Genomic DNA, 100,260 nt, shown 5'->3' with positions numbered 1-100,260 from the left:
AGCGTTCATCCTGAGCCAGGATCAAACTCTCCGATAAAGATCTAGCTCAAAAAGAATCAACAGGTCATGCTTCACTCTTTAGTTTTCAAGGAACACATTTTTTATCAATCGCTTATCGCGACGGAATTTAATGCTATCACATCTCGCATCATATGTCAATAGTTTTTTAGAAACGAGATTGATAATTTCCTCTTCGCAAAAGCGACGTAAACTACTATATCACCCGGAGAGCGCTGCGTCAAATGAAAATATTTCCAAAAGCTGCTGATGGATTTTCTTCCCGATAAAGCAAAATAACAGCCATTCCTCCATCACTCTGATCCGCCTTCCTGCTGTCCGCATACCAAGTATAGATGAATAAGATCTTGTCTCGGAATGATTTTCCTTTTCTTGGTGCATCCTATGATCGAAATATTCCACACAGGGAGTGGACCTGATGCACGCATCTTTCTGGTCTCTTTTGCCTTTTCTGATTGTAATCCCGCTGGCGATGTGGACACGCCAGGTACTGATCGGCCTGATGGCGGGCCTGCTCGTCGGAGCCTACATGAAAAAATTCACCTGGCTCGGGGGTATTGAAGTGGCAATCCACTATCTGGTCAAGGAAGTCACTTCGCCCGGCAATCTTCGCCTCCTTCTCTTTATGTACGGCTTTGGCGCCTTTATCGGACTGGTTCGCGTTACGGGGGGAGTATCAGGGTTCGCGCAGTGGATGAATCGCCGTATCAAATCGGCCCGCAGCGCTTTCGGGCTGACCTGGCTCTCCTCACTGGCCACCTTTATGGCTCCCGACTTTCGCATCATCACCGTCGGCCCCGTGATGAAAGAAGTATTTCAACGATTGAAAATCTCCGGTTCCAAAGTGGCCTTCATCATCGATGCCACCTCAACTCCCTTAATCGCCCTGATTCCGATCGGAACGGCGTTCGTCGGGTACATGGTCGGGCTGATCGCCGATTCGGCCCATCATCAGGGGTTCAGCCTCACCCCTTATCAGGTTTTGCTGCAAAGCATTCCTTTCAACTTCTTCTCTATCCTGATGCTGGTCTATACCCTTTATCTCACTTTTTTCAAAGGAAAATCCGAGGAAAAAGGAGCTGTTGATCCCAATGATTGCCCTCCCGGCATTCGCACTCCTTTCCGCACCTCGCCCCAGGTCGGTTATTTTAAAGATTTGTGCAAGCAGGACAAAGCGTTGGCCGGGAAAAAAAATACCGGCGCCAGCAGTGAACACGAACCTGACAGCGACTTTCCCGATCCGGTGGAAATCGTTTCAGAATCAGCCGCGCCCAAGGCAATTCATCTGATCGTCCCCCTCTGTCTGCTGTTGGGATTCACCTTTTTTCTCACCTGGTGGGACGGTTATACGAAAACCCCCTCTTTCTGGGAGGCACTCACTAAAGCCGATGCGGGCAAAGCGATGCTGGAAGCTGTCTTCATCACGCTGATTCTCTCCTTTATCTGGTACGGGATTCACCGGCAGCCGATCCAGCGACTCCTCTTCGGATTTTTGCAAGGGGGCAATGAGATGATGGGCGTAAACGTGCTGCTCGCTCTCGTCTGGGCCTTGACAGCTGTCTCGACGGATCTGGGTTTTATCACCTATACGAAAAACCTGATCGAACACCTGGTTCCGTCCCTGTGGTTGGCTCCTGTCCTGTTTCTGGTGGGCTGTGTCATCTCCTATATCGTCGGATCCAGCTTTGGAGCGTGGGCAATCCTGATGCCTCTGGGTTTTTCGCTGGCTGCCGGCACCCATACCCCGATCCCGCTCATCACCGGGGCCGTTTTTGCCAGCGGCAGCTTCGGCGGATTTGCCTCTCCCCTGAGTGACAATACCGTCGCCATGGCCACGGTCATGAAGCTGCCCTTGATGAAATATGCGCATCAAAAACTGATTGCCTCCCTGATCGTCGGAATCGCCAGCGCCATTTTGTATGCGGTGATCGGCTGGGTGATGAGCAGGTGAAGGCACGAAAAAAGCAGGAATCAAATGACCCCGGTCACAATAAGGGGGTCATTTTCCGTGGCAACGAAAAAGATTGAAAAGATCTATTAGACCGGGGTGAATGGCATCTTCTCTCACGGCGGTATTCCGACACTTCCGTATCCAAGACAACAGACCTGGGCCCAAGAGTGGACAGACAACCGGGTAATATTTGCCGATCTTGCCCGGAAAGGCTTCAAAAGAGTCCATTTGCACAACAGTCGCACAACAAATTGAATCCCATCTTCATTAATTAATAGGGATAATGAAATTTCTTTTTGATTTCTTCCGAGTAATCCGGATAGCGATTTTCCCGCAATACCTTTTCGTATTCCTGGGATGTTCCGATAAACAGTACATCGCAAGCAGGAAGATGATCTAATCCCTGAGTGAAAAAATCTTGAACATATAAGGCATTTGGATCTTTGGCCCGGGGATCTTCTTTCAGCAAAAGTTCGGTTCGGTGCCCATGCTGATCAACAAAATAGGTTTCCAAGTGTGCCGGTTGATCCGGCAACGGTGTGTAAACCATTCCGTTTGGAGGAACGTTGATCATATATTTGTTCCAAAATTCTTTCGGGGGTTCTTTGGCGTCGGGAATGTCCATATATACTTGAACCCAACCGTGATAGTTCTTCGGTACGAGAAAAACATAGGTTGGAATTGAAAAAAAAGACCATGCAACGTAAAGCAAAAGAGCCATGACTAATAACAACAGCAATCCGGCAGGATACTTCCATGTCCGCACGGTTATTCCCCCATTCATCCCAAAAAGAGGATACCATTCTTGATGCGCTGAGTCGGATGCCGCTTTCACCATGGAATTTTTCCGGGATCCAACCCGCTTCACCGGCCCCGGGCAAAACCCGCAAATCGAACAGAGCCGACAATCGGCCTGACCGGACGGAAAAAGAATGTCCGGACTCCGTCAGAACAGCTGTAGCCAAAGACTTTCTGACGGACCGGATAACAGCGGGAACTTGTTCCTTCAACTATTTAAAAAACGCTCAATGCAAGTCAGCTGTTCTTCTGTATTCAGCGCTGGGGCGTGACCCAGTCCGGGAATGGTAACCAATTGACAGCCGGGTCCGCTCTTGCGCATTGCCTCAGCTGTCTCAACCGGCAAAATATCCGACCGTTCCCCTCTGATCAACAGAACTTTCGCTTTTACCGCGTTCCATTGCTCCCACAGCAACAAGTCTTCCGGATGGGCAAACTGGTGAACAATCTGCGGATCATAATCCGGAGTGAATTTGCCATTGTCTTTGCGGCGGGCCGAAGTTTCCGTAAAATGAAGCCATTCCTCCTCACTGTTGATGCCAAAGTCTCGGTAAGTGGAACGATAATAATCCATAAGCTCCGTCATTGTTCGGAACTCGGGCGGATTGGCCGTATAGGCAAGAATGCGTTGAATCCCTTCCGCAAGTTCGCCGTTCGGCTGTTTCTCCGCCGGGCCGGCACCAATATCATTCAGCACAAGGTGCGTAATCCGGTTTCGCAGGATCGAACCGGCCAAGCGGATTCCGATCGCCCCGCCCATGGAAGTGCCAACCCACCGCATTTCCTCAATTCCCAAAGCATCGACCAAAGCGGCAACCAAACGCTCATAACGCCCAAAACAGTAATCCTTGGCAGGATCCGCACTCCATTCGCTCCGTCCGCGTCCGATCATGTCGGGGCAAATCACATGAAAGGATTTTGCCAGTCGGGCGGCCAGGGTATCAAAATCCCTGCCGTTTCTGGTCAGTCCGTGCCAGCACAACACCGCCGGCTTTGCCGCATCACCCCACTCATAAATGTGAAGTTGCACACCGTCGACTTCCAGGTATCGGGACATTCCGGCCCTCATCATAACCCCTCCTGTTTTCTCCTGTTGTCATGGTCAACAATCCAGCACATCAACACGAAAATTCCGAAAAATCGAGTCTTGTTTTTGCCTTCATCACAAGTATACCATTCATCTGGAGCCACAGGCCGGCCGACGGAAAAAACCCTGCTCCTTTTGCAATGCGGCAGGGTTTTCTTTCGACGCATTCACCGGACCGGGCATCATCCGCCGATCTCGGGTTTTGCTTTCGTTCCAAAACGCACTATCACATAACACAAAACAATCAAAGCAAACATCATCGCCCCGATGATTTCAAAATCCACTTCAAACGAAGGAACAAAAAAGATAATCGCTTCGTAACAAGCCACACCGTACGCCAGCACCACAATGATCCATCCCATGATTCGCGATGCCGCTTTTCCCAGTTTCCCCGACTGCTCCAGCATGCGGCAGGTGATAAATGAATCAATGGTATCGGTGAGCATCATCCCTGCCATAAAGGTAAGCCCCAACATTGCCGGCATCCACCGGCTTGCGTGGCTGGCAGCGATCGCCCAGACAGAGGTCTGGCTGACCGTATCCGCAGCAAGGGCAAAGATGGCTCCAATAATGACAATATGAATGGGATTGGAGGTTTCCCGGGCGAAGCGAGGAATGAATCTCCCCCTGATTCCTCCCAACTTGTATTCTTCTTCCGTGCGGATGAGAAGGTTCCGGATATTCAACGTCCCGATCAGCAGCAGTGAAAGAACGGACACCCATGTCACCAGGGTATCAAAATAGTCCGGGAACTTGAAATTTCGGCTGAATGCAGAAAGGACGACAGCAACACTCGCCACCACCGTTCCGTGTCCAAATGAAAACAGCGTGCCCACCCAGCGTGTCACCTTGCTCTTTTTGCGCCAATTATACCGGACCAACCCATCAATGCAGGCCAAATGGTCAGCATCCAAACCATGACGCAACCCCAGCACGAACACGAACAGAATCAGCGAAAAAACCTCCATACCACCATTCCCTTCTTCATGTCGTGTATTTGAATTGCATAAGATCGGGTACATCGACATTACGAATCCGCGGATTCCAGCTTCATGATTTCCTTCACTTTTTGCATGTCTATGTGTTCACGAATCCACCCAGCAAGAGAGGCATAAACCGCTTCCCGGATCTCCCGCCTGTTTCTCCCGCTTTCTTCTTTTTTGGGCAAACCTTTTTTCAAGCGGAGATGATTGATCCAATGACGGAGAAAGGAAGGATTATCAAACAGGCCGTGCAGATAGCTTCCCCATACCTCCCCCTCCCCGGATACAGCACCGTCCAGGCGTCCGTCCGCCAGCCTGAAAAGAGGAGAGGTGCCGGCAGCCAATATGGTTCGGCCCAAATGAATTTCATACCCTTCGACAAGCTCCGAACCACCCCAGGAGGCAAGGGGCCTCCCGACAGCTCTTACCGTTTGCTTGCCGGGAACGAAGCGGGTCTCCATCGCGAGCAGTCCCAAACCATCCTGTTCAGTTTGGCTTGATTCGACTCCTTCGGGATCAGTCAACTTTCGTCCGAGCATTTGATATCCGCCGCAAATGCCGACCACTGAACTGCCCCGCTCTTTTAATCGGAGGATTTCCCCGACCAATCCCGTCACTTTCAGCCAGGCGAGATCTTCCATCGAGTTCTTTGTGCCGGGCAGGATGATGACATCGGGATTTCCCAGCTCGTCGACCGATTTTACATAACGAACGGCGAGATCGTCCTGATCCATCAACGGAAGAAAATCAGTGAAGTTGGAAATGCGCGGGAGCCGGATGACCGCCACGTCCAGGTCTGCTCCCTGTTTGTTTCCTTTTAAGGCCAATGCCCCCAGCGACATCGAATCTTCGGGATCAACATCGATTTCGACATAGGGGAGAATGCCCAGCACCGGAATTCCCGTCCGGTTTTCCAGCCATTTGATTCCCGGCTCAAGCAATGCTTTGCTGCCCCGGAATTTGTTGATAATCAATCCTTTTACCCGCGCCCGTTCCTCCGGTTCGAGCAGTTCCAGCGTTCCCACGATCGAGGCGAACACTCCGCCGCGGTCGATGTCCGCCACCAGCAGAACGGGGGCATCCGCCATTTGCGCAATTCTCATATTGGCAATATCGCGGTCTTTCAGATTAATCTCCGCCGGGCTGCCTGCCCCTTCGATCACAAGCACTTCATATTTTCGCGATAACCGTTTCAGGGACTCCGAAGCCGCGGTGAGGAGTTGGCCGAGCAGCGGTCCGCGATACGAGCCGGCGGCGACATCGGCAAAATGGCGGCCGTGCACAATCACTTCCGAGACCAGATCCCCTTTCGGTTTCAGGAGAATCGGGTTCATATCGACATTTGCTTCAATGCCGCACGCTTCCGCCTGAACGCCCTGAGCCCGCCCGATTTCTCCCCCGTCCGACGTCACATAGGAGTTAAGGGCCATATTTTGCGATTTAAACGGGGCAACCCGGAAACCTTCTTCATGAAAATAGCGGCAAAAAGCCGTGCATAACACACTTTTCCCTACATCTGAAGCTGTTCCTTGCAACATGATCGCCTTCATGGTTCCGCTTCCTTTTCAAAATTCGATTCCGCGCACCGCCGGGATTCCTTCATGATAATAATGTTTGACCGCCTCCACTCTGGAGACGAGATCAGCGGCTTCCATCACCTTTTCATGCGCATTTCGCCCGGTTAAAACGAGATGCAGGTGCGGAGGGCGGTTTTGAATCAGGTTGAGCACTTCCGCCATCGGCAAAACATCGTCGATGGGAAAGGATTTGATGGCAAGCGCGTTGTTAATCTCATCGAGTATGACCAGATCGTAATCTCCGCTCATTACCCTTTCTTTGCTGATCTTCCATGCACGGGCCAGCGCCTCCCGGTGTTCTTCCGGGGTTTTGGTCCAGGTGAAACCGATCCCCAGCTGGCAGATCTCCACTCCCAGACGCTCCAGCGCGATTTTCTCGCCATACGTCCGTTCCGGTGATTTGATAAATTGCAGAATCAGCACTTTCATCCCCCGGCCGGCTGCCCTTAACGCCAGCCCGAGAGCCGCCGTCGTCTTTCCTTTGCCTTCACCTGTGTAAACCAGTGTGAGCCCGCGCCGTCCACTGTCCTGTTTTCCGGCTGTCTCCCTTTTGTCCAGGTTGCTCATGTGTCAGCCCTCCTGCTCAGTCGGTATTGTTGGCATGCGGAAATGAAGCGCGGCACCATCTCCGGATGGGATGCAAAATGAAGATGGGTATAGCCGGCCAGCAGATTTTCCCGCACATACCCTTCCCGGTGTTTTCCCCTGCGCCCGCTCGTTTGGTAAGCCGGCGGGTAATGGTCCGACTGTGCCGTCAGCTCAGAATAATGAAATTCATGGCCACGCGCTTTTTCGCCCCGCTTCAGCAACAGATTGTCGCTTAACGCCTCCACTTCCCGGTAGCCGAGCGCCGCCAGCCGGTCTTTCATCCGGACGGCAGCCGGAATCACCCCGACCATCGGATGAGCGTTTCCTTCCCGGTCGATGATAGCCTCAGTCAGGTACATATACCCGCCGCATTCGGCAAACGTCGGCAGGCCTGCGGCGATTTTCCTACGAAAGGAATCCTTCACTTTGCCGTTGCCCGATAATTCCCGGACAAACTCTTCGGGAAAGCCTCCCCCGATATACAGACCGTCCGCTTCCTCCGGCACGATTTCTCCGCGAAGAGGGCTGAAAAAACGCAGGCAAGCGCCATGATGCGTCAGCAGCTCCAGATTTTCCGGGTAGTAAAAATTAAAAGCCGCATCCTTGGCCACCGCGATGGTGACAGGTTCTTCTTCCCCAGATGACGCGGGCGCAAAAATTCGCTTTTCCGGCGTTTTCAACCGCGGGGCTGCACTGGCCAGCGATTCCAGCCGTTCCAAATCAATCCCTTTTTCCACAAGCTCCGCCAAGCGGGCAAACAGCGGGGCGATTTCTCCCCGCTCAATCGCCGGAATTAAACCGAGATGACGTTCCGAAATGTCGATCGACGGATCGCGGGAGAGCCAGCCGACCACAGGAATCCCGCATTCTTGTTCAATCGCCGCCTGAACCAGGCGAAAATGTCCTTCGCTGCCTGCCCTGTTGACAATCACTCCGGCAATCGGCACGGCCGGATTCAGAAGCTGATACCCTTTCACCACGGCCGCCGCACTGCGCGCCATGCTGTGAACGTTTACGATGAGTATGACCGGGCTTTGCAGCATCATGGCGATTTCAGCCGTACTCCCCCTGTCACTGCGCGGATCTTTTCCATCATATAACCCCATGACTCCTTCAATGATGGAGATGTCAGCCCCCCGGCTCCCGCGGAAAAAAATTTCCCGCATGCCCTCCGGCTCCATCATCCAGGTATCCAGATTGCGGGAAGGACGGCCGGTAACGGCAGTGTGATAGCTGGGGTCGATGTAATCGGGGCCTGCTTTAAACCCTTGCACTTGCAGCCCGCGTTTTTTGAATGCGGCCATCAAGCCGAGCGTAATGGTCGTCTTGCCCACGCCGCTGCCGGTTCCGGCAATCACGATCCTCGGTCTCGCTTCACTCATTGTTCTCCCTCCCTGCGCGGGGATGTGGGACAAGGGCAACGGACAGGGTCACATTTCCTGATTTTTTCTTGGGCAAGAGCCAATCTTCCGCCCCCGAAGACAACAGGGCTGCCGGTTCGCTCACGCCATAAGCCCCCGTATAGCGATATACCGTTTCCGAAGGATTGGGCAGCGAAACGGTGTTCAGTTCTTCAGGAGAATATACATCCATCCGCCAGCCGTATTTTCGGCACAAAGCGAGGAGGCCGGGCTCGTCCTTTTTCAAGTCGATGGTGGCAATATTACGGACACTTTTAATGGAGAGTTTCAGTTCAGCAAGCGTCTCCGTCACGGTCTGTTCGATCTCCTCCAGCGTGGTGCCCCGATTGCAGCCAATTCCGAGCACCAGCACTTTCGGACGGTAAAGAACCCCGTTTTGCAGAAAGCGTTTCTCTTCATCCGGGCTCAACAAACGATGCGTTACCACGAGGGCGGCATCAAATTCCTGTTCCTCCGCCTCGCAGGCAGAAGCCACCACCTGAATATGGCCGGGCAGGGGTTTGTCATAGGCCCACCAGTCCGGTTCGCCCGACTCCTGAATGACAATCACCCTCTCCTCGTTTACCACCGCCGCACTTACGGGTGTCGCCCGTTCAAAACTTTCGATTTCCCAGCCAAATTGACTGCCGAACAAGTCGACGGGGATTGTTTGCTGCACATCGGAAGCGGTCGTGATCACCGGCCGCGCGTCCAGAATGGAAGCCACACGCCGGGTCAGTTGATTGGCCCCGCCGAGATGGCCGGACAGCACGCTGATCACATGCTCCCCACGGTCATCGACCACCACCACGGCCGGGTCGGTTTTCTTGTCTTTGAGCAAGGGAGCGATCATGCGCACCACCGCGCCGAGAGATATCAGGATGATCAAGCCGTTGTACCGCCGGAACAAATCAGGAAGGATCAACCGCACCGACCCGGTAAAGAGGGTAATACCCAGCGCTTCCTCATCCCCGCGGGCAAATTTGTCCATATAGTACAGATCGGAACCCGGAAGCTGGCGGACAAGGCGGCGGGCTATTTCGACACCGTGCTTGGTTATGGCAACCACTGCATACATCCGGTTCATGAAGCATTCCCTCCTTTGCGATAGCCGTGAGTAAAGGAAGGATCATACAGCTTGGAACGGTATGCTTCGCTTTGTTCATAGAGATCGGGGTCGAGCGCCCATCCGGCCAGAATCATGGCGTGGCTGCGAATGCCGGCTTTACGCATCTCTTCATCCAGATGCTTCAGGGTGGAACGGACGATTTTCTGCTCGGGCCAGGTCGCTTTTTGCACCACAGCGACAGGCGTATCCTCGGACCATCCCGCTTCCAGCAGCTCGTTTACCACCTTTTTGGTCAACGTGGCACTTAAAAACAAGGCAATCGTAGTCTGATGGGCTGCCAATTCCCGCAGTTTTTCCTTTTCCGGCACCGGTGTTCTGCCTTCGGCGCGGGTGAGAATGAGCGTCTGCGTCAGTTTGGGAATCGTCAGTTCCGCTCCCAAGACGGCGGCAGCGGCAAACACGGAACTGACGCCCGGGATGATTTCAACAGGAATCTTTTCTTTTTTTAACATGGCCATCTGTTCAAAAATGGCTCCATAAACGGCCGGGTCACCGGTATGGACGCGGGCGACGCTTTTTCCTCCGCGGACATGGGCAACCATGAGTCCGACAATTTGCTGCAAATCCATCCCTGAACTTTTCAACACCAAAGCATCCGGGCGGGCCCGGGCAATCAGCTCCTCACTGACGAGTGAATCGGTGTACAGGATCACGTCGGCATTTTGCAGAACCTGCTGCCCCTTGACCGTGATCAGATCCGGATCTCCGGGACCTGCTCCCACGATGTAGACTTTTGCTTCCAATCGCTTCATTTTCTCACCACCATCAGTGTCAGATATCCCGGCTTCTGCCCTTTCAGTTCGGCCACGTTCTTCCAGACCATTTCCTGATCGGAAGTCACCTTGGAAACGACCATCGCCTTGTCTGAGAGATTTAATTCTTCCAAAAGGTCAATAATCAGATCCAGCACTTTTGCCACTTTGAGAAAGACAACCGCATCATGTTCGGTGAGCGCTTTTCTCATCGCCTGCCGGTCTTCCGTTGCCGGAACGATGGCGATTTGCTCATCGCCGTCCGCCAGAGGCAAATTTAAACGGGAAGCAGCACCGTTGATCGATGAAATGCCCGGAACGGAAGAAATCGCCACCTGTGGGTGCAATTCCTGCATCCGCCGGCTCATATGAATAAACGTGCTGTACAGCAGCGGATCTCCTTCGGTGACAAATGCCACGTTTTTTCCTTGCGACAGCCTTTGCCAGACTGCTTCGACAGTTCGCTCCCATTCCCGTTCCAACTGTTCCCGGTCCCTCGTCATGGGGAAAACAAGCCCGAGCATCTCCTTTTCCAGCGGATTGATATACTTCTCGGCAATGGACAACGCATAGCTTTTTTCGCCCATCCGCTTCTTTGGATAAGCAATGACCGGGGATTCTTTTAACACGCGATAAGCTTTTACCGTGATCAATTCCGGATCGCCCGGCCCCATGCCGATTCCGATCAGTTGTCCGATCATGCCCGTCCCTCCCCTGTGGTGTGATCTCTTTCGCCGACAATGACATTGATCGGATTCATCCCTTCAAAGCGGGTCATCTGCAGGATTGGCCTGCTCCTGGCTGTTTGCAGCAAAGTGATTCTCACGGAAAATCCTTGCGCTGCCAGCGTTTCCCGTGTTTGTGCCAATGTTTCCACCGTGGCGGCGTTGACGACAATTCGGCCGCCGGACTTGAGGCGCAAACAGCAAACCCGGAGCAGCTCGCACAGCTCACCACCGCTTCCGCCAATAAATACCGCATCCGGGTCAGGCAATGAGTCCAGACCTTCCGGGGCTTTGGCATGAATCACGGTGAAATCGGCACGGAATTTCCTGCGGTTGGCTTCAATGTTGGCAAGATCCGCTTCATTTTTTTCAATGGCAAACACTTCTCCAAACGGGGCCAGTTTGGCCGCTTCCACGGAAACCGAGCCGGACCCCGCACCGATATCCCAAACCGTGCTGTCCTTCTGCAAGCGTAATTCTGCCAGGCTGAGCACGCGCACTTCTTTTTTGGTGATCAATCCTTTTTCCGGCTTCCGCTGAAAAAACTCCCCATCCTCGATCCCCAAACTCCATCGCGGAACTGGCACCTCTTTTTTTCGCTTGAGAACGACAATGTTGAGCGGAGAGAACTCGGCATCCACCAGTTCGTCCAATTCCCACCAGCCGCATCTTTCTTCCGGGCCACCCAGATTCTCGGCCACAAACGCCCGGTACTCGGTCATTCCGAACTGCAACAGATAACGGGCGATCTCCCCCGGAGAATGGACTTCATCCGTAAGCAGAGCCACCTTTTCCTGCCCGTCAATCCGCTGGGCCAGTCCCTTCATCGGCCGCCCATGCACACTTTCGATCCGGACTTGCTGCCAGCTTTCCCCCATGCGGGCAAAGGCCAGCTGAAGCGAACTGGGATGGGGATGAATCACCACCCGTTCCAGTCCCAGCTTGCGCACGATCAAGCTGGCAATCCCGTAAAAAAGAGGATCTCCCGAAGCCAGGACGACGACATCGTGCTGACGGCTTTCACGTTCCAACTGCTCCAAAACCGGGCCGAGCCCCCCTTTGATCAGGATCCGCCTGCCCGGATGATCCGGAAAAAAGGAGAGCTGCCGTTCTCCGCCCGCCAACACGTCCGCCTGTTCAATCCACTTCTTGACGCGGGAAGACAATCCGTTTTGCCCGTCATCGCCGATGCCAATCACCTTCATCTTTTTCGCCACTCATTTCCGCCCTCCCTAACTCTGCACCTTTCATCTTGACTAAAATGGTTTCAATCCGGATGCCGCCTTCAACCTGCAAAAGACACTGCCGGCATATCTGTTCGCAAAGCAGCGTAAAAAAGCGGTCATGCCCTGCCTCTTCCATCAGCTGCCCGGCATGGGTGGCATTGTTCGCCTCCCGGACTTGCGCAGCCAAAGCGGGGGGAGCGCCGGCTTTTTCCGCGATGCGGGCCAAAAAGTCGAAGTCGACGGGCGCGCTCTTGGAATGAACCATCATCACGCCTTGCGCCACTTTGGAGAACTTGCCCATCATCCCCACCAGCGTCACTTTCGAGACGCCGGCCCGCTTTGCGTGTTTCAAGGCAAACCCGACAAAGTCCCCCATCTGGATAAAAGCCTCCTCGCGAAGCTCCGGGTACATTTTCATCGCCGCCTTTTCACTGCTGCCCCCGGTCGTCAGCACCAAATGCCGGCAACCGTTCGCTCTGGCCACCTGGATTGCCTGGGCGACGCTGGCCCGATAAGCTGCAGTGGAGAACGGAACCACGATGCCCCGCGTCCCCAGGATCGAAATGCCACCCACAATCCCCAGCCTTTCGTTCAGCGTCTTTTTGGCAATCTCTTCTCCATCCGGCACGGAGATCTTTACCTGAACACCGCGCTTGATGGCAAAGGATGAAAGCACTTCTCTCACTGTTTCACGAATCATTTTCCGCGGAACCGGATTGATGGCCGCTTCGCCCACGGGCACGGGCAGCCCCGGTTTGGTCACCCGGCCCACTCCCGGTCCGCCATCGAGCCGGATTCCCGGTTCTTCACTCCAAGTCACGGTGGAAACAATACGTGCTCCATGCGTGGCATCAGGATCATCACCAGCATCCTTAATCACGCTGCATTCTGCCTCCCCTTCCCGCAGTTGCGCCTGATCGACCGAAAAAGACGCCATTTGGCCGACCGGAAGCACAATCTCCACCTCATGGACGGCCTGTCCGGTGATCAGGGAAAGCAGGGCCGCTTTTGTGGCGGCAGCAGCGCAAGCTCCCGTCGTATAGCCATGTCGCAATTCTTTTCGTTCTTGCTCTTCCGCCTGCTTTTTCATTGCGAAACTCCTTAACTGATGAACATCTGTGAAACTGTATCGCATGCCGGGATCACGGAGTCCTAAAAGTTGATGATCCGTTTTGCCCCGCTTTTTCCGCCAAGAGGGAAAGGGCATTCACGATAGCCACCGCTGTCGGGCTGCCGCCTTTCCGGCCACGGTTGGTGATAAAAGGGACTTCGCATTTGCTCAGTTCTTCCTTGGATTCCGCAGCGGAGACAAACCCGACCGGAACGCCGACGATCAATCCCGGTTTGGCCACTCCTTCCCTCACGAGGCGGATTAATTCCAGCAGGGCCGTCGGTGCATTGCCGATGGCAAAAATGCCTCCTTCCGCCTCTTTCACCGCTTTGCGCATGGAGATGATGGCCCGGGTCGTTCCCAGCCGTTTGGCTTCTTCCACCACGTCGGGATCCGAGATGTAGACGCGCACATCGCCGCCAAATTTGGCGATTCTCGGTTTACTGATGCCCACCTGAACCATCTGCACATCCGCGACAATGGTATTTCCGCTTTGAATCGCCCGGATTCCCGCCTCCACCGCCTGCGGATGAAAAATCAGGCTGCGTCCCAGGTCAAAATCGGCGGAAGCATGAATCACCCGCTGTACGATGGGAAATTGCTCTGCTGTGAACGGGTGATCACCCAGTTCGTCCTTGATCATTTCAAAACTGAGATTCTCGATTTCCCGCGGCCGGGTTGTCACCGGTTTAAAAGATTGATGGGACATATTGTTCACTCTCCTCCTTTGCTCAGTGCAGCGACCACCTCTTCTGCGCTGGAAAAAGAGGTGCCGTAATCCAGATGCGGCCTTGCAATCAGAATCACGCCAATTCCCTCGTCCAGGGCCGCTTCCACCTTTTCATCCACAGAACCCGCTTTGCCGCTTTCTTTGGTGATCACGGTCGTCACCCCGTAGTGTCGGTACAGGGCGATATTCAGCTCTTTGCCAAACGGACCTTGCATGGCAATGATATTTTTTTGCTCAATGCCCAGCTCCGCACATTTTTCCATGTTGTCCTTGCGGGGCAACATGCGTGCGACCAGGCGAATTTCCGGATCCGGCAAAAGCCGTTTGGTAAAAGTGGCCAATGTCTTGCTTCCCGTGGTCAGCATAATCACCCCTTTACGCCGTGCCGCCTCTTCAGCAGCTTCTTCATAGGAAGAAACGATGCAGATACCCGGATGATTCCCGTATATCCAGGCGGGCCGCTCAAAGCGAATATAAGGGATGCCGCAAATTCGCGCCGCCTCCATCGCATTTTTGGACGCTTCTTCGGCAAAAGGGTGACTGGCATCCACCACCCGGTTGCACCCCTGCACGCGGATCAGGCCGGCCATCTCCTCCGCGGTGAGCCTTCCCACCCTGACGGGAATCCCCTCTTCCCGCAAACTCTTGGCAGCACTCTCCGTGACGACGGTGGCCAACAGAGAAATCCGCGCGCGGTTCAAACGGACAGCCAGGTCCCTCGCATCACTGGTACCGGCCAAAAACAGAACCATCTGGAGAACTCCTTTCCATGCTTCTTTGCTGTGTGATCATGATCGCGGGCCCGGACAATCCCGGGAAATTCATGAACGTTTGCTGCGGACAGCCTGATGAGATGTCCCGTGAGCGGCGGTGTGATCATGATGCCCGCAATCATGATGATGGTGGTGATGGTGATGGTCATGCCCGTCGGCGATTGCCTTTTCGGCCAGGGCTTTCCATGCTACCCCTTCCCCCTGCCTCACTTCGCTCACTCTTTTTTGGACAATCGGAATCAGTCCTTCATCAAATCCGAGATAGGCGGCCATATGAAACTCAATTTCAGGATGACGCTGCTCATATTCATTCAAGATTGCCCGCATCCGCTTGATCAGCACACCGGTAAACAAAAAATAGGGCAAAGTAACAATCCTTTTGGCTCCCAGCCGGATGCAGCGTTCCAATCCCTCGGCGAAAAGCGGCTCCGTCACCCCGATAAAAGAAACTTCCACCCATCTGTAGCGATTTTTCTCCCAAAACATGCGGGCAATCTTGTATAGATCACTGTTGGCGTACAAATCGCTGGAACCGCGGCCGACGAGCAGAATCGCCGTTTCCTCCCGCACTCCCGGATTAATGTCTGCCACCCGCTGTTCCAACAGATCCAGTACGGCTTCATCCACTTCAATCGGACGGCCGTAACGGAATTGGACGCCCGGATATTGTTCCTGCGCTTCCTGAATCGCCAAAGGGATGTGAATTTTGGCATGTCCGGCAGCAAACAACATCACGGGAATCAGCGTAATCCGGTTCGCCCCCTGTTCCACACACCGCTGAATGCCTTGCGGAATATCGGGCGATGCCAGTTCCAAAAAACACGTTTCTTTCACCGGTGCGTCAACAACGCGCGAAAGCTTTTCCGTAAAACGCAGCAACTCTTTGTTCCCTTCCGGGTCCCGGCTCCCATGGCCGACAAACAGGATCGCGTTCAAACAGATTCCTCCCGTTTCTTTTTTGCTTGCCGTTTAATCCCCGCAGGCGAGCTCTTCAATAACCGGTTTTCTCTCGTCGGAATAAGCAAAACCGGCCACTTCTTTCACTCGTTTGAAAAATTTGTTAAACCGTTCATTGGGATGGCCCTGTTCCGCATATTCCCGTACCACCTGTTCCACCGTCTCCAACAGCTCCCCGGGCGAAATTCCTTCTGCGACCCGCTGGGCCGGATGGGCGTTGCGTCCGATTTTTTTCCCACCCAAAAACAAGTCATAAGTCCCGCGGCGGTAGACGATGCCAATCTCTTCCGTTACGGCCCCATAACAGGCCATCGCACAGCCGTTAAACCCGATTTTCAGTTCTTTGGGAACCTTGAGTCCGCCCAGACGCCGGTTGAGTTCCTCCGCCAGCGGAATCGACTCCCCTTTTTCTCCATCGCAAAAATCACAGGCTTTCAGTTGCACCACATCCCCGATGGGGCTCAACAGCAACCCGGCTTCGGTCAACCGCGCAGTCACTGCCGCCGGCTCATCGGTCGGAACGCGCAAAATGAGCTGGTGGTGGGGAGTATACTTGATTTCACCCTGGTCGCCGGCAATTTCCGCCAGCAGGACAAGTTGTTCCGGCGTGATTATTTTGTTGGCCACTCCGGGAGAGACCGCCACTTCAAAGATCGAAACAGGTTTTGTGAACGGAATCGTGGTGATCCCGGTCTCAACCAGTCCCTTTGCCTGCAAAACGGAAAGCGCTTCATGCGCCAGACTGGCCGGATGAACGGATGCCTTTCTCTTATCGGCTGTCGCGATGTTCTGCTCTTTGACGAACTTTCCTGATGATTCGCCAAAGGCATTGAGCGACCACGGTTCTGCCTCCACTTGCAAACGCTGGTGAGGCTTCAGGTCCTGGATCTCTTTGCTCAGCGTGTATTTGCGCTGGTAACCGCGCGGCGTGATCATTAAACCCTCATAAACAAAGGTGGTCGAATTGCCAATTATCACAGTGGTCAACATCCCGATCTCATGGTTCAACATATCTCCCAGTGTGGTCAAAACAATCTGCTGCCGCTCGCGATATGCGCTTTTCACCAGGCCGACAGGTGTCCCTGGCGAACGATACTGCAATAAAATGCGCTGCGTTTCGACAATCTGCCGGACTCGCCGCCCGCTCTTCGGATTGTATAATGCAATAACAAAATCTGCGGAAGCCGCCGCTTCGATCCGTTTGGCGATCGTCTCCCAAGGGGTGAGATGGTCGCTTAAACTGATCATGCAGGCATCGTGCATCACCGGTGAACCGAGCAGAGAAGCGCAGGAATTGATCGCGGAAATCCCCGGAATCACTTCCACTTCGACACCGGTATCGGGGTGCCACCCTTTTTCGATCAACACTTCGTAAACGAGCCCGGCCATTCCGTACACCCCCGCATCCCCGCTGGAGATCACGGCCACCTTTTTCCCTTGTTCCGCTTGTCTCACCGCTTCCTGTGCCCGGCTCACCTCTTCAGTCATTCCGGTACGCACAATCTCCTGATCAGTCAGGAGATCGCGTATGATATCCACATAGGTGTTATAACCGACAACGACTTCACTTTCCCGGATCGCTTCACGCGCCCGCTCGGTGAGATGGTCGAAATGCCCGGGGCCAAAACCGACAATCAACAGTTTTCCTTTGTTCACTTCTCTATTCACCTCGCCATTTCTCTTCACTTTCATGTCCCGGTAACGATTCTTCCCCTGACAGAACTGTCGCGACGAGCAAACAAAACCCGGACTCATGCAAGAAAGTGAACAGCTTTAGCCGGATGCAACCTCCCTGAATCGGCAATATAAAAAGCACTTTCCACCACGACGGACGGAAAGTGCTTATAGGCGGCAGAATCAAGGCAGACCGTTTCCCGGCTGCTCAAGCAGATATTGAGTCCCTGCCAACCGGACAAACAGGGACACCAAGCGCCGGACCGCTATAAGCACCTTCCTATCCGCGTAGGTCAAACGGTGCTGTCAGAAAAGGCAGGTCTCCTGGCTCATGGATCATCGTCAATCATTTTTGGCTCTGGCCTTCCCATCGTCTAAACAGTGACCAGAACCCGACTCCCCATTCACAGTGGCGGGACCGCGCCGGATTCTCACCGGACTTCCCTCTTCGGGAGTGTCGTCTAACACTCCACCTTTTCCCACTTCATATGAAATTATCAATATTTTTAAAAATAATTATATATTATAAGAATACGAAATATCAAGCATTTTAAAGAAAATACCATCATCAGAAATTATTCCGTCCAAACACCGCTTAACCATCCCCCTTGGAATTGAAGCCAACACAAAAGGGGAGTGGCGCCCTTTGACTCGGCCAGCGACACCCTGGCAGAAAAACAAAAGAAGCTTGTCGACAAGTGTTAACAAGCATTTTTGCCGACAAGCCCAAGAGTTCCTCAGCCACTCATTGCAGTTGCGAGAAAATGAACGGATGAGTTTACTCAAATTTCGGGGGTGCTTCGCCCTCCGTGTCCGTCTCAAACGACGGTTTCGGCAGAGCCGAGTTGACGCCCCAGTAAAACAGGATGATTGCCCCGATGACAACGATCAGCGTATCCCACTCGCCCGGGATCAACGGGGATTTCATCGGACCGAATGAACCGATGTACGACATCACCAGGATAAAGATATAGTAGACGATCAGCCACGCACCCGACTTCCAGGCCTGCTTCAGACTGGCTCGGGTGGATTCGTCCTTGTCGATAAAGGCAAAGTACAAAATCAATGAACCGAGCGTGATTCCGATCAACATGCTGTCAGTCGTCCAGCCCGCCCAGTAGATAATGCAGGTGGCCGCAATAAAAGCCAACGGACTTAAAATCGCTCCCCCTTTCAAGAAAAACGGGCGTTTCATGTTTGGCATTGTTCTGCGCATCGAAGTCATGGAAATGGGGCCGATCATGTATGTCATAACGGTGGCCGATGTAACCGCGTCAACCAGTTTTGACCAAGTGTCCGTGCTGGGGGGCAAAATCCAGGCAATCGCCAGCAGGAAACTGAGCCAAAGGGCTGCCCGCGGAACACCCGTACGAGGATCAATCTTCGCAAACCAAGAATAGAAATGGCGGTTTTTGGCCCACGCATAAAGGACGCGACCAGTCCCCGACAGATAGATGTTACCCGTGCCGGCAGGCGATATTACGGCGTCAATCAGCAGCAGCGTCGACAGCCAGGTCAGACCGAGTGAACCGGCAATCCAGACAAACGGGTAGTTTGCCGATTTCGGCATAAAGTCGGCAATATGCCCCCAACCCTGTGTCAGCGCTTCACTCGGGACAGCGCCGAGAAACGTCACTTGCAGCAGGATATAGACGATCGTACCGAGTGTGACAGCCAAAATGATGGCTCGCGGAATATCCCGTTGCGGATTCTTCGCTTCGGCCCCAAAGTCGACCGCCTGACGGAACCCAAGAAACGCGAAAACGATCCCTCCGCCGGCAATGGCCTTGAACACGCCTTCCGCACCACCCGGAACCGCGCCAACAGTCGCGAAGTTTCCTCCCTTGAAGAAGAAGAACAAGGTGATGATTGTCACAGACGGAACCACAAATTTAAAAAAGGTGATAATGGTGTTAATCTTGCCAAACACATTGACGCTCCAATAGTTTAACAGGAAAAACAGAAGAAGAAGCAAAATTTCAATCACACGCCCCAGGATCGACGGACCCGCATTGTCCATCAGGGCCGGCCAGTAAAAGGAGGCATGGCTGACAACCGCCTCAACTTCAATTCCGGCCACACTGGAATACGCTAGCAATGAAGCCGTCCCCGACAAAAAACCGACCAGCGAACCATGCGTATACTCCGGGTACCTCACAAATCCCCCCGCGCGCGGCAACGCTGCAGCCAGCTCACCGTACACCAAACCGATTAATAAGACCGCGATGGCCCCGCCAATCCAGGCCACCCATGCGATTGAGCCGGCATACTTGGCTCCGTTCATCGATGCCAGCAGCCAGCCGGAGCCGATAATGGAACCAAGACCCAAAAACGTCAAATCGATCAGATTTAACTTCTTTTTAAAAGATCCTTCCATACCGCCTCTCCTTTCGAATATTTTTGCAAATAAACCGACATCGCTTGGGACTTTTGTATATATATAAATCTATTTTATTATAATATATATTTCTAATAAATCAAATAGTTTAGTTAATACATAAATAATAGAATATTATTATTTTAATTTCAGGTGTCCGCCTCATCCGAATTCATTGGAAACAGCCGGGTACTTGCAAACGAAACATGCGACCATTATGAAGGATAGTCTCGATTTGATCGTCAACGCTTTCCCTGATCAAAATCTGAATCTCCTTGCCATCGGGGGGCGTACTCGACCGTGAAACCAACGCATTTATCCGTTTTAAAAACATGGATTTATTGACATCCTATAATATAAACCAAGCGTTTATGGCTCGGCCGGAGTCTCAATCACAAAAGGGATAACCCATTCCCCTCCGCTCGAAAGGGAAAGTAAAAAAGCCATCGTGACAAGAAGACCGGAAATCCATTTATTGATTGACCATCATACATTCGGCAAATACGCATTGATCACTTATTGTAGTCTGGATGAGATCGATTGTATTATCACCGATACCGCTTCAGGCAAAGCGTGTTGGGATTATGCCGAACAACATCAGATCCGCCTTGTTGCCGCCGACCAATCCGACTGATGTCAAAACGCTTTTCCCCCTCTGCGAAGTTGCCGGCGATCACGATGCTGGCAACTTTTTTTCATTGCTAAAAAAACGCTTCGCGTGCTTTTGTCTGAACTTCAAGCATGGTCTATTTTAATTTTGTCAACATCCATTGTGACGAAACTATATTTTCATTTTGTTGAATCGAAAACCATCTCTTTTTACTATGGAGTTAACGGATCTTATCATCTTTTTAAAAATTTAACAGAGAGGGAGGATATCGATCATGGATGAGTCGCTTAAACAGGAAAATGATCTGAATCTCCGCGTTCGCATCCAGAAATTGGGGAGATTTTTAAGCGGCATGGTGATGCCGAATATCGGGGCATTTATCGCTTGGGGCTTGATTACGGCATTATTTATTCCGACAGGCTGGTTCCCCAATGAAAAGTTGGCTGAACTGGTTGATCCAATCATCAAATACTTGTTGCCCCTTCTCATCGGATACACCGGGGGCAAGATGGTTTACGATGTGCGTGGCGGAGTGATCGGAGCCCTGGCCACAATGGGAATTATTATTGCTACAGATATTCCCATGTTTTTGGGCGCGTTGATCATGGGCCCTCTGGGCGGTCTCGTGATCAAACTGGTTGACCGGCTTTTCAAAGGAAAAATTCCCACGGGTTTTGAAATGCTCGTCAATAACTTTTCCGCGGGTATTGTCGGTGCGATTTTGACCATTTTGGGTTTTATCGCCATCGGACCCATCGTCGCTGCCTTAACCCAGGCTTTGGCTTCCGGTGTGGAATGGATTGTGCATGCCGGACTGCTCCCGCTGGCCAGCATTGTGATTGAACCGGCCAAAGTGCTGTTCCTCAACAATGCAATTAACCACGGCGTCCTGAGCCCCTTGGGATTCAAGGAAGCATCAGCCGCCGGCAAATCCATCTTTTTCCTTCTGGAACCAAATCCGGGTCCCGGGCTGGGCATTCTGCTGGGCTACTGGCTGTTTGGCCGTGGAACCGCCAAACAATCAGCCCCCGGTGCAGCCATCATTCATTTCCTGGGAGGAATTCACGAAATCTATTTCCCGTATATCCTCATGAAACCCCGTTTGGTTCTGGCCGTGATCGCGGGGGGAATGAGCGGTGTATTCACCTTCCAAATCCTGCATGCAGGTCTGGTGGCAGTTCCATCGCCGGGAAGTATCTTTGCGCTGATCGCAATGGCTCCCAAAGGCGGCCTTCTGCCCGTACTGGCCGGGATTGTCGTCAGTACGGTGGTATCTTTCCTGATCTCCGCTGTATTCCTGAAAACCTCGGCAGCAGATAACGATGATTTGGCAAAAGCTGCCGATAAGGTACAGGAGATGAAAGGAAAGAAAAGCAGCGTAATGAATCAGGCCATTGCGCCACAAACAAAAGCGGCATCCGTTAAAAAAGTGGTCTTCGCTTGTGATGCAGGAATGGGTTCCAGTGCCATGGGCGCTTCCATCTTGCGGAAAAAATTCAAAGATGCCGGTATTGACGTCGAAGTAACCAATACCGCCATCAATGATCTGCCCGAAGATGCGGATATCGTAGTGACGCAAAAAACGCTGACCGATCGCGCAAAAACTAAATTACCCGATGCGGAGCACATCTCGGTCGATAATTTCTTGAACAGCCCCAGATATGACGAATTGACTCAACGGCTGAAAGAGCAAAATGAAAATAAACACTCGTGATCCTTCAGGTGTTCAGCTCTTTCGGAAAGTCTGAGGTAAGCCAATAATGCACATTTCATCAAGACAGCGTCATATTCTTGAAATTCTGTTGAGAGATGACGAAGAAAGCACTATCGGTAAAATAGCAGAAGAAATCCAGGTCAGTTCCCGCACCATTCACCGGGAATTGAAAGAGATCGAAAAGTTACTGAAAAAATACGAACTGACTCTCAGAAAAAAAGCCGGAACGGGGCTTTCCATTCAAGGATCGCAAAAGAAACTGAACGAACTGAAAGAAATGTTATTCCAGGCGGATCCTACGGAATACACGCCGGATGAAAGAAAAACGATTATCCTGTGCACGTTGTTGGAAGCGACGGAACCGCTGAAAATCATCTCGCTCGCCTATGACCTGAAGGTGACACCTGCAACGATCAGTCATGATCTTGACCAATTGAGCGATTGGATCAAGCGGTTTCACCTTCAACTGATCCGTCGCCGCGGATACGGTGTGGAGATCGCGGGAACCGAAGCGCAGAAGAGAAAAGCGATCAGCGCACTGATCTTCGAGAATCTGAAAGAATCGCAACTGATCGGTTTGTTGAAGGAGAATATCCAAAACAAGGCTCTTAAGAACATCGATACTGCGGCAGAGAGATTGCTCAATCTCATCCCTAAAGAAAAACTGTTGGCGATTGAAAACGCCTTGCAGGATGTGAACGAACAGCTTCCTCATCCTCTGGCGGACAGTGCCTTTATCGGGCTGGTCATCCATCTTTCTTTGGTGATTGAACGGATTGCGAAGGGAGAAAAGATCGATATCGACCCGCTTTATTTAAAGAAACTGGAAAGTACACCGGAGTTTCGGATCGCGGAACAGATCGTCGCACAATTGGAATCACATTTTGCCCTTCCTTTTCCCAAAGACGAAATCGGGTATGTCACCATGCACTTAAGAGGAGCCAAGCTGAGGCTTGCACAGACCGGCCTGCCGGAAGAAAGCAACGCGGAATTGACAGCCACTGCCAAAAAGCTGATTCACTTTTGCGAGGAAAAACTGGGGGTCATGCTCAGCGAAGACCGTTCGCTGCTCAAAGGCTTGATCACCCATTTGGAACCGGCTCTTCACAGAATGAAGGGAAACATGAAAATCCGGAATCCGCTGCTTGGCAAAATCAAAGAAGATTACCCGGACTTATTTCAGATCGTACAGCAGGCGGCGAGGGCAGCATTCCCCCGCCTGCATGTACCCGAAGAAGAAATCGGTTATCTCGTCATGCATATCGGGTCCTCATTGGAAAAAACAATGCGGGCCAAAAAACGCTTTCGCGTCCTGATCGTATGCTCGAGCGGGATCGGATCGGCAAAAATGCTGGCGAGCCGCCTGAAAAGCGCCATTCCGGAAATCCAGGTGCTGCGAAATGTTTCGGTGTTTGAAATCAACAAGATCGATGAAAAAGAATACGACTTTATTCTCTCGACAATCCCGATTCCATCCAAAAGCCCTGAGAAATACATCAGGGTAAGCCCGATGCTGACAAAAGAGGAAATTGAAAAAATCCATGCCTTTTTACATCGATACAAACCTGCATCGATTGCAAAAAAAATCGGTCATACACCAAAAAACAATCAATTGGACCAACTGGAATCCGTCCACTCGACACTTGGGCATGTGATTGATTTGTTGAAGCAATTTCATGTGATGGAAATCGAAAATCATGGGATGAGCTTGGAAGAGATCCTCCTTCAGGCAGCCGAAACACTGAAAAGCAAAGGAATCATCAAACAGAGTGAACCAATCGTCCGTCAGCTGCTCGAACGGGAGAAATTGGGCGGTTTGGGAATTCCCGATGCCAAACTGGGCTTTTTCCATTGCCGCAGCGACCAGGTAATTCGGATCTCTTTTTCCCTCTATCCACTCAGCCGGCCATTCCTGATCAAAGCGATGGATGAAGGGATGGTGGAAATTGATAAACTTCTTTTCATGTTAAGCCCTGTTTCCATTTCCCGTGAAGCAGTAGAGGTGCTGAGTGAGATCAGCGCATTGTTAATGGAGCCGGAAACGGTAAAACTTCTTGAAACCCATGATCAGGACCTCATCCGACAATATTTCGTCGAAAAGTTAACCCCATTTTCTCTGAAAAAAATCAACACCCGGGAGTGAGCAGAATGAGCATTTTATCCAAAGATAAAATTCTTATCAACCAAAAAGTAAATTCGAAGAAAGAAGCAATTGAATGCGCCGGACAATTGTTAGTTCAAGGAAATCATGTAACACCAGAATATATTGAGAAAATGATAGAGCGCGAGGAAGCAGTCACTACTTATCTCGGCAACGGCGTTGCCATTCCGCACGGCACAAATGATTCCAAAAAATGGATTCGTTCAACCGGAATCTCCATCGTTCAAATTCCGGACGGAGTCGATTTTGGCAACGGCAATACCGCTTATTTGGTGATCGGCATTGCCGCTGTCGGCGACGAGCATCTGGAGATTCTCTCCAACCTCGCCATCCTCTTTTCTGAAGAAGAAAATGTAAAGAAAATGGTTCAGGCTGATTCTGCCGATGAGTTGCTCGCCCTTGTGGAAGGGGGAATCTAAAAATGAAGGCATTGCACTTCGGTGCCGGAAATATCGGCCGGGGCTTTATCGGCTTGTTGCTGAACCACTCCGGATATGAAGTTTGTTTTGCGGATGTGGTTCAGGAATTGGTGGATGAAATCAATCGCAGGCGGGAATATATCGTCGAAATGGCTGATCACACCCGCCAACAGATCCGGGTAAAGGGAGTCCGGGCCATCAACAGCCGGGATCTCCATACCGTCGTAACAGAAATGCTCGATTCCAACCTGATCACCACCGCCGTCGGCCCCAATGTTTTGCAACGGATTGCTCCAACCATCGCGGAAGGACTGAGCGAGCGGTTCAAAAAAAATGCTCAACCGCTCAATCTGATCGCCTGTGAAAATATGGTCGGCGGAAGTTCCCTTTTAAAAGAAACTGTCTACCATCATTTAAGCGAAGCGGATCGGAAAAAAGCAGATGAACTGGTCGGCTTTCCAAATGCCGCAGTGGACCGGATTGTTCCATTGCAAAAGCACGAAGACAAACTTCTTGTCACGGTTGAACCTTTTTACGAATGGGTGGTTGACCGCTCGGCAATTGTCGGGGAAATCCCGGATATCAAAGGAACCACTTATGTCGATGATCTGCAGCCTTATATCGAACGCAAGCTGTACACGGTTAATACCGGTCACGCCACCGCAGCTTATCTCAGCTATCATTTTGGTTATCAGACCATTGCGGAGGGATTGCAAGATCCTTACATCCGGCAAGTAACCGAACAGGCGATGGCAGAAACAAGCCGCCTGCTCGTTGCCAAACATTCCTTTCAGCCGGAACAACAGGAGCAGTATCGAAACAAGATCCTGGATCGCTTCTCCAATCCCCATCTTGCTGATCAAGTGACAAGAATCGGCCGGTCACCCATAAGAAAACTCGGCCCTGATGACCGCTTGGTCGGTCCGGCCGTACAATCCTTAAACTATGGAATCATTCCCGAAAACCTGTGTATCGGCATTGCTTCCGCATTTCTGTTTGATTACGCGGGGGATGAGGAAGCCGTTCAAATCCAGAAAGACATCAAGGAAAAAGGGCTTGCTGAAACCGTTCAACTCTATACCAAAATCAAACCGGATTCCCCTTTATTCCCGCTGATTTTGGAAAAACTGGATGATCTGAAGGCCCGTAAAAACTAATCTTTCGTGTGAGAGGCGATTCGCGCCTCTCTTTTTTTTAAATTTGTGCTGCACTCCTCATCTGTCATGATGCTTGGTCTGTGATTATCGAAAATATCCCGAATAATAAGTCATAAAACTGTTTCAAAGCCGGAAAACATCCTTGATTTCCGATATATTCCCGCCTCAAGGCATGGTAAAATGAGAGATACCAAACAAGATAAATAAAGGAGTATTGACTGATGAGCAATGCACGCAAGGGCAAATGGATTCGCGATACATATGAAGTGTTGCAAACATTTCCCCTTCATCAGGGAACGATGTACTTCACCCGGATGCACTCCGGCGAGAATGACACCGGGACAGCAACCCGCTTTCTTCTGGCTGTCCAAGGCGTTACCCTGCCGCCGGATCTGCCGCCGGAAACGCTGTTGCAACGGGATGAAGCACGTTTTGTACCAGCAGAAGCGGTATTCGTGGAAAATGAGACATTATACTGGGTTTACCGCCAATTGCCGGAAAACTGGCTTGCACACCGGTTGCTGCCCGACCATCGTCTGCCGGAAAAGCAAATTGTCCATCTTTTGCAGCAGGTGATTCACGCTTTGATGCAGGCCGAACAACATCACGAATGGACTTTGCTCCATGCTGAAAACATTTTTCAGCACAAAGACGGACAGGTGCGTTTTTTGCACGGCGGGCCGTCCTGGCTGTCAGAAGCACCTCTTTCCCCTGCAAACGAGGGGCCCCGTGTCGGTCTGCTTGCCTATTCCCTGCTGACAGGGCAACGCACGCCAATCGACGTGTCCCATGAAAACCTCCGTTCTTTTCTGGACGAGCCGGCAGTAACTTCTGCTTGGAAACCTTTCCTCCGGCAAGCGTGGCAGCCTGCATCCGCCGTGAGTTGGAATGACCTATTGGCCTCATTGCAAAAGACGGAACAGTCACTTGTAAATCTGAGTGAAGAGAAACCGAAGATTGTCACCCAAACGAAGAAAACCGGGATCACCACACAGCCTGTCCCGCTCCCCTGGTGGAAACGCAAAGCCGCTCGTTGGATCGGAATCGCACTGGGTATCTACATACTGCTGTCAGTTGCGGGATGGGGAATCGCCGAGTGGATATCGGATACCCCCACTACAACAGTTGATCCTTATCAGGCGAAGCAAGCCGCTGACTGGTATGACCAATCCCAGACGGCCTATCAGGACAAACAATATGACCGTGCGCTGGATCTGGGCAAGAAAGCATTGGCAGCTGATCCGAGCAAAGAAAAATACTACCTTCATCTGGCCAAACTGTACCAGCTCCGCCAAGACTATAAAAACGGGGTTCAGATCATGAAACAAGCGGTCAAACGCTTCCCCGAAAATCCGGCCATACAAGATGGTTTGGCCATGCAGGCCTATTACGCCAAAGATTACGCGACGGCCAAGGCAGCCAGTGAAAAAGCGGTTCATCTGAATCCATCCCGATCCAGCTATTATCATCATGAAGCGAAAATTCTCAGTGCGCAGGGTAAATACACTGACGCCGTGGAGTTAATGAAAAAAGCGATTTCTTTGGATAAGAACCAGTCCTATTATTATTATGATCTTTCCATATATCAGTATCGCCTGGGGCAAATCGACGAGGCCGTCAAATCAGCCAAAACCGCAATCAGCATGGATCGGCAAAATGTCCGTTACCAGACGATGCTCGCCATCCTGTACTTGAAAGAACGCGATCTGGTGAATGAAGATCCATCGCTTTTGGCGGAAGAGCGAACAGCTCAAAAACAGAAATGGGCGCAAGAAGCAGCCAAAATTTTTAGTCCTCTGCTGAAAAAACATGTGCTGCACGCGAGTGAGTATTATTATGCATCCGTCGCTTTTTATTACACCGGCCAGCTTTCGCAGGCACTTGAGGCCATCCAGCTGGCGCTGAAAACGGATAACCGGCAAGCACTGTATCACTATCAATACGGGGTCGTACTTGCTTCCTCCGGCAAGAGAAACGAGGCGATCGCCGAATTTCAGCAAGCAACCCGCTTAGATGCGAACAATCCTTTGTATAAGCAGGCACTCACGCAATTTCAAAAAAAATAACCGCAACTTTTAACATATTTTTGACGACATATTCCAATTTCAATGAGATATGATATTATAGAAAAATAGGGAAGATGGGCAAAATTTGCAATGAGATGGGGAGTGAAATCCCATTGCGGACGTTAATTTTGACATTAGCCTTTCTATTCGTCTCCCTACCCGTTACATACGCCGCACCACTCGACGCTAACGAAAACGCGAATTCAAAATCGCTAACGGATACAGTAAAAGAGAGCGTCAAAGGTGTAACGGACGCGGTTCAATCCGTCGTTCAATTACCTGGGGATCAACCCTCCGGAGACCAGCCTTCCGGAGATGAACCTCCGGTCGTTGAACCTCCTGTTGTGGAACCGCCTGTAATTGATCCTCCTGTGATCGACCCGCCTGTAATCGATCCTCCCGTGATTGATCCGCCTGTCGTCGATCCGCCCGGGGATCAACCTCCTGGAGATCAACCGCCCGGGGACCAACCTCCTGGGGACCAGCCACCCGGGGATCAACCTCCTGGGGATCAGCCGCCTGGGGACCAACCTCCTGGGGACCAACCTCCTGGGGATCAGCCTCCTGGGGATCAGCCGCCCGGGGACCAACCTCCTGGAGATCAACAGCCTGGAGATCAACAGCCTGGAGATCAACCGGGTAATGGCGGACAGGACACCGAGCAACCTGTAAAAGTAGAAAAACCTTCTTACAATCCATCCACCATGGTGCAACCAGAAGAAATCCAGTTATATAAAGCGGCACCTTCTGAAACAAAAGAATTGCCAAAAACGTCAACTCCATACCCCAATCTGGCATTGGCAGGTGGATTGCTGCTCGTCTTCGGTGCACTGATGTATCGGTTCCGTCTGAAAAAGGCTGAGTAGCTTTGATACGCAAACTCGGGCTTTTACTGATGGTTGCAGGTCTTTTGCTGGTGGGTTGGAGCGGATACCATTGGTGGAAGGAAAGCCAGGTAGCCGTTTATGATCCAAAAACTGCTCTGGCATACACGCCCCGAACCAATGCCCTCGATCCGGCGTTAACCAAAGGAATTGCGCCGTATCCCGTTCCGCAGGTGGGCAAAGAGATGGGACAGTTGGTGATTCCCCGCATCGGTGCCATTTTGCCGATCATCGAAGGAACAGACGAAGATGAGTTGGCAAAAGGGGTGGGGCACTTCCGCGGGAGCGCCCTTCCCGGCGTCACCGGCAACTCCGTCTTATCCGGACATCGCGACACCGTATTCCGCCGGTTGGGCGAAGTGAAAAAAAACGACCTGCTGGTGGTAAGAACCGATGCCGGCACCTTTACCTACAGGGTGACAAAAATGTGGATCACCAAGCCCACGGACATCTCGGTACTCGATTCCAAACCGACACCGGTACTGACACTGACAACCTGTTATCCTTTCGGTTATATCGGAAGCGCACCGAAACGTTATATTATTGAAGCCGTATTAATTAAAATTGATACCAAACAGAAATAAAAGACATTCCCCATCTTCCTTCTTTCGGGCCTTGCGGCCCGTTTTTTTATGCAAATCATGGGCAACCGCTTTGGAAATACCTGGATTCAATAAATAAAGAAACCTGTAAACCCTCTCACTCGATCAGGCTTACAGGTTTTATTCCGTTATGTTCCTGATCAACGAAGATATTCTACCGATCCCACTTTGCAAACATCACCAGTGACCGAAAAGCCTCGTCGGAAAGCACCCGTCCCGCCAAAATATCCCGGTCACGGTCGGGATGCAGGCTCAACCGCGACCAGTGTTGTGCCGCCAGCATTCGTCTGCCGTCACCATCCGTCTGCAAATCGTGTTGGGCTTCCTCCAGGAGATGAACCGCACTGAATATATCGTACATCGCATCAGCCAGTTTCTTCGCCACCGCCGCCCGGGTCTGCTCATCACCGGAGAGGACATGCGTAATCAGGTGCTCAACGCGGCCGGCTGCTTCGGCAAAGGTTTGTTTCAGTTCCTTCAGTTGCGGATGTTCGATTTTTTCCAACGTCCGGCGAAGATCGCGGAGGAACGGAGCATCTCCTCCTTTTTCCAGGGTTTTCAGCACTTCGAGCGCCTGAATGTTGGCTGTTCCTTCCCAGACCGGATTGACAACCGCATCGCGCAGCAAACGGGGGGTTACGTATTCTTCAATATATCCGTTCCCTCCATGCAGTTCGAGGGCACGCTTCGCCGCTGACACTCCCAGCTCACTGCAGCGGTATTTCGCCAGTGAGAGCAGGATGCGCAGCAGTTTATAATCCTCCGCCGTCCCCGTTCTGTAGGTGTGCATAACGTCAAACCAGTGAACCATCTGCGCCACAACCGCCCATCCCGCTTCAATCTCCGTGATCATGTCGGCCAATGTTTCCTGCACCATGGGGAAGCGGTTGATCTTGCTGCCGAATGCCTCACGATGGCTGGTGTAAATGGCCGCCTCCAAAAAAGCCCTCCGTGCGATGGCCAGCCCCGCAAATGCAGTACCGAGCCGTGACATGTTCAGTGCTTCTGCCATGTACTTAAACCCTTGATCTTCTTCACCGATGAGATAGCCGACCGCGTTGTTTAAAATCAGTTCACCGCTGGCCACTGCCCTCACGCCCAGCTTGTCCTTTAACCTGCGGATCGAGACACGGTTCCGGCTGCCGTCGGGAAGCGTCCTCGGCAACAGAAACAGCCCCAATCCCTTGGTGGAAGGCTTGTCATTCACCCGTGCGAGCGTGATGGCAATTTCGGCATCGCAGTTGCTGGCAAACCACTTTTCCCCCGTCAGCAGATAATGATCCCCATTCTTGACTGCCACCGTCTGCGTTGCGCCCACGTCCGACCCGCCCTGGATTTCCGTCAGGAATGTACCTCCTTGAACCATTGTTTTTGGATCGGTCGAAGCCAAGCGGGGCAAAATGTTCTTTTTCTGTTCGTCTGAACCGAATTTTTCCAGAACAAAAGCGACCGACTGGGTGAGGCCGACCGGGCAGGTAAATCCCGGCTCCGCTTCGGATAACAAATAAATCAGAATGGAATTCACCAAAAACGGGATTTTTTCCGGGGCATTCCGGTCATAACGGTAAGATACCACGCCGGTGGCATACCCTTCCTGAACGGTCTTCAAATAGCCTTCATTGTACCAGACCTCGTTTATTTCCTCCCCTTTCCGGTTATACCGGATCAGCCTGGGTGCCCCTTCACGATCCGTATGTACTGCCCGCCGGTCAATCACTCCGGCCGCAAGTCCCCCGGTATGCTGAAACGAGGGCTCCACATACTCGTAAACCCCTTTCGGCAGGTACCGTTTCGCATAACGCGTGAGAATCGGATCGTCCGTATACCAATTGACATCATTGCCGCTTTCCCATTTTTCGTAATTGATCATCCCGTGTTCTCCTCCTTTTCTCCTGCTCCTACAGATTTCGGACCTGTTGTTTGAGAACCTTTCCACTGGCATTGCGGGGCAGTTCCTTTACAAACGAATAGATGCGGGGGCGTTTGTAATCGGCCAGACGAGTGCTTACAAATTCCCGCAATTCCGCCTCCGTTACCTCGCCTTTGGGAACGATCACCGCCTTCACGGTTTCCCCCCACTCTTCATGCGAAACCCCGACCACGCACGATTCGAGCACTCTCGGATGCTGAGCCAGCACTTCTTCCACTTCCCGCGGATAAATATTAACCCCGCCGGAGATGATCACATCCTTTTTCCGGTCAACGATATAGACGTAGCCATCCTCATCACGGCAAGCAATATCTCCGGTATAAAGCCAACCATCGCGAATCGCTTCACCGGTGGCCTGCGGGTTGTTGTCGTATCCGAGCATCAGGCTATCTCCTCTCAGGATGATTTCCCCGTATTCGTGCGGTATGGTATCGCTTCCATCTTCGCGCACCACACGCATTTCCATATTGACAACCGGGTACTTGCCGATGCTCCCCGCTTTGGTCTGATGTTCATGCGGACGCAACAGACACCCGTTGGGCCCCGCCTCCGTCAGGCCGTACACCTGATAGAAATTACCGTTTTGAAACGCCTCCTTTACCCGATGGTAAGAAGCCAATGGCATCGGGCCTCCGCCATAGGCAAAGACACGCATGCCAGACAGGTCAAACCGTTGAAGGTCAGGCTCTTTAGCCGCCAGCAAATAAGCGACCGGAGCCGCAAAAGTAAACGTGGTTTTTTCTTCGTGAATCCACTTCAGGAACGATCGCGGCGAAAAATCTCCCAACACGTGCGAGACTCCGCAATACAGCCCGCTCATGAAGAAACAGTTCAGCGGGGCGGAATGGGACAGAGGCATCAGAGTCAAAAGCCGGTCATCCCGCGTGAGTTGAAATTCGATGGAAATCGCCGAAGCCAGGGCAAGAATCCGTTCATGATTGAACAAAACCCCCTTCGGAACACCGGTTGTCCCCGAAGTGAAAAGAATCTCGCAAACCTCACGGGAAGAAATCGGGAGATCCAGATCGTCCGCTGCAAAGGACGAGGCGGAAACCGCTGCCTTCTCAATGCAAATCCGGTGTGACAGCGGATAATGTTCGTGCACCGCTTCAGCCGTTTTGGCAAACTCCTCGGAAAAAACAACCCCCTTCGCCCGGGAATTTCGCAAAATCACGGCAAGTTCGGCAGGCGTTAGGCGAACATTGACCGGCATCGCGATGCATCCTGCTTTGAGCAGGGCAAAATACGCGTAGAAAAAATGCTCATTATTGCGTACGAGAATCGCCATCCGGTCGCCACCCCCAACGCCTGTGGCCTGAAGCAAGCGGGCAACCCGGTTGGCCATCCGGTTCATCTGCGCATAAGTGAGGCGGTTGGTGGCACTGATAAATGCCTCCTTGTCCGGATCTTTTCTGGCGTTTCGCTCCAGCAATCCGTGGATGGTGGGTGAAGGTTGGCTCATTCCACTGCTCTCCTCCTGTCTCAATCCCTTGACATTTTTCTATTATAATAGTATATCAATTATTTATTTTCCGCTAATATCAATTATTATTGAATTAAAAAAATCCCCTTCGGATAAACAGTTTCACGCTACTGTTCACCCGAGGGGAAGAGTGCCGCGTCACTGCATTCACTTTTACAATAGATTCATGGGGATCTTCAGTTTGAGAACTTCAGCGTCTTCCAGGCAAAAAGCAGTCAGATCGTTTGATATCAATTCAAGTCTCTCATCTCCATAGCTGAATCGAAATGATTCTCACTTGTGGAACCCAAGCTCAATCCACCTTATTCAAATATCTTACATACGTCCTGTAAAACGGATCTGTCTCCGGATGATATCCTCTTATTCCATCCCAAGTGTAGCCAAGCACGATCTTTGCGTCGTTATATACTTTAAGTACATAGTCCCTTCTTTTTTTGGGTGTATTTCCCAACTGAGCAACCAGCTTTTCTTTTATCGGATGATTGCTCTCAACAAAATGCTCATTCCGTTTGATCAACTTCTCAATATAGATGGCGGACGGCAAACTGTCACTTTTCTGTTCATTGCAAAAACCATGGGACATAACCAAATTCCAAACTTCATCATGATGGATTAACTGCCGCGGGATAACATGATCGACATGGACGTCATCGCCATTCATAACCTCTCCGCAGTAGAAACAGACATTATTCTGATAACCGTTTAATACAGGTCTGTTTTTGGTAATATCAGTTCTTTTATAGCCATTTACCAAGTACATCCTGCGAATATCATTGACCAGTTGGCTGTTATTCCTTCTCATCTCAAAAGCCGCTTCCAAAAGATCCCACCGAGCATCCAATTCCTCTTTCAAGATTGAATGATTCTGCGATGAAAAAACCTCAAAAAGATGATCAGTCAAAATCAGCCCATCCTTGTCCCTTTGATAAAACTGGACGGGAACTGCTTGATTATAAACGGTATGAAAGGAGGAAATTACATTGCGGAATGCATTTTTTTCAACCTGTTCCACAGCAGTGCTCCGGTTGATCTTCCCCAGTTTATATAAATCAATAATTCTCTCCATCACGGATCTTCTTTTTTCATTAAATGATTGCGGCTTCTCTTTTTCAACTCTTTTTAAATACATTTCAAAAAAATCCTCTGCCAATTCAGACATCGTCACTTTTGTTTTTCCCTGTTGCGAGAAACGCATCAAAGAGTGGCCCAGTGCGATTTTATATGTTGCCTGATTTAATCCATAAAGAATAATGGCCCGCCAAAAATCTTCTTTCTTCAAATTGTTTATATTCATGCTGTTCCCCTCTGGCTGTTTGATTTATGTTGCAAAGAAAGAATTGGCGAAAAGATAAAACTCCCACACAAAACTTGCAAGTTGCTAAAAGGTTGATAAAATTATGGAGAATAGATTATACATTAACAAGATAACATAAACAGAAAAGAAATTAACATAAAATTATACAAATAAAAAATATAAAACTCGATTGAATTTGGTAAACTGCTAACATAAACTTGACCCACTCCCTTTTCATTGCCTCTTACAGGAGTGGGCTCGGCAATACTTTCGTAATCGGTTTGACTATTGAATATCCCTGCTTAATCATCATATCGGGAAGAAACTGGCTCTCTAATTCTTAATTCTTCCTAGTATACTTGTTTTTATCAAACCCCACAGCTTCATAATCTTCTGTACGGAAATCCCTTACAAACGGCGAAATGGACTCCGGTTTTGATCCATAATACATAATTCGCAAGGTATGTTTGGCCCTGGTCAGGGCAACATACAACAACTTCTTTTCATCACTCAAAATCTTATCCAAATCTTTTTTATATCCATCTGAAAACTGATTTTCTGCACACTTATTTAACTCTTGAATTCTCTTCTTCATAGGGTAATGATTCCGATCAAAATGAATTACAAAGACATGGTCAAATTCCAGTCCCTTAATACTGTACACATCAGTAAAGAAAACTGGTTTCTTCTCTGATTGATAATCAAATTTCCGTTTATATTCGTCTGTAGATATCAGAGAAAACCGTTGCTTTAAATAACGTTCGAGCGAGTTTGGAACCCCTCTGTTCAGCTCCTCATCATATCGATGAATAATAGCGATGGAAGCCGCCGGGTTTTGTTCATGGATAGAACGAATCTGTTTTACAATATCATCCGCCAGTTTTCTAAGTTCCAAATGATATGAAATCACAGGTTTTTCACCCTCGCGAACAAACACGAGATGATCCAACCGATCGTTTTCCACATCCTGAAATGTTAATGACTCAGCCAGGGACATAATCTGGCGGGTGGAACGAAAGTTTTGCCTCAATGTTCGGATTTTGCGACCAGTCAGATTCAAGCCAAGCGAGCTGTACGTATGTGGGGTGCTCTTATAAATGCGTTGTTTTGGATCTCCAGTCAGCACAATCCCTTTTTTGGTCAACTTTACCAAAGCAAGAATCTGCATGGGTTGGAGATCCTGCACCTCATCTACGAGGACATAATCATAGCGAAGTGCATCCGGGAGACGATCCATGATCCGCAGCAGATTTAACGCGTAATCTTCCAGATCCATATCATGATTGTAATCCTTTTTCATTCGTTCCTGGTAAATTTCAAAGATTCGAAACAACGTTTTTCGCTGCTGCGGGTAAGACGTGGATTCTGGCTGCGGCCGGTCCGTTCCACCTGCAAATAACTCTCTTCCCGGACAATGCCGTTAGCCTTCATCCACAGAATCTCATCCCCGATAAATCCAGCAGTATGCGTATTGTATAACCGTTGTTCGACAGGCATTTTTTTGTATTCAGCTGAATTCATCAAATTTTCCTTGATCGATTCGATTCTCCGGTACAGACGATCATTAAGCCTCTTTATCCCTCTAAGCGAAGTATCCACCGGCTTTACATGAGCAACTTTCATCTCTTTCAGTAATTGATAGGCCAGCCAATGAAATGTAAACAAATCCAAATGGTGTTTCTGTGTCAACTCCCGATATTTTTCTGAAGTTTTCAGCCTTTTTATTGTATCATCTAACAATGTTTTATTGAACGTGACATATAAAATCCGCCTCGGTTCCTGCTCTTGCTTCATCACTTTGAGCAATTTGTACATTAAAGTGATGCTTTTCCCACTTCCCGCGGAACCATTGATCAACAATTGGTCCTCTTCTTGTTGAATGATCACTTTCTGTTCATCAGAAGGATCAATCCCCGGCAACAGCCCTTCTGCATCAAAATAATTTTGCCAAGCTTTTGCAGTACGGAGAAAAAACTGAGTTCTGCTTTCACTTCTGGCTGCTGTACTTACCGTCAACTGTGAACTCCCCTTTATCGCAAATCATGAGATATGGGCACATGGCACAGTGAGATCCTGATTCTGCTTTAACGTGTGTTTCTTCAACAGATTGTAACCATTCTTGTAACCATTCTTTTTCATTTAAGCGATCACGTTCAAAAGCAAAATCCACCTTCCATCTTTTTGTCACCCGATAGCGGCTGTATAAGCGTTGCAATTTTTCCATCGCTTTGGGATAGGAGATATTCTGGAAAGATCGGTAAACAAGCAAATCCGTTTTAGAAGCAGTCTCAACCAGGTTTCTCTTCAATGTTTGTGTCCACTGGGGAAACAGAGGATCAAGATGTTCCTTTACTCCTTCTTCCCCTAATGCCTGCTGTGTGAACAAAGCACCCAAAATGGAGAAAACAATTCGTTGATGAAAATCAGAATCGTAGATTGGATGCAACTCAACCAAGCTATTAAAGAAAAACTTGCGCGAACAAAAATCCTGATCCAACCAGTAAACTGCTGGAATTTGACCAAGAAGATTTTTCGCATTGATCGGATGTTTTTCCTCACGGGAGGATAAATCTGGCAGTTGCAACTTTATTGATTGCGGATTCCAATAAGGTATTTCCTGTTGTTTACCATAAAGGGAATTTAGCAGCTCCAAAACTGAGCTTTCCTCATCATTGTCATAAACGCCTTGAATCCAGCTAAGTTGAACTTCTTTTTTCGCAAATGCCAGCAGGAAATAGAGTTGAAAATAAAAGTATGACAAACCTACTTGATTTAGCTGATAATGCGTGAACAGTGCAAGCAATACTGCATTGTACCGCACCGTATCTGTTTCAAACTGTTTTTTGCTCCATTCTTTTAACCATGAAAAAGTGAGGGGGGCTATTTCCACTTCAATTGAATAATCCTTCAACCCCTGTATAGACAAAGAAGTCACATGAATAAAATCGCTCTGCAACACCAATCCTTCAAGTTGATTTAAATTGTCCAAATCCTCTTCAACATTCGTCCTGCTTAAAAGGATATGGACACATTCTTTCAATTCTGCCCGGGACATGTTCCAAGATTCAAAAATGGTCGTCCGAAAAGCTTTATCCATTCGTTCTCTCTCTTCCGCATTGATGGGTAAATGCTCTTTAACCTTGTTATATAGCTGTCTAAGAAGTTGCATGTGTTTTTTTAAAGACATTTGTTTCTGTTCCTCGGGCAACAGCGAAAGAGCAATCTGGTTAAATTGTTTGAACAAATCTTGTAATTGTTTAAGGGTTACCGAATAGCGATTGCGGTGAACATAGGGAAAGACGCGAAACGGATTGGATAAATACATTTTGATCCGGCTGCGTCCCGTTCTTTCACGGGCCAATTGATCAAATTGGTCACTGGCTCCCCTTAGTTCCTCCAACCTTTGCAACCTTTCGATCGCTTCGTCAACGGTCTTGATCCCCTTCATATAAGGTTCGAGATCTAGCAAAAAAGAAATCGCTTCGATTCCACTCACATCGCGAACCATAATCCATCCTGACGTTATACACTCAAACAAATGCTCATACTCAATCCAGACAGTCTGATCTTCTCTTTTACATTCGTAAAGATGAAAGAAAAAGCGATTACATGGCAATTGCGTTAGGGGGAAACAGTTTTTTTCTTTGGTTGAGCCACTTGACATACTTCGTCGAAACATCTGATTTAATCTTTTTGAATTTGCTGCCAGGATTCTTCCTTTCTTATTTTTCTTATGATGTTGCATAAGAAAACGATTAAAATGAACCGGAGAAACAAACTGAAACAGTTCAATGTTCCGACTATCACTCACGTTTTTGAAATCGGATTTCCCCTCGACAAAAGAAGCCCAACGATTCCCCATAGAAATCGTCCGATCTGAATGTTTTTCCAGCCAGAACGGGGAACCGATTTTTTCGAAAACTTGTCTCCATGGCTTATACACATCAGGCAGTGATGCAATGTACGGGATGCGAAACACAACCTGAAACCCAGACTGAACACATTGGCAGAAGAACATCATCCGACTTGCATCCAATTGAATCATGTGGTAGACGTAAATGGCAGTAATCCCAGGAGAGAAGACCTGGCGTATCAATTTCCCGATGTCGATTTGCTGCCTGGAAAACAGCAAACGCTTAACCTGTGCATCTTTAAGCAACTTCTCCCAAACTTCATGAAACAACTTGCGCTCCGGAGTTTGCTCTTCTTCCAAAGGTTCCGCGGAAATGTTAAGACCGAGTTCAACCAGAAAACGAAAGCGATGGATCCAATCCTGAAGAAAATGATCCATACTTCTCTGGTATTGGTCTGGCAAAAGGTTTTCCAGGATCGCCCGGACTTTGGACTTTAAAAGCAAATCTGAGAAAGGGGAATTCCATTTAGGAAACAACTTTTGTTGCATCTGATCATATGTAAGAACTTGTTCCTTCGAATCAGATTTTTGAATAAGATAGGTGCGAAAAGAAGAGTCCCCCGTTACATGAAGCGCATTTTTTTCCAGAGAAAATGAATGAAAGTATTCATGTGGATTTTGATAAGTCTCGATTTTAAACAAAAACCGTTCCTCCCCATCCCAGAAGTTCTGCCCAGTTGGCAGGGCTATCATGGGTACAGGATTTTGGCCTGCCGAGGATCAATCCCTTTTTAGCCCTGGTCATTGCTACATAGAGCAAACGCGTTTCTTCCGCAACAAGTTCCAATTGCTCCTTTTTCTTTAATTCTGTATAAAAACTGTTGCGAATCGTCATCTCTTCCAATTTCACCTGATATGCCACTTGTGGTCGTTCTTCATTCATCTTCAAAAAAATATGGGGTCGCCCATAGACGAGAAACGGGGAATCCAATCTCGGCATGATCACATAGTCAAATTCTTATCCTTTCGCTTTATGAACGGTCATGCATCGAATCAGTTGAGAGCTGTTGTTTTCCAACTCGGGTACGGGTGGGTCATTCTCCTCGACATCGGTCTGGATATGAATCCTTAAAAAACGCTCAATTCCATACAGAGTTGCGATCCGGTCAGAAAAATGCTGTTTCAGGATATACAAAAGATACTCGAGACGACTCTGATACTGATACATCCGTCGGACGCACTGCTCCCAAAGGCTCTCTGGTTGAGCATCCGGACGATCACACTGGATTCGTTCCCACAATCGCTTCACATATTGTTGGGCCGGCTGCCTCTCTTGAATGATCTGCTCAAGCAAAATAATCGGTGGAACCTTGCGGCTTCGTTCCAAGCAATTTTGCCAGTAAGCATAATCAGGCTGTTGTTTCCAAATAGACCAAAGATTCTTTTTTTCCGGAACGAACTGCTTGATTATCATCTTTGGCGAAATCGTATTCTCACCATACGAAGAATTGTTTAATGAAAAACAGTTGGACGCTGACTGCGGCATTATCAAAAATCGGACGAGCATATACAGCTCCCGCACCGGCAGGGAACGGTAAAACTGTCCTTGTACTTGTCCTTCGCAGACAATCCCCCACTCCTCGCACTGCTCTACAATCTGTTGCACTTCTGCATTAGAACGTACCAAGATCGCAGTCTCTTTTCCTTCCAGTTTGAACAGTTGGTCTTTAAATACGGTTGCCAGATCCAATGCTTTAAACTGAATACCTTCCTCAGCTTCGTTTATCATCGCCAACAATCGGTCATTTGAATTGTAAAGAAAACCACGGACTTTCTCTCCCCATATTTGAAAAAATCCATCCATCTCCTTCAAAAGCTTACTGCTGGTACGATAATTCCTTATCAAATTTATTTCAGTAACCATAGCTGGATCCAAACCGCTGCGAAGTTGGTCAAACGCAGTATAGTCTGCGCCCCGAAAACGGTAAATGCTTTGTTTGACATCACCTACGACAAACAAATCGCATTTCATCAACTTATGTAACCACAATAAAAATTGGACCTGCATGAAATCCGTATCCTGAAACTCATCCACCATCACAGTATGAAACCTTTTTTTTAACTGAACATTATCTGTGTGTTGCAGTTCATATAATTTACGGATCAAGTCATTGACTTCCCAATTAGCCTGCTCTTGTTTCATTTTTTGCAGTTCATTCATACTGTTAACAATTACAAATTGCAGTAACTTATGAAAGCCTTTTTCATCCGATCCAAAATCCGTCTTTTGATAAAGCCATTCATGCAGTGATTGATTTTCCAACTTATCTACAACCGAAAGAACCGTCTGAACCAACAGATAATGACGAATCCTACCAAAAGTCTCATACAATTCTGGATAGGCTTGGGCAAATCGATCGATCCACTGTTCAATCAATGAACGTCTGGTTTCTAAAAACTTACGAATCCGAATGTTAGGTGGAAAGCCCAACTCCCTCCCTTCACGCTCAAACAGGTTTTTGGCAAAGGAGTGAATGGTGGACACATGTAAATCCTTGGCTTCATCCAACCAGTCCAAGTATTTATGATCAAGTGTCAATTCATAATACGCTTTTATGCGACGGTGCAAACGTCTTTTGATCACAGTAGCAGCTTCATTAGTAAAAGTGATCATCGCAACCTGATCAAATCGAAACAAAGGATTCACATGTTTTAGAAAAAGCAAACGGTTAATCATTACAGTTGTCTTTCCCGTACCCGCCCCCGCCATGACAAACAGATGGCGGCCCTCCAACGCATGCTCTGCACGATACTGCTCCGGATTGAAAGAGTAAAATCCATTCTCTTCCGCATGGTTACAGAGAAATTGAAACAATGTCGGATCAGTGATCTTACCATCCTCAAAGTAGACTGTTTTACCTGCATCTTCATTTCGATAAGGTACAGCAAACCACTGCATAAATTGATTTTCTCGCAAAGCATTCCATTTGGGATTATTTTCAATCCTCTCTAAATCATCAGATGTAAACAGATAAATTTTTATTCCGGACCTGATCCAGGATTCGATATTGGCCAGCAGTTCCGGAAATAGATCAAAGGAATAGATTATTACAGAATACTTGGGTGCTATCATCTGCTTTCCTCACTCTTCCTGAAATGATGTCGAATTAATCTCTACATTTCCAAACAGTTCTGCCAACCGACTGCCAAGCCAGTCAATCTGAATATTATCGATCCGTTCTATTTTTTCATCGTTCACATCATTTTCGAGCTTCCCCCAATAGACGCTGTCCAGTTGATAGTAAAAGTAGCAAAGATTAAACGAGAGTTTCGGATTATCTATTTTTCTTGGCATAAACCCCTATTTTTTAATTCGTATAAAAAGCGATATTTTTAGTATTAATAAATTATTTACTAAAAAAACTCTGTTTATATACAATATAAAAAAGATTATTTAAATTTTACCACAAAAAAATCAGGCTTAAAAGATCAGAAGCCACACGACATAAAATGAACCGGCACAATAAATACTTCGTTCATCCGAACACAAAACGGGTAAAACGCCTCAAAAACTGCATGGCATTGATCCGGTCTGAATCATCATTTCAAACCATTGGTTCATGGCTGGGCAGTTCGTTTAGGCCGGTTCTTCAACTAACATCCAGCTTCTGCTCCTCCTCCCCCCAACCCCGTCCCTTCTGATCACATCAAAAAATATTGCTCACGGATCTGAATTGCATTAAACTGAGATTGAAAATTCACAAAAATATTCCCCTGTTTATTCTTTTGTCAAAGGAAGATGTCCCGCTCCCCTCAATTTTGCTTGTCCCTGTTGATGTCACCGCAAGCGATCGCCAGTTTCATTTGCAGACCACCGATGCATGAAACAAATGAATAAAATCTACCCGGGAGGGAAATGCATGCAAATTCAACAGCCCTTCACCGTGGCGGATATGCTGAAACGCCCCACCTTTGCCAAAGCCAAAGTGATGGCCGGCTCCCGCGGTCTGAACCGACCGGTCCGATGGGTTCACGTGTTGGAGGTTTCCGATGCGGCCTCTTTTGTCAACGGGCAGGAACTCATTCTGACGACCGGTGTCGGTCTGGACGGAAAAGAGGAGTCAGTGTTTCACTTCGTCAAGCAGTTGGTGGAATGCGGAGTTTCCGGATTATGCATCGAACTGGTTCAGCGCTTCACGGACATCCCCCGCTCCATCCTCCAATACGCCGATACCTGTGCTTTTCCCATTATTGTTTTTAAAGAAGAAGTCCGCTTTATTGAGATCACCCAGGACATCCATGCCTGTCTGATCAATCGGCACCATCACCGGCTCGTTGCCCTGGAGGCGATTTCCAACCGATTTCTCCAATTAACGCTCCGGCCGCAAGGAACTCTGGGGATCCTCAAACTACTGCATCAGGAAACAGGATGCGCCGTATGGCTTCGCGACGATTGGGGAACGGACATCACTTTTCCGGAGTCATGCGAAAAAGAACGGTTCCTGAAAAAAGGAACATGCCGTCAGCCAATCATTGCCCTGGACATGCAGGTGGGGGAGCTGTACCTCGACTATCGCGGGGAGGCCAAAGAATACATCCAACTGATTCTGGACCAGGCAGCCATCGCCATCGCCCAGGAATTACTTCGCCGACTTTCCCTGGAAGAACGCCGTCTGAGAAAGGTGCAAAAATGGATTGATGATTGCCTGCATTCCGGACGGGCCGATATCCCTGCGCCTTTGTCATCGGTACTCTCATCGGGCGGAAAAATCGTCCTGGCCGCCGTCCATACGGATCTTCACTCTCTCTCTTCGCCGACAGAATGTCCCCTGTCTCATGAAGATATAGCCATTCTGCAATGGGTGCGTCGTGCATATTCAACCTTTGCGCGTTTTGGCATTCTTGGATGGTTTGCCTCTCATGGAGATCTGTGGTCCATCGTGCTGGCGGATGCTCAACCTTCCTCACCTGTTCCGTTCCTTCAGCGGATCCGGGAAAGTTTTACCCACTTGTTCAGGCAAACAGATTCCTCCTGCTTTAATTGTCAATATCACTGGACGGTCGGAATCAGCCGGATCTTTTCCAGCCTGTCCGAGGCCCCCGCCGCTTGGCAACAGGCGAAACAGGCGCTGAAGATCCGACCGCGGTTCGCTGCCCATGCGGCAAAAAGGAAGCCCGACCGCAAGCACGGCGAACGCTCACCTGATTGCCCTTTCCACCTTGTCTTCTACGATGACCTTCATACCTGGCAGTTGTTTTTACAGGTGGATCCCGCTGTTTTATCCGATTACATCAGCCACCAGATCGGTCCGCTTTTGGACTATGACCGCGAAAACGGAACCGAATTGGTTCATACACTGGAAACATTCCTCAATTCCGGACAGTCCAAGCAGCAAACGGCCAAGGCTCTGTTTATCCACCGGCAAACCTTGTATTACCGGCTGGAGCAAATCTCCTCTCTTCTCGGGGAAAACTGGGATTCACCCTCCCGCCGTCTCGCTTTGGACACCGCCCTGGCCGCCCGCAATTTTCTCAGATCCCAGGAAAACCGGCATGCCAGCCATCGAATAAGTAAATAAAAAATCGGGGGGGGGCTGAATCGGATCAGCCCCCGTATTTCCTTGTTTTCAGGGCAAGAGGTCCAACATTTCCCGATATGTCTCAGGCCGGCGGTCGCGGAAAAACTGCCAGGTGTCCCGAACTTCCCGGATTACCTCCCGATCCATCTCCCCGATCACCACTTCCTCCCGATCCCGTTCGCCGATTGCCACAAACTCACCGCGGGGGCTCACCAGATACGATTGTCCGTAAAACTCCCCCATATCCCAAGGTTTTTCCCAGCCGACCCGATTGATCGCCCCGAGGTAATAACCATTGGCTACAGCATGTGCCGGCTGCTCCAGCTTCCAAAGGTATTCGGAAAGACCGGCTACTGTCGCCGAGGGATTGAACACGATTTCCGCCCCGTTTAATCCCAACAGGCGTGCTCCCTCCGGAAAATGGCGGTCGTAGCAGATATAGACGCCCACCTTGGCAAAAGCCGTGTCAAACACCGGATAACCCAGATTACCGGGTTTGAAATAGTATTTTTCCCAGAAACCGCATCCGGCAGGACCGGCCTGTACCTGGGGAATATGCTGTTTGCGGTATTTGCCCAGAAATTTGCCGTCTGCGTCGATCACGGCGGCTGTATTGTAATAGACGCCGGGCAGTTCTTCCTCATATAAAGGAACGATCAGTACCACCCCAAGCTCTTTGGCCAGCTCTTGCATCAGGCGGGTGGTGGGGCCGTCGGGCACTTTTTCCGCAGCCGCATACCATTTGGGATTCTGTTCCGTACAAAAATAAGGCCCGTAAAAGAGTTCTTGCAGACAGATCACCTGTGCACCCTTGGACGCCGCTTCCCGGATCAACGGAAGATGTTTTTCGATGGCCGCCTTTTTATGAACCTCCACCGGCTCCCGGCCGTCCACATGATGATGAGCTTGAATCAAACCGATTTTGACTTTGGAACCCATCGTCCCACTCCTCCCTCTTTTTTTCCGCTTTTCTCCTCACACATCAACCTGAGAGAACGGCTTGGCCCGGAGGAATTGCCCCATGCCCGGCTTGCCTGTAAACCGGTCATGCTCGACAATCACCTGTCCACGGAGCAGAACGCATTTGGGTTTGCCCTTCACCTTCATCCCTTCAAACGGATTGTAATCAACGTTCATATGGTGAGTTTTCGACGAGATCGTCCACTCGGTTTCAGGGTCCCAAATGACAATGTCCCCGTCACTCCCTACGGCAATCGTCCCTTTTTCAGGAAACAGACCGAACAGTTTTGCCGCATTGGTGGAAGTGAGAGCAACAAATTTCGTCAGGCCGATTCGCCCTTCGTTCACTCCACAGTGGTAAAGAATCGACATGCGGTTCTCAATGGTGGGGGCTCCGTTGGGGATTTTGGTGAAGTCGTTCCGCCCCAGTTCTTTTTGTCCCTTGAAATTGAAGGAACACTGGTCTGATCCAAGCACTTGCAATTCGAGATTCCGAAGCCGGTTCCAAAGTACTTCCTGGTGCCATTTCTCCCTGAGCGGCGGGGACATTACGTATTTAGCCCCCTCGAAACCGGGACGTTCATAATCCGAAACATCGCAGACCAAGTACTGCGGACAGGTTTCCCCGTAAATCGGCAACCCCCGCTTTCTCGCTTCACTGATGGCATCCGACGCTTGGGCGCAGGTGACGTGAACGATATACAAGGGAGCACCGGCAATCTCCGCCAGGCGAATGGCCCGTGCCGTCGCCTCCCCTTCCGCTTCGGGCGGCCGCGTCAAAGCATGGTATTTGGGTTCGGTTTTTCCTTTGGCCAGAGCGTCTTTCACCAATACATCGATCACATCGCCGTTTTCCGCGTGTACCTGGACCAGAGCTCCGCATTTGGCCGCTTTTTGCAGCACGCGAAACAGGGTTTCATCGTCCACCTGCAGATTATTTTTGTACGCCAGGAACACCTTGAAGGACATTATGCCTTCCTTTTCCACCAAGTGAGGAATCTCATTCATAACCGCTTCCCGCATGTACCCGACCATCATGTGAAAACTGTAGTCAATGGCCGCTTTTCCTTCTGCTTTCTCATGCCAGGTTTGCAGGGAGTTGGCCAGTGTGTCCCCTTTTTGGTGCAGAGCGAAATCCACGATGGTCGTGGTTCCGCCAAAAGCGGCGGCAATTGTTCCCGTTTGAAAATCATCCGCCGTGATCGTTCCGCCAAAAGGCATATCCAGATGGGTGTGGGGATCAACGCCTCCCGGAAACAGATAACAGCCCGTTGCATCGATCATCTCATGACCAATGGAAAGAATCCGTTCTCCGATGTGGGTAATCTTGCCGTTTTCAATCAGGACGTCGGCGGTCATCACGTCGCTGGCGGTTACAATCGTTCCGCCCCGGATCAATGTACCCATAAAGCGAACCTCCCGCTGGTTATTGGTTTCCGCCTTCCATTGCCCGTTCCCGCCATGTTTGCGGCGGTCTTCCGGTCTCCACTTCAACCATCGTGATGCAACCATCCACTGGACAAACCATTGAACAAAGGTTACAGCCCACGCAATCTTCCTCCCGGACGACCAGTCGAGGCGGACCGGACTCCCGTTCAATCCGGTCGATACATTGATGAGCTGTATCCTCGCAGGCAATATAGCATTTGTTGCAATGGATACAGACATCCGGATCGATCCTCGCCACCACTTTATACTCCAGATTGAGATTTCCCCATTCCGTGTAGCGATGGACGGATTTGCCGATCAGTTCGCTGACCGAAGAGAGCCCCCTCTCATCGAGATAGTTGTTCAACCCATCGATCATATCTTCCACGATCCGGAACCCGTGGTGCATGACCGCGGTGCACACCTGCACGCCCGTCGCACCCATCAGCAGAAATTCGACCACGTCCTGCCAGGTGGAAATTCCGCCAATGCCTGAAATCGGCACGCCTATATCCGGATCCCGTGCACAATCCGCCACCATATGGAGGGCAATCGGTTTAACGGCGGGACCGCAATAACCCCCGTGGGCACCTTTTCCGTCGACATGGGGGATCGGATTCCAGGTCGTTAAATCCACTCCCATCAGGCTGTTGATGGTGTTGATCATGCTGACGGCATCAGCTCCGCCCTGCACCGCTGCCCGGGCGGTGTGACGGATATCGGTGATGTTGGGGGTCAGCTTGACGATGAGCGGGACCTCGGCCACTTCTTTGACCCATTCGGTATTTTGCCGGACGAGATCGGGAACCTGGCCGACAGCCGATCCCATTCCTCTTTCCGACATGCCGTGGGGACAGCCGAAATTAAGTTCAAATCCATCCACGCCGACATCTTGAACCCGTTTTACCAGCTCGTGCCACCGCTCTCTCTTTGGTTCCATCATGAGAGAAGCGACGATGGTTCGGTCGGGAAATTTTCGCTTCACTTCCCGGATCTCCTTCAGATTGTCTTCCAGCGGACGGTCGGTGATCAATTCGATGTTGTTCATTCCCAACATGCGGCGGTTGCCAAAATTGAAAGCGGCAAACCGGGAAGAGACATTGACGATCGGGTCACCCAGCGTTTTCCATACCGCACCGCCCCAGCCCGCCTCAAAGGCCCGCATCACCTGGTAACCGCTGTTGGTGGGCGGAGCCGAAGCCAGCCAGAAGGGGTTGGGGCTTTGAATCCCCGCCAAATCGATGGACAGATCGGCCATCTCGGAACACCTCCCCGCAGATTAAACCTTCTTGACTTGCTTCAGGTACTGGTGAACGCTCCGGGCCACGATTTTTCCCTGCTCCGCTGCCTCGACCACCATCGCTTCCCCTTTGCCCCGCTCAAAGGTGCAGTCACCGGCGGCGAAAATGTTGGCCCGGTTTGTCCGGAAACATTCATCCACCTGAACCACGCCGTTCCGGCATTTGATCCGGAGTTCGTTCAGCAACCGGGTCAGGCGCGACTGGCCAATCGCCCGGATCACCGTATCCGCTTCCACTGTGAATTGCGTTCCGGGAACCGGCACCGGTCGGGGGCGTCCGGAATGATCCGGTGCGTCGAGTCGCATGCAAATAAACTCCACTGCACTGACACGGCCGTTTTCTCCGAGAATCCGCCGGGGAACAGAGAGCCAGCGGAACTCCACGCCTTCCTGTTTGGCAAATTCATACTCAAAAGGATAGGCTGTCATTTCCGCTTCCGTCCTGCGATAAAACATGGTCACCTGTTCCGCACCCATACGCTTGCAACATGTTGCCGCATCAATCGCGGTGTTTCCGGCCCCGACAACGACCACCCGCTTCCCGATTTCCCCGACACCATCCCCTGTTTTGACCCGCTCAATGAAATCGATCGCATCCCACACACCCTCCAGTTCCTCGCCGGGGATGCCGAGACGCGGCACGGTTCCCATGCCAAAAGCCAAAACGATGGCATGGAAACGTTCCAATAATTCCTGTGCAGGAACATCTTTTCCCACCGTAACCCCGGTGTGCACGTTCACGCCCAGCTTGACTACCTGTTCAGCCTCCCACAGGGCGATCTCCCCGGGCAAACGGAAAGGCACGATGCCGTACGTGTTTAACCCCCCAAGTTCCGGCTTGGCCTCAAAAATCGTTACGTCATGCCCCATGCGTGCCAGTTCACGAGCCGCCGAAAGACCGGCCGGCCCTCCGCCGACCACGGCCACCCTGTACCCGGTTGCCGGTCCGGGGCGAAACAGCTGCACACCGTTCTGCCGGGCCCAATCTGTGACATAGCGCTGCAAATCGCCGATCCGGATGGGAGATTCTTCATCTTTAAGAACACAAGCCCCCTCGCATAACTCTTCCGTTGGACAAACCCGTGCACAGCTGGCACCCACGGGGTTGGCTTCCATGATGACACGGGCACTTCCTTTCAAATTTCCCGTGGCGATCTTGCGGATAAAAGAAGGAACATCGATATGGGTGGGACAGGCGCGGGTGCAGGGAGCATCGTAGCAGAACAAACATCGATTCGCCTCGTTCACCACGTCCATCCGGGTCAGTTCCCGGTAGATCGGTTCGCTCAACCTGCTGTTTTTTCCCTGGGACAAGCTTTTTCCCTCCTTATTCTGTCTCCTCCGGCAAGGACACAGCAGATGTCGGGGTGCGGGATTCGATTTGGGTAATCCGCGCATATTCCGCAGGAGAAACCAGCGATTCATGGCGGTGCATCAGAAAGGTGTAGACCACTGCGGCCACGACGAGTCCGACCACCAGCGCGTTGGACCAGAGCCAGTCCCATCCCGGGAGGAAACGGCCCAGAATCGGCACAGCCACCCCAACGAGCAAAGCGATGACGCTGTTCCAGTTCACCCCCTTGGCGTAGTGATAGCGGCCACGGGCCATGTAAAGCTCGGCCAGCGCCAACCGCCTCCTCCGAACCAGCCAGTAGTCGGCAATGGCAATCCCGTCGATCGGGCCGAGCAGCGCCCCGTAGGTGCCAAGCCAGCCAAAAATGTAGTTTCCGAAATTCTCCATGATATACCAGGGTTGAATAACGATCCCAAGCAAGCCGGTGATCAATGCGCCTGTGGCAAAAGTGATCCGGCGCGGCCACAAATTCTCGATCGCTCTCGCCGGGGCCACAACATTGGCACCCACATTGATGGTCAGACTGGAAAGGGTTATGATGACGGCGCCAATCAAAACGACCGGAGCGGAAAAGCGGTTGAGAATGGCCACGGGATCCCAGAGCGCTTCTCCGAAAATGACGATCGTTGCCGAAGTGACGGCGATGGCAATGAAGGAAAATACCCCCATGGTCAACGGAAGCGAGAGGGACTGCCCGACCACTTGCGCCTTTTGACTTTTGGCGTAGCGGCAGAAATCGGGAATGTTCAACGCCATGGTGGCCCAAAAAGCGATACACCCCATCAGGGACGGAAAAAACGCCTTCAAAAACTCTCCCGGAGTGTTCAGTTTCGACTGAGCGGAGAGCATCGACCCGAACCCGCCCGCTTTTATCACCGCCCAGATGAACAGTCCCATCACCGCGACCATCAACAGCGGTGCCGAAAACTGCATCAGATTCTTGATGCTCTCCGGTCCCTTGTAGGCCACGAAGACGTTCAATCCCCAAAAGATGAGGAAAACGAGCGGGGTATGCCCGGGCACCTCCTTCCAACCTTTAAAAACCGCCTGAAGCAATCCGTCGATCGCCGTTGTCCCGATCCAGCAGTTGATCCCAAACCAGCCCGCGGCGATCAAGGCTCTGGCCAGCGCGGGAATGTGCGCCCCTCTTGATCCAAACCATAACCGGGCATATACAGGATAGGGAATGCCGAACTTGGTTCCGGCATGGGCGTTTAACAAAATGGGGATCAAGACGATAAGATTGCCGATCAAGACGGTGAGGACAGCCTGCCACCAGTTCATTCCCAGCGAGATCATGCCTCCCGCCAGGGCATAAGCGGGGATGCAAAGGCACATGCTGATCCACAAAGCGGCAAAGTTCCATGCAGCCCAATGGTGCTCCTTGCGGGTTGTGGGGCGAAGATCCTCATTCCACAGCGGGCTATCACTCAGTTGCCGGGCCATATCGCCGGTCAGCGTGACAATGCCGTCTTTCTCAGTTTGCGACTTCATCGGATCTCCTCCATCCATTTCATGGCTCGCACAGACAGAATTGGCTTAACCGGAGGCACTGGCCTCTTGAACCGACTCGATCACCACCCGGGCCAAAAATTCCAGATCCCGGTCGCTGATGATCAGGGGAGGAGACAAGGTTAACACGTTGTTCATTTCCGGTACGGTATCGCTGTTTTTTCCGATCAGCACCCCTCTCTTTTTGCAAGCGGCAATGACGCGTCCGACGAATTCGGCAGAAGCCGGTTTTTTGTCTTTACGGTTCCTGACCAATTCAATTCCGGCCATGAAACCAAAGAAACGCATATCCCCGACATTGTCATGATCCCAAAGAGGCTTTAACAACGCTTGCAGTTTTTCTCCCAATTCCCGGCTTCGTTCCACCAGCTTCCGTTCATCCATCAATTCCAGTGTTTTCAGGGAAAGCGCACAGGCTATTGCATTCCCCCCAAAGGTATTGACATGCCGGAAATGAGCGTAAGGATGATCTTCCTTGAACGCATCAAACAATTCGGCCCGGACCGCTGTCGCCGACAGAGGTAAATAGGCACTCGTAATTCCTTTGGCCATGGTGACCACATCCGGCCGGATCCCGAAGTTTTGATGACCGAACCGGCGCCCTGACCGCCCAAAACCACAAATCACCTCGTCCACGATCAACAGCACCCCGTACCGGTCGCAAATCTCCCGAACCTGTTTCATGTACTCCGGGGGCGGAACGATCACACCACCTCCGGTAATCACCGGCTCCATGATCACTGCCGCCACCGTGTCCGGACCTTCCCAACGAATCACCTCTTCAATGATGGAGGCACACTCAAGGCGGCAGGATTCCTGCGTCTTCCCGAAAGGACAACGGTAGCAATACGGCGGGGGAACATGGACAAATCCCGGGGAGAGGGGTTCGTAATTCTGTTTTCGCACAGCCTGACCCGTAGCGGCCAATGCCCCGAAGGAATTCCCGTGATAGGCCCGGTAACGGGAAATGAACTTCCAACGGGTTGGCTGGCCGTTTTGGGCATGATATTGGCGAACGATCTTGAAAGCCGCCTCGTTTGCTTCCGAGCCGCTGTTGGAGTAGAAAATACGGTAAGGCCCACCCAGCCACTCGTTCAGTTTCTCGCTCAGAGCGATCGCCGGAAGGTGGCTTTGCGTCAAAGGATAATAAGGCATCCGGCAAAGCTGCTCATAAGCTGCCTGCGCCAATTCGTGCTCAGAATACCCCAGATTGACACACCACAAGCCCGACATCGCATCCAGATAACGATTCCCTTCCAGATCAATCACCCATGCCCCATCCCCTTGCGTGATCACCAAAGGATTCAGGCTGGAAGCATAGGGTTGCATCTGATGCCAGACATACTGACGATCCTTGTCGAGCCAACGTTCCCGCTCTTCTTTCCCCAACGCTTTCGCAGGTCGGGAAGAATAATTCTCCATCTTGCCTTCTCCTCTCCGCTCAAGGCGATAATGGCAACCGTTCTTCAAGAACACCTGCTATTATCCAAACCATCGGGATGTGACCACTTTCTTCCGGGTGTAGAATTCCACTGCATCTTTCCCGTTGGCATGCAGATCACCGTAGAAAGACTGCTTCCAACCGCTGAAGGGATAAAAAGCAGCAGGAACCGGTACACCTACATTGATTCCAAGCATTCCCGCCTGAACCCGCTCCCGGAACCGGCGGGCAGCCTTTCCGCTTTCTGTGTAAAGGACGGCAGCATTGCCAAAGCGGGAACGGTTCACCACCCGAATCGCTTCGTCCAGATCCTTCACCCGAATCACACTTAGCACAGGGGCAAAAAGCTCTTCCCGGAACACTGTCATCTCCGGCCGAACCCGGTCCAAAATCGTCGGCCCAAGGAAAAACCCTCTGTCCATCTGATCCACCAGGTTCCGGCCGTCCCGGAGCATTACCGCGCCTTCTTTCAGCCCTTGTTCGATCCGCTCCAGCACTTTTTTCCGATGTTCATCCCGGATCAGGGGACCTTGCTCGGTACCTTCCTCCAATCCGTTCCCCACCCGGACGCGTTCGGCCGCTGCAACAAGGTCCTTCAGAAAACGATCCGCGACCGATTCGAGTACCACCACTACACTCCCGGCCATGCATCGCTGCCCGGCACAACCGAACGCCGACCCGGTGATGGACTGCACGGCTCCTTCCATGTTGGCATCTTCATGGACGATATGGCAGTTTTTCGCTCCGGCCAGAGCCTGCACCCGTTTTCCGTGTGCTGCCGCCGTCTTGTAGACATGTTCCGCCACCGGCTGTGACCCTACGAAAGATACCGCGTCCACTCCCGGATGGCAGAGCAACGCATCGACCGCCTCTTTTCCCCCGTGAACGAGATTGAAGACCCCTTCGGGCAGACCTGCTTCGACCGCCAGTTCCACCAGGCGGACCGCAGACAAAGGCGTGCGTTCGGAGGGTTTGAGAACAAAGGTGTTACCGGCCGCCAACGCCAAGGGAACCATCCACAGAGGCACCATCACCGGAAAGTTGAACGGGGTAATTCCCGCCACCACTCCCACGGGATCACGCACCATTTCCATATCAATCCCGCGGGAAACCTGGGGAGTCACCTCTCCCTTCATCAAGGAAGGCATCCCGGCGGCAAATTCCACCACTTCGATTCCCCGCCAGATCTCCGCTTTCGCTTCATTCAAGGTTTTGCCGTTCTCTTCCGTCAACGTCCGTGAAAGAGTGTCCAGATGTTGTACCAGCAATTCCCTGAATTTCAGAAGAATTCGTACCCGTTCCGTAACAGGAGTTTCTCTCCAGGCCAAAAAAGCTTCCTGTGCTGACCGGACTGCCGCATCCACTTCAGCAGTCCCGGAAAGAGGAACCAGAGCGAGCACTTCCTCCGTTGCCGGATTGGGAACAGGCAACACATCCCGGGTATTGGACGTGCACCACTTTCCCCCCACGAAATTGGGCAGGCGATCCCCTTTTACAATCATGCTCATTCCATCACCTCATTTGCATTTGATCCTCTTTTAATTCCCATAATTCAGACAATAATGAAGAAAAGCGTCTGAGGCCCGGAAAGAAAGCCCGGTGATTCTATCCCTTTCTCATCCCATAAACCATCATAACAAAAAGAAAACGATATTTTATCATACAAAATGCACAGAAATACACTCTAATTTCTCGTCAATTTATACAATTATGCATAAATCCAACCCGGTTTAATTGGAATTTGTCAAACGACCTGGCGAGTCAGGGAAAACTCCACTGACTGATCATGAAGAAGGAGGGGAGGGAAAAAGGATGTCTCCCACGCCCCGGCCAGCAAAAATCCTTCCCTGCAACATCGAGATTCGTATGGAAAAAACGGAACCGGAGGAGAACATCCCATTTTGAAAAACACGCTCTCACTCAGGAGTAATAAAGGTTAAACAGAGCTGTTCCAGTATCTTCTCAGGCGAATGCCCACGCACGTCTCTTTGAAATAAATAGGAATCACTGCTTAATGCCGTCAGCAACAGATCGGCCCTGAAAACACTGTCGGGTTGGGACTGCTTATTTTCAGCCATCTCGTCAAACAGCCGGACGAGTATTTCATGCATCTGGTTATACAGAGGATTCTGCATTCGATACCGGGGCGGTTTGGCTGTCGCAAAGTTCTCTACTCCTTTAAGCAATTGTGCTTTTTTCTCGCGAAAACGGATAAATAAGCCGAGAATCCCTTTCAATCGTCGGTCAGGCGGCTCTGTGCCGTTCTCTTGCAAATAAGCTTCAATATCTTCAAAAAGCAGACAAATTTGGTCTTTAATTAAATCCAGGCAGATTTCACCTTTGTTTCTATACCGGCGATAGAGCGTTCCCGACCCGATCTTCGCTTCTGTGGCAATTTGATTCATACTGACTTGTTCGACACCATATTGCTCAAACAGCCTGATTGCCGCCTTCAGGATACGCTGACGATTTTCGGCGGCATCGCGGCGTTCAGAACGAGAGCGGATGGCGTCTGCATCATTCACTGTACCACCACTTCCCAAAATCCAGCTTTACAAGTGGAGAGTTCTCCGGTTAATATTAAATGGAGAATTCTCCGCTTAATACTAACATAATGAACAGGAGTGAACAACACATGCAGAATCATGACAAAGCTGCACTGTTGGTCATGGATATACAAAACGGCATTGTCTCGCGATTCGCAGAAAATGAGAACGCGCTGCTGCCGTTCCGGAAAGCCGTGGAAGCCGCACGCCGGCACTCCATTCCGGTTATTTTTGTCCGAGTCGCATTCCGCGAAGGATACCCCGAGATCAGCCCGAGAAACAAGACGTTCTCAGCGATTTCCAATTTTGGCGGAATGACTCTCTCAGACACGGCGACGCAAATTCACGAATCCCTGAACCCCCAACCAGACGAGCCGGTTGTCACCAAGCTTCGCGTCAGTGCATTTTCCGGAAGTGACCTTGAGGTGATTCTCCGATCCCGCCAAATCAACAAACTGATTCTCAGCGGCATTGCCACGAGTGGAGTGGTTCTTTCGACATTGCGGGAAGCAGCAGATAAAGACTTTGCACTTACTGTGCTTTCGGATGCCTGTCTCGATTCCGATCCTGAAGTTCACCGTGTTCTCATCGAGAAAGTGTTCCCACGACAAGCGGAAGTCATGACTGTCGACGCTTGGATCGATACCTTGGATTGATAAGCGAACGCAGGCACCCCGGATTGCGAAAAGAACAGACGATGAACAAGCGCCTCCCCAGGATTTCTCGGTGAGGCGCTTGTTCATCGTCTGAACGATTCTCCTTCGCAAGAAGGGCGAGCCCCGAATAAAGGTTCCGAAAATTACGATTCCTGGGAAGGCACGTTTTTCCATTTACCGTGGAGAAGGGATATCACGCGAAGATCAGACAAATATTCTCCCTTCCCCCACTTTCACGCAGGCTCCGCCCAATCTAACCTCTTCAAATGCATCCCCTCTTTTCCGAATCCTGATGTCGATGAAACTGGGACGCCCCATTTCGATGCCTTGCTCGCTGCGGATTTCATACAATCCGGTTTCCTTGGCCGGTACGAGAGAATGTTGAATAAGATAAGCCCCCAAAGGCCCGTTGGCATTTCCTGTGGCCGGGTCCTCCATAATTCCCATCGCGGGGGCAAACATGCGGCCATGCACGTGGAAATCGGGATTGACCGTTTCCAGGGTAAAAGCATAAATGTGCTGCGTTTCGGGACGGTCAGCGAACCATTGTTTCCACACATCGTTGCGGAATTTGATTTTTTTCATAGCCTCGAGCGAACGAACGGGGATATAGAGAAACGGGACTCCCGAAGAAACGGTCTGAACGGGCAAATCAGCATGCAAGTCCCCCGGCGACAGAGAAAGAAGCCAGGCGGCTTTTTCCCGATCGGAAAACACATCGCCAAACGCGGGGATCGGTTGTTTCATTCCGGCTCGAGTCATCTTGCCTTGCTCTTTATGAACGTAGACTTGAATATCTCCCACTTCTTCCTCCAGAATCCATTCGTTGACCCCCTCCCGGGTCACTGTCCAGTTTTCATGTCCCAATAAAAATGCTGTTCCCACTGTGGGATGACCAGCTACGGGCAATTCCATCCGCGGCGTAAAGATTCTGATTCTTTTTGTGTTTCCCGGTTTCGTGGGCGGGAAGACAAAGACGGTCTCGGACAAATTTAATTCATTCGCAATTTTTTGCATCAGACCGGGGTCCAACGGTCCTGTTTCTTCAAACACGGCCAAGGGGTTTCCTCCGAATTTTTGATTGGTGAACACATCAACGAGAATATAATTTAAAGCCTTCATTTTCCTTCTCCTTTCACTGATCGTTTCCCGTGCAATTCCAGCATAACGCTTTCTTTTTCATTAGTAAAATGAATTGTTATAATGATATACATGAATAAAATTGATTCTTAAAAAGGGAGAGAACGGAATTGACACTCGCGCAAATGGAAGTCTTTCTGAAAGTCGCACAAACTGGGAGTTTCACCAAAGCAGGGGAAGAACTGGGATTGTCCCAATCTGCCGTAAGTCACGCGCTTGCAGGGCTGGAGTCTGAACTCGGTTTTCTGCTGATTCATCGCAGCCGCGCGGGAATTCAAGTGACGCCGAACGGGGAGCGCATGCTTGGCTATATCCGGCAAATTTTGCGAGCGACGGAACAAATGAAACAAGAAGCAGCCCAACTCACCGGTTTGCAAACGGGAACCGTTCGGGTCGGTACCTTTCCCAGTGTTTCCACCAAGTGGCTCCCCCCGATCCTGAACCAGTTTCAAAGCCGATACCCTGAGATCGAAGTGAAACTGCATGAAGGCGGTTATGACGAAGTGGAAAAGCAGATCCGGACGGGGGCTGTCGATCTCGGCTTTATCCCGGTTAGCAAAGAGCAAACGGATTACGATATGGAAATGTTGAAAAACGACTGTTTGGTGCTTCTTCTTCCGGCCGGCCACCCTTTGCACCTCCATCCCTCCCCTGCCATTGAACAAATTGCGGCAGAGCCTTTCATTCTGCCCAAAAAAGGTTGCGATCTTCATATCAAAAAACTGTTCCGGGAAAAAAATGTGCAACCCAATATCCGTTTTGAAATGGAGAACGATGAGGCCATCGTGGCCATGGTACGGGCAGGACTGGGAATCAGCATTTTGCCGGAGATGACCCTCCCCCTCGACATGACCGGCGTTCACCGTGTTTTAATGGGGGAAGAAATATATAGAACCATCGGAATTGCCACCACCTCAAGGGATTCACTCTCTCCGGCAGCCAAAAAGTTTTGGGAAACGGTTACTGCCTGGGTCAAGGAAAACGGAAAAAACACCTGAGAAAGTCCCCTCTTCCCTTCCCATTTTGCGTATAGATTACATCCAGGACCGAAAAGATGCACCGGTCATACCAAAAAAATTTCATAACAAAACCCCTGCCTTCAGCTGTGGCAGGGGTCTCCATGCCGACTCTATTTCATCCGCCAAAAATTCATAGACTGATTGTACGACCCGTTCTTTATTCTTTTTTATCCCTCATACGGCTGAAAACAAAGGCGAGGATCGAACCTGATATGTTGTGCCATACACTGAAAATTGCACTGGGTACGGCAGCCAACGGTGAGAAATTTGCCGTTGCAATCGCTACACCCAATCCGGAATTCTGCATCCCTACTTCCATTGCCACGGCCTTTTGTTTTGCCAAATCCATTCCGCACAGACGGGAGAGGAAAAAGCCCAGCAGAAAGCCCAATACATTATGCAAAATCACCACAGCAAAAATCAACGGCCCCGTAACAGCCAGCTTTGCCTGACTGCCAGCCACGACTCCTGCAACAATGATCACAATCGCGGCGGCAGAGACGAGCGGCAGGGCTTTTGCACTCGCTTCTGCCTGTCTACCAAAGAATTTCTTAATGATAAATCCCAGAGCCAACGGGATGATCACGACCTGAATAATCGAAACAATCAGTGACCAGATATTGATCTCCACCCACTTACTCGCAAGCAAATAGATCAGAAACGGAGTGACAACAGGGGCAATAATCGTGGAAACTGAGGCGATGGACACAGCAAGGGCGACATCCCCCCGGGCCAGAAACACCATCACATTGGATGCTGTACCACTCGGACAGCACCCTACCAAAATGACGCCAACAGCCACCTCCGGCGGCAGATGTAATCCCCATGCCAATAAAAATGCTAACCCTGGCATAATGAGATAATGACAAAGCACCCCGATCGCTACATCTTTTGGCCGGCGAAAAACTTCTTTAAAATCGGCTGCCGACAATGTAAGTCCCATCCCAAACATGACAATTCCCAACAGGGGAACGACATAATCCCCGATCCATATGAAATCGCCTGGGAACAAATAGGCAATCACCGAAAAAAGAATGACCCAAAACGTAAAAGTTTTTCCTGCAAACGCGCTGATTTTTTCTATAAACATCCCAAAAGTCCCCTATCTATCATGTATGCTATCGCAATTAACCTGCGCCCTTTCGGGTGGATATCTTTCAGTGTACCGTCCGGATGGATGCCTATATTTTCACCATTGACTTGGCTTTTCGCGTTACCTCGATTACCTGATCCAGGCTGGACCCACACCCGGACTGCACCACAGCCGCATAGGCACCTTCCACCAATGGCGCATCTGCGATATGAACCTTTGTGATGTTTTCTTCCGCCAGCCGCTCGATCGCCAATTCGGTATTGATCAGGGCACTCCCCAGATCAAAGAGGACAACCACACCTTTATCGGAATAAACCGATCTTATCGCATTTTGAATCTTGTCTGCACTCGTGCCAAGTTCCTCCTCATCCGTCCCCCCCGCATAAGCGACGGGAACATGGGAACTCAATTGGGAAAGCAGCTTTTTTAACCCCTTGGCTAACTCATGGCTGTGAGAAACAATAACGACTCCGACATATTCCGCCATGCCGTCCTCTTTTGTTTGACCCGCATCCCTGTTTTCTTCAAGGATTGAACACAGGGCTTCAAACAACAGGAAAGATGAAACGGCACCGGGGTCCAAATGCCCGATTGACCTTTTTCCCAAAAAGGAAGCACGTCCTTTCCGGGCTTCCAGCTCCTTCGTATTTTCCATTTGTTCTCTGGCAAAGGAAACCAGTTCATCGGCGTTGAGCTCGTTTCCTTTTTGCTGAATATACCGGGTGACCGGTTCCCAGACGTCCAGCATGGTTTTGTCGCCAACCTGTGATTTCCCTCTCAGTTTGATGCCGTTTACAGATTCTTGCAAGGCTTGCCCCAATTCACTGATGGTGATTTCCTCTTTCCCTTTCAATACCTGCCCTGCTTTTATGAACGCAGTGCCATATAAAGGACCTGAAGCGCCCCCCACCTTGGAAACAAGCACCATTCCGATATCCTGCAACAATTTCCCGATATCGTGACAGTCTGTCTGATGGATTTTCTCAATCACTTCTTTGAAACCTTTGGACATGTTGATGCCGTGATCCCCATCGCCGATCGCCTGATCAAGCCTGGTGAGATACTCTTTCTGCTCATCCAATCGAATATTGGCCAAATTCATCCATTTGATAATATGATCAGATTTAATCAACGGCTTTTTCCTCCTTGTCATTTTTTCCAGGCAATGGTATCGGCAGGTGCTTCAAGCAGCTCAATCAGTTGATCATCCAGTTTGAGGAGCGAGATGGAACATCCGGCCATTTCGATTGCCGTCATATATTCGCCTACATATGTGTCGTAAACGGAAATATCCTTGCTTTTTAAGATTTGGGATACTTTCTTGTGCAGAATATACAGCTCCATCAACGGAGTTCCGCCAAGACCGTTGATCATCACCGCAACCCGGTCCCCTGCGGTTAGTTTCAGATCGTCCAGAATCCGGGACAAAAGGATTTCGGCGATTTCATCGGCTGTAGCCATGGCAGTCCGGTAAGTTCCCGGTTCTCCGTGGATGCCGATCCCGATTTCGATTTCCTGTTCCCCAATTTCAAAACCGGGTTTTCCAACGGCTGGAACAGTACATGGAGTCAATGCGACTCCGATGCTGCGCACATGTTGAATCACCTTGTTGGCCACCTGTTCCACTTCTTTCAGGGAAGCTCCTTTTTCAGCAAGGGCGCCGGCAATTTTGTGGACAAAAACCGTTCCCGCGATTCCTCTGCGTCCTTGAGTAAAGGTACTGTTCTCAACCGCAACATCATCATTTACAATCACCTTGGCGATTTGAATCCCTTCGGCTTCTGCCAGTTCGGCCGCCATCTCGAAGTTCATCAAATCCCCTGAGTAGTTTTTTATGATCAACAATACCCCTTTTCCGGCATCCACAGCTTTGATCGCTTCAAGGATCTGGTCGGGCGTGGGGGATGTGAAAACTTCTCCGGCTACGGCTGCATCGAGCATGCCGCTCCCGACATATCCGGCATGCGAGGGTTCATGTCCACTTCCGCCTCCGCTGACCAATGCGACCTTGCCTCCATTCGGGGCATTGGCACGAATCAGAACATTGGTCCCCGTCAGATTTTTCAGTTTGTCGGGATGAGCCAAAACCATGCCATCAATCATGTCACGCACCACATGTTCAGGGTTATTAATCAGTTTCTTCAAGTCAATCGTCCCTTCTCCAGGATTCATTTAAATTTTTCCATCGCCAGCCATTTGGTTTTTATATCTCAATTTCATAATAATTATGGGATTTTCTAATTTATTTGTATCATATATTCAACTTCTCTGCCATTTTAATGTGATTCTGCCCCCGGGACAAAGGATTTCCCCGGCAGATCAGCAAAAGGCATGAAATCAAAAAGTTTTTCGGAATCATTTCTGCCACCGGCTGGGATCTCCTTTCCCAATCTTTATGCAGGAGAGAGAGAAGACTTCAGGAAATCCCGGCTTATTTTCACGAGCCATACCCATCACAAAGAGAAAGCATCCCCCTGACCCCTCAGAGGGATGCTTATTAGGCATCAAGGATTTGGGGTTGTGTCCATGCACGAATCACTGATGGCAGAGATTCATGCAAAAGGAGAGTCTGAAAGAGAAGCGTTAACCAATTCTGTGAATCAGCAGCGAAGCAGACAAAACCGTGGCTCCATCAATCGTATTGGTCAAGGTATCATCCGTGGCTCCGATATTGCGCAACGAAATGCCTGTTGACTCTGTAATGTCAAGAATAGTAAATCCGGTAACCTGATTGCTTTGACCGATGGCATTGGTCGATCCATAGTCTGAAGCAAGTACCGGGGTACCTGTATCACTGAAGACGAGGGAATAAGCGGCAGCTTGTGTAGCAGCATCGGACAGGGTAACTGCGTATTCAATACGGTATTGTCCAGGTGTGTTGATAGTGACAGTGGCCGATGGAGGAGTAAAGGTGAAATCCGCTGTGGCTGTCGGGTTTGAGTTATTGAAAACAACATCATCTCCAGATGCCACTGTTTGTGTCACATCGCTGAATACCTGCAAAAATGCTGGGGCAGCTCCTGCTCCTGTCGCTCCTGTGGCTCCTGTTACTCCCGTTGCTCCTGTTGATTCGGTTACTCCCGTTGCTCCTGTTACCCCAGTTGCTCCGGTGGCCCCGGTTGCTCCTGTCGCTCCGGTTGCTCCTGTAATTCCGTTTTCATAGCCTGAAGTCAGCAAAGCAACATCATCTATTAAGATATCCGTACTCCCCGGCTACGGCAAAGTATTGACCAAGATGAATGCATAAGCAGTACCTGCTGGTGCAGAAACAGTCGTTTGGTAGACTTCAAGCCATAAATTGTTTGTAATCTCTGGTATCCGATTAAAGAGAATATTTAAAAACCGGCCCTCCTCCAAAAAATTAAACGAGCTATCAAATGGGCTTGAACCGGCGGGGAGGGTAAAGATGAGACTTTGGCTAAGGAAACAAAGAACTCATAGCTGCCAGGGTTTACCGGAACTATCTGAGCGATATAAGAAATGATATTCCCACCTTGGAGTCCGACCGAATAAAAATCAGAATGTGCATACTGACTAGTGACTACGGCATTCATAGACACCCAAGGTGCTATTGTACCTGTTTCAAACCTTCCATTGATTACAATATTTTGGATCGACAGTCCCAACACCTCACTTTGATGACAATTCTTTGATCCATCACGGATTCATGATTTAATCAGAAGATAAATTTACAAACTGCTTTTGTCTCTTGTTAACAAGCAGATATGTATAATATTTTTATTCAACAAGATAGAAAATGGCTCATACACTCGGCTATTCGACTTCCTGATTCTTGCTCATTATAAACAAAAATTTCCGATAATCAACCGTTCATGATCTGTTTGAAGAAAATCATGTTTTACATCGCTTTGTCTTCCGACAGATCTATTTTGTTGTAAATCCAATAAAACCTCATCCATCCTTTTTGCAAGAATCAAAGATTTATCCCCGTTTAACTTCATTCAGACAATTTCCTCCTGCTTGCTTGGCAACTTTCTGGAGTGCTGAAGTCTCGCAACGTTGATAATAAACACAAAAAACGGCCGGACAAGAACCGTTGATGATTGTGAAAATGCAAACAAGGGATGGAACACTGCCCATCCCTTGCGCTCACGATCAGAAATCAAAATTGTCAGGATCCGGACCGACCCGGTGATTTTGGTTCAACACGTCAATTCGTTCCATCTCTTCTTTTGTCAATTCAAAATCAAAGACGGACCCGTTTTCGATTATACGATGTTCTTTGGTCGATTTGGGAATTGTCACAACACCATGTTGCAAGTCCCAACGCAGAATGATTTGTGCAACCGATTTGCCGTACCGGTCGGCAATCTCTTTTAGTACCGGATTGTCCAGCAATTGTCCTTGCATTAACGGAGACCATGCTTCAAATTGTATCCCTTGTTCTTTGCAATACTTTCTCAGTTCTTTCTGGGTCAGCCGGGGATGGAACTCCACTTGGTTCACCATGGGTTTGATTTCCGCATCCTTCAGCAAATCTTCCAAATGGTGAATGTGGAAATTGCTGACCCCGATTGCTTTAACCCGTCCTTCTTTGTAAAGAGTCTCCAATGCTCTCCAAGCCTCTTTATATTTTCCTTCCACAGGCCAGTGAATCAGGTACAGATCCAGATAATCCAGACCGAGTTTTCGCAGACTGATTTCATAAGCTTGCAAAGTGGATTCATATCCCAAATCGCTATTCCACACTTTGGATGTCACAAACAATTCTTCCCGGGAAATACCGGCTTGTTCCAGACCTTCGCGAATCCCTTGTCCGACACCTTCCTCATTTTGATAAATGGCGGCAGTGTCCACGCTGCGGTACCCGTACTTGATCGCCGTTTTTACCGCATTGACGAGTTCCGGCCCCTCTTCCACCTTGAACACGCCCAACCCAAGCCAGGGCATTTTCACACCATTGTACAAAGTAGTGGTATCCTGCAAATGTTTCGCCATGAAACAACCCTCCAGCAAGTCTCTCTAAAAAGAGAGTTGATTATAAATATTCCATCTATTGCGAACGGCCGGTTATCCGCCGTTGCACTCCTGCTTTTGCGATCCTTTCCAACAAAGATTCATGTCTGTATCTTCTATGCTTTCCACCTCCTGACCACTTGAATGGCGGCGGTTGCCGGACAGCCACGATCCTTATTATGCATTACCTGCTTCCGATTAGGAAGTACGCACTTTTTTGTGCCATTGTTACTGATTGGTGCGATAGGTACGATTAGGTAACTTAGCGGCTAACGGTGACATTATGGGGATGAAGTCACTCCCCGCACGCTCCCCTTGATCCTCAGGCCTCAAAGCATACGATAAAAAACAGAAACCGGGGCCCCGGAAAACGAACATTCCTTTCCAACAGTTCCATTTCAAAAACAAAACCCTTGCAAAAGCAAGGGTCAACTGGTTTACAAATCAGTTGTCTGGTCAGGGCCACCGCCCGGTTCCTTCGTTCCCTTAAAACGGCCGATCACCGACGATTGCCACACGTTCTGCTTTTCGCGGATGAGGATAATAGTCAGAAACCGCGTAATGTTGGGTAGCACGATTATCCCAAAAGGCGACCGAATTCACCTCCCAATGAAAGCGCACCTGGTACTCGGGTATATGGGCTTGACGAAACAGGTACTGAAGCAGTTTCTCGCTCTCCTCCGGTTCCAGACCGGGAATCCGGGTAGTAAACGCCGGGTTTACGAATAGCGTCTTGCGTCTCGTTTCCGGATGGGTTCGAACAACCGGGTGCTCAACAGGCGGAAATTCTGCCTGTTTGGCAGCCAGCTCCTCCGGGGACAGTAAATGGCTGAAAGAAGGAGTGAAATCATGGAGAGCGGTGAGGCCATCAATTCGTTCCTTAATCTCATCAGGAAGATTGTCATATGCGGCCCCCATGTCAGCCCATAACGTATCGCCTCCAACCGGTGGAACCTCGATCATTCTTAATATGCAAGCTTTGGCAGGATTGGCACGGAAAGTGACGTCGGTATGCCATATGTTCTCGGAACCGGCTTGCTTTTTGTCCCTGGCAAATTGCACGATTTCTTTTGAGTGCTTGTTGATGTAAAACGGGTGTATTTCCAGTTCACCCCACTGACGGGCAAAAGCGAGCAGTTGCTCACTGGTGATTGGCTGATTGCGGAAGAACAGAACCTTCCACTCCAATAATGCCCGATTTAACTCAGCTTGTACCTCTGGTGTGACTGGCTTTGCCAGATCCAAGCCGACGATTTCAGCACCAATGATCGGACTGAGCGGCTTGACTTCAAACAACTGGTAGGGACGCTCCTCCAGGCCTTCCGGCAGACGGCGAAGAATACGCGGACCTTCACGATCTTCACGGTTTTCAAACTTGAGCGGACGGGAATGATCAGACATTTTCATACTCCTTTCAATTGACTATGGCCCGTTGTCGATTTACTCAAGAGCTTCTTATCTTGGAAATGAAATGATTTCTAAGCTCATTAAATTCTTTTAATTCTTTAATCTCTTCCCTTGATTTACCAGGTTGTCGCAACGGATTTAACATATCGACCACGATTCTTCCGGGATTGGGATGCATAACCAAAATCCGCGTTCCCAATAACAGCGCTTCTTCAACATCATGGGTGATAAAAAATATGCATTTTTGCGTTTCTTCCCAAATTCCAATCAGATGTCTCTGCATGTTCTCCCGGGTCAAGGCATCCAGTGCGCTGAAAGGTTCATCCATCAAGATCACTTTTGGATCAGTTGCAAGTGTCCGGGCTATGGAGACTCTTTGTTTCATCCCTCCCGAAAGTTGATGGGGCCACATTTTGGCCGCAGACTCCAGTTCCACCATTTTTAACAGCCTGGAAACGATCTTTTTACGAGCGCTTTTCGGAACAGATTTCATTTTCAATCCAAACTCGATATTTTTTTCAATCGTTAACCACGGGAACAAGTTGTGGTGCTGAAATATGACTCCGACATCAGAATTCGGTTTATTATGCTTTTCACCATCGATGATCACTTCCCCAGTCGTCGGTTTAACAAATCCGGCCAGCACATTCAGCAGCGATGATTTTCCGCATCCTGACGGTCCCAATACGCATACGAAATCATTTTGGTATAATTGGAGATTTATATTATCCAGAACATTCGATTTATTGTTTCTGCCATGGTAAGTTAAACTTAAATTCATTACTTCAATCAATGGGGAACTGGTTACGGGTTCCTTGTGTAATACGGCAGATGCGATTGACACAACCTCCCCTCCTTTTTTCCTTACTTGTATAAATCACTTAACAGAGCTTGTTGAAAAGTTTTTAGATCAGGAGAAGACGGGATCGCTTTTTGTGTAACCATAAAGTCTCCGATATCCTTCAATACTTTTGCCAATTCCCCGGTTTGACCGGATTCTCCAAAGTATTTTTTCTGTTGCGAACCATCCAGCCAAATCATTTGTCGCATCGTTTTTAAGCTTTCTGCCGGAGAAATCCCCAGTTCTTTAGAAAGTAACTGAGCAGATTGTTCTGGTTTCGTTCGATAATCACCGACTGCTTCATTTAAGACAGATATATATCCCTTAACAATGTCAGGATACTTTTTTAGAAAATCCTTATGAACGATCCCTACTTCAGCCGTGACCACCCCCTTTTTGACCAAATCTCCGGAGGTTACGATAACATTTCCTCCTTCACGAATGAGTTTATCTTGTGTAGGTTGCCAGATATACGCCCCATCTATATCATTTCTTTTCCATGCAGCATAAATATCGGGTGGTTGCATATCAAGAATTGTAATTTTTTCCTTTTCAGGGTTGATTCCCTCCTTTTTTAACGCACCCAGCAGACTGAAATGAGATGTCGAAGTAAATGTCGTCGCGATCTTTTTACCTTTAAGATCTTTAAGCGTTTTGATGCCTGAACTTTTTTTGACCACCAATGCTTCACTATCTCCAATGACGTCATGTACATAAAAGACTTTGTACGGCAATCCTTTGGCAATGCCGATGGCGGCAGGAGGGGTGCCAACGAGTCCGAAATCAATGCTGCCGCTTGCAATTGCGGTATTCACATCCCGTCCTGAATCAAATTGAATCCAATTGATTTTGATGTCTGGATATTTTTTCTCCAGCAGACCTGAAGCTTTGGCTAACAGTTCAGCACTTGGTGAAACTTGGTACCCCAAACGAATTTCTTTCGGTGCCGACTTTGATTGTGATGCTGATGATGTTGCCTGATCGGAACAAGCGGCCGTAAACAGAATCAAGAAAGAAAACAGAATAATAAGTAAACATTTGCTCTTTTTTTGAAAAGACATCCGGGCTTTCCTCTCCTTCTCCTGGTGACATTATTAGAATTTGTTTGTCTGAATGGAAATCAATCCGGGGTTTTGATCCACGGAAATTGACGATGTTGAATCCAGCGAATCAATCCGTCCATGATGACGGCAATTCCTCCCATCAAAATAATTCCCACAAAAATGATATCGCTGCGTAAATACTTGCTTGCATCCAATACCATCCACCCGATTCCGGAAGTGGCCGCGACCATTTCCGCCGCAACCAAAGTCGAATAAGCGACTCCAATCGCTGTGCGAAGCCCGGTAATAATGTCAGGCAGAGAACTTGGAAAAATGATGTAAACCAATACCTTCCACTTTGAAGCCCCCAACGATCTGGCTGCATTGATTCGATCTTGAGGAACCTTCTGCACACTTGATACCGTTGCAATAAACAATGGAGCAAAAGCACTCAGAAATAAGAGCGCAATCTTCGATTTATCATCAATCCCCAGCCACAATACCAGCAATGTATAATAAGCTAACGGCGGAAGAGGTCTGTAAAATTCAATAACAGGATCGAAAATCGCGCGAAAATATTTTGAATATCCAGATATCAATCCGAGTGGAACGGCAGTAATCAGCGCAAGAACCAGCGCCTGAAACAACCTGTTAAGACTGTCAAGAATATGGTTGAATAAAGAAGCCCCTTTGTATCCATTATGTATAAGGTCCAAAAAAGCAATCCACACTGATTGCGGAGAAGGCAGGAAAACAGGATCAATCCATTTCCGCTCCGTACTGATCGCCCAGAAAAAAAAGATCATAACAACAGTAACAACAGACAACACTCTTACGAGCACTTCATTTTTATGGGTATTTTGTCTGCTCAACGATACGGCCCTCCTTTTCATCTTGTCTTCGTCAAATGCCAGGGCAAACTTCTCCATTCTGATTGCTTTGGGGTGCCTTATGAGGACAACATTTCAGTCCATAAAAAATAAGGAGGTCCCATCACCTGCAATCGATGCAAGGATCTGGACCTCCAGTGGTCTGGTCGGTTCAATAGATTAATTCTTATCAATTTACTTTGTTTTATTATATTAACGACAATGATTCATGTCAACAGAAAAAACGTAAATGGATCTGCTGCATCCGGCAGCGAAACTTCACATTTAAATCATGCCCCTCCACCCCCAAAAGTCTAGTATTGGGTGACATTTCCCCGGTACATATTGCCTTTGGGGCTTCGGATGTTGTTATGCGCTCTGGCGCTTGTCCCGCTGGCTGCGTTGACAACATAACAGGAGGCGTTATCCAGGTAGAGGGTATTGCCGTTAAAATCCGCGTTGAGTCCCCAACCGGATACCTGCTGATGGACTTGGAAAGCATCGGCAATAACCTCATTGCCGTTCCGGTATCCGACATTGGAACTGATTGTGACATCATTCCCTTTCACATCAATAAAACTATCCGCATAATTATCCCCCGTCATGCCTCTGCCATCAAAAATATTTCCGCTGACAACCGTTCCCGTCGAACCTTCCTTGATATCGATATGCTCGGCAGTGACATTGGGCCCGATCGTGTTATTAACGACACGGTTATAATCTGACGCAGGGTTGATCGTTGACCATTTCCCTTTATCAGAACCGACATAGACTCCCTCGCCAAATCCCGGTTGTCCTTTGCCTGTATCATGGATATAGGAGTTTTGCAGCGTGTTGTAAGAGCTGCCGTCACGAAAATGGACTCCTTCATCCCCGATTTGGTAGACTTCCACCGCATCGAGCAAATTATGGTTCGCATGATCCAACATGATTCCTTTTTGCGCATTCGTCACTTTCACGTTTCGAATATTCCAGTAATCCCCGGTGATTTGCAGAGCATAGCCGCTCCCGGTTCCATTCCCTTTCAATACCGCCTTATTAGAAGGATCGGCGCTTTCCAACGTGATCGGAGCGGAAGCAGTGCCACTGGCAGTCGCCTTAAACTGGCCGGAAAAAGTGATTCCGGAGGCCAACACGATCCGGTCGCCAGGCTTAGCGGAAGCCAACGCATTCATCAATTCAGCAGAAGAATCGACCGTGACCGTTGCTGCACGAACAACGCCAAAACCAGGGGCCATGGCGGCAAATAGAGTAAGTATCAGGGCCAAGACAAACAAGCGTGCCACAGGAAGCGATCTTTTAAGGTTAAACATCCCTTTTCTCTCCTTCTCCTCCATGCCTTTGTGCTGATAATTCCGAATCCAACTACTATTTTAGCATGACTTCCTTCTTTACGTTTGCAATAATCCGATATTTTTATACTCTTCATGATGATAAATAAACTCTTGCCTACACTCCGTTACCTCCAAAGGGATCATTGATTTGAAATCCTTAAATCCCGAAAAGAGCTGGCGACGTTGTGTATACTTTTTTTCGTTTTTCGCCGCTGGATGCGCCTGAAAATCACAAGATGTTTTTTTGCAAAAAGCAAATCAACCCTTTAGAATTGTAAAGGAATACAGCTCAAGTTATTAGATAACAAACGCTCATTTCATCGTACCACTACGTATGTTTAAGCAGGTGAAAAAAATGGATCATCTTTCGAAAATAGAGATCGTAAAAAAATGGAGGAGTTTGCACAAAATCTACACCCAAGTACTGCATGAGCTTGAACGTCTCCTGCAAGAAAAACACCAACTCTCTTTAAGCGAGTTTCATGTTTTGCTTATTTTGTCCGAAGCACCCGGTTACCGCATGCGCTTGCAACAGCTCGCCAATGAAGCCGGGTTGAGCCAAAGCGCCATGTCCCGATTGGTTTCCCGTCTGGAAGATGAAAGTTGCGGCTTGCTCAGGAGACACATTTGTGACACTGACCGCCGCGGCGTTTACACAAAATTGACCGAAAAAGGGAAAGAACAGCTCGCAAAAGTTCTGCCAACCTATCAAGAAGTGATCGTCACCTCCTTCGCAAAAAAACAGCATATCGAAACTCTGATGGACCTGTGCACAATCATGAAAAAAACAAATGAATAAAAATAAAAAAAGGCGTCGCAATCGACGCCTTTTTCCAGTCTTTGCAATGAAGTCAGTTCGCCAATATTTGATTGATGCGTTCAAGATCGGCCCCGCTCAAGTTCACCTGAACCGCTGTGATGTTTTCCGCCACCTGTTCCGGTCTCTTGCCGCCCGGAATAACAGTGTCCACTCCCGGTTGCGCCAACAGCCACGCCAGCGCCAAACCGGCAACAGTCGTTTCTTTTTCCACAGCCACTTGCTTTAATTGCTCCACTTTGTGCAAAATGGATTGGAAGTTGGCAGGCTCAAACAAAGCAACATCTTTTCTCCAATCCCCGTCTTCCAAAACGAAATCACGGGTGTATTTCCCTCCCAAGATGCCGAACGCCAACGGACCGTATGGAACAAAGGAAATGCCATGCTCCACACAATAGGGAAGAAGCTCTTTTTCCGCTGTTCGATCCAACATATTGTAAGGCAACTGCACAACGGAGACATGGTTGTCGGCATTTGCTTCCCGGAGTTGGCCAAAATCCACATTGGACACGCCGATCGCTTTGATCTTCCCTTCCTCCCGCAAACGGCTCAATTCACCGATGGACTCGGCGAGAGGCACTTCAGGATCGATATAATGGATATAATACAAGTCAATGTAATCGGTTCTCAATCTCCTCAAGCTTTTCTCCACAGCGGATCGCAGATATTCCGGCTTGTTGTTGTGGCGGATCGTTCCATCGTCAAGCTTTTCAATTCCGCCTTTGGTAGCGATCACAACGTTGTCCCGCTGATCATGCAGAATTTCCCCCAAAATCTCTTCTGAACGGCCAAACCCGTAGGCATCCGCCGTATCGAAAAAGTTGATCCCTTGCTCAAGTGCTTCATATACCAATTTTCTGCCGTTCTCTTCTTGAATATTGCTGAATAAATTATATCCACCCACGGCGTTGGTTCCCAGACCGATTCGCGATACCTTTAAGCCGGCTTTTTTCATAATTGCATGCTTCATATTTTGTGAGCCCCTTTCCTTCATGTGGTATGTTGTTCATTCAAGGTATTCAGGCATTCTCATTCATTGACGGGCGCTGATCAACATTCCATCCAATGATGATCCCAAAACGGACAACTCCCCAAACCGGGGCTGCTTCTGATCAACCCCGCTTTGTCAGTCAGAAGCCGCAAAACTTTACCCATGATTATATGCGCCGTGAATGCCGACAATATAATTGCATGTGCATACAATTATACGACCACATCATATCTTCCCAGGCGATGTTTGTCAATCGCCCGAGTCCCTCACAAACTTCCCCCACAGGGTGCATCGGCCGATTTCGTCATCATCTCCCGCTATTTTGATCAATTACGGCGGACATAAAAAAAGCTCCCCTGTCAGGGAACTTGGGATGGATGGCAAACCCCCAGGGGGGATTAGCCGCCCACTTCTACTCGATTTTATCTGCCGCGATGTTTTTCTTTTCTCTTTTGCACTTTCAACTCCCATTTTTTCACGGCCAGCTCTTCTTTTCGCTCTTTCGCCGACTTTTTGCGCTCTTGTTTGCGCCTTTCATACTCTTGCTTTATCGCCATTTGCGCGTAAGTGGAAACACCTTTTTGTTTCATTTCTTTCGCTGCTTGCCGCGCCAACCGCTTGGGATTCGCCTTTTTCTCCTTACGGCAGACGGAAACGTGTTCCTTGGCTTCCGCGATCAAGCGAAGCATGTTCCTTTGGACGAAGAGCATCACTTCTTCATCATTGGGTTCGGTGCCAAAAATATGTTGAGCCGCTTTCAGCCGGTTCCCATCCCATTGCTCGATGACCCCCACCCAAAACTGGCCATTGAAAAAAACAGTGAGTTTCATTTCCATCGCTCCCCCTCTTGTACGTTCACCAAGGGAATGATGGACATCCCGAGGGGGGGAAGGTTACTGACACCGGAAATCTCCGTTTCCGATGCAACCGGACTACCAACCGGTTCGTGTTTTTACATTCCCTTATTTGACAGCCCTTATTTTACATTTTGTCAATGGTTTTATCAATGTTTCAAACCCACTGCCATCGGCAAGGAAGTTTCAAATACAACGTATGCCTGATATTTACTTATGTCCGAAAAAACACGAACAGACTTACCGCAATCAACTGCAAAGGATCCCGCGAGTACAACCGATCCCAAACAGGCCGGAATTGCCCGTTTTTATCCCGGTGCCCCCGCTCGAAAAACCATGTGAAAACCGTCAACCGACATGTATGGAAAGATACCGAGGAGTGGGTTCGTCAGCACCGGTTAAGTAAACGGGGAAAAACGCTTTACAAACAGAGGAAAGAGACGATTGGGCGAAGGTTTGCGGATGGGAAAGAGCTGCACGAACTTCGCCATGCACGGATGAGGGAGCTTGCCAGAATTACAGAGCAATCTCTCCTTACTGCCATGTGCCAAAACATCAAGAAAATGACCTTGCTCCTTTTCCGGATGAGCAAGGGCCCCAAAGGAGCACCCTTCTTTGCCGTCCGTTCTTCTTTATTTTCTTCTATTTAACCCAGCGTTTTTTTCTGCCGGGTTTGTCAATAACCTCGAGCTTCCCTGCCAGGGAGATTGTTCACAGGAAAACAGAGCATGAATATGGCTGGGCTGCCTTGATTAAGCGGAGCCCAAGGTTGATTTTGAGTATCTGCAAAAAAAACCGGGACTGAATTCTGTCGGAATTTCAGGTAACTCTGGAACCGGATCCCCTTCAAGCGGAGGTTCCACCGAAAGGGTGCCTCCCGATCTGCTGGGTGCAGGACCTCGGAAGATTTCTGCGATTCGAGTGTCGTCCATTCGGAAATTAAATTGGGCATGATGCCAGCCTCGATCCATATACTTCCGGCATTCCGGATACTTGGAGATATCCCTCCCTTCAGGCCATTATTCAAACCTTGGCCGGAGCAAGAAAACACATGAATCTGCGAGAAAAAAATGTCGCCGATCCCTGGAGTTTTTCGCATCACTCCCGACCGGCGACGCTATTTTCAGATCTTTATTTCCTCAAATCGGCCATAACCGACCGCGGTTTTGGCTCCGGCACCGATCCACACCAATGCCTCTTTCAGCCAGTTGATCACTTTATCCAGATCATGCTTGTCATTTAACCGCCGGGGAGCAATCGCGAAGATAAATGGTTGCTCTTCCGCCACGGTCAAAAAAGGGATCGGATTGGGTGACTCCCACTCGCGCGGGGAATTTTGCTTCGGGTTTTTGTAGTATTCCTGATAATGTGGTGTCATAATATCCATCTCCAACTGAAGCGGGCGGATGGGCAACGCGTCAAAAAAAATGACACTTCCCGCTCGTCTGTCCGACTCTTCCGGACCGAAAATGCGGGAGATAATTTCGTTCTTTTCCCGCCATTCATCTGTTCCTTCCGATGCATAGGATGTTGCCCAAGCCCGCACCAACCCTTTAACCGAGGAACCCGGCAGATAAGGCACGCCCAAGGCGGGATGCCATATGATCCCGTTTTCCACCGGATGAGAACGCCCCATCCCGGGGATCAATCGCGACGTGGTTTTCATGTGAAAAAACTCGCCTTTTCTCTCCTGAACCAACCACTTCAGCCGCTCTACCGATTGCGAAATTCTTTTTTCATCCCCCACCGGAGCCTTCGTCACGGTTTCAATCCATTTTCGTTTATTTTTATCGAGTTTAACCCCGATGATCTCCCCCGTCTTTTTATCCGTATCCCATGTCCACTGATGGCAAAATTTCTCATACCACAGCCCGGCATGAGGATTCTGCTTTAATTCTGTGAGGCTGTATGCAACAGACAATCGATTGTATAAAGGCAGAAAGGTCTCATTCCAATTACGCTTCGTCATTTTTTTCCTCCCCGCCGCCGCTGTCAATCTTCTTCAGTTCGGCTACGGCGATCTTGCGATGCCATTCCAAAAAAGCCATGGTCTCCGTCAAGGCCCATTGATACTCCTGGCGGCTGCCCGTCATCAGGGCTTGAAGCAGATCCTTTTTCCCATGAAACGGAGAATGGGGATGCTTCTCGCAGATCCACAAGTGCACATGACGGTAAAGCCATCCATGCGGATCATCTTTTTTGTTCTTCGCGGCCGCACGCAACTGGGCCAACGCTTGCCCCAATCCGTTGATCAGGATGCTTCCGGCCAAATTAACCACATAACCGGCATACTCATCACCTTGATCCCCCTCTTGAGATTTTTTTTGCTCCACCTTCTGTTTAACATCATCCACTGTTTCCAGTGAATAGGCCGCACGCTGCTGATCCAGCGTCTGTTCCCGTGTCCGCTCTTGTGACAGTGCCATCCTATCCCACTCTCCCCATCAATTTTGTGACCATCCAGCCTTGGCCGACCGTTTCGTTTCCTCCCACTTGCAGATACACGTTTTCCTTCAAATGGTCGGCCAGCTCTTCGATGACTTCTTCTTTCCCGTTCCGCGCGATCAGGAGGGTGTAGAAGAGGGAATCCGGCGGAATCGTTTCTTCCTGCCAAAGATTTTCACTTTTCTTGGTTTCGTCCTCCAGCTTGTTCCGGGACATGACGGGCAGCCCGTAACGGGCGAAGTGGGCAAACTCTTCATCATGGATGATGGTAAGACGCTTCACCACGTCTGATTGCATGAATTCGTGGCGGATCAAGGAAGTAAGAAAGGGAATCAGCTGCCCGATGATCTCCGGTTCCACCTTTACATTGAAAGATAACTCCTCCAAAAAGATCGTACTCTCCCCTGTGTCCTCCACAATGGCTTCCTCTTTTTGCAAGCCGAAAAAGTCAAGTGGAAAAGGTATTTTTTGTTTATCACAAACACCGATCAACTGCAGATCGCGGCAGAGACGCTGCAACAGATACGGGCACGTCACCCAGCGATAATGCCCGGTGAGCGAACGAACCGGCAACAGCAAAAGGCGGGCATCGGTCACACTGAACGCCCCGGCCTGATCTTGCTTCCCGAACAGTTGTTTCAGACGATGATCCTGTCCGGTCATTTCCTCTTCCAATTTGTCACGTAAAGCTCCTTTCAAACTTGAACCGGGAATCATCGGATAATGAGTGGTCCTCTCCCGCGCGACCGGCAGATCGATCACACTGTACACTTGTCCTGCCCCCGGATGAATCGGTGTCTCTGCCAACATGCCCAACATGTATCCTTTCATATTGATTCTCCTCCTTTATTCCAAGTTCCGATCACAATCTGCCCCAGGCCATATGATTGAAGTTCTCCCGTCAAAGTCCCGTGCAACTCAAACAGCTTGGCCGACTCCCGCAGCGGCGCTTCATAAAACCAGGTACTTCCCGCCGGGAGAAAGGAAAGCAATGTCCGCGGCCAATTCACCTTCACATTCCAGCCGCCCACCTGAATCGCCTTTCCGATACTGGCCGAAACACAGCGGGCGGATTCCAAGGCAACCCGGATCTCTGGCGGACCATGGCGAACCGCTTGTTCCATGTCGACATATCTGGCCGGGGTGAGCAAAGAAACGGTAAAGCGCAAGGTGTCACCCTGAACGGAGAATGAATCGGGCATGCGCGGGAAATCAGAATCTCCTTTTGCTGACTCCACCGTCACCTCAGCCAGCCGCCCTTCTCCGCCCAAAGGGATGACTTGCGCACCCGTCGGCTGCCATTTCTCTCCCAGACCGGACACCTCGACAACCACCTCCACCTCCCGATCCGGACGCACATGGGTCAAAGTATAGAGATAGCTTTGCTCGGCCGTCCGGGTTTGTCTGTTCCGCTTGATGCCCACCCGGCGCTCCGGTTTCCATTTCTCTTCAGGCAAAAGGATCGAGCCGGCAGCAGCGGGAACCTTCCCACTCAACACGGCTTCCATCCCTTCCCTGTCCAACCATCCTTCCACCAACCGGCCATTTGGGATGATCTTCTCGGGAACCGGAAAAAATACGTCTTTTCCCAGATCGCTCGCATGGACGAAACAGTCGGGCACCAAACGGGTGAGTTCCCAATCCGCCTTCATCTCTTCCTGCTTTTTTCTTCCGATCAAAATGAGCGGTGCGGGATAAAATTTTTTTCCATTGATGCGGAGATAAGGACCCACAAGACGAAGTTGCCCCAAATCGTCCGGCATCGCCCACCTCCGCCGTTTCTCCGCTTCCGTAAGTCCCTTTTCCTCAGATTTTCCCAGCTCTTCCGGCCAATCCTTCCCGGGAGCCCATCCACTCTTCCAATGGGCCATCGCCGCACGAATCGCCCCTTGCAGCGTGAAAATGGGCGGAGGGAAAACTCCTTGCGGCGCCACTCCCGGCTCTTCAGCGTGGAACGGAGTGCCGTCCCGGAAAAAAAACGTGTCCAACGCCCGAAATGCCCATATCCATCTGTTCATTCTTCAATCCCTTTCTGTGCCAGAAACTTTGCGAGTAATGCCCCGTCCGCCCGAAACTCGTCCGTCACCACGATCTCTCTCCCTTTGCGTTTGGTTGCAAAGCAGACTTGGAGCAACTGCCCAATCCGTTCCTCCATTGCTTCTTTGGACATTTTGTCGTTTATGCCGGTCATCCGTACATAATCGGCGGTGATGAGACGTTTCACTTTTTCCCGGTGCTGCTCACCGAGCGATGGCATAGACTCGTAAACGGATTGCAATTTGTATAAAAAACTGCCGGAGAATATCCCGTTTTCCTCTCCTTGCAATGTTTGGATGATCTCATCCATCACTGTTGTCCCCGATTCATCCCGGATGACGGTATTCCAGGGAGCAGACCAAGTCAGCGTCACTTCGGAGCTTTTCCAAACGGCGACCGCCAAACTGTCCCGCCCCGTTCCATCCTTGGCCACATCATCGAGCAGGCGGTGTCCCTCCTGCAAAATATCTTTCAGCGGCGTTTTCCTGTGCGCGAAGAGGATCGATGTGGAACAAGTGGCCTTCTCCCAAATTTCTTGCTGCCCGGAAAACACGTGACGAAAAGAGTTCCGGTACTTTTGAACCAACGCCGCCGCTGCAGGCAAGGCCCGATCCATAGGGAACAATGCCATCACATCATCTCCGCCGGCATAAATGGTGACTCCCTCATGTTCGCGCACCAATTCCTCCAAACCGTCGCAGAAAAGAGACAATGCATCGCTGATTTTGGGTTCATCCCCTCTTTCTGCGCAATGTTTCAACAAGTTGCCCAATTGGTCTCCGTCCATCAACAGGAGCGCATAATACGAACCAAAAGGTTCACCCATCTCTTTTGTCAAATCAGCCAATCGGTTTTGTAAATGCCTGCGCCTCTTCTCGGATTCAATCTGTTCCAATTCATTCGGATAAAACGCGTTGGCACTAATCCTGATCAATGTTTCGGCCCCTGCTTCTTTGGCTTTCTTCTGCAGGGCCGGAAAATGTTTTCCCAAAGGAACGGGATAAATCTCTTTGTGCTTTCTCGCCTCGACAGCATAACTTTCTGCCTTTTCCGGGCAAACCTCCAATGCCTTCATCAATCCGGGATGCGCCGCCATGTACGACACTGACGGAAAGTGAATCGCTTCATCCGGCCACGGCCATCCGATTGCCTCTTCTGCCACATGGGGAAAAAAGCGTTTGATCATACCGATGGCACTCAACCGTTCTTTCTCCTGAAGCTCCAACGAATACTGCTTGCCCAGGAATTCCCTCAATTTATTCCAAAACTTATTCTGATTCTCTCGCTGCTTGGCACGAACATAACCTGACAACTCTTGCAAACGGGGAAGCAAAGTGCATTTGTCTCCGGGTTCGTCCGCAGGAATATAATTTCGCCAATATTTGCGGTAATCCAGAAAACGCGGATCTTCTGCCATCACCCATGTAATCTCCCACCAGTTTTTCACTTGGCGATTCCAAATCGTCTCAGTATCAAACCCGCAATCTTTTACATTGCCCACGGTTTTCTTCCAAACCGCATCCGCGATCTTTTCCCATGCATGATGAACCGCCGCTTCACACTGTTTGGGATCAAAATGGTCAGGGACAGAAGCTTTGAAACGGTTGGGCAGTGAACCGATCCATGGTCCCTTGTCTGCTTTGCCGTTCCGCATCACCTGGTTGATTGCCAACATCATTGGATCTTCTGCCACTTTTGGAAAAACAATCTGCCCGCCTTGGGCCATCACATCGGCCATCGCATAACCGGCCAGATAGGAGAGAAGAAAAGAGCTGGCCAACAAATCGCGAGAGCGCCGGGACTGGGCAACAAATCCCTGTACCGGGCCGATTGAAAAATGAAATTCCCTGTTCATCCCCACACCTCCCGGTATCGGTTCTCTTTTTTCAACCGTTCCTTAAAAACTTGGATGGCCCGATCTGCATCCATTGGATACGGTTGTCTCTTTTTCTTCGAGATTTGCCTCTCCAAATGCGGGAAACACGAGGACGACAAGAACAAAAAGGCAGGGTAATACCGATTGCCAATCCGGAACACCCGCAGCCAGATCAAGGAAGGCAATCGATTGAACCCTTTCGGCACGATCTTCCCTCCCGCTGTTTTCATCGGTGCTCCGAATATCATCCCGTCCCTTGGGTGATCAGAACGAAACTCCTGGATCAGGCTGATCCCGTTATACAGCGCAATCTCTTCTTTGTCCGTCCCATTGCGGTCTATGTACAGGGCGGATTGGGAATCCAGTATGAGATGTTTCTGTTTCGCTTTCGTCCCGCGATATCCGTCTTTCAAAATCCGTTGCCAACCCTTCATTAGCAGCTGTTCCCATTCCGCCTGCGATGTTGCCCCGTGGGCGATGGGCAATTCCTTCATCATCTCTCTTATCGCTTGATTCCCCTCGACATCCCACTGCTCCAGGGCGATTGTCCCATACCCGCGCCGGATGCGTGAACCCAGCCCGCCCAGATGACCGAGCAGCCAGATGCTGGACAGAAGTCCCTTCCAATCCGGCGTGACCTTATCGGCCGGAAGAGGGCGCAGGAGAAATTCCAGTTCAAACTCCATGCGATTAAACCGATCCTTTGACTTCTTCGCCATTCTCATCAAGAAAGCGGATTGCCCCGCCTTTCCCCTGGCCCCGCCAAACAGCCACTCTTCATTGGTGATGTCATGATAAATCGATGTCTGATAACCGGGACAGGCCGCCCGATACCAATATCTCAATGCTCCTTTGATGGAAGGGATGCGCAACTCTGTTTCATTGGAATACGCCCCGTGCAAATTAAGCGGGGTCACTTCCTTGAACTTTGCTTTGATCCTGGCAAGGGTCACCGGCTGCCCCTCCTTTCATTCAGTATCGTTGCATATACGCAGGTGAAAATGTGTCCAAACAAAATTGCCGGTGTGTTGGCAAATAAAGTCCAATTATATTTGCTTACGAAATCTTTTTCCTCTTTTCCAATCCACTCTTTCGCATAAATGATAAAGAGAATAACAAAAATAAGAAAACCGCCAATACGGGGAAAAATCGCAATTTCAACCTTGGCCTCCGCTTGTTCTCCAAACGGCGACTGACAGAAACCTCCGTTTCATCCCCTCCTTCTCCCTGAAAAAGAAATTAAAACAACAAATTTATTCTACAAAAAACAACAAAACCCTTTATCGATCTTTCTCTAAGTTATACAAATAAAAAATTCAATAAGACGAAGCAGTAGAAATTTAAATCCTGCCAAATCTCCGTTTCCAAAACACAGGAGACCGGCAGGATTTTCAGCCCCTTAACACTATAAACATGATATGGCCCTAAACTCATCCACCGTGTTTAAATTGATATAATCCTCTGCCACTTCAAAGATGCCGACCTTTTTATTTTTATTTACAGCAACTTGAATTAAATCAACGAGTTCTTTTTCACCCCTGATGGGATTAACCGGTGTTTCATTTATATAATCGAAAATTCCATTATTAAAAACAATATTGCCGGTTCCCATCAAATTGTTGAAGGGATGGAGCGGCTTTTCGACAAGCAGGGTTACACGATCATGCTCATTGCATTGTATGGAGTATGTCTTTTTTATCAATTCCCGGTTATCAACCGTCAGTGTCCCCAGCAAGGCAAAATAATTGCCAGCATGAAAACGGTCAATCATTTCACTGTGTTTCGGATTAACCATATATTCATCTCCGAGATGAAGCAAAAAATCATGTTTTTCCAACATGGGCCGGGCACATTCGATTGCACTGACAACCCCGTTTAGTTCAGGCTGATAAACATATTGAATTTTTCCTCCTTTAAAGCTGCTTCCAAAATGCCCGGCGATGCTTTCAGCCTTGTAACCCACTACAACAACATATTCATCAATACAGCCGATTTTATGCAAATTTTCAAAAATATGTTCGATGATCGGTTTGCCTTTTACCTCTGTCATACACTTATTTTTGTCTTTGCACAGATCATTCAACCGTTTTCCCTTCCCAGCCGCTAAAATCAACGCTTTCAAAAACGCCCACCTCTTTTGCCGGAAGGACTTAAAGTCAAATGCATGATGCCCCTTTTGTTTCCCAGCCGTTGTCCTTCATTTTGAAGATTTCTTCCGCCGCTTTGACCGCCCCGCCGGCCGCCCTCAGCGAACGGCCCAGACGCGCGGCATTGTTTTTATAATTGGCATCGCTTAAGACCCTGTTCACCGTATCCTTCAGGCGATCTGCATTGATCTCGTTGTGCTTCAGGAAAATCCCCGCACCCAAACTTTCGATCTGCCTGGAAACCTGTAAATGATGAGCGCTATGGGGACATAAAATCATCGGGACATTGTAATAAAGAGCTTCCCTGACGCCGCTTAGCCCGCCATGCGTGATAAACAGATCTGCTTTTGACAACACTTCCAGTTGAGGCACGAACCCTTTAACCGTTATATTTTCCGGAGCTTTTGCAAACCTGCCTTCGTCTATGTTGCCCCCGGTGGTCAGCAGCACCTGCATGTCAGAACCTCCAAAAGCCTCTGTGCAGATCTCGTAAAATTGCATAAAATCGCGTTCGTACAACATCGTTCCTCTCGATATGTAGATGAGAGGCCGGTTTCTTTTTTTTGTCAACGGAGAAGCATCTTGATTTCCGGCTTTAAAAACCTCAAATCCGACATACCGGTATCGCTCGTCCACATGTTCGCTGAAGGGCTGCAATTCTTTGGTGATGTAAACGATATTAAGCTGATCAGAGGCGTAGTAATCAAATACATTAAATCCCTTTATATTGTACTTTTTATCAATTCTCCTGAATTGCCAGTTTATTTGCCTTGATATTTCATCTCTGCTCACTCCTTCAATCTCTTCATCCGTAAATTCAAGTACATATTTCAAAATATAATCTATGTCTGTCTTCATTATCGAACCGGGAACCACCAAGGCTGATTCACAGCAGACGGCGGGTATGCCAAGCCTCTGCGCAATGGTCTTGCCCCAAAAAGCATAGCTGTCATAGAGGATATAATCCGGCTTTTCCTCCATCACCTCATCAAAATATTTCAAATGTACCGCCCTGTTAAATTTGAGATTGAGTTCACTGAATGAAAGCAGCAACCTGATTTTTTCTTCCACTGTATCGGTGGTGAAAAGTTTGCGTACCAGACTGGAATGGCGCATAAAAACACCTTCGCAGTTGATGCTGAATGCCCGGAACACAGCCCCGGTGCTCTCTATCACTCCACGGTACTGTTCTCCCGAATAGCATACAATACTTTCACCTCTTGCAACCAATTCACTGATTAACCCGAGATTCGGATTGACATGTCCAAAATGGGGCAATGTGAAAAAAACAACTTTAGACATCATTCCTCTGCTCCTTTATGCAATCGCATCTTCAGGACGCGGGGGATGAAAACCATGAAATCACTTGGCATACAGCATGTGGACAATCTGAAGGGAACCGTTGTTAACAGCCTGATCCTCTGTATCCTCCTGCAATTTTTCACATGTCTCAATCTCTTCCAGTTCGAGAGTCAAGCTTTTCTCAGTCATGGGAAACCCTCTCCTCCGTTGAATCAGCTCCGGCCAAAGACTCTTGGGGACGGGGGGCATGTATACCGCGGTTGCCTCACGGGCGAAGTTGCTATTGCCTCAAAAGCGGGATTATATGACAGCCTTACTTAACAGGCCTGCTTGTGTGAATAATTCTGCCACCTGTTCAATGGATTTAACTGCAGCCTCATGACCCAATCCAAACTTCTTCATCAAATGAATCTTGAGATTTTCGACCGTGATTCCCTTGATCATTGCTTCCGTTATTTCAGCAAGGTGGGCTGACATTTTCAGGATCTTCCCTGACGCAGGATGAAATATCACGGGAACATCCCTTACCGAAAACATATATATGGAGTCATCAAAACAGCTTCTCTCTCCCCCCGGGATTGAATTGGGCAGGTAATGGGAAAAATACTTGTTCGAAATCTTGATATCTTTTACCGAAGTATTTTTAAACAGCTGTGAATGCCGCTTCAAGTCTCTCAGTGTATTCATCGTATTCATATAACAGCTTATATATGGCCGTTCTCGCCTGATCCGGCAGTACTGGTCAACGCTCATGAATTCAGGAAGCATCACGCATTTGGAGCATTCATCCGATACTTCGCATGAAGCGCAGTTGCGATTCCGGATCTCCTGTTCCACCAAAACACAGGATTTCTGAAGAAGATCGAATTGCATATCCCCCAGAGAGCCGATCTTGGTCTTGCAGCTTCTGCAAGGTATGATTTCATTTTCACGGTTCAACCGGAAGCGCTGCAATTTATGCATCTGACACTGAAACGCTCCCATCCATCTGCATGAATCTGTGATATAGCTTTGAACCAAATACCCTTTTGCAAATGTTCCCGTGTTTATGAAATAATCCACATCCGCCAGAAACGCCTCCAAGTCCTCCTCGCATCCGATTTCCAATACCCGGAACTCTTCAGCATCATCGAAGTCTGCGTCTCTGTAAAACCCCTGCTTTATCGTCAAAGGCTCACTCCTGCAATAATCGTCAAGCTGTAAATGGATGCAATTTCTTTTCCCGTCATGAACCGCATTATAAATGTGACTCAGGTACAAGCCCGCCTTCCCGGCCTGATCTATGATCCTGTCAAACGTGCCATTTTCCCGCTTGACAACACCGTCATTCTCGAAAATGAAGGTATTGTTCACAGAGACGAGTTCACTTAACTCTGACATTTCATCTTTGTTTAAGCAAGGTTTCGCAATACCGATCAGCTTTGCATATCCATTCGGATTTTCTTTGCGGTAAATTCCGGTAATGTAAGACATGTATCGGTCGATGAGAAGTTGCTCACTTTCTGACCCCCGCAGATCAGAGTCGTTTCCGTGCAACCCAACCATAAGGCTCTCCAATGCACCGGAAATGGGCTTCTTTTCCGTTACAGCGTTCTCTTCAATGGAACGATTTAAAAACCGGATGCTTCCGGCCAGGGGAATATTGCTGTCCAAAATCGTTTTGACAATATCTTCGGCAACTTTTTTATCCTTGAAACCATTAACATCAATCTGAAAGGAAATTTTTAAAGGAGATTCCGCTGAAAGTTCCTTTAAGATTTGAATCCGATTGTTCAGCCGTTCTAAATTTGCAGAACCGTTTATGGTGATTTCCATATGGTTCATTCCCGCACAGACCAACCTGTTCAAGATGTCTCCAGTCAAGTTGAAAAAAGCACTCCTGCAAGCAAGGGGAAAACGGTATGCCCGTTTGGTCAGCAAACTCAGCAATTCGTCAAGGCAGGGATAACAGAGCAGGTTTTCAGCACGAAGCATCAATCGTCTGTCTTGTGCATCGCTGTTTACTGATATAAAATCCAGCTCTTCCATAATACTGTCCGGCAGCCGCAGGACCTTCCGGGTTCCCCCGGCCTCATCCCGAATGACAAATATCCCCAAGTCGAAAGCCTTTTCCACAGGGATGATTCGATGGATGTACGGTGACGGCAGATTTCCGTTTTCCGATATTTCCTCTTTTCTGTCTGCAACTTTTGCACCGATCGACTGATCACTTCGGGCGTAAACGCCTGGCAAACTGTACCGCAACTCAAAATTCTCTTCCAGCAATTTAAGTATATTCCGCTCATAATTCTCTGTTATCACAATATCAATCAGAGTCTCCTCAAACAGAATATTTGCATGTTTGGCAGCAGCGGGTCCAATCCATACCACCCTGAAGGACTTCTCCATCTTTTTGACTTTATCCGATATGATTCTGGATATGCGAAAGTTACGGTCATCAACGTAAAATACTATATTTTCGTTTCCCAAAGAGATAATTTCATCAACCACCTCCATCAGTGACAGCAGGTCATCTTGTATATATTGAACACTTCCTATGTCGTTTTTTCTTAAAAATGCTCTTATATAACCGAGATCCAGCTGGTAATCCGCCTCAAGGAACCGGTTTGCTTTTACATTCATATAAACAAACGCAATTTGAGACTTTACCCATTTTTGCACTATTTCCCCCTCCTTGCATATGAGCCGGTCTCCATGAACTTCAAGCATTGCCTTTACAGCACGGTCATTTCAAAAGCTGACGATCACGGAATCAATCATCAGCTTTGCTGCCATTATCAAACTTCTCTTTTCAATTTTTGTTGAAATATTTTCGTTTTAATTATATACATTTCAGATTATTCTGTAAACATATCGGCGATCTTGCCTCCTCAGCTGGCGGGCGGCTTATTTTACCGAGCCTCTTCTCCTCATGAAAAAGTCAAAGGTGTCCACTGATGATAAACAAAAGTTGAAAGGTCATGGAAGAATTTTTGGTCACTCTTCCAAGCAAATCGTGTGGTCTGAAGGAATGATATAATGAAAAAGAAGTCAAAATGGTGATACAGGGGGTTTTTTTAGATGTGCGGCCGTTTTTCATTATCGACGGATTTAACAACATTAAAAGAGAAGTTTCAGTTTATCTTTGCTGATGAAATGCAACCCCGATACAACATCGCCCCCGGTCAAACCATCCTTACCGTAGTTCAAGAAGAAGCGAATCGGGTCGGCAAACCGATGCGATGGGGATTGGTCCCATTCTGGGCAAAAGATCACAAAATCGGATACAAAATGATCAACGCCCGGGCCGAAACCATTCATGAAAAACCTTCATACAGGCATTCCTTCCAAAGAAAACGCTGTTTAATCCTGGCTGACGGCTTCTATGAATGGAAAAAAGAAGGAGCTCAGAAGAAACCCTTTCGCTTTCAATTAAAAAATCGCGAACCGTTTGCCTTCGCCGGCGTCTGGGATCGTTGGAGCAAAGGAGAAAACACGCTGTTTTCCTGCACCATTATCACAACAACACCAAATGACCTGACCAAAGACGTTCATGATCGAATGCCGGTGATCTTACCGGAAGACGCTTATGACTTATGGCTGAACCCCGATTCCACGGATACCGAATACCTGAAATCCCTGCTCTTACCCTACCCTTCCGGGGAAATGGAGTCCTATGCCGTATCCACACTGGTGAATTCCCCCAAAAATGATCATCCTGCCATTATTGAGCCTTTAAAGGAAACTCCCTGAGGATTGGGAGTTTTTTTTTCGTAAGGGGCATGGCGGGTCGTTTACATATACCTTTACTTGTTTATTTCTAAAACTATTGTTCTGAAACTCCAACCACATGATTTAAGGCTTTCCCCCTTTTCGCCGTTTTTCTTTTTCTCTCATATTTCGGGCATGAACGAACGGCCCTCTCTTCACCGTTTCTGCTCGTCGGATTTGCCGGTCAAGTGCTTCATATACTTGACCGACGTGAAAAGATCCAAAGCGACGAGTCATAGATACTCATACAATCTCTTCATTCCGAGGGGCCATATAATATTTCCGAAATGCGAAAGGGGGTTTGGTAATGGCACAAGTAAAGGTAACTCCGCAATTTAGAAGGCTTTGTGATCAATTTGCCAGAATTTTGGGAGGTGAACATGAAATCGTTGAAGGCCCGGTCTGTTTTGTCAGCAGGCCCAGGAAGCTGAATGCGACAATCTTTGGAAGACGTTCGCAATCACCTTTGGTTCGTTTTCAACTCTTTTCATTTGAATCGCTTGATCGATCAGGCCGGGCGCTCTGTTTGGGTGAGACAGGGCTTTTTCAGAACCAGGCCAATCGATTAATCTCCAATCTTCAAAAACGAGGCATTACAGTCACGGCACTTCATAATCACTGGTTGTTTGAAAATCCTCGTATCATGTACATCCATTGGCAAGCGATAGATAATCCCATCGCATTTGCCAGGAAAACGAAAGAATCCATTGCATTTTTAGGTTAGGGACGCCGCGATCTTGCCCCTCCTGCCTCCATAAGTGACGTATGGGCATGGCAGAAACAGCGGCATAAAAATCAAATCCCCCTGGAATTTGCAATCAATGAGCGGCCCTGTATCAAGGTCGCTTATTCTTTTACATAAATCCCCACCCTCATCTCGACAGAAATTCGGCAATGATCAAAGATACGGATATCGGTTGTACATCCGCTGAAATCGGGCTTCCAATCCTTTCAAATCCAAAAAAAACGACAATAGAAGCAGAAAATAAGCCAAAAGCGGAATCCAGGCCAAATATGGGTGAGACATCGCCCAATCCTTGTTTTGCCCGATCAGTCCGACCCATTCGAAACTTTTGGAATAATACTTGAGCTCTTCGGCATTATACGCTTTTATTTCAGTGCCGCCCAAAAAGATCTTGAACAGGCTGAGTTGGCCAAGGATGTTTAGCACTACGATCAGGTCCTGAACAAAGAGGATCATGAACGTTTCCTTCAACATCGGCAAAATATGTTTGCGAATCAGCCAGCTCTTGGATGCACCCATCACTCTGGAAACCAACACAGAGAGGCGACCGGCAAGTTGCCGTGTCTGTTCGGCAATGGTGGATGCCACGGGGAAAACTCCGAAAAATACAAGGATGATACCTTGTACAAAGACCAATACCCAGTAGGAAAAATACTTGGTCGGGGCGGAGAGCAAAATGATCAGCAAGATGATGGCCGGGATACTTCCCATGAAACCGGTCATTGAAGAATGTTTTTTTCTCTTGAAAAATCGGAACTTCGCTCTTTCCCCTTTTTCGGCCATTCCAATCCAAACGCCAATCCCTCCCCCTATGGTCACACGCACCAGAGAAACGATGACGACGAAGCCCAGCGTTTGCCTTAAGCCGTAAAGCATTAACGAAAAAAAGTCTCGTCCCCTTTGATCTTTACCAAACCAGTTTTCATGATCCGGAGGGGAGGGGGCGGTGATCGGAGTCGAACCTTTGAAATCGAGCGGTTTTTCCCATTTCGGCGAGTAGGGGGCAACAAAAGGTCCGATGATCGCCATCACAGCAAAGATTGTCAGGAAAATCAGGCCGCTCCAAAGGTATATTTTTTCGTGGGCAGGCTTAGTCATTGGCGAACCCCCGTTCCAATCCGAACATGGCTAAACGCATGGAGCCATAGGTGATGAAAAAGATCAGGATCAAACTCCAGAGCGAATTCACCATGACCGGATATTGATAGAACAGATTCGGCTTTTGATAAACCAGGGCTGTTTTCAATTCCAAATTCCGGTCCAGACTGGGGATCAGGAAGCGTGTGATACCCGGGGAGTTAAACAGATATTCAATCACGATCAGGTTTCCGGTCATGATCGAGGCGATCCGGAACAAATCCGCTTTTATCACGGGCAAAACGTTCCGGAGTACATGCCGGGCGTAGATCGTCCATTTTTTCAGCCCCTTGGACTTGGCTGTCAAAATATAGTCTTCTGTCAAAACTTTGTACCCTTGAAGGGCGACCATCCGCATCATATATGTAAAAGGCAAATAACATAAAGTCAGAAAGGGCAACAGATAAGCGGTGCCAAAAACGGTTGTATTCACCTCTGCCACCAGCCAGCCGGTCTGCTGGAAGATAAACACAACCAGAAGTTGGAGGGAAATTGCTGCGGCAAAATCCGGAATGATCGCCATAAATTCCAGAAGTGTCCGGATCAAGATGCCGGAACGAGCCAGGAAAAGACCAAGGAATGTTCCTGACAGCAGGGCGAGCAGACTGGTTGAAACCATATTGACTGCTGAAAAGACCATAAAGGATCGTGTATCGGTGAAAAAATTGCGCGTCTCTGTTACCTGTTCGTGCGAATTGGAGTTATAGTAGAGATAAGCCTGATAGGTGAAGCTTTTTCCGCTCGGAATCCCTCCGATATAGTTGGCAATCTTGCTAAACATCGAGGCGAAGGCTTGGGACGGAGAAATTTTACCTGTTGATTGGCCCAGTATGGCATCGTGGCTGGAGCCAAATATTAACATGTCAATAAGTTGGGGCAATGCGGCAATAAACAGAACGGCAAACACAAATAGCAGCAGTGTAAAAAGGCGTTTGCTCCACAATTTCTTTCTCTCCCTTCTAACTCTTTTGCATACTCCGAATAAAAATATCGCCCGGTCCGGACAACGGTAAAGTGTGTAAAAACGGAAGCAAAAATCATTGAGCCATCGGGTAAAGTTCCTTGGTTAGCATAATGACCGGCAACTATTTCCAATCAATAAGTTTTCACAATGGATCAATATCAGATTAACGCAGATTTGAATATTTTTCACCGAATATTTCAAAAAAATATAAATATGACTTCCTGACGAAAATCAATGAAAAACACACACTTGAACACCGCCTTTTTCTGGCCGGCGAATTTACACATGATGTTCCTATGCTTATTGCAATGAGTATACATGGATATACTAAACAAGATCGATGAGAACAGAAAAAAAGCCGGCTGCCAGGAAGAAAACTTCAGTGACAGGAAAATGATCAGGTGAAAGCTGATGTTTAAACCTTATAATGACCGGAAGGTTGAGATCGGTCAGAAAGTGGACGTCTACAAGAATTTGCGTAACGGTTTGTGGTCAATCCGCGATCACTCGACAGGCCTTATTTTAGGTCACGCGGATCAGCTGGTTCTGGAAAACACCGAATTCAAAATAAGCGAATCCGGAAAACGAAAAGCCATCCAAAACGGACGGCGTAATGTGCATGCCTATGTCGTGGGTACGCTGATTTCTTTTGACGTAAAAGATTATGTCTTGCCTGACCGATTAGTCGGCTACCACTTTATCTATACCAAGACATTCATCGATAAGAAAACAAATGAACCCATATACACGGCAAAACTAGTCTGCTTCACAAAAGAAGCAGTATTTGCATGATACATGTGTGTTTTGATCTTCTCGATTTGAATCCATGCGGGACTGCAAGACTTTTTTCCTTTCCATCGGAACCGGCCCAGATAAGAAGACGATCTGGCTTTTTGGAACCACGCTTAAGATAAACCATAGTACTTATTATGAGTACTTTTTATGGTTTGGTTTTTTCCAACAATATCATTGCTTCTTTCTCATTTGGGATTTGGAGCAAGTTGTGTTTAATAAAATGTTCAGCAGTCGGGAAGTTGCTTTTTCTTATATCTTCTGCTGCTCTTTCCAGATCAAATTGTGTATGCTTAAATTTAATTCCATTTGAATCAATAAGTAACCAATACGCACCTGGTCGCTTCGCAAAGGGCATCCCAACACTTCCCGAGTTAATGATACTCGTTTTCCCAAGTTCTATCCTGAATTGCATATGAGTATGTCCACAAACAACAATCGGGTGCTCAACATGAGCAAAGAGTGTTTCAAGCCGTTCTTTTGAAGACAGGGGAGTAAAAATATCTGCATCACTTTCCGGTGTTGCATGACAGAATAAGACATCACCAACGTCTTCCACATGAATCTCCATCGTGTTTTGCAAACCCGAAAGAAATTCAAGATGTTTCTCAGTTAATTCACCAGCAACCCACTGTTGGGTTTTACGACCTTGTTCTGATAAATGGGACAACTCGAGTCCCTTTGATGCTTCGACAACTTCTCTATCTCCATTCCCTTTAATAAATTCAACATTTATTCTTTTGCTTAAATTCAGCAGACAATCCAGAGTTTGATCAGGCATCGGTCCCGAAACGATGTCGCCCCCAATCACGATCAAATCTGGCTGTATCGTTTCAAGTTCATCAAGGACTGCTTTCAGCGCCGGAAAGTTACCGTGAATATCATAAAGCGCAGCAATTTTCATTTGATCCTCCTTGTCCATTCATGCTCATTTAGCTTGCTATATTCTTGCATACATTAGCGATAACTGTTTGACTGATAAACGCTGTCCTATTGGTGATCCGCTCCGAAAAAATCGGGGAATTGTTCGCCGCATTATTCAAGCAAACGGAGACCAATTAGCTTAATATAAAATCAATGTTCCCTTTAAACTTTGAATTAGACTCGCCTATTTCTTGCAACAATAACCGGATGATCACTTTTGTTTTTCTGTCTGCACGCTCGTAGTTTCGTTTAAAGTTCATTCGGGCAACAGGGGTATTGAGAATTCGTCGAATAAAAATCATGACCCATTCTTTAGATTTAGGAACCATTTTCTCTATACTTTTCACCAAAATTTGATTAACTGGGTCGACATGCTCCAGAAAGTGTAACAGTCTCCACATAACTTCATGTTCTTCTGTACTATCTTCAAGATACCAAATACAGATTTCTGATGGTTTCTTCCCCAAGTTCTTCATTTCCAATGAGATCGAGCGCTTCTTCAAAACACTCAATATATCATCTGATACCCGCCCTGCTCAGGCCCGGCATACAGCCACGACGGTGCAACTGTATAGCGTGGATTCCGTTGATGTTCCCAAAGCGTTTGGATTGAACAAAACAATGTGCAAAACGCGGTTACACGTATCCCGTTTCTTCTCTTCCGCCACCGCTTAGTGCCCATTTACAATAATCTTAAGACATATTCATAAGCCGACCGTTTTTTTGCCAGCCGGATCCTGAAGAGGCCTTTTCCATTGGCGGATAACGAACCATGTGCAGATCACGAGTGGAACACCGTGCATGATTGCTGCGACGCCAAACGGGGAAAACACATCAAGCAATGGCGAGCAAACCAGCATCCCGATCCCGAAACCAACGGTATGAAAAGATGAAGCCACGCCAAATATACGCCCCCGGATATGGTCCGGTTCATTCTGCAACCGCGAATTGAAGCAGATTGCCGACACACCGTCGGAAACCCCGGCAAAAAAACCGCAAAAAACGATAAAAGACCAATGCACTCCTGCAAAAAGCAAGATGAAAAAGGCGGACATAAAGAAGGTAGATACACCAAAGGCAATTTCGCTGAAGCGCGCATGATCCATCCGGAACCATTTGACCGCACCACGTGCGCCTGCTAAATTCCCCACTGCCCAAGCGGCCCAGATGATCCCCGCATAAAAAGAAGGGGCATCGGGACGCAATTGCGCCGAAAAAACGGGCATTCCAACGTTGTGCGAGGCAGACCCGAACGTGTCGATGAATCGGATTATCATCAGGACCAGCAAAACAGGAAACATCTTAAGGTATTGGCGCAAAAAATTGATTTCCTCCAGGAAGCGGATGGGTTTTGCCCCACTTTCCTCTATGGCTATTTCCCTTGTTTGAATCGGGAGTATGTACAAAATAAAGGCTGAGAGAAAAAACGTTCCTGCATCGATCAAGAACAGGGTGTTGTATCCGAGGAAACCGAGAGCAAGCCCGGCCGTAAGTGTGCCTGTTACCATCCCTGCTGATTGGAGCGAATTGATCAGTGCATTAGCCTTTACAACCCAATCTTTCCCCACAATGGCCGGAATGCTGGATTGCAGAGCCACGTTAAACACCTGCCCGAACGCTCCCAGTACAAAAGACGTCACCGCCAAAAGCGGAACCTTCCAATAAGCCGGGGCCAGAACCAGCAGAACCAGAGCCACTCCCCGGATCACATCCGCGAAGATCATGATCGTTTTCCGGTTCATTCGATCCGCCAGCATGCCGGAAAAAAAGCCAAAAAAGAAGCCTCCAAACAGACGAACTGCCATAAGTCCACCCATGGCCCATGCGCTGTCTGTCAATACGTATGCATACAGGTTATAGGCGATCATGTTGATGAAATTGCCAACGTCTGATATCCCTTTTCCGGTGGCTAATACCACCAAATTGAATTTCGGATTGCTTTTCCGTAACCCTTGACTCATCACCAATTACTCCTTTTGCCAAGACCGCTCCCTCTATTCGGAAGCAGTCTTGGAACATCAAAGTTTCTGATCCGATTCCATTTGGCAAAGACCGTTCAATGCTGTTCAATGCTGCGGATGGAGCAGGTCGTTGCAGAAGGGGCCTCTCGCTTCCTGCCAGAGGTGTATCTATTGATCCAGCGTTCACTGTACCCCTTGATTTTACCGGGTTATCGCTGACACATCGGGTTACAAAAAGACCAGAGTATCGCACCTTGGTCTTTTTAATATATCAAAAAAGTATGAATTGGATCCAAACAATTTATGATAACATCATCCGGCGCTCGGACTACGATCATTAATTTGCCGGCCAGCCAATCTAAACAGTACCAAACCCTCAGGTTAATATGGCAAAATGCAATTGATTAAAACCAATATCCATTACGGGAGAAAACAAATTTAGAGGTTTGGTATTCGATGACCATGGATCGAACTGAAGTTTTAAAAATTGCATATCAATATAAAGACCAGTTTATTTCGGAACTAAAAAGGGTTTTTTCTTATCAATTCGATCCGTCTGCTGATACTTTGTTATTTGAAATTCATGGCGGAGAAGGACTGTTTGCGGTTAACCTGCTTGCTATGTCCGAAGGTGAAGAAATGCATGATGATCTCTTTCTGGATCTGTTGGATGGAGTGAACTTTGAAATAGATCTGTGACAGTTGCTGAATGATGCAGATGATGAAACTTATTTAGAGAAAAATATGGAGCTAAATCAATTGGCACATGATGTCATTTTTCGGTTCTTTGCAGAATGCTTTAATGCTGCTGAAGGGAACCAAATTCCTCTTTGCTCTTACCTTCGCCGTTCAGGAATGGATGATGTACTTGATCTTAAGAATAAATCCTGGATTAGTATAGACGATTTGTACGAATGATCTTGCACTTAAGTCCGGCTTCATCAATGAATCCAGGGAAACTGGTCTGTTAATCATTTTGGTGCACAGGACATATTTTGAGACAGTGACAGTCCAATAAGTCAGTAGTAACAATAACGCCGAATCGTTTCAATAAAACAGCGGTTTCGGCGTTATTGTTTTTATATCGAGAGAGCCAGCCCTCAAAAAAGTCAAGGCATATAAACGGATATAGCGCTCCATTCTCCGGCACTCCAGCTTTGTAATCCTGCAAGGCCTAGAATTTCCGGTGTATACTTCTCCCCTTTGCCAGCTGATCTTTGGCATTTGTATGTTTTTCTTCATCATGAATATAAACAGCCCATTCTTCGCTTTCCGTGTCCGGTTTTAAATCAATATAAATGGTACCGGTGTACTTTTCCCCTGTTGCCAATTTGAATGAAGGATAAAAAACTCCTTCCGTGCAATAGTATTGACGGGTGGCCCTCACAACCTTATTTTTAAGCTTTTCAATCGGGATCGTCGCAATGCAGACATCCCCGAAGTTCATATATTTAGGCACTTCTACGGAAACTTCCTCTTTAAAGATTTCGGTTGGAAAGGAGTTGCCGTCTTTGTTAAAAACCTGGCCTTTCATACTAAAGTCTACAATGTAGACAGGGACGGTTTTTTTGTTAACCAACAGAACACGGACCGTCTGGAACCCCTGAAATTCAGTATGCAGCTCCAACTCCGGTTTCATCGCTTCCCTCGCTTCCTGGATCTGTCTCTCCGCTTGGCGCCGTACTTCTTCATTGTGTTTCCGTGAATCCCTGACCTGAATCAGTGCAATTATCGCAGTCAACAGTGTCGCCAACGTCCCCAATAACTGTCCGATGGCTGCCCACATATCCCAATTGGTCCAGTCAATCATGTTTTCTCCACTCCCTCTCAAACAAGTGCCGGGCAGAACATCCGGCAGCCTTGTTCATCCTCATCCATCAACCATTTCCGGGTCAAGCTGGTCTGTTCGAAGATTGCGTTCTCCTGCCTGGAGGAACATTTTATGAATCTGATAGGGTTTCCTGTTCACATCAACGCGACCTTTTATTTTTGACTATTATGTATATTTCAAGGGCTTGCATTCTAAATCCGGCATCATAATCGGTTTCCGTTTTGACATCGATCAATCCTCCCTTGTTTCTTTTGATACAGCCCCATTATAGTAGAATTCCAAAAGGAGTTACGACAAGATTTGTATAGATTTTTTAAATAGATTACCTTTGAAGTCAAAACACCTCTCATCTTTTGGATCTGGACGAAGCAAATGAAGTGGTATACACAGCCATATCCCGCTTAGTACCCGGATTTGCCTGTTGAGATTGTATCGGCTGTCGGGAATGGAGGTGATATACAATTCATCTTATACTCATCAATCACTCAGTCGGAGGGCAGGATAACGCTGTTCTGTTTTCCTTGATTTAGCGGCAGTGATTTTGACATAGTCGGAAGCGGTCAGCTCCTCCGGCTTAACCCCCTCCTTTTGAATCCATGCATTTTGAAAGTCGATCGCGACGTGAGCCGGGGTTTCTTCTTGATGCCCCTGGCGAACAACTGGATAGCCAAAAAAAGTTGGATTCCAGCACCACGATCACCAATGATGCCGGAATCCAACCTTCGGTTTTATCCATTCTATGTTCAGCCAACCACCTTTTCGCTTTGTAATAAGGCGTGGTGTCAATAGCTTAGATTAAATCACCGAAGGGGAAGTATAAGAAAATTCAAATCAAATCAATCATTTCTTCTCTCTTTATCTTCTTCTCACTGCCTGCCGGATAGTTTTCGAGCAAATACTGTTTTAAACGCTCCGCCCATTTCTCTTGAAATCTTTCTATTTTTTTCATTTTTCCCATAAACTCTTCATCAATGTATTCATCAGTCACAATTTCAACGGGTTGCGGGTAATAATCCTGTTCACTTTCATAAGCCTGTCGGGCGGTATAAAGCACGGCATCCACTGCACAAGACCAAACATACTCAGCTTGAGGACCATATGCATTATCCCCTATAAATGATAAACCTTCAATATAGATCAAACCATCTTCATCCTCATTATCTACTGTTTCATAAAGTTCATCCCCACTGTGCTTCTTCTCCTCAACCCATTCCCAGCACATATTAATTGCTTCTCTTACCATAGGATACCATTCATAAATTTCTATTGTACTCATGACCTTTTCCATCAATGTTAACGCATAAGCTGCCCTAGCATCTCCATTTACGTTTTTAACCCATTCCATTCCGTGCATTGCAGCCCTCCGCTTTATCAAATATATATTTTAGATCGCACCGCTTCGGTTCCATCTTTGCAGTTTTTTGATCAATGTTGAATGATCAATCCCAAGAACTTTCGCGGCTTGCCGAAGGGACGGTTGCGACTGAATCGTCGCTAACACCAACTGTTGTTCATATCTTTCTACTCTCTCCTTTAAGGTGAGCGGATTATTGGCCAGCTGTGTATTTTGAATATGAGCAGGAAGATGGTGAAGCTCGATTACAAGGGACGGGACTGAGACAATCAGATTCTCCATCAGATTTTTAATTTCTCTAACATTTCCTGGCCAATGATAGCGGCACAACTGCTCCTTGGCATCGCGACTCAGACGTTTTTGAACGCGGTATTTTCTTGAGTAACTCATAAAGTAATAATCAATAAGAGCAGGCACATCTTCAGGCCGCTCCGACAAAGGCGGGATACTAATCTCCACAACCTGCAGACGGTAAAATAAATCCTGACGAAAGCGCCCCTCTTTCACCAGACTGCGCAGATCCTGGTTCGTTGCGGAAATAACACGGACGTTCACAGGTCGGGCTTGGACGCCACCGATCCGATAAACCTGGGGATCTTGCAGCACCCGCAACAGTTTCGTCTGCAAAGCAAGCGGCATTTCGCCAATTTCATCAAGTAAGATCGTTCCGCCATCCGCCAACTCAAATAATCCCTTTTTCCCTCCCTTACGGGCTCCTGTAAAAGCCCCGGGTTCATATCCAAACAGTTCCGACTCCAGCAGCGTCTCCGGAATCGCAGCACAATTCACTTTGATAAACGGTTTATTCCTGCGATCACTCAAATGGTGTATGAGATTTGCGACCACTTCTTTGCCAACGCCGGATGGGCCAAGCAACAGTACGTTCGTTGGATACGGAGCCACCTGCTTCACTTTTCCGACAATCTCTTTCATACATTTGCTTTCAGAAACAAAAGTGGTGTCTCCATCCATCGTCAGGTGATACTGATGTCGGTTCAGTTCGGAAAGTCCGACCACTTTCTCCAATTCTTCCGTGATCCGATTCAAACGCGTAATATCACGAACGCTCGTGACAACCAGCTGGATTTCTCCAGATTCAGCGAACACAGGGTTCCCGGTAATAATTACTTCCTTACCGTTCCTCAAGTTTTGCATCAGCGACATAGCTCGCTTATGTTCGATCACAAGAAGCGTTACCGAATTATTGATGTAGCCTTTTTTAATCAAATCAGTCATGTGTCGGCCAATAAGTTCTTCCCGCCGAGCCCCCGCCAGCTTCTCATATGCAGAATTCACAAGGAGTGTAACTCCGGAACCATCGGTAACATATACGCCATCCGGAATCCACTCGATAATTTCTGCGATTTTTTCCAACTGTTCCGGGTCAAAGCATTCTGCTTTTGGCAAGATACCCACCCCACGCGAAAATAAAATCGGTTCTTCAGTGGTGAAATTCATCATCGACCGGTGAATTTTGTCACCATTTTATTATAGCAACGATAATCGGAAATAGTCAAAAAAATCAATCTATAATCGGTGAAAAAATTCACCTATCATATCCGGTTTATACGATTTTGTCGGCATATACTGCGTGTTTTTATGTTGGCATGATTTTTGCTTGAATTATAAGCGAAATTCGATAAAGGGGGAGATGAGCATCGCAAACATCGTAAAAGCACGCCCGAAACTGTACGTTTTGGACAACGGACGCATGAGGATGGACAAAAACTGGATGATCGCTATGCACAATCCAGCTACTGTTGATAATCCGAACGCAGCAACGGAGATGATCGAGTTCCCGATTTATTCCGTCTTGATTGATCATCCGGAAGGAAAAATCCTTTTTGATACCTCATGCAACCCCAATTCCATGGGACCTCAAGGTCGCTGGTCAGAAGCCACCCAATCGATGTTTCCCTGGATCGCAAGCGAGGAGTGTTATCTGCATAATCGCTTGGAACAGCTAAAAGTGCGACCGGAAGACATCAAATTCGTAATTGCTTCTCATCTCCATCTCGATCACGCCGGCTGCCTCGAAATGTTTACCAATGCAACCGTGATCGTGCATGAAGACGAATTCAATGGAACCTTGCAAGTTTACGCTCGCAACCGTTCTGAGGGAGCATACGTTTGGGCCGACATTGACGCCTGGATCAAGAACAACCTGCAGTGGCGCACCATTAAACGCGACGAAGATAACGTCCCGCTGGCCGAAGGAATACGAATCCTCAACTTTGGCAGCGGACACGCATGGGGGATGCTCGGTCTGCACGTGCAACTCCCGGAAAAGGGCAATATTATCCTGGCTTCCGACGCGATTTACTGCTCCGAAAACTTCGGACCTCCGGTCAAACCACCGGGGATTATCTACGATTCACTCGGATATGTAAAAACGGTGGAACGCATCCGCCGCATTGCTCAAGAAACCCAGTCGGAAATTTGGTTTGGTCATGATTCAGAACAATTCAAGTCGTTCCGGAAGTCCACGGAAGGATATTACGAATAAGATCCAAGACTCTCAACACTATGTTTTCGTATAAGGAGGAATTGTCAGATGAAAATACGCGCCGCCGTTCTGTATGAGATGAATCTGCCAGCTCCTTACAAAGACAGCCAGCCACTTCGCATAGAAACTCTTGACCTTGACCCGCCCCAAATGGGCGAAGTGCTTATTCGCATACGCGCCGCTGGTTTGTGCCACTCGGACCTGTCTGTCATTAACGGCAACCGGCCCCGTCCAACCCCGATGGTTCTTGGTCACGAGGCGGCAGGTGAAGTCGTTGAAGTCGGTCCTGGTGTAACCGATCTCCAGCCTGGCGATCATGTTGTCTGCGCTTATGTGCCCAGTTGCGGACACTGCCTGCCCTGCCAAGAAGGGCGGCCGGGACTATGTGAACCGGGCGCCAACGCCAACAGCGTGGGAACTCTCCTGTCCGGGGAGAGAAGGTTGCACAAAGACGGGAAGGACATTCATCACCATCTGGGCATATCGGGGTTTGCGGAGTATGCGGTCGTATCAAGGAACTCCTTGATTAAGGTCGATCCGGAAATACCGTTTGATGAAGTCGCACTCTTCGGGTGTGCTGTTATGACCGGAGTCGGAGCTGTGGTGAATTCCGCCCGCGTCCCAGTGGGAAGCAGTGTGGCTGTTGTCGGCTTGGGCGGAGTCGGACTTTGCGCTATACTGGGTGCCCGTGCAGCCGGAGCAAGGAGCATTATAGCTGTGGATATAAATCCCGCAAAGCTCAAGACTGCACTTGAACTGGGGGCCACCGCAGCATTTGACGCACGCGATCCGGAAGTGACGCAACAAATTCGCGCGGCAACCGATGGCGGTGTGGAATTCGCATTTGAAACCGCCGGTGCAGTTCCCGCTATGCAGACTGCATTCGCCATCACACGCCGCGGTGGTACAACCGTCACAGCGGGACTCCCCCATCCGAAACACCAGCTCTCTTTCTCGCAAGTCCTGCTCGCCGCTGAAGAACGAACCATTAAGGGATCTTACATTGGGAGCTGCATTCCAGCACGTGACATTCCTCGTTTTATCGAGCTGTACAAGCAAGGGCGCTTGCCGGTCAACCGGTTGCTGACTGACCGCTTACGTCTTGAGGACATCAATGAAGGATTTGACCGCCTGGATCGCGGTGAAGTTTCACGGCTTGTTGTCACGATGTGAGTATGCAAAGTTGAAGGAGAGACTGTAAATGGCAGAATTGGGTCGATACTCTCTTTTTATCGGCGGAAATTGGACGGATGGACACTCAGGTGAAACGTTTGACATCATTAATCCGGCAACCGAAGAAGTGATTGCCACGGTTCCAAACGCCTCTCCCGCAGACATGCAGACTGCGATTGAGGCAGCTGTTGCAGTTCAGCCAGAATGGGCCGACACTCTGGCCTCGGAGCGCGCACATATCTTGCAAAAAGCAGCAACACTCATGCGTCAGCGCGCCGAATCCCTGGCCCGTATCATGACGATGGAAGAAGGCAAACCACTCTCTGAGGCACGTGGAGAAATTGCCTATGCAGTTTCTTTTCTAGAATGGTTTGCGGAAGAGGGGAAACGGATCTATGGCGACACCATTCCCTCTAGTTCGCGCCACAAGCGGATTATTGTTCTTAAACGACCGGTGGGCGTCACAGCGGCCATCACTCCTTGGAACTTTCCAGCCGCCATGATCACCCGCAAGTTGGGCCCGGCACTGGCTGCCGGTTGTACAATGGTTGTCAAGCCATCGGAACTCACACCTTTATCGGCTCTTGAAATCGCCCGTGTGTTCGAAGATGCCGGACTTCCAAAGGGTGTTTTGTCGGTGGTGGCAGGAACAGACGCGCCGTCGCTCGCCAAAGTTATTATGGATGACTCCCGCGTCCGCAAGGTTTCCTTTACGGGATCTACAGAGGTCGGCAAGATCCTGATGCGTCAAGCCGCCGATACCGTGAAGAGGATCTCGCTTGAACTCGGGGGACATGCCCCGTTTATCGTCTTTGAAGATGCCGATTTGGACGCCGCCGTCGACAACGCAGCGATTTGCAAAATGCGCGGTATGGGCGAAACATGCGTCTCCGCCAACCGCTTCTACGTCCACCGCTCGATTTTGGAAGCCTTTACCAAAAAGTTGGCTGCACGCTTGTCGAGCATGCAAGTGGGGAATGGATTAGACGAAGGAGTCCTTGTCGGTCCGCTCATCGAGCCGGCTGCGGTGGAAAAAGTGGAACACCATGTACGTGACGCCATATCCAAGGGAGCAAAGCTCGTCACCGGTGGCAGTCGCCACGGAGACCGCGGTTATTTCTTTGAACCCACCGTGCTTACCGATGTTAACCACTCTATGGTCATCACGCAGGAAGAAACATTTGGCCCTGTTGCCGCCGTTCTTCCTTTTGACACCGAAGAGGAGGTCATTCGGGCTGCCAACAACACGCCATATGGCTTGGCGGCCTACTACTTCACCAGGGATGTCGGCCGGGTGATACGGCTTGCGGAACAACTCGAATACGGGATTCTCGGAGCCAACGACGGCCTGCCGTCAACCGCGCAAGCCCCGTTTGGAGGAATCAAGGCTTCCGGGATCGGACGGGAAGGCAGTAAATACGGAATTGAAGAATACTTGGACATTAAGTATCTGTCGCTCGGGATTTCATGAAATTGCCAAAGATACTTTCCGGCAAAAACCTGATGAGCGCTTCTCATCTTTCTTTTAACCGTACCTTTCCGGCGGCTTTACCATTCCAGTTGTGATCAAATAAACATCCCGACCGGCGACCGCAGCTTGTCGTTTGCCCTCACCGCTATTGGCCCGCTTCAGCCAGCGCTTGACTCAAACGTGGAAAAGTAACCGCTCCTCGTAAGATAATACCCATTGTAGTTCAAAGTTGGAAACAGGGAAAAGGGGCTCGCATTCTCCTTTTCCCAAATGATCCATATAACTAACCTCTGCCTCCTTTACAAATATGAGAGTAGGGACTTCAATCGCACGAAGTCCCTACCATTAAAATTAATCCTCTTCATTGACTCCAAACCATTGAAGGTCAAGGGATTTATTTTACTTACCTTAGACTCTATTGCATCATCAAAACAAGTATCCATATCAAATCCTTGCGGATACTTTCTTCGATGTACACATCTATTCTTCCACAAACACTTTTTGAATTTGATTTTTGTTTTCTTTTTTGCCGCGTATACAGACAGAAGCTGCTCCATGTTACCGCCGGTCTATAATTGACCCAGGATCGCCGAAAAAGAATTGACCCACTCCCCGTCGAATAAATCCCCTTCGAATAATACCGCCAAATTTCTTC

At 48.8% G+C, this 100,260-nt stretch carries 86 protein-coding genes, 2 pseudogenes and 1 riboswitch; of the genes and pseudogenes, 21 read left to right on the top strand and 67 right to left on the bottom strand.

Going from position 1 to position 100,260, the window contains the following annotated elements:
• The first annotated feature begins 436 nt into the window (after positions 1 to 436).
• On the top strand, positions 437 to 1,969 hold the full coding sequence (locus I8U19_RS14715; RefSeq protein ID WP_033101529.1) for a Na+/H+ antiporter NhaC family protein: 1,533 nt from the start codon (positions 437 to 439) through the stop codon (positions 1,967 to 1,969).
• A 271-nt stretch (positions 1,970 to 2,240) separates the two neighbouring features.
• Here I8U19_RS14715 and I8U19_RS14710 read toward each other — a convergent pair whose 3' ends face one another.
• The 16 genes from I8U19_RS14710 to I8U19_RS14635 all read right to left on the bottom strand — a co-directional run bounded on the left by I8U19_RS14710 (position 2,241) and on the right by I8U19_RS14635 (position 19,856).
• Positions 2,241 to 2,735, bottom strand: a complete 495-nt coding sequence (locus tag I8U19_RS14710) for a DUF6843 domain-containing protein (RefSeq protein WP_152568579.1) — start codon at positions 2,733 to 2,735, stop codon at positions 2,241 to 2,243.
• Positions 2,736 to 2,975: 240 nt separating this feature from the next.
• Positions 2,976 to 3,836 (bottom strand): alpha/beta fold hydrolase, encoded by an 861-nt coding sequence (locus I8U19_RS14705; RefSeq protein ID WP_198056351.1) that lies wholly within the window; start codon positions 3,834 to 3,836, stop codon positions 2,976 to 2,978.
• A gap of 200 nt (positions 3,837 to 4,036) precedes the next feature.
• Entirely contained in the window at positions 4,037 to 4,822 is a 786-nt protein-coding gene (locus tag I8U19_RS14700) for a HoxN/HupN/NixA family nickel/cobalt transporter (RefSeq protein WP_198056350.1), read from the bottom strand.
• A gap of 59 nt (positions 4,823 to 4,881) precedes the next feature.
• On the bottom strand, positions 4,882 to 6,387 hold the full coding sequence (locus I8U19_RS14695; RefSeq protein WP_198056349.1) for a cobyric acid synthase: 1,506 nt from the start codon (positions 6,385 to 6,387) through the stop codon (positions 4,882 to 4,884).
• Between the two features lie 15 nt (positions 6,388 to 6,402).
• Positions 6,403 to 6,981: a cob(I)yrinic acid a,c-diamide adenosyltransferase gene (gene cobO, locus I8U19_RS14690; RefSeq protein WP_033101524.1), complete on the bottom strand. Its 579-nt coding sequence runs from the start codon at positions 6,979 to 6,981 to the stop codon at positions 6,403 to 6,405.
• Positions 6,978 to 8,384 (bottom strand): cobyrinic acid a,c-diamide synthase CobB, encoded by a 1,407-nt coding sequence (locus I8U19_RS14685; RefSeq protein WP_198056348.1) that lies wholly within the window; start codon positions 8,382 to 8,384, stop codon positions 6,978 to 6,980. Before I8U19_RS14685 ends, cobO begins: the two co-directional genes overlap by 4 nt.
• Positions 8,377 to 9,489: a cobalt-precorrin 5A hydrolase gene (locus I8U19_RS14680; protein ID WP_198056347.1), complete on the bottom strand. Its 1,113-nt coding sequence runs from the start codon at positions 9,487 to 9,489 to the stop codon at positions 8,377 to 8,379. The genes I8U19_RS14685 and I8U19_RS14680 overlap by 8 nt, the downstream gene beginning before the upstream one ends.
• A complete protein-coding gene (gene cobM, locus I8U19_RS14675) occupies positions 9,486 to 10,283 on the bottom strand; it encodes a precorrin-4 C(11)-methyltransferase (RefSeq protein ID WP_033101522.1) in 798 nt (265 codons plus the stop codon). The genes I8U19_RS14680 and cobM overlap by 4 nt, the downstream gene beginning before the upstream one ends.
• Positions 10,280 to 10,984, bottom strand: a complete 705-nt coding sequence (gene cobI, locus I8U19_RS14670; RefSeq protein ID WP_198056346.1) for a precorrin-2 C(20)-methyltransferase — start codon at positions 10,982 to 10,984, stop codon at positions 10,280 to 10,282. Before cobI ends, cobM begins: the two co-directional genes overlap by 4 nt.
• On the bottom strand, positions 10,981 to 12,225 hold the full coding sequence (gene cbiE, locus I8U19_RS14665; RefSeq protein ID WP_198056345.1) for a precorrin-6y C5,15-methyltransferase (decarboxylating) subunit CbiE: 1,245 nt from the start codon (positions 12,223 to 12,225) through the stop codon (positions 10,981 to 10,983). Before cbiE ends, cobI begins: the two co-directional genes overlap by 4 nt.
• On the bottom strand, positions 12,188 to 13,324 hold the full coding sequence (locus I8U19_RS14660; RefSeq protein ID WP_033101519.1) for a cobalt-precorrin-5B (C(1))-methyltransferase: 1,137 nt from the start codon (positions 13,322 to 13,324) through the stop codon (positions 12,188 to 12,190). Before I8U19_RS14660 ends, cbiE begins: the two co-directional genes overlap by 38 nt.
• Positions 13,325 to 13,376: 52 nt before the next feature.
• Positions 13,377 to 14,054, bottom strand: a complete 678-nt coding sequence (locus I8U19_RS14655) for a precorrin-8X methylmutase (RefSeq protein ID WP_033101518.1) — start codon at positions 14,052 to 14,054, stop codon at positions 13,377 to 13,379.
• 5 nt (positions 14,055 to 14,059) lie between these two features.
• Positions 14,060 to 14,827, bottom strand: coding sequence for a precorrin-6A reductase (gene cobK, locus I8U19_RS14650; RefSeq protein WP_198056344.1), 768 nt, complete (start codon positions 14,825 to 14,827; stop codon positions 14,060 to 14,062).
• A gap of 69 nt (positions 14,828 to 14,896) precedes the next feature.
• Positions 14,897 to 15,784 (bottom strand): sirohydrochlorin chelatase, encoded by an 888-nt coding sequence (locus I8U19_RS14645; protein WP_198056343.1) that lies wholly within the window; start codon positions 15,782 to 15,784, stop codon positions 14,897 to 14,899.
• Between the two features lie 33 nt (positions 15,785 to 15,817).
• Positions 15,818 to 17,461 (bottom strand): precorrin-3B C(17)-methyltransferase, encoded by a 1,644-nt coding sequence (gene cobJ / locus I8U19_RS14640; RefSeq protein ID WP_370589796.1) that lies wholly within the window; start codon positions 17,459 to 17,461, stop codon positions 15,818 to 15,820.
• A 315-nt stretch (positions 17,462 to 17,776) separates the two neighbouring features.
• A riboswitch (cobalamin riboswitch) is annotated at positions 17,777 to 17,971 on the bottom strand.
• 286 nt (positions 17,972 to 18,257) lie between these two features.
• The gene (locus tag I8U19_RS14635) at positions 18,258 to 19,856 is read right to left on the bottom strand and encodes an APC family permease (RefSeq protein WP_198056341.1); all 1,599 of its coding nucleotides are present in this window, start codon (positions 19,854 to 19,856) and stop codon (positions 18,258 to 18,260) included.
• A gap of 379 nt (positions 19,857 to 20,235) precedes the next feature.
• Here I8U19_RS14635 and I8U19_RS14630 point away from each other — a divergent pair.
• The 8 genes and pseudogenes from I8U19_RS14630 to I8U19_RS14595 form a co-directional block, all read left to right on the top strand.
• Positions 20,236 to 20,490, top strand: a pseudogene (locus tag I8U19_RS14630) (DeoR/GlpR family DNA-binding transcription regulator); the annotation flags it as partial.
• Positions 20,491 to 20,740: 250 nt separating this feature from the next.
• Positions 20,741 to 22,180, top strand: a complete 1,440-nt coding sequence (locus I8U19_RS14625) for a PTS mannitol transporter subunit IIBC (RefSeq protein ID WP_198056340.1) — start codon at positions 20,741 to 20,743, stop codon at positions 22,178 to 22,180.
• A 46-nt stretch (positions 22,181 to 22,226) separates the two neighbouring features.
• Positions 22,227 to 24,323 (top strand): BglG family transcription antiterminator, encoded by a 2,097-nt coding sequence (locus I8U19_RS14620; RefSeq protein WP_198056339.1) that lies wholly within the window; start codon positions 22,227 to 22,229, stop codon positions 24,321 to 24,323.
• A gap of 5 nt (positions 24,324 to 24,328) precedes the next feature.
• Positions 24,329 to 24,760 carry a PTS mannitol transporter subunit IIA gene (locus I8U19_RS14615; protein WP_033101513.1) on the top strand — a complete coding sequence of 144 codons (432 nt, stop codon included), beginning with the start codon at positions 24,329 to 24,331 and terminating at the stop codon, positions 24,758 to 24,760.
• 2 nt (positions 24,761 to 24,762) lie between these two features.
• Positions 24,763 to 25,917, top strand: coding sequence for a mannitol-1-phosphate 5-dehydrogenase (locus I8U19_RS14610; RefSeq protein ID WP_198056338.1), 1,155 nt, complete (start codon positions 24,763 to 24,765; stop codon positions 25,915 to 25,917).
• A 221-nt stretch (positions 25,918 to 26,138) separates the two neighbouring features.
• On the top strand, positions 26,139 to 27,983 hold the full coding sequence (locus I8U19_RS14605; protein WP_198056337.1) for a tetratricopeptide repeat protein: 1,845 nt from the start codon (positions 26,139 to 26,141) through the stop codon (positions 27,981 to 27,983).
• 405 nt (positions 27,984 to 28,388) lie between these two features.
• Positions 28,389 to 28,655 carry a hypothetical protein gene (locus I8U19_RS14600; protein WP_198056336.1) on the top strand — a complete coding sequence of 89 codons (267 nt, stop codon included), beginning with the start codon at positions 28,389 to 28,391 and terminating at the stop codon, positions 28,653 to 28,655.
• Positions 28,656 to 28,851: 196 nt separating this feature from the next.
• Entirely contained in the window at positions 28,852 to 29,451 is a 600-nt protein-coding gene (locus I8U19_RS14595; RefSeq protein WP_232331052.1) for a class D sortase, read from the top strand.
• Between the two features lie 172 nt (positions 29,452 to 29,623).
• Here the strand turns inward: I8U19_RS14595 and I8U19_RS14590 are convergent, their stop codons facing one another.
• The 9 genes from I8U19_RS14590 to I8U19_RS14555 all read right to left on the bottom strand — a co-directional run bounded on the left by I8U19_RS14590 (position 29,624) and on the right by I8U19_RS14555 (position 41,384).
• Positions 29,624 to 31,339: an acyl-CoA dehydrogenase family protein gene (locus I8U19_RS14590; RefSeq protein WP_198056335.1), complete on the bottom strand. Its 1,716-nt coding sequence runs from the start codon at positions 31,337 to 31,339 to the stop codon at positions 29,624 to 29,626.
• Between the two features lie 28 nt (positions 31,340 to 31,367).
• Entirely contained in the window at positions 31,368 to 32,861 is a 1,494-nt protein-coding gene (locus I8U19_RS14585; RefSeq protein WP_198056334.1) for a class I adenylate-forming enzyme family protein, read from the bottom strand.
• Between the two features lie 313 nt (positions 32,862 to 33,174).
• Positions 33,175 to 34,176: an HNH endonuclease gene (locus tag I8U19_RS14580; RefSeq protein ID WP_198056333.1), complete on the bottom strand. Its 1,002-nt coding sequence runs from the start codon at positions 34,174 to 34,176 to the stop codon at positions 33,175 to 33,177.
• A 340-nt stretch (positions 34,177 to 34,516) separates the two neighbouring features.
• Positions 34,517 to 35,476 carry a 3'-5' exonuclease gene (locus I8U19_RS17375; protein WP_232337288.1) on the bottom strand — a complete coding sequence of 320 codons (960 nt, stop codon included), beginning with the start codon at positions 35,474 to 35,476 and terminating at the stop codon, positions 34,517 to 34,519.
• Complete coding sequence (locus I8U19_RS17370) at positions 35,473 to 36,192, bottom strand: UvrD-helicase domain-containing protein (RefSeq protein WP_232337287.1); 720 nt, start codon at positions 36,190 to 36,192, stop codon at positions 35,473 to 35,475. Before I8U19_RS17370 ends, I8U19_RS17375 begins: the two co-directional genes overlap by 4 nt.
• Entirely contained in the window at positions 36,164 to 38,359 is a 2,196-nt protein-coding gene (locus I8U19_RS14570) for a hypothetical protein (protein ID WP_198056332.1), read from the bottom strand. The genes I8U19_RS17370 and I8U19_RS14570 overlap by 29 nt, the downstream gene beginning before the upstream one ends.
• Before the next feature lie 364 nt (positions 38,360 to 38,723).
• Entirely contained in the window at positions 38,724 to 39,035 is a 312-nt protein-coding gene (locus I8U19_RS14565) for a 3'-5' exonuclease (protein ID WP_198056331.1), read from the bottom strand.
• Between the two features lie 12 nt (positions 39,036 to 39,047).
• Positions 39,048 to 41,162 carry a UvrD-helicase domain-containing protein gene (locus tag I8U19_RS14560; RefSeq protein ID WP_198056330.1) on the bottom strand — a complete coding sequence of 705 codons (2,115 nt, stop codon included), beginning with the start codon at positions 41,160 to 41,162 and terminating at the stop codon, positions 39,048 to 39,050.
• 9 nt (positions 41,163 to 41,171) lie between these two features.
• A complete protein-coding gene (locus tag I8U19_RS14555; protein WP_198056329.1) occupies positions 41,172 to 41,384 on the bottom strand; it encodes a hypothetical protein in 213 nt (70 codons plus the stop codon).
• A gap of 565 nt (positions 41,385 to 41,949) precedes the next feature.
• On the opposite strand from I8U19_RS14555, the gene I8U19_RS14550 reads away from it, so the two are divergent.
• Positions 41,950 to 43,608: a PucR family transcriptional regulator gene (locus I8U19_RS14550; RefSeq protein ID WP_198056328.1), complete on the top strand. Its 1,659-nt coding sequence runs from the start codon at positions 41,950 to 41,952 to the stop codon at positions 43,606 to 43,608.
• 48 nt (positions 43,609 to 43,656) lie between these two features.
• Here I8U19_RS14550 and I8U19_RS14545 read toward each other — a convergent pair whose 3' ends face one another.
• The 8 genes from I8U19_RS14545 to I8U19_RS14510 form a co-directional block, all read right to left on the bottom strand.
• Positions 43,657 to 44,547, bottom strand: coding sequence for a nitrilase-related carbon-nitrogen hydrolase (locus tag I8U19_RS14545; protein ID WP_198056327.1), 891 nt, complete (start codon positions 44,545 to 44,547; stop codon positions 43,657 to 43,659).
• 36 nt (positions 44,548 to 44,583) lie between these two features.
• Entirely contained in the window at positions 44,584 to 45,975 is a 1,392-nt protein-coding gene (gene hydA / locus I8U19_RS14540; RefSeq protein ID WP_198056326.1) for a dihydropyrimidinase, read from the bottom strand.
• Between the two features lie 19 nt (positions 45,976 to 45,994).
• Positions 45,995 to 47,254, bottom strand: a complete 1,260-nt coding sequence (gene preA / locus I8U19_RS14535; protein WP_198056325.1) for an NAD-dependent dihydropyrimidine dehydrogenase subunit PreA — start codon at positions 47,252 to 47,254, stop codon at positions 45,995 to 45,997.
• Between the two features lie 21 nt (positions 47,255 to 47,275).
• Positions 47,276 to 48,610, bottom strand: a complete 1,335-nt coding sequence (locus tag I8U19_RS14530; RefSeq protein ID WP_370589795.1) for an NAD(P)-dependent oxidoreductase — start codon at positions 48,608 to 48,610, stop codon at positions 47,276 to 47,278.
• Between the two features lie 13 nt (positions 48,611 to 48,623).
• Entirely contained in the window at positions 48,624 to 50,144 is a 1,521-nt protein-coding gene (locus tag I8U19_RS14525) for an NCS1 family nucleobase:cation symporter-1 (protein WP_198056323.1), read from the bottom strand.
• Positions 50,145 to 50,189: 45 nt separating this feature from the next.
• Complete coding sequence (locus tag I8U19_RS14520) at positions 50,190 to 51,584, bottom strand: aspartate aminotransferase family protein (RefSeq protein WP_198056322.1); 1,395 nt, start codon at positions 51,582 to 51,584, stop codon at positions 50,190 to 50,192.
• A 60-nt stretch (positions 51,585 to 51,644) separates the two neighbouring features.
• Positions 51,645 to 53,111 (bottom strand): CoA-acylating methylmalonate-semialdehyde dehydrogenase, encoded by a 1,467-nt coding sequence (locus tag I8U19_RS14515; protein ID WP_198056321.1) that lies wholly within the window; start codon positions 53,109 to 53,111, stop codon positions 51,645 to 51,647.
• Positions 53,112 to 53,519: 408 nt separating this feature from the next.
• Positions 53,520 to 54,128: a TetR/AcrR family transcriptional regulator gene (locus tag I8U19_RS14510; protein ID WP_198056320.1), complete on the bottom strand. Its 609-nt coding sequence runs from the start codon at positions 54,126 to 54,128 to the stop codon at positions 53,520 to 53,522.
• Between the two features lie 110 nt (positions 54,129 to 54,238).
• Between I8U19_RS14510 and I8U19_RS14505 the strand changes: the two genes are divergently transcribed.
• Positions 54,239 to 54,805: a cysteine hydrolase family protein gene (locus I8U19_RS14505; RefSeq protein WP_198056319.1), complete on the top strand. Its 567-nt coding sequence runs from the start codon at positions 54,239 to 54,241 to the stop codon at positions 54,803 to 54,805.
• A 204-nt stretch (positions 54,806 to 55,009) separates the two neighbouring features.
• On the opposite strand, the gene I8U19_RS14500 is transcribed toward I8U19_RS14505, so the two are convergent.
• The gene (locus tag I8U19_RS14500) at positions 55,010 to 55,927 is read right to left on the bottom strand and encodes a PhzF family phenazine biosynthesis protein (RefSeq protein WP_198056318.1); all 918 of its coding nucleotides are present in this window, start codon (positions 55,925 to 55,927) and stop codon (positions 55,010 to 55,012) included.
• A 128-nt stretch (positions 55,928 to 56,055) separates the two neighbouring features.
• On the opposite strand from I8U19_RS14500, the gene I8U19_RS14495 reads away from it, so the two are divergent.
• The gene (locus tag I8U19_RS14495; RefSeq protein ID WP_198056317.1) at positions 56,056 to 56,943 is read left to right on the top strand and encodes a LysR family transcriptional regulator; all 888 of its coding nucleotides are present in this window, start codon (positions 56,056 to 56,058) and stop codon (positions 56,941 to 56,943) included.
• A 178-nt stretch (positions 56,944 to 57,121) separates the two neighbouring features.
• Here I8U19_RS14495 and I8U19_RS14490 read toward each other — a convergent pair whose 3' ends face one another.
• The 13 genes and pseudogenes from I8U19_RS14490 to I8U19_RS14430 all read right to left on the bottom strand — a co-directional run bounded on the left by I8U19_RS14490 (position 57,122) and on the right by I8U19_RS14430 (position 68,507).
• Positions 57,122 to 58,054, bottom strand: a complete 933-nt coding sequence (locus I8U19_RS14490; RefSeq protein ID WP_198056316.1) for a bile acid:sodium symporter family protein — start codon at positions 58,052 to 58,054, stop codon at positions 57,122 to 57,124.
• Between the two features lie 91 nt (positions 58,055 to 58,145).
• Positions 58,146 to 58,544: a dihydroxyacetone kinase phosphoryl donor subunit DhaM gene (gene dhaM / locus I8U19_RS14485; protein ID WP_198056358.1), complete on the bottom strand. Its 399-nt coding sequence runs from the start codon at positions 58,542 to 58,544 to the stop codon at positions 58,146 to 58,148.
• 24 nt (positions 58,545 to 58,568) lie between these two features.
• Positions 58,569 to 59,210, bottom strand: a pseudogene (gene dhaL / locus I8U19_RS14480) (dihydroxyacetone kinase subunit DhaL); the annotation flags it as partial.
• Positions 59,207 to 60,202 carry a dihydroxyacetone kinase subunit DhaK gene (gene dhaK / locus I8U19_RS14475; protein ID WP_198056357.1) on the bottom strand — a complete coding sequence of 332 codons (996 nt, stop codon included), beginning with the start codon at positions 60,200 to 60,202 and terminating at the stop codon, positions 59,207 to 59,209. The pseudogene dhaL and the gene dhaK, both read right to left, overlap by 4 nt.
• Positions 60,203 to 60,640: 438 nt before the next feature.
• The gene (locus I8U19_RS14470) at positions 60,641 to 61,234 is read right to left on the bottom strand and encodes a hypothetical protein (protein WP_198056361.1); all 594 of its coding nucleotides are present in this window, start codon (positions 61,232 to 61,234) and stop codon (positions 60,641 to 60,643) included.
• 158 nt (positions 61,235 to 61,392) lie between these two features.
• Positions 61,393 to 61,617, bottom strand: coding sequence for a hypothetical protein (locus I8U19_RS14465; protein ID WP_483316411.1), 225 nt, complete (start codon positions 61,615 to 61,617; stop codon positions 61,393 to 61,395).
• 240 nt (positions 61,618 to 61,857) lie between these two features.
• Complete coding sequence (locus tag I8U19_RS14460) at positions 61,858 to 62,019, bottom strand: hypothetical protein (protein WP_198056314.1); 162 nt, start codon at positions 62,017 to 62,019, stop codon at positions 61,858 to 61,860.
• 154 nt (positions 62,020 to 62,173) lie between these two features.
• On the bottom strand, positions 62,174 to 63,016 hold the full coding sequence (locus I8U19_RS14455; RefSeq protein WP_198056313.1) for an aldo/keto reductase: 843 nt from the start codon (positions 63,014 to 63,016) through the stop codon (positions 62,174 to 62,176).
• Between the two features lie 504 nt (positions 63,017 to 63,520).
• On the bottom strand, positions 63,521 to 64,435 hold the full coding sequence (locus I8U19_RS14450; RefSeq protein ID WP_232337285.1) for a TauD/TfdA dioxygenase family protein: 915 nt from the start codon (positions 64,433 to 64,435) through the stop codon (positions 63,521 to 63,523).
• Positions 64,436 to 64,478: 43 nt separating this feature from the next.
• Complete coding sequence (locus tag I8U19_RS14445) at positions 64,479 to 65,285, bottom strand: ABC transporter ATP-binding protein (RefSeq protein WP_370589401.1); 807 nt, start codon at positions 65,283 to 65,285, stop codon at positions 64,479 to 64,481.
• A 20-nt stretch (positions 65,286 to 65,305) separates the two neighbouring features.
• Positions 65,306 to 66,343, bottom strand: coding sequence for a taurine ABC transporter substrate-binding protein (locus I8U19_RS14440; protein ID WP_198056311.1), 1,038 nt, complete (start codon positions 66,341 to 66,343; stop codon positions 65,306 to 65,308).
• Positions 66,344 to 66,402: 59 nt separating this feature from the next.
• Positions 66,403 to 67,131 (bottom strand): ABC transporter permease, encoded by a 729-nt coding sequence (locus I8U19_RS14435; RefSeq protein WP_370589250.1) that lies wholly within the window; start codon positions 67,129 to 67,131, stop codon positions 66,403 to 66,405.
• A gap of 377 nt (positions 67,132 to 67,508) precedes the next feature.
• Complete coding sequence (locus I8U19_RS14430) at positions 67,509 to 68,507, bottom strand: right-handed parallel beta-helix repeat-containing protein (protein WP_198056310.1); 999 nt, start codon at positions 68,505 to 68,507, stop codon at positions 67,509 to 67,511.
• Positions 68,508 to 68,883: 376 nt separating this feature from the next.
• On the opposite strand from I8U19_RS14430, the gene I8U19_RS14425 reads away from it, so the two are divergent.
• Positions 68,884 to 69,327 (top strand): MarR family winged helix-turn-helix transcriptional regulator, encoded by a 444-nt coding sequence (locus I8U19_RS14425; protein WP_198056309.1) that lies wholly within the window; start codon positions 68,884 to 68,886, stop codon positions 69,325 to 69,327.
• Between the two features lie 52 nt (positions 69,328 to 69,379).
• Here the strand turns inward: I8U19_RS14425 and I8U19_RS14420 are convergent, their stop codons facing one another.
• Positions 69,380 to 70,315 (bottom strand): aldo/keto reductase, encoded by a 936-nt coding sequence (locus I8U19_RS14420; RefSeq protein WP_198056308.1) that lies wholly within the window; start codon positions 70,313 to 70,315, stop codon positions 69,380 to 69,382.
• A gap of 443 nt (positions 70,316 to 70,758) precedes the next feature.
• Complete coding sequence (locus I8U19_RS14415) at positions 70,759 to 71,166, bottom strand: YjdF family protein (RefSeq protein ID WP_198056354.1); 408 nt, start codon at positions 71,164 to 71,166, stop codon at positions 70,759 to 70,761.
• A 164-nt stretch (positions 71,167 to 71,330) separates the two neighbouring features.
• On the opposite strand from I8U19_RS14415, the gene I8U19_RS17745 reads away from it, so the two are divergent.
• Complete coding sequence (locus I8U19_RS17745; RefSeq protein WP_370589793.1) at positions 71,331 to 71,840, top strand: transposase; 510 nt, start codon at positions 71,331 to 71,333, stop codon at positions 71,838 to 71,840.
• A 473-nt stretch (positions 71,841 to 72,313) separates the two neighbouring features.
• Here I8U19_RS17745 and cmr6 read toward each other — a convergent pair whose 3' ends face one another.
• From cmr6 to I8U19_RS14365, 10 genes are all read right to left on the bottom strand, one after another.
• Positions 72,314 to 73,159, bottom strand: coding sequence for a type III-B CRISPR module RAMP protein Cmr6 (gene cmr6, locus I8U19_RS14405; protein WP_198056306.1), 846 nt, complete (start codon positions 73,157 to 73,159; stop codon positions 72,314 to 72,316).
• Positions 73,146 to 73,616: a type III-B CRISPR module-associated protein Cmr5 gene (gene cmr5, locus I8U19_RS14400; RefSeq protein ID WP_198056305.1), complete on the bottom strand. Its 471-nt coding sequence runs from the start codon at positions 73,614 to 73,616 to the stop codon at positions 73,146 to 73,148. The genes cmr6 and cmr5 overlap by 14 nt, the downstream gene beginning before the upstream one ends.
• Before the next feature lies 1 nt (position 73,617).
• Positions 73,618 to 74,466 (bottom strand): type III-B CRISPR module RAMP protein Cmr4, encoded by an 849-nt coding sequence (gene cmr4, locus I8U19_RS14395; protein ID WP_198056304.1) that lies wholly within the window; start codon positions 74,464 to 74,466, stop codon positions 73,618 to 73,620.
• Positions 74,463 to 75,653, bottom strand: a complete 1,191-nt coding sequence (locus tag I8U19_RS14390) for a type III-B CRISPR module-associated Cmr3 family protein (RefSeq protein ID WP_198056303.1) — start codon at positions 75,651 to 75,653, stop codon at positions 74,463 to 74,465. The genes cmr4 and I8U19_RS14390 overlap by 4 nt, the downstream gene beginning before the upstream one ends.
• Positions 75,650 to 77,527 carry a type III-B CRISPR-associated protein Cas10/Cmr2 gene (gene cas10, locus I8U19_RS14385; protein WP_198056302.1) on the bottom strand — a complete coding sequence of 626 codons (1,878 nt, stop codon included), beginning with the start codon at positions 77,525 to 77,527 and terminating at the stop codon, positions 75,650 to 75,652. Before cas10 ends, I8U19_RS14390 begins: the two co-directional genes overlap by 4 nt.
• Positions 77,524 to 78,501 (bottom strand): type III-B CRISPR module RAMP protein Cmr1, encoded by a 978-nt coding sequence (gene cmr1, locus I8U19_RS14380; RefSeq protein WP_198056301.1) that lies wholly within the window; start codon positions 78,499 to 78,501, stop codon positions 77,524 to 77,526. The genes cas10 and cmr1 overlap by 4 nt, the downstream gene beginning before the upstream one ends.
• Before the next feature lie 452 nt (positions 78,502 to 78,953).
• Positions 78,954 to 79,670, bottom strand: coding sequence for a nucleotidyltransferase family protein (locus tag I8U19_RS14375; protein WP_198056300.1), 717 nt, complete (start codon positions 79,668 to 79,670; stop codon positions 78,954 to 78,956).
• Between the two features lie 34 nt (positions 79,671 to 79,704).
• On the bottom strand, positions 79,705 to 80,997 hold the full coding sequence (locus I8U19_RS14370) for a macrolide family glycosyltransferase (RefSeq protein WP_198056299.1): 1,293 nt from the start codon (positions 80,995 to 80,997) through the stop codon (positions 79,705 to 79,707).
• 60 nt (positions 80,998 to 81,057) lie between these two features.
• Complete coding sequence (locus tag I8U19_RS17520) at positions 81,058 to 81,186, bottom strand: hypothetical protein (protein WP_255517856.1); 129 nt, start codon at positions 81,184 to 81,186, stop codon at positions 81,058 to 81,060.
• 111 nt (positions 81,187 to 81,297) lie between these two features.
• Entirely contained in the window at positions 81,298 to 83,658 is a 2,361-nt protein-coding gene (locus I8U19_RS14365; RefSeq protein ID WP_198056298.1) for a radical SAM protein, read from the bottom strand.
• A 399-nt stretch (positions 83,659 to 84,057) separates the two neighbouring features.
• On the opposite strand from I8U19_RS14365, the gene I8U19_RS14360 reads away from it, so the two are divergent.
• Together I8U19_RS14360 and I8U19_RS14355 are read left to right on the top strand one after the other, a co-directional pair.
• Positions 84,058 to 84,729, top strand: coding sequence for an SOS response-associated peptidase (locus I8U19_RS14360; RefSeq protein ID WP_198056297.1), 672 nt, complete (start codon positions 84,058 to 84,060; stop codon positions 84,727 to 84,729).
• A gap of 325 nt (positions 84,730 to 85,054) precedes the next feature.
• On the top strand, positions 85,055 to 85,471 hold the full coding sequence (locus I8U19_RS14355; protein WP_198056296.1) for a DUF1259 domain-containing protein: 417 nt from the start codon (positions 85,055 to 85,057) through the stop codon (positions 85,469 to 85,471).
• A 174-nt stretch (positions 85,472 to 85,645) separates the two neighbouring features.
• On the opposite strand, the gene I8U19_RS14350 is transcribed toward I8U19_RS14355, so the two are convergent.
• Both I8U19_RS14350 and I8U19_RS14345 read right to left on the bottom strand, forming a co-directional pair.
• Entirely contained in the window at positions 85,646 to 86,590 is a 945-nt protein-coding gene (locus I8U19_RS14350; protein ID WP_198056295.1) for an ABC transporter permease subunit, read from the bottom strand.
• Positions 86,583 to 87,572, bottom strand: a complete 990-nt coding sequence (locus I8U19_RS14345) for an ABC transporter permease subunit (RefSeq protein WP_198056294.1) — start codon at positions 87,570 to 87,572, stop codon at positions 86,583 to 86,585. Before I8U19_RS14345 ends, I8U19_RS14350 begins: the two co-directional genes overlap by 8 nt.
• A gap of 432 nt (positions 87,573 to 88,004) precedes the next feature.
• On the opposite strand from I8U19_RS14345, the gene I8U19_RS14340 reads away from it, so the two are divergent.
• Positions 88,005 to 88,385, top strand: coding sequence for a hypothetical protein (locus tag I8U19_RS14340; RefSeq protein ID WP_198056293.1), 381 nt, complete (start codon positions 88,005 to 88,007; stop codon positions 88,383 to 88,385).
• Between the two features lie 148 nt (positions 88,386 to 88,533).
• Here the strand turns inward: I8U19_RS14340 and I8U19_RS14335 are convergent, their stop codons facing one another.
• From I8U19_RS14335 to I8U19_RS14325, 3 genes are all read right to left on the bottom strand, one after another.
• The gene (locus tag I8U19_RS14335) at positions 88,534 to 89,289 is read right to left on the bottom strand and encodes a metallophosphoesterase family protein (RefSeq protein WP_198056292.1); all 756 of its coding nucleotides are present in this window, start codon (positions 89,287 to 89,289) and stop codon (positions 88,534 to 88,536) included.
• A gap of 154 nt (positions 89,290 to 89,443) precedes the next feature.
• A complete protein-coding gene (locus I8U19_RS14330) occupies positions 89,444 to 89,776 on the bottom strand; it encodes an Imm30 family immunity protein (protein WP_198056291.1) in 333 nt (110 codons plus the stop codon).
• Between the two features lie 237 nt (positions 89,777 to 90,013).
• A complete protein-coding gene (locus tag I8U19_RS14325) occupies positions 90,014 to 91,270 on the bottom strand; it encodes an MFS transporter (RefSeq protein WP_198056290.1) in 1,257 nt (418 codons plus the stop codon).
• A 456-nt stretch (positions 91,271 to 91,726) separates the two neighbouring features.
• Here I8U19_RS14325 and I8U19_RS14320 point away from each other — a divergent pair, with 456 nt between their 5' ends.
• Positions 91,727 to 91,969, top strand: coding sequence for a hypothetical protein (locus I8U19_RS14320; RefSeq protein WP_198056289.1), 243 nt, complete (start codon positions 91,727 to 91,729; stop codon positions 91,967 to 91,969).
• 475 nt (positions 91,970 to 92,444) lie between these two features.
• Here the strand turns inward: I8U19_RS14320 and I8U19_RS14315 are convergent, their stop codons facing one another.
• The 3 genes from I8U19_RS14315 to I8U19_RS14305 all read right to left on the bottom strand — a co-directional run bounded on the left by I8U19_RS14315 (position 92,445) and on the right by I8U19_RS14305 (position 95,862).
• Complete coding sequence (locus tag I8U19_RS14315; protein ID WP_198056288.1) at positions 92,445 to 93,080, bottom strand: hypothetical protein; 636 nt, start codon at positions 93,078 to 93,080, stop codon at positions 92,445 to 92,447.
• Between the two features lie 847 nt (positions 93,081 to 93,927).
• Positions 93,928 to 94,455 (bottom strand): Imm6 family immunity protein, encoded by a 528-nt coding sequence (locus tag I8U19_RS14310; protein ID WP_198056287.1) that lies wholly within the window; start codon positions 94,453 to 94,455, stop codon positions 93,928 to 93,930.
• A gap of 30 nt (positions 94,456 to 94,485) precedes the next feature.
• Positions 94,486 to 95,862 (bottom strand): sigma-54 interaction domain-containing protein, encoded by a 1,377-nt coding sequence (locus I8U19_RS14305; protein ID WP_232331123.1) that lies wholly within the window; start codon positions 95,860 to 95,862, stop codon positions 94,486 to 94,488.
• Between the two features lie 250 nt (positions 95,863 to 96,112).
• Here I8U19_RS14305 and ahlS point away from each other — a divergent pair, with 250 nt between their 5' ends.
• From ahlS to I8U19_RS14290, 3 genes are read left to right on the top strand one after another with little or no spacing between them, the layout of a single operon-like run.
• A complete protein-coding gene (gene ahlS / locus I8U19_RS14300) occupies positions 96,113 to 96,961 on the top strand; it encodes an AhlS family quorum-quenching N-acyl homoserine lactonase (protein WP_198056353.1) in 849 nt (282 codons plus the stop codon).
• Between the two features lie 48 nt (positions 96,962 to 97,009).
• Positions 97,010 to 98,134 carry a zinc-dependent alcohol dehydrogenase family protein gene (locus I8U19_RS14295; protein WP_198056285.1) on the top strand — a complete coding sequence of 375 codons (1,125 nt, stop codon included), beginning with the start codon at positions 97,010 to 97,012 and terminating at the stop codon, positions 98,132 to 98,134.
• Positions 98,135 to 98,171: 37 nt separating this feature from the next.
• The gene (locus I8U19_RS14290) at positions 98,172 to 99,605 is read left to right on the top strand and encodes an NAD-dependent succinate-semialdehyde dehydrogenase (RefSeq protein WP_198056352.1); all 1,434 of its coding nucleotides are present in this window, start codon (positions 98,172 to 98,174) and stop codon (positions 99,603 to 99,605) included.
• Positions 99,606 to 100,260: the final 655 nt, after the last annotated feature.

It is taken from the genome of Thermoactinomyces sp. CICC 10523 (genome assembly GCF_016055105.1).
In the GTDB taxonomy this organism is placed as follows: Bacteria; Bacillota; Bacilli; order Thermoactinomycetales; family Thermoactinomycetaceae; genus Thermoactinomyces_A; species Thermoactinomyces_A daqus.
Note: the sequence above shows the minus strand (reverse complement) of the source record. Positions and strands in the feature narration are given on the sequence as shown.

What these genes read in the sequence shown, in the direction of transcription:
- I8U19_RS14585 (WP_198056334.1), bottom strand. Translation starts at nt 32,861, where the DNA reads ATGAGCCAACCTTCACCCACCATCCACGGATTGCTGGAGCGAAACGCC.
- cobK (WP_198056344.1), bottom strand. Translation starts at nt 14,827, where the DNA reads ATGGTTCTGTTTTTGGCCGGTACCAGTGATGCGAGGGACCTGGCTGTC.
- cmr6 (WP_198056306.1), bottom strand. Translation starts at nt 73,159, where the DNA reads ATGACGAAGCGTAATTGGAATGAGACCTTTCTGCCTTTATACAATCGA.
- cas10 (WP_198056302.1), bottom strand. Translation starts at nt 77,527, where the DNA reads ATGAACAGGGAATTTCATTTTTCAATCGGCCCGGTACAGGGATTTGTT.
- preA (WP_198056325.1), bottom strand. Translation starts at nt 47,254, where the DNA reads ATGGCCGATCTGTCCATCGATTTGGCGGGGATTCAAAGCCCCAACCCC.
- I8U19_RS14680 (WP_198056347.1), bottom strand. Translation starts at nt 9,489, where the DNA reads ATGAACCGGATGTATGCAGTGGTTGCCATAACCAAGCACGGTGTCGAA.
- I8U19_RS14505 (WP_198056319.1), top strand. Translation starts at nt 54,239, where the DNA reads ATGCAGAATCATGACAAAGCTGCACTGTTGGTCATGGATATACAAAAC.
- I8U19_RS14615 (WP_033101513.1), top strand. Translation starts at nt 24,329, where the DNA reads ATGAGCATTTTATCCAAAGATAAAATTCTTATCAACCAAAAAGTAAAT.
- I8U19_RS14660 (WP_033101519.1), bottom strand. Translation starts at nt 13,324, where the DNA reads ATGAAAAAGCAGGCGGAAGAGCAAGAACGAAAAGAATTGCGACATGGC.
- I8U19_RS14310 (WP_198056287.1), bottom strand. Translation starts at nt 94,455, where the DNA reads ATGCACGGAATGGAATGGGTTAAAAACGTAAATGGAGATGCTAGGGCA.
- cmr5 (WP_198056305.1), bottom strand. Translation starts at nt 73,616, where the DNA reads ATGGCACTGTCACAAGAGCGGACACGGGAACAGACGCTGGATCAGCAG.
- I8U19_RS14425 (WP_198056309.1), top strand. Translation starts at nt 68,884, where the DNA reads ATGGATCATCTTTCGAAAATAGAGATCGTAAAAAAATGGAGGAGTTTG.
- I8U19_RS14715 (WP_033101529.1), top strand. Translation starts at nt 437, where the DNA reads ATGCACGCATCTTTCTGGTCTCTTTTGCCTTTTCTGATTGTAATCCCG.
- I8U19_RS14370 (WP_198056299.1), bottom strand. Translation starts at nt 80,997, where the DNA reads ATGTCTAAAGTTGTTTTTTTCACATTGCCCCATTTTGGACATGTCAAT.
- I8U19_RS14560 (WP_198056330.1), bottom strand. Translation starts at nt 41,162, where the DNA reads ATGATAGCACCCAAGTATTCTGTAATAATCTATTCCTTTGATCTATTT.
- I8U19_RS14415 (WP_198056354.1), bottom strand. Translation starts at nt 71,166, where the DNA reads ATGAAACTCACTGTTTTTTTCAATGGCCAGTTTTGGGTGGGGGTCATC.
- I8U19_RS14515 (WP_198056321.1), bottom strand. Translation starts at nt 53,111, where the DNA reads ATGAGCATGATTGTAAAAGGGGATCGCCTGCCCAATTTCGTGGGGGGA.
- I8U19_RS14335 (WP_198056292.1), bottom strand. Translation starts at nt 89,289, where the DNA reads ATGAAAATTGCTGCGCTTTATGATATTCACGGTAACTTTCCGGCGCTG.
- cobI (WP_198056346.1), bottom strand. Translation starts at nt 10,984, where the DNA reads ATGATCGGACAACTGATCGGAATCGGCATGGGGCCGGGCGATCCGGAA.
- I8U19_RS14605 (WP_198056337.1), top strand. Translation starts at nt 26,139, where the DNA reads ATGAGCAATGCACGCAAGGGCAAATGGATTCGCGATACATATGAAGTG.
- I8U19_RS14440 (WP_198056311.1), bottom strand. Translation starts at nt 66,343, where the DNA reads ATGTCTTTTCAAAAAAAGAGCAAATGTTTACTTATTATTCTGTTTTCT.
- I8U19_RS14695 (WP_198056349.1), bottom strand. Translation starts at nt 6,387, where the DNA reads ATGAAGGCGATCATGTTGCAAGGAACAGCTTCAGATGTAGGGAAAAGT.
- cmr4 (WP_198056304.1), bottom strand. Translation starts at nt 74,466, where the DNA reads ATGAAAGGATACATGTTGGGCATGTTGGCAGAGACACCGATTCATCCG.
- I8U19_RS14500 (WP_198056318.1), bottom strand. Translation starts at nt 55,927, where the DNA reads ATGAAGGCTTTAAATTATATTCTCGTTGATGTGTTCACCAATCAAAAA.
- I8U19_RS14420 (WP_198056308.1), bottom strand. Translation starts at nt 70,315, where the DNA reads ATGAAGCATGCAATTATGAAAAAAGCCGGCTTAAAGGTATCGCGAATC.
- I8U19_RS14460 (WP_198056314.1), bottom strand. Translation starts at nt 62,019, where the DNA reads ATGAAGTTAAACGGGGATAAATCTTTGATTCTTGCAAAAAGGATGGAT.
- I8U19_RS14685 (WP_198056348.1), bottom strand. Translation starts at nt 8,384, where the DNA reads ATGAGTGAAGCGAGACCGAGGATCGTGATTGCCGGAACCGGCAGCGGC.
- I8U19_RS14700 (WP_198056350.1), bottom strand. Translation starts at nt 4,822, where the DNA reads ATGGAGGTTTTTTCGCTGATTCTGTTCGTGTTCGTGCTGGGGTTGCGT.
- I8U19_RS17745 (WP_370589793.1), top strand. Translation starts at nt 71,331, where the DNA reads ATGGTTTTATCAATGTTTCAAACCCACTGCCATCGGCAAGGAAGTTTC.
- I8U19_RS17520 (WP_255517856.1), bottom strand. Translation starts at nt 81,186, where the DNA reads ATGACTGAGAAAAGCTTGACTCTCGAACTGGAAGAGATTGAGACATGT.
- I8U19_RS14610 (WP_198056338.1), top strand. Translation starts at nt 24,763, where the DNA reads ATGAAGGCATTGCACTTCGGTGCCGGAAATATCGGCCGGGGCTTTATC.
- I8U19_RS14555 (WP_198056329.1), bottom strand. Translation starts at nt 41,384, where the DNA reads ATGCCAAGAAAAATAGATAATCCGAAACTCTCGTTTAATCTTTGCTAC.
- I8U19_RS14525 (WP_198056323.1), bottom strand. Translation starts at nt 50,144, where the DNA reads ATGAAGTCGCAAACTGAGAAAGACGGCATTGTCACGCTGACCGGCGAT.
- I8U19_RS14705 (WP_198056351.1), bottom strand. Translation starts at nt 3,836, where the DNA reads ATGAGGGCCGGAATGTCCCGATACCTGGAAGTCGACGGTGTGCAACTT.
- I8U19_RS14430 (WP_198056310.1), bottom strand. Translation starts at nt 68,507, where the DNA reads ATGTTTAACCTTAAAAGATCGCTTCCTGTGGCACGCTTGTTTGTCTTG.
- I8U19_RS17375 (WP_232337288.1), bottom strand. Translation starts at nt 35,476, where the DNA reads ATGAAAAAGGATTACAATCATGATATGGATCTGGAAGATTACGCGTTA.
- I8U19_RS14450 (WP_232337285.1), bottom strand. Translation starts at nt 64,435, where the DNA reads ATGTCTGATCATTCCCGTCCGCTCAAGTTTGAAAACCGTGAAGATCGT.
- I8U19_RS14435 (WP_370589250.1), bottom strand. Translation starts at nt 67,131, where the DNA reads ATGATCTTTTTTTTCTGGGCGATCAGTACGGAGCGGAAATGGATTGAT.
- I8U19_RS14620 (WP_198056339.1), top strand. Translation starts at nt 22,227, where the DNA reads ATGCACATTTCATCAAGACAGCGTCATATTCTTGAAATTCTGTTGAGA.
- I8U19_RS14655 (WP_033101518.1), bottom strand. Translation starts at nt 14,054, where the DNA reads ATGTCCCATCAATCTTTTAAACCGGTGACAACCCGGCCGCGGGAAATC.
- I8U19_RS14390 (WP_198056303.1), bottom strand. Translation starts at nt 75,653, where the DNA reads ATGAACAGATGGATATGGGCATTTCGGGCGTTGGACACGTTTTTTTTC.
- I8U19_RS14350 (WP_198056295.1), bottom strand. Translation starts at nt 86,590, where the DNA reads ATGACTAAGCCTGCCCACGAAAAAATATACCTTTGGAGCGGCCTGATT.
- I8U19_RS14360 (WP_198056297.1), top strand. Translation starts at nt 84,058, where the DNA reads ATGTGCGGCCGTTTTTCATTATCGACGGATTTAACAACATTAAAAGAG.
- dhaM (WP_198056358.1), bottom strand. Translation starts at nt 58,544, where the DNA reads ATGGCGGAATATGTCGGAGTCGTTATTGTTTCTCACAGCCATGAGTTA.
- I8U19_RS14580 (WP_198056333.1), bottom strand. Translation starts at nt 34,176, where the DNA reads ATGAATATAAACAATTTGAAGAAAGAAGATTTTTGGCGGGCCATTATT.
- I8U19_RS14355 (WP_198056296.1), top strand. Translation starts at nt 85,055, where the DNA reads ATGGCACAAGTAAAGGTAACTCCGCAATTTAGAAGGCTTTGTGATCAA.
- I8U19_RS14625 (WP_198056340.1), top strand. Translation starts at nt 20,741, where the DNA reads ATGGATGAGTCGCTTAAACAGGAAAATGATCTGAATCTCCGCGTTCGC.
- I8U19_RS14520 (WP_198056322.1), bottom strand. Translation starts at nt 51,584, where the DNA reads ATGGAGAATTATTCTTCCCGACCTGCGAAAGCGTTGGGGAAAGAAGAG.
- I8U19_RS14590 (WP_198056335.1), bottom strand. Translation starts at nt 31,339, where the DNA reads ATGATCAATTACGAAAAATGGGAAAGCGGCAATGATGTCAATTGGTAT.
- I8U19_RS14295 (WP_198056285.1), top strand. Translation starts at nt 97,010, where the DNA reads ATGAAAATACGCGCCGCCGTTCTGTATGAGATGAATCTGCCAGCTCCT.
- I8U19_RS14340 (WP_198056293.1), top strand. Translation starts at nt 88,005, where the DNA reads ATGTTTAAACCTTATAATGACCGGAAGGTTGAGATCGGTCAGAAAGTG.
- I8U19_RS14545 (WP_198056327.1), bottom strand. Translation starts at nt 44,547, where the DNA reads ATGGGTTCCAAAGTCAAAATCGGTTTGATTCAAGCTCATCATCATGTG.
- cobM (WP_033101522.1), bottom strand. Translation starts at nt 10,283, where the DNA reads ATGAAGCGATTGGAAGCAAAAGTCTACATCGTGGGAGCAGGTCCCGGA.
- I8U19_RS14635 (WP_198056341.1), bottom strand. Translation starts at nt 19,856, where the DNA reads ATGGAAGGATCTTTTAAAAAGAAGTTAAATCTGATCGATTTGACGTTT.
- cobO (WP_033101524.1), bottom strand. Translation starts at nt 6,981, where the DNA reads ATGAGCAACCTGGACAAAAGGGAGACAGCCGGAAAACAGGACAGTGGA.
- I8U19_RS14320 (WP_198056289.1), top strand. Translation starts at nt 91,727, where the DNA reads ATGACCATGGATCGAACTGAAGTTTTAAAAATTGCATATCAATATAAA.
- I8U19_RS14325 (WP_198056290.1), bottom strand. Translation starts at nt 91,270, where the DNA reads ATGAGTCAAGGGTTACGGAAAAGCAATCCGAAATTCAATTTGGTGGTA.
- hydA (WP_198056326.1), bottom strand. Translation starts at nt 45,975, where the DNA reads ATGGGTACATTGATCCGGGGCGGAACGATTGTAACCGCCAGCGACGTG.
- I8U19_RS14315 (WP_198056288.1), bottom strand. Translation starts at nt 93,080, where the DNA reads ATGATTGACTGGACCAATTGGGATATGTGGGCAGCCATCGGACAGTTA.
- I8U19_RS14490 (WP_198056316.1), bottom strand. Translation starts at nt 58,054, where the DNA reads ATGTTTATAGAAAAAATCAGCGCGTTTGCAGGAAAAACTTTTACGTTT.
- I8U19_RS14550 (WP_198056328.1), top strand. Translation starts at nt 41,950, where the DNA reads ATGCAAATTCAACAGCCCTTCACCGTGGCGGATATGCTGAAACGCCCC.
- I8U19_RS14455 (WP_198056313.1), bottom strand. Translation starts at nt 63,016, where the DNA reads ATGGCGAAACATTTGCAGGATACCACTACTTTGTACAATGGTGTGAAA.